Raw genomic sequence first — 92,311 nt, forward strand, 5'->3', positions numbered from 1 at the left:
CCTCATGGCGGATCAAGCTTGTCGGGGGTTTCTTTTCCCCGACGGCCCCGCCGGTTTCCTGCACACCCCGAACCTGCGGCGACTGGCCGAACGGTCGACCCGGTTCGCGAACACCTATACCGGCAGCCCGCTTTGCGCGCCGGGGCGGGCCAGCTTCATGTCGGGCCAGTTGCCAAGCCGCACGCGGGTCTATGACAACGCGGCGGAATTCGCGTCCGACATCCCGACCTATGCGCATCACCTGCGCCCGGGCGGGGTACCAACACCTGCCTGTCGGGCAAGATGCATTTCGTCGGCCCCTGACCAGCTGCACGGCTTCGAGGAACGTCTGACCACCGACATCTATCCCGCCGATTTCGGCTGGACCCCGGATTACCGCAAGCCGGGGGAACGGATCGACTGGTGGTACCACAATCTTGGATCCGTCACCGGCGCGGGCGTGGCCGAGATCACCAATCAGCTGGAATATGATGACGAGGTCGCCCATCACGCGACGCGCAAGCTGTACGATCTGGCGCGCGGGGCCGACGACCGGCCGTGGTGCCTGACCGTCAGCTTTACCCACCCTCACGACCCGTTCGTGGCGCGGCGCAAGTACTGGGACCTGTACGACGGCATCCCGGAACTGGAGCCGCCGCGGCCCATCCCCTATGACCAGCAGGATCCGCATTCGCAGCGCCTGATGGATGCGTGCGATTGGCGCGGGCTGGAGATCACCGACGATCATATCCGCCGCGCGCGGCAGGGCTATTTCGCCAATATCAGCTATGTCGATGACAGATCGGCCAGATCCTGGACGTGCTGGAGGCGACACGCCAGCAGGACACGATCATCCTGTTCCTGTCCGACCACGGCGAGATGCTGGGCGAACGCGGGCTGTGGTTCAAGATGAACTTCTTCGACGGCTCGGCCCGGGTGCCGCTGATGATCGCCGCGCCGGGCATGGCGCCGGGACGTGTCGACCAGCCGGTCAGCACCATCGACGTGCTGCCGACGCTGTGCGACCTGGCGGGCCTTCCGATGGACGAGATCGCGCCCTGGACCGATGGCCGGTCGCTGGCGCGAGGGGCGCCGCGCGGTCCGGTGCCGATGGAGTATGCAGCCGAGGGAAAGCATCGCACCCATGGTCGCCCTGCGCGACGGGCGCTGGAAGTAACATCGTCTGCGACGCCGATCCCGAGATGCTGTTCGATCTGGACAGCGACCCGGCAGAGCGCGTGAACCTGGCCGGCGATCCGGCCCATGCGGCGGTGCTGTCCGATCTTCGTGCACAGGCGGCGCAGCGGTGGGACCTGTCGGCCTATGACGCGCAGGTGCGTCATTCGCAGGCCCGCCGCTGGATCGTGTACGAGGCGTTGCGCAACGGGGCCTATTATCCATGGGACCACCAGCCGCTGCAGCGTGCGTCCGAACGCTACATGCGCAATCACATGGACCTGAACGTGCTGGAGGAAAACCAGCGGTTTCCCCGTGGCGAATAGGATCGGGGGCCGGTCACCCGGCCCCCGATCTGCTTACGCGTCGGTTTTGGCGTCGCGCTTTTCCATGAACTGATCGAATTCCGCCTTGTCCTTGGCCTCGCGCAGCTTGGCCAGGAAGTCGATGAATTCGCGATGCTCGTCCTCCAGCCGCTTCAGCGTCTCGGCGCGATAGGCGTCGAAGGCGCTGTTGCCGGTCGACGGCGCGGAATAGCGGGGGGCGGCGGTGCGTTTGCTGCATCCGAACATGCGTTTGCTCCAGATCATGTAGCCCAGAAGGGCCAGGCCCACGGGCCAGACGAAGATGAAACCCAGCACCATGGCGACAAGCCAGGCGGGGCGACCGCGCGCATCCAGCCAGTCGCGACCACGGGCCAGCACATCGGTGATGCGCTGCTGGGTCGTCGCCGGGCGAAGCACGGGGGTTGCGATGGTCATCTGTGGTATCTCCCTATGTTAATGTGAATTACATTTACATAGATGGGCGGCGCGGAGGGTTCCGTCAAGATCGTCGTCCAACAATTCAGTTCTGGATCAGTCCAAGCCCGCGCAGATAGATCAGCGCCCCGCTTTCCAGCATTTCGGACGGCTCGACCGGGCTGCGGCAGCCGGGCTTGCCGCGGCCGAACAGCTCGACCACGCCGTGGCTCAGCGCCCAGATGTGGTTGGCCACCATGCGGGCGGGCGGGCGGCGATCTTCGGGCAGTCGGGCGGCCATCGCCTCGGCCGCGGTCACAAGCACGCCCTGCGCCCGCGCAGAGGCGGCCGCCAGATCGACATTGCCCACGACAGAGATGCCGCTTTCGAACATCGCCATGTAGTAACCGGGCCGTTCGGCGGCAAAGTCCAGATAGGTCTGGCCCATGCGCAGGAACGCGGTCAGCGGCGCGGACGACCGCCGTCGAATGCGGCCTCCAGCCGGGCGGCGAATTCGATGAAGCCTTGGCGCGCGACCTCCTCCAGCAGGTCGTCGCGACCCTTGAAGTGGCGATAGGGGGCGGCAGGGGGACACGCCGGCGCGGCGCGCGGCCTCGGTCAGCGTGAAGGCCTGCGGGCCTGCTCCTGGACCAGGTCGGCGGTCGCTTCGACCAGGGCCTGGCGCAGGTTGCCGTGGTGATAGGACTTGCGGTCGGGGGTGACGGGGCGCGGGCACTACATGCCTTCGCCGAAATAGTCCCCCACAAGCGCTTCCAGCGCGTCCGCCAGGGCCTGCGCCTCGGGGCCGGAGGTGGTCACGCGGATCTGGCTGCCACGCGGGGCGGTCAGCATCAGCAGACCCATGATGCTGTCCCCAGAGACGGCCATGCCGTCCTTTTCGACCCTTGCCTGCGCGTCATGGCGTTCGACTACGTCCACGAACTTGGCGCTGGCCCGCGCGTGCAGGCCCTTGACGTTGATGATCGATAGGTCGCGGGTGATCGCATCGGTCATCGAGGATACCGCCCGCTGTCCAGCGCGGCCTCGGGCGGGACGTTGTAGGAATTGATGTACTTGCGCCCCGCGTCCTTGGCAAAGCCCACCGCAACCGGCACGCTGAGGTGCCGCGACTTGGCCAGCTTGACCAGCATGGGCAGGTTCGCGCCGTAGAGGATGGTGCGGTCCTGCACAGCGCAGGCCGGCAGGGACAGGTTCGAGGGAGACCCGCCGAACAGATCGGTCACCAGGACGACGCCGTCGCCCAGATCGACCGCATCCGCGGCCGCCTTGATCTCGGCGGTCTTGGCCGCGCGGTCGTGATCATCCTCGATCGCGACGGCGGCGATGCCGACCTGCGGACCCACAACATGTTCGACGGCCGAGAGATACTCTCGGGCCAATCCCCCATGCGCCACTATGACAATACCGATCAACGCGCCTCACCAAGCCCAGAAGACTTCCAAAACACCCCAAACCTCATGACGCCTGCCTTTGCGACGCGCGAGCCTCGCCCGCAGGCGATGCGTCCGCACCAGACTGCAGCGTCATGCCCCGACGCTCCAGTTCCCTGTGCCTTATTGACACCGGCCAGCCCGCATCTGCAAGCGCCAGGGCCATCTTTTCCACCAAAGTGACGGAACGATGCTGTCCCCCGGTACAGCCGAAACCGACCGCCAGGTGCGATTTGCCCTCGTCCATATGGGCTGGCAGAAGAAATTCGACCAGATCCCGGGTCCGCTGAAAGAATTCGGCGAATCGCGGATCGGCGGCGACATGCGCCTGTACGCGGTCGTCACGACCGTCCAGCGGTCGCAGGTCGGGATTCCAGTGCGGATTGGCCAGAAACCGACAGTCGAACATCAGGTCCAGGCCCCGAGGCACCCCGCGTTTGTAGCTGAAGGAGTGCAGCGACACGCTGAGCCGCCGGTCGGGGCGCACGTCGAACCACCGCGTCAGCTCGGCCTTGAGGTCATGGGGCGACAGTTCGGTCGTATCGACCAGCACATCGGCCCGCACGCGGATCGGTGCAAGCAGGTCAATCTCGGCCAGGACCCCGGCCATTGGCGCCTCATCGGGGGCCAAGGGATGGCGGCGGCGCGTCTCGCTGTAGCGGCGGACCAGGGTATCGGCGTCGCAGTCCAGATACAGTACCTCAGGCGCATAGCCGGGAAGGCGCGTCAGTCGGTCAATCAGCTCGATCACGTTGAACGCGGGAAAAGTCGCGATTGCGCACGTCCAGCCCCAAGGCCAGCGGCGTCGGACGCGCGGGTCCGTCCAGCAGACGCGGGATCAGCGACAAGGGCAGGTTGTCGATCGCCTCGAAGCCAAGATCCTCCAGCACGTTGATGGCGGTCGATCGCCCTGCCCCGGACGGCCCGGTGACCAGCACCAGCCGTTGGGCCTCGGGTTCGATGGCGTCGTGGTCCATGCGTCCTTCCCTATGGCGTTGCGCGCGCGGTCATGCCAGCCGTCGGCCCAGCATCAGCTGCCGCAATGCAGCGTAAAGATGGGGGCGATAGGGGCCCAGCACAAGCGAAACCCGGACCCCCAGCCAATCTTGATGGCGTACCTGTGGTAACCTGTCCTCTTCGTCGCGTCCAAGGTCGCAGGCCAAGGCCACCGGGACCGGCTTCGACGGCTCTGCCTGAAGGATGCCCACGCCCCGCGCCTCGATGCGTCCCAGCAGCGGCAATGGCGCCTGCGCCATCAGCCGGCCTGCGGACAGGCGCAGGTCGGTGCGGTCATCGGCGACCAGTGTCGCGCCCACTGCCATCAGCTGCAGCGCCAAGGTGGACTTGCCGGATCCGGACGGTCCCAGGATAACAAGGCCACCCCCGTCAAGCGCGACCGTGGTCGCGTGAACCTGCATCATGCGAATCACCTCCTGATCCGATCCTGCCTGAAAACAGGTTAATTTTCCGCCTGTGGCACGGCGTCGCGGCCGCTAAACGGTCCTGATGGCGATAACATTTGATGTTTCCGCTAACTGTTTGCGCTGACTTGTTTCGGGCCGAATCCGCCGTGCTATAGCCCGATGAAACGCTGCACCCCAAGCCACGGAGCTCCCGACATGACCACGCGCGTAAACCCGACCTGCCGACTGGAAGACCAAGGCATCACGGGGCTGGGCCAGGTGCACTACAACCTGCTGGAACCCGCCCTGATGACACAGGCCGTCGCCCGCGGAGAGGGCAAGCTGGGCCTGGGCGGGGCGTTCCTGGTCTCGACCGGCGCGCATACCGGCCGCTCGCCCAAGGACAAGTTCGTCGTTCGCACCCCGTCGGTCGAGAACAGCATCTGGTGGGACAACAACAAGCCGATGGACCCGGCGGCGTTCGATCTGCTGCATGCCGACATGCTTCAGCACATGAAGGGTCGCGACTATTTCGTGCAGGACCTGTTCGGTGGTGCGGATGCCGATAACCGCCTGGACGTGCGCGTGGTGACCGAGCTTGCCTGGCACGGGCTGTTCATCCGCCACCTTCTGCGCCGGCCCCAGGCTGACGAGCTGGCGACCTTCACGCCCGAATTCACCATCATCAACTGCCCCGGCTTCAAGGCCGATCCCGCGCGTCACGGCTGCCGGTCCGAGACGGTGATCGCAATGAACTTCGACAAGAAGCTGATCCTGATCGCCAACACCGCCTATGCGGGCGAGAACAAGAAATCGGTCTTCACGCTGCTGAACTACCTGCTGCCGGAAAAAGGCATCATGCCGATGCACTGCAGCGCCAACCACGCACCGGGCAACCCAGACGACAGCGCGGTCTTCTTCGGCCTGTCGGGCACCGGCAAGACCACCCTGTCGGCCGATCCGTCGCGCGTCCTGATCGGCGACGACGAACATGGCTGGTCCGACACAGGCACCTTCAACTTCGAGGGTGGCTGCTACGCCAAGACGATCAACCTGTCGGCCCAAGCCGAACCTGAGATCCACGCGACCACCAGCCGCTTCGCGACCGTGATCGAGAACATGGTCTTCGACCCCGAGACGCTGGAGTTGGACTTCGAGGACAACTCGATCACCGACAACATGCGCTGCGCCTATCCGCTGGAGGCGATCAGCAACGCGTCCCAGACCAGCCTTGGCGGGCATCCCAAGAACGTCATCATGCTGACCTGCGACGCCCTATGGCGTACTGCCCCCGATCGCGCGGCTGACGCCTGCACAGGCGATGTATCACTTCCTGTCGGGCTTCACCTCCAAGACGCCGGGCACCGAGGTCGGCGTGACCGAGCCGATCCCGACCTTCTCGACCTGCTTCGGTGCGCCGTTCATGCCCCGCCGCCCCGAGGTCTATGGCAAGCTGCTGCAGGAAAAGATCGCCCAGCACGGCGCATCCTGCTGGCTGGTGAACACCGGCTGGACCGGGGGCGCCTTCGGTACGGGCAAGCGCATGCCCATCGCCGCCACCCGCGCCCTGCTGGCCGCCGCCCTGGACGGCAGCCTGAACACGGTGCAGTTCCGCCGCGATCCGAACTTCGGCTTCGACGTGCCGGTCAGCGTCCCCGGGGTCAGCCCTGTCCTTCTGGACCCGCGCCAGACCTGGGCCGACCCGGCCGCCTATGACGCCCAGGCCAAGAAGCTGGTGCAGATGTTCTGCGACAACTTTGCCCAGTATCTTGACGCGATCGACGACGAGATCCGCGCTGCAGCCATCGGCTGAACGACATGACGGCCCCCACGCGGGGCCGTCGCTCTATTCGATCGCGGCGATCGACAGGCCTCGGCTTCGGTACTCATATCCGGCAGGGCTTGTCCTTAACCTTATTGAGACGACCGCTAGCCCAGAGACACCTCGTCCCTTGCAATCGTGCTGTTACCTTTGGTCTCAACCAAACTGGGTCCAACCCGACCCGATCAATTGACGCGGTGATTGTAGCGGCAAGACAGCATGAGCTACGTCCGGTCCCAGCCACGTGACATGGCATCCATTTTGGCGGGCGCGCCTTCCACCCGCGCATCAGCAGCGACATCTTTGACGTAGGAAGCGCGCGGCCAGACTAGTCGCAGCCCCTGCATCCTATTGATGGAACACGATATCGCGGAAAGCGGACAAGTGAATAGGCTTGCCTTACTCACTTTTGACAAATGGAATAGCCCGTACGCGGCATGCTTCGCTGATCGTCATTACAGCGGTTGAGGCACTGCCGACAGGTCCTTGCAGTTGAGAGCGAATTTGGGCGCCCTTCGCAATGAATAGCGGATTCAAAGTTCGTCCCACTTACCCTAAGCAAAGAACTAGGTCTAAGGCGCAAAAGTTAGCATCCGCCTTCCTTTGCATTCGGATGCCGATGCAGAGCACCGGACCGAACCTGCCCCGCCCTCGTGGGGCAGGTTCAAGTGTCGTCGGGCGGCCCTTGGCCGCCCGTCAATCAGGTCACAGTCCCAGGCAGTGGCGCATGATCGCCTTCTGCGCGTGCAGCCGGTTTTCGGCTTCGTCCCAGATGACGGAGGCGGGGCCGTCCATGACGGCACTGGTCACCTCGTCCTCGCGGTGCGCGGGCAGGCAATGCATGAACAGCGCATCCGGCCGCGCCTGCGCCATCAGCGCCTCGTTGATCTGATAGCCGCGCAGCTGATTATGGCGCCGCTCCTTGGCCGATTGCGGGTCGTGCATGCTGACCCAGGTGTCCGTCACGACCAGGTCGGCACCGATGACGGCCCGCGCCGGATCCCGCTCGATCGTGACGGGGCGCCCTTGGGATGCCGCATAGTCGAGGCAGGCCGCTTCGGGATCCAGCGGCGGCGGGCCGGTGAAGGTCAGATCGAAGCCGAACTGCCCTGCCGCGTGGGCAAAGCTTGCGAACACGTTGTTGCCGTCGCCCGACCAGACGACCTTCTTGTCGGCGATGGGGCCGCGATGTTCCTCAAAGGTCATCACGTCGGCCATGATCTGGCATGGATGCGTGCGGTTCGTCAGCCCGTTGATCACCGGAACGGTCGCATGCTCGGCCATCTCAAGCAGCGTCGCCTCCTCAAAGGTCCGGATCATGATCAGGTCGACATAGCGGGACAGCACGCGCGCGGTGTCGGCGATGGTTTCGCCATGACCCAGCTGCATCTCCGAGCCCGACAGGATCATCGTCTGACCGCCCAGCTGGCGCACGCCGACATCGAAGCTGACCCGCGTGCGAGTCGAAGGCTTTTCGAAGATCAGCGCGACCATGCGGCCGGCCAGCGGCTGTTCGTCATCGGGACTGCCCTTGGGGCGGCCGTTGCGAGCGGCCTTCATCGCGTGGGCGCTGTCGATGATGCTGCGCAGGGCGGTGCGGTCGGTGGTGTGGATATCCAGGAAATGGGTCATCGTCTTGGTCTTTCGGCTTTTCTCCAGCAAGCCCCGCCGGACGGGCCGGGTCAAGGGCGGATCGGGCTTTCTGCGCCCTCGCGGGGGTCGCGCCCGACCGGGCCGGAGAAGATGGGTATTTGGGCAAAGAAGAAGGGCGCGTTCGCCTCATCGGAGGCGGGTCATCACGCGGACGGGCCGGCCTTGCGCGTCTAGGCGGTGATCGTCGCCCGCAAAGCCCGCCTTGCGGTAGGCGGCGATGGCGCGCTGATTTCCGGGGGCGGGATCGATCGCCAGGGTCGAAAAGTCCAGCAGCAGCATATCGCCCAGGGCGCGCAGCCATGCGCCGCCCTGCCCAACCCCGTCTGGCCCGAAAAACACGTCCAGCGCCACGGCATCCACCGGCAGCCCCGCAAAATGCGGCGCGGGCCAGTGATGGGCCGGATAGGATTGCGCATAGGCCAGGGCAGTGCCGTCCCGCACCACGATCATCTGCCGCATCACCCGGTGCCCCAGATCGTCGCGGATCAGGGCGATCTGGCGATCGGGGTCGGGCCACCAGGCAGCGACCTCCGGCTGAGCCAGCCATCGGGCCAGCACGGGCAGGTCGTCCCCGGTGACCGGCCTGAAGGCGTAGTCAGCCATCCAGGCTGGCGGCGGCCCTGTCCAGGCGCGCCACGGCCTCAGCGATCTCATCTTCGGTGATGTTCAGCGGCGGCAGCAGGCGCAGGGTGTCATCTGCGGCGGGCACAGTCAGCAGATGCTGGTCATAGGCCGCACGGACCAGATCGGTCGGCGCGACGCGGCATTTCAGGCCCAGCATCAGCCCCTGCCCCCGCACGCCCTCGAAGATCTGCGGATGGGCGGCGACCAGCCCCTCCAGCTTCTGGCGGAACAGGGCGGCCTTGCGGTTGACCTCGGCCAGGAAGGCCGGATCGGCCACGATCTGCATCACGCGCGCGCCGACCGCGCAGGCCAGCGGGTTGCCGCCATAGGTGGAGCCGTGCGTCCCTGCGACCATGCCCGCGGCCGCGCCTTCCGTCGCCAGCACAGCGCCCAGGGGAAAGCCCCCGCCGATGCCCTTGGCGACCATCATGATGTCGGGCGCGATCCCGGCATATTCATGCGCGAACAGACGCCCTGTCCGGCCCATGCCGCATTGCACCTCGTCCAGGACCAGCAGCGCACCGGTCCGGTCGCACAGCTCGCGCAGCCCCTGAAGGCAGGCGTCGGGCAGCGGACGGATGCCGCCCTCGCCCTGCACGGGTTCGACCATGATCGCGGCGGTGCTGTCGGTGACTGCGGCCTTGAGCGCCTCGTGATCGCCGAAGGGCAGCGTCCGGAACCCCGGCATCAGCGGGCCAAAGCCCTTGACCATCTTCTCCGACCCTGCCGCCGCGATGGCCCCGGTCGAGCGCCCGTGGAACGCGCCCGAGAACGTCAGGATCTCGATCCGATCCGGATCACCCGCATGGTCCCAGTGCTTGCGCACCATCTTGATGGCCAGTTCGGCCGCCTCGGTCCCGGAATTGGTGAAGAACACCGTGTCCGCGAAGGTGTGTTCGACCAGCAGGTCGGCCAGACGCTCCTGCTCGGGGATCTGGTACAGGTTCGACACGTGCCAGATCCGGCCCGCCTGTTCGGTCAGCGCGGCGACCAGATCGGGATTGGCATGGCCCAGCACGTTCACCGCGATGCCCGCGCCCAGGTCCAGGTATCGCGTCCCGTCGGCGGTGACGGCCCAGGCGCCTTCGCCGCGTTCGAACGCCAGGGGGGCGCGATTATAGGTCGGCAGGACGTGCGGGATCATGGCAAGGCTCCGGCGATGGAAGGGGAATGGCGGAAACGGCAACAGGGACGCGGGCCCGCGAAGGGGCCGGCATCAGCGTCGCGAACGGGTGGTGCGTCGTTTCGTCATGGCGCGAAGGATGCGCAGCTTTGCCTGTCAAGGCAAGCGCTAATCAGGCCTTCATGCGATAGCCCGACCGCAGCCACCGCCACGCCAGATACAGCACGCCCGCGACGACGCCCGCGCAGATCAGCGCGCCGCGCCAGACGGGCGCATCGCTGACGCCGGTCACGCCATAGCGCGCGCCGTCGATCAGGTAGAAGATCGGGTTCCAGTGCGACAGCGTGCTGAACGGCTGCGGCAGCGCCTGCACCGAATAGAAGGTGCCCGACAGGAACGACAGCGGCGTGATGATGAAATTGGTGATCGCCGCCATCTGGTCGAACTTCTGCGCCATGATCCCCGCCAGGATGCCCAGGCCGCCCAGCATCAGCGCGGCCAGCAGCACGAACAGCGCCGCCCAGCCCGGATGTGCGATGCCGCGCCCGGTGACCAGCACCATGCCGGTCCCGATGACCGTGGCCACCAGCCCGGCGCGCACCACCGACCCGGCCAGATAGCCGGCCAGCAGCTCTCCGGCGGACAGGGGCGGCATCAGCGTGTCGACGATGTTGCCCTGCACCTTGGCCGCGGTGATCGAGCTGGAGGTGTTCGCGAAGGCGTTCTGGATGACCGTCATCATCAGGATGCCCGGCCCCAGGAAGACCAGGTAGGGCAGGCCCATGATCTCTCCGCGTCCCTGGCCAAGGGCCATCGCGAACACGACCACGAACAGGCCCGCCGTCATCAGCGGCGCGAATATCGTCTGCTGCCAGACGGCCATGAAGCGCATGACCTCGCGCCGCGCCAGCGTGCGCAGGCCCAGCCAGTTGACGCGACCAAAGCGGCGCACGCCCATGGCGGGGCTGTCGGAAAGCGGGGGCAGGCCGGGCATTGTGGGCAGGGTCATCTGGCGGTCCTTGAATTTCTGCGCTTCGGCGGCTAAATCTCGGCATCCCGTATGTGACGGGACCAATCGCAGGTTACAAGATGGGGCGGCAGGTCAGACCCGCCCGGAAAGGCTGCCATGTCCTGGACGGATGATCGCGTCGAGACACTGAAACGCATGTGGTCCGAGGGCCAGTCGGCCAGCGCCATCGCCAAGGAACTGGGAGGCGTGACCCGCAACGCGGTGATCGGCAAGGTCCATCGCCTGGGGCTGTCGAACCGCACCGAGGAGCCGGAGGCCGCAGCCCCGGCGCCCGCCCCCGCGCCGGAACCGGTCGCGCGCGAAAAGCCCGCGGCACCCCGCGCGGTCCCGCAGCCAGCGGCGGCACCTCTGCGCCCCGAACCCGCGCCTGAACCCGTGGCGGTCCAGCCCGAGCCGGAACCCGAACCCAGCACGCAGCCGGCCTTCGTGCCGGTTCCCCGCCGCCCGATCGTGCCGGCGGGACAGCCTTTGCCGCCCCAGCCTTCGGCCAACGAGATCTCTCCCGAAGCCTTGGCCTCGGTCCGCGAGGTCGAGAAGCGCGCCAAGAAACTGACCCTGATGGAACTGACCGAGCGGACCTGCAAATGGCCCATCGGCGATCCGGCAACCGACAAGTTCTGGTTCTGCGGCCTGCCGTCGGTTGCGGGAAAACCCTATTGCGAGGCGCATGTCGGCGTCGCGTTCCAGCCGATGTCCTCGCGCCGCGACCGTCGCCGCTGATCGCTTTCGGGCGGGCCGCAAAGGTCCGCCCGGTCCCGACCCGCCCTTGCCATCCCCGTACGCGCGCCTTACTGCGGTCCTGTTATGTGATGATATATCATTTCATGATTCGTCAGATCTATAGAAGGACCGCCCCATGCCCCTCCGCTTGCCCCTCCCTGCCAGTCTGCTGATCGCCGCGACGCTGGTCCTGACCGGGCCTGCGCTGGCCCAGGACAGTGCCGCCCCAGCCGCGCATGACCACTCCCACGACCACGACCACGATCATGATCACGATCACGGCCATGCCCGCAGCCCCGAGGCGCAGGCCATCTATGACGGCTATTTCGACGACGATCAGGTCAAGGAACGCCCCCTGTCCGACTATGCGGGCGACTGGCAGTCGGTCTATCCCCTGCTGCAGGACGGCACCCTGGCGCCGGTCATGGACCGCAAGGCCCAGAAGGGCGACCAGACCGCCGAGGAATACACCGCCTATTACCAGACCGGCTATGCCACCGATACGAACCGCATCACCATTGAGGGTGACGTGGTGACGTTCTACAGCGACGGCACGCAGGTGTCGGGCACCTATGCCGATGACGGGCACGAAATTCTGACCTATGCCCGCGGCAACCGCGGCGTCCGTTTCATCTTTGCCAAGACTGCCGGCGACGCGGGCGCACCCGCCTTCATCCAGTTCAGCGACCATGGGATCGCCCCGGCCCGCGCCGACCACTTCCACCTGTATTGGGGCGACGACCGCGCCGCCCTGCTGGAGGAGGTGACGAACTGGCCCACCTACTATCCCGCCGACATGACCCCCGCCCAGATCGTGGACGAGATGCTGGCCCATTGACAACCTGCGCACGCCCGGTGCGCCGGGCGTGCGCACCGCTTTTCATCACGGCGCAACAGGGCTAGAGATGCGCGACCCCGAAAGGACGCATGCCATGGCCCGCCACCTGATCACCTCTGCCCTGCCCTACATCAACGGCATCAAGCATCTGGGGAACCTCGTCGGTTCACAGCTGCCCGCCGACCTCTATGCCCGCTATCTGCGGGCGCGGGGCCACGAGGTCATGTTCATCTGCGCCACGGACGAACACGGCACCCCCGCCGAACTGGCCGCCGCCAAGACCGGAGAGGCCGTGGCCGACTATTGCGCCCGGATGCATGGCGTCCAGACCGCGCTGGCCGACGGGTTCGGGCTGTCCTTCGATCATTACGGCCGCTCCTCCAGCGACCGCAACCGCGCCCTGACCCAGCATTTCGCGGGCCGCCTGGCCGACCGGGGCTATATCCGCGAGGTCGTCGAGAAGCAGGTCTTCTCCCATGCCGACAACCGCTTCCTGCCGGACCGCTACATCGAGGGCACCTGCCCCAACTGCGGCTATGACAAGGCGCGCGGCGATCAGTGCGAAAACTGCACCAAGCAGCTGGACCCGACAGACCTGATCAACCCGCGCAGCGCGATCTCGGGCAGCACGGACCTGGAGGTGCGCGAGACCAAGCACCTGTACCTGCGCCAGTCCGCGCTGAAGGGCGACATCGCCGCCTGGATCGACGCCAAGACCGACTGGCCGATCCTGACGACCTCGATCGCGCGCAAATGGCTGAACGACGGCGACGGGCTGCAGGACCGCGGCATCACTCGCGACCTTGATTGGGGCGTGCCGGTGAAGCGGGGCGACCAGGACTGGCCGGGGATGGAGGGCAAGGTCTTCTATGTCTGGTTCGACGCGCCCATCGAATATATCGGCGCGACCGCCGAATGGGCCGATGCGGCGGGCGCCGACGATGCCGCATGGCGCCGCTGGTGGCGCCTGGACCAGGGCGCCGAGGACGTGACCTATACCCAGTTCATGGGCAAGGACAACGTGCCCTTCCATACCCTGTCCTTCCCCGCGACCCTGATCGGTTCGGGCGAGCCGTGGAAAGATGGTCGACTATATCAAGTCCTTCAATTACCTGACCTATCAGGGCGGACAGTTCAGCACCTCGCAGGGGCGCGGTGTATTCATGGACCACGCGCTGGAGATCCTGCCGGCGGACTACTGGCGCTGGTGGCTGCTGTCCCACGCCCCCGAATCCGGCGACAGTGAGTTCACCTGGGACAATTTCCAGCAATCCGTGAACAAGGACCTGGCCGACGTGCTGGGCAACTTCGTCAGCCGCATCACCAAGTTCTGCCGCGCCAAGTTCGGCGAGGCCGTTCCCGAAGGCCCGGCCTGGGGCCCTGCCGAACTGGCGCTGATCGACACGCTGACCGCCCGCGTCCGTGCCTATGAGGCGAACATGGAGGCGATGGAGGTCCGCAAGGCTGCCGCCGAGCTGCGCGCCATCTGGGTGTCGGGCAATGAATACCTGCAGTCGGCCGCGCCTTGGACGGTGTTCAAGACCGACCCCGACCAGGCGGCGATGCAGGTGCGCATGGGCCTGAACCTGATCCGCCTTTATGCGGTCCTGTCGCAGCCCTTCATCCCCTTTGCATCGGCCGCGATGCTGCAGGCGATGGACGCGCAGGATGCGGGCTGGCCCGACGACGTGGCGCAGGCCCTGCAGGCGCTGGCCCCCGGCCATGCCTTCACCGTCCCCGAGGTGATGTTCGCCAAGATCAGCGACGAGGACCGAGAGGCCTGGGCCGCCCGCTTCCAGGGCGTCCGCGCCTGACTGTCGCATTCGTGCCACAGGGGCGCAGGGGGCGGGCGCAGGCCTTGTCCCCCGCGCCCACCCGCCGTAAAGGCGACTGAATTACCCAGGTAATCGGCTTTTCCCTCTGGCCACGACCCCAGGCAGCATGTCCCCTCCGACCCCGAGGCCCATGATGCCCAAGACCCCCTCCCTTCGCGCGATATTCCTGTCGCTGACCGCCCTGACCGCGCCGGCATTGGCCCAGGACACGGCCCCCATCATGCTGGACGAGATCGTGATCACCGCGTCCGGGTTCGAACAGAACATCGCCGACGCCCCTGCCAGCATCTCGGTCATTTCCGGAGAGGAGCTGGCGCGGCGCAACATCACCAGCCTGTCGGACGCGCTGCGCGGGGTGCAGGGCGTGGCCACGACGGGCGTCGCCAACGAACAGGACATCACCATCCGCGGCCTGTCCGGCCAGTACACGCTGATCCTGGTCGACGGCAAACGTCAGGGCACGCGCGAATCGCGCACCAACGGCAGCGCCGGGATCGAGCAGAACTGGATTCCCCCCGTCGCCGCCATCGACCGGATCGAGATCGTGCGCGGGCCGATGTCGTCGCTGTACGGATCGGACGCGATGGGCGGCGTGGTCAACGTCATCACCAAGCCGGTCGCCGACCGCTGGACCGGGTCGGTCACGGCCGAGGCCACCCTGCCCCAGGACGGCGACGACGCGTCCTCGCGCCAGCTGTCCTTCTATGGCAGCGGGCCGGTCGTTGCGGACCGGCTGGGCCTGCAGGTCTGGGGACGCCGCCTCGACCGGTCCGAATCGAGGGTCGTCGACGGGCTGCGCGACCGCGAACTGACGGACCTGTCGGCGCGGCTCAGCTGGACGCCCGACCCCGATCACACCGTCCACCTGGAGGGCGGGCGCACCACAATCGAGGATCTGGGACGCGTCGGCCGCACCATCGCGCCCGTCGATTTCCGCGGCACGCCACAGAACGACAGCCTTCAGGACAACACCCGCGACCGCGCCGCCCTGTCCTATGCCGGGCAGTGGGGCAATGTCGCGGCCGACCTGTCGGTCCTGCGCGAGGTGGGCCAGCGCAAGACCGCATCGGGCAATGGCGCGCTGGTCGCAGGCGACCGCGCGCCAGAGGTCACGAACACCGTCTATGACGCGAAATTCACCGCGCCGCTGGAATGGCAGGGCAGCCACACGCTGGTCTTTGGCGGGCAGGTGAACCGCACGGGGCTGCGCGACCAGAACCCCGGCCTGGGCGATGGGCGGACCTATTCCTTTGCGACCTCGCAGCGCGCGGTGTTCCTGGAGGACGAATGGCGCCTGCGCGACGATCTTGCCCTAACCCTTGGGGCGCGGCTGAACGATCATGCCGAATACGGCAGCAACCTGACCCCGCGCGCCTATGCGGTGTGGAACGCGACGCAGGGCCTGACCTTCAAGGGGGGCGTGTCGACGGGGTTCCGCGCGCCGGATCTGCGCTCCGTCGTGCCGGGCTATTTCTACACCACCGAACGGGGCGCAGGCGCGATCGTCTCGAACCCTGCCCTGCAGCCAGAGGAAAGCACCAGCTATGAGCTGGCGGCGCTTTACGATGCGCCGACGTGGCAGGTGGGTGCGACGCTGTTCCGCACCGATTTCGACGACAAGATCGAAAGCGCCCGCACCGACGATCAGGTCGTGATCGGCGGCACCAGCTTCAACCGATGGGAATGGTACAATGTCGGGCGCGCCCGCCTGCAGGGGGTCGAGTTGACCGCGGACTGGGACGCCACACCCGACCTGACGCTGCGCGCAAGCTACAGCTTCACCGACAGCGAACAGCGGACCGGCGATTTCGCGGGCCTGCCGCTGGACCGTACGCCGCGCCATCAGGCCAGCGTGACCGCCGATTGGGTCACCCCCGTCGCGGGGTTGGGGGCCTGGGGGTCGGTGATCTATCACGGCCGGGAAACAGCCGCAGGTGCCCGCATCGGTACCAACGGCCGACCGGTGGCCTTCGACGCGGACGGGACAGCCATCGCCTATGAATACGGATCCTACCTGACGGTGGATCTGGGGGCGGATTACCAACTGACCGACCGGGTCAGCCTGAACGGGGCGATCTACAACCTTCTGGACCGCGACGTCACCATGGCCGCCAACAACACCGAGGGCGAGGGCCGCCGCCTGTGGCTGGGCCTGACCTCGAACTTCTAGGGGGATGCGCCCGGCCGGTGGACTTTCCCCGGTCGGGCGTGTTCAAACGGGGCACCATCCAGCCGGAGAGCCCCATGACCCATTGCATCCTGATCGGAGCCCCCGTGGACGAGGGCCAGCGCCGCCCCGGCTGCCTGATGGGCCCCGCCGCCTATCGCACCGCGGGCCTGGCCGCGACCCTGGCGACCCTAGGCCACACGGTCGAGGATCGCGGCGATGTCACGCCGGACCCGTTGGGCGACCACCGCTGCGCCAACCCCGCCGTCCATCACCTGCCTGAAACGATCGCCTGGACTGGCGCCCTGCGCCAGGCCACCCAGGACGCCCTGCCGCATGGCATGCCGATCATCATGGGGGGCGATCATTCGCTGGCCCTGGGCACCGTCGCAGGGGTCGCTGCGCATGCCGCCGCGCAGGGCCGCGCGCAGTTCGTGATCTGGCTGGACGCGCACAGCGATTTTCACACCGTCGCCACCACCACATCGGGGAACCTGCATGGCACGCCGATGGCCTATGCCAACGGGTTGGACGGTTTCGACCCCTTCCCGCCCTTCCCCGCCCCCATCCCGGGCGAAAACATCTGCATGTTTGGCATCCGCAGTGTGGACCCCGCAGAACTGGCCCTGATGCAGCCCACGGACATCACCGTGAACGACATGCGGGTGCTGGACGAACAGGGCATCGTGGCCCCGCTTCGGGCCTTTCTGGACCGCGTGCGCGCGGCGGACGGCCTGTTGCATGTCAGCCTGGACGTGGATTTCCTTGACCCCTCGATCGCGCCCGCGGTGGGAACCACGGTGCCCGGCGGCGCGACCTTCCGCGAGGCGCATCTGGTGATGGAGCTGCTGCACGAATCGGGGCTGGTCACATCGCTGGACCTGGTCGAGTTGAACCCGTTCCTGGACGAACGGGGCCGGACCGCAAAGCTGATGGTCGATCTGGTCGGCAGCCTGATGGGCCGGAAGGTCTTTGACCGCCCGACCCGCAGCTATGGATAAGGGGCGGACCACCGGCCCGCCCCCTTTCATTCCGATCCCGAACGGCTGAGGCCTACCAGACCTTGGCTTCGCGGTCATAGAACCGCTGCGCCGCCGCCTCGACGAACGCCGCCGGATCCAGCTTGGTCACGCCCTTGTCGGGCTGCACCCCGGCCGCCGCCAGCAGCTTGGCGCTGGCATCGTCGGCGCCGATCGCCTTCAGATGCGCAAAGGCATCCGACACGAAGTCGACCGCGGGCTTGAACTTGGCCAGCTTGGCCGCGTCATCGGCGCCGATGACCAGCGCCACCGCGTCGAACAGGACCGACGGCGATCCCGCCAACTGCGCCTCGGCCTTGCCACGCTCCTTGGCGATCAGCATGACGCTGCCGCCCTGGGCCTCGACCGCGTCGCGCAGCGCATCGACCTTGGCTTGATCCCCGCCGTCGCCGATCAGGATGCCGACCTTGCGACCCTTCAGGCTGTGCTTGGCCTGCTTCATGATCGACAGCGCATCCGAAGGCGCCATGTCGATCGGTTCGCGCATGGGCGTCGCGGCATCGGGCAGATCCTCGGCCAGACCTTCGGCCACGGTTTCGGCCAGATCCTCGTCGATGACCCGCAAATGACCCAGAACGCGCTGGATCACGTGGCCCAGGCCGACCTTCGACAGTTCGAACGTGATCGCATCGGCGATGTGGGTCTGCTCGACCTCGGTCTGGCTGCGATAGAACAGCCGTGCCTGGCTGTAATGGTCACCGAACAGGTCCGCCCGCACGCGCAGCTTTTCGTCCGGCTGGTTGCCCAGGTCGGTCATGTCCTTGTAGGTCGCGAAGCCTTGGTCGGTGGCGCGGGGGCCCGGCTCCTCTCCGGCCTGATCCAGGCTGTTCGGCTCATAGTTGGCGCGGCCCTTGGGCACCGCCATCTGCATCATGCCGTCGCGCTGAAAGTTGTGCATCGGGCATTTCGGCGCATTGACCGGGATCTGGTGGAAGTTCGTGGTGCCAAGCCGCGACTTCTGGGTGTCCATATAGCTGAACAGCCGTCCCTGCAGCAACGGGTCGTCGGAAAAGTCGATGCCGGGCACGACGTTCGTCGGCAGGAAGGCCACCTGCTCGGTCTCGGCAAAGAAGTTGTCGGGGTTCCGGTCCAGCACCATGCGGCCCACGATGCGGACGGGAATGTCCTCCTCTGGGATCAGCTTGGTCGCGTCCAGGACGTCATAGGGCTGCTTGGCGGCCCATTCCGCGTCAAAGGTCTGGATGCCCAGTTCCCATTCCGGGAAGTCGCCCGAATCGATGGCCTCCCACAGGTCCTGGCGGTGATAGTCCTGGTTCGCGCCGGCGGTCTTGACGGCCTCGTTCCAGACTTGGCTCTGCAGGCCCAGCTTGGGCTTCCAGTGGAACTTGACGAAGGTCGACTTACCCTGGGCGTTGACCAGGCGGAACGTGTGGACGCCGAACCCCTCGATCATGCGCAGGCTGCGCGGGATCGCGCGGTCGGACATCGCCCACATGATCATGTGCATGGATTCCGGCATCAGCGACACGAAATCCCAAAAGGTGTCATGGGCGCTGGCGGCCTGCGGATAGCCCTTGTCGGCCTCCATCTTGACCGAATGGATCAGGTCGGGAAACTTGATCGCGTCCTGGATGAAGAACACCGGGATGTTGTTGCCAACCAAGTCCCAGTTGCCTTCCTGGGTATAGAACTTGACCGCAAAGCCCCGCACGTCGCGCGGCGTGTCGACGCTACCGGCGCCGCCGGCCACGGTCGAGAAGCGCACGAAGACCGGCGTCTTGCCCGGATTGGCCAGAACGCCCGCGCGGGTCAGTTCCGGGATCGGATCGGTGCATTCGAAATAGCCGTGCGCACCCGAACCGCGGGCGTGGACGATCCGCTCCGGAATGCGTTCATGGTCGAAATGGAAGATCTTTTCGCGAAGGACGAAATCCTCCAGCAGGGTGGGACCGCGGGCCCCAGCCTTCAGGCTGTTCTGGTTGTCGGAAATCGGGACCCCGTGATTGGTGGTCAGGGCCTCGCCGCCGGTCTGGTGGGTCTCTCCACCGTTGCCGCGTGTCTCGCTGATGCTGGACATGACGTCCTCCTGTGCTGGCGCGTTGCCTGTCCAACAAAGGTCGATGAAAACGGTTCCTGATTCGGGGGGCTATGTTTTGTTCACCCGCTTGCCCTGCGCCGCGCAGCCTGCGATACGCAGGAGTGATGATGATGCGGACGTGGCGAAATCGGTAGACGCAGCAGACTTTGACAATTGGAGTGCCCGGTCGGGAAACCGCCGGTGCAGAACCGCTCAAATTCGGGGAAAGCTGTGGGGCCCCGGCCCCGTGCCAATCCCGAGCCAAGCCCCGGAGACGGGGAAGGTGTAGAGACTAGACGGGCGGCGCCTAACGTCCTTGCGGACCATGGCGAAGGGATAGTCCAGACCACGAACGGGGCATCGCACCCCCGGCGGCGAAAGTCGAAGTGGTACGAAAATCTGTTTTCCGAACGGAAGTGCGGGTTCAAGTCCCGCCGTCCGCACCATCATCGCGTCATGCGGCACCGGCGCCGTCAGGCCCCGGTGCACGCGGGATCACGTCTCGACTTGGGCAGGCTCGCGCGGCGGGCGGCCGATGATGTCGCGCAGTGCGTCCAACTCGATGAAGTTGTCGGCCTGGCGGCGCAGGTCGTCGGCGATCATCGGTGGCTGGCTGCGGATCGTGGACACGACCGACACCCGGACCCCCTGACGCTGAAGCGATTCGACCAGAGGCCGGAAATCGCCGTCGCCGGAGAACAGGACCGCGTGATCCATCCGCGGGGCCAGTTCCATCGCATCGACGGTCAGTTCGATGTCCATGTTGCCCTTAACCTTGCGGCGGCCCAGGGCGTCGGTGTATTCGCGCGCCGGCTTGGTCACGACGCAGAAACCGTTGTAATGCAGCCAATCCACCAGCGGACGGATCGGGGAGTATTCCTCGCCCTCGATCAGGGCGGTATAGTAATAGGCACGCATCAGCTTGCCGCGGCGATCAAATTCCTGGCGCAGCAGCTTGTAGTCGATATCAAAGCCCAGTGCCTTCGCGGCAGCATAAAGATTGGCCCCGTCTATGAAGATTGCCAATCGGTCGTCTTTGTAAAACATGGATGTTGCCTTTGATGAACCCGGTCCTTCACGGCACAAGCGCGGGCCAGGGTGAGGGACCTGAGATGCGCGGGCCCATGCCATGGACCTGTAAGGAAAGAGGAAAGCGTGGTTAACCTGTCTTTTGGTATCGTTGCTTTTGGGGCCAACCTTCCCCTGTCGGATCAGGACCCCGTAACGACCCTGTGCACGACGATGGGCATTCTGCACAGCGCCCCGGGCATTTCAATCACCGCGATCAGTCGCATCTGGCGGACTCCCGCCATGCCTGCGGGATCGGGGCCCGATTTCGCCAATGCGGTGGCGCTGATCGCCACGTCCCTGGACGCGCCGCAGGTTCTGGAGACGCTGCATGCGATAGAGGCAGAGCATGGCCGCGACCGAAGCACCGGCCGGTGGTCCGCTCGCGTCCTGGACCTAGACCTGATCGCGCTGGACGACCGGATCGAACCCGATGTAGGCCATCTGCGCGACTGGATGGATCTGTCCCCCGACTGCCAGGGGGTGCAGACTCCCGACCGGCTGATCCTGCCCCATCCGCGGATGCAGGACCGCGCGTTCGTCCTGGCCCCCCTGGCCGAGATCGCGCCGGACTGGCGTCATCCGCTGACCGGGCTCAGCGTCGCGGCGATGCTGGAGGCGCTTGGACCCCGCGCGCTGGACGGAATGACGCCGTTCGAATCCCCAGGTTTTCCTTGACAATCGGCGCTGTGGCGACCATCAGTCCGGTTCGCCCCGAATGTCCGATTCGCAACTGCACAGGTGATCCATGGCCCGCGTAACGGTCGAAGACTGCGTCGACAAGGTTCCCAACCGCTTTGATCTGGTGATGCTCGCCTCGCATCGCGCCCGAGAGATCGCGGCTGGCAGCGCCCCCACCGTCGATCGCGACAACGACAAGAACCCGGTGGTCGCCCTGCGCGAAATCGCCGAAGAGACCCAGCCCGTCGACGATCTGCGCGAGCGGATGATCGAATCGACCCAGACCCAGATCGAGGTCGACGAGCCCGAGGAGGACGCCATGGCCCTGCTGCTGGGCGCCGAGGTCGATCGCCCCAAGCCGTCCGACGAGGAATCCGAGGAACGGATGCTGCGCATGATGCTGGAAGCCAACCAGCGCGCCTGACACGGTCACACTGCAGAGGTCTTCGACACCATCATGATCGACGTCGAAGACCTGCTGGCCCTTGTCCGCAACTACAACCCGCGCAGCAACTGCACCCTGATACGCGATGCCTATGAATACGGCATGCGCATGCATGAGGGCCAGTTCCGCCATTCCGGCGAACCCTACTTCACCCATCCCATCGCCGTCGCCGCCATCCTGACCGAGATGCGCCTGGACGACGCGACCATCGTGACCGCGCTGCTGCACGACACGATCGAGGACACGCGATCGACCAAGGACGAGGTCGTCGGCATGTTCGGCGCCGAGATCGCCGAACTGGTCGACGGGGTCACCAAGCTGACCAACCTGGAACTGTCCAGCACCCAGTCCAAGCAGGCCGAGAACTTTCGCAAGCTGTTCATGGCGATGTCCCGCGACATGCGGGTGATCCTGGTCAAGCTGGCCGACCGGCTGCACAACATGCGCACCATCCGGTCCATGCGCCCCGACAAGCAGGTCAAGAAGGCGCGCGAGACGATGGACATCTATGCCCCCCTGGCGGGCCGGATGGGCATGCAGTGGATGCGCGAGGAACTGGAGGACCTGGCCTTCAAGGTCATCAATCCCGAGGCGCGCAGTTCGATCATCCGCCGCTTTGTCAGCCTGCAGCGCGACAGCGGCGACATCATCGGCCAGATCACCGCCGACATCCGCACCGAGATGGAGAAGGAGGGCATCGAGGCCGACGTGTTCGGCCGCGCCAAGAAGCCCTTCAGCGTCTGGCGCAAGATGCAGGAAAAGCAGCTGGCCTTTTCGCGCCTGTCCGACATCTACGGCTTTCGGATCATCACGCGGACCGAGATGGACTGCTATCGCGCGCTTGGCGTGATCCACCATCGCTGGCGCGCGGTTCCGGGGCGGTTCAAGGATTACATCAGCCAGCCGAAATCGAACGGCTACCGCTCGATCCACACCACGGTATCGGGTCGCGACGGCAAGCGGGTCGAGGTTCAGATCCGCACCCGCCAGATGCACGAGGTCGCCGAGGCCGGCGTCGCGGCGCATTGGGCCTATCGCGACGGCGTGCGCACCCGGAACCCCTTTGCGGTCGATCCGGCCGAATGGATCGCCCAGCTGACCGACCGGTTCGACACCGAGGACCACAACGAGTTCCTGGAACACGTCAAGATGGAGATGTACCAGGACCAGGTGTTCTGCTTCACCCCCAAGGGCGACGTGATGCAGCTGCCGCGGGGCGCGACGCCGATCGATTTTGCCTACGCGATCCATACGCGGTTGGGCAATTCCTGCGTCGGCGCCAAGATCGACGGCATCCGTGTGCCCCTGTGGACCCGGCTGAAGAACGGCCAGTCGGTCGACATCATCTCTGCCTCGGGGCAGCGGCCGCAGGCGACCTGGCTGGACATCGTGGTCACGGGCCGCGCCAAGGCCGCGATCCGGCGGTCCTTGCGCGAGGAGGACCGCGACCGCTTCATGCGCCTGGGGCGCGAACTGGTGCGCGTCAGCTTCGAGCATGTGGGGCGCAAGGTCACCGACAAGGCGCTGCGGACGGCGGCCAAGCAGATGGGTCTGCCCTCGGCCGAGGATCTGCTGGCCCGCATCGGCAGCGCCGAGAACTCCGCCAAGGAGGTCCTGGGCGTCCTCTATCCGGAACTGGCCGACCACCAGGACGAGATCGACGGCAAGCGCCCCTTCGCGGGGCTGGAGGCCGACGCGAACTTCAAGCGCGCGCCCTGCTGCGCCCCCCTGCCCGGCGAGCGGATCGTGGGCATCACCTATCGCGGCGCCGGCGTGGTCATCCACGCCATCGACTGTCCCGTGCTGGCCGAGTTCGAGGACAGCCCCGACCGGTGGGTCGACCTGCAATGGCGCGAGGGGCGCCACCCCGCCGCCTATTCGACCGTGCTCAATTTGACGATCCGCCACGACGCCGGCGTGCTGGGACGCATCTGCACCTTGATCGGGGCGCAGGGGGCGAATATCTCGAACCTGGAGTTCATCGCCCGCAAGCCCGACTTCTACCGCATCGAGGTCGAGGTCGAGCTGCGCGACCATGAACATCTGCACAACCTGCTGACCGCCCTCGAGGCGGAAAGCGATGTCGCGCAGGTCTCGCGCGTGCGGGACCCGGCGCTGAAACCCTGAGGCAGGCGCCCCCTGCCCGTCACGGATCGGGTTCGCCTTGTTCAAACGCCGCAAACCGCGCAGCTACGGCCAACTGGCCAGCCAGATGATCTATCCGCCGGGCGGCTGGCGGCGGGCCAGCGCCTATGTGGCCCACAGGCTGCGCCGCCTGCCCGACCAGCCGCATCGCATCGCGCGCGGGGTCGCGGCGGGGATCATGGTGAATTTCACCCCGCTGTTCGGGTTCCACTTCCTGTCGGCGGCAGCGGTGGCCTGGATCATCCGCGGCAACGTGCTGGCTGCGCTGTTGGCGACCTTCGTGGGCAATCCGGTGACCCTGCCCTTCATCGCGCTGATGTCGGTCAAGCTGGGCCGCGAGATCCTGGGCCAAGAGGGCGAGCTGACGCCCCAGTTCATCTTCCACGAATTCTCGAAGGCCACCGGAGAGCTGTGGCACAACCTCAGCGCCCTGTTCGGCCCGTCCGAGATGCACTGGTACAACCTCAGCGACTTTCTGGCGCAGGTATTCTGGCCCTACATGGTCGGCGGCGTCATCCTGGGGTCCGTCGCGGGGGTCATCACGCATTACCTGACCGTGCCGATCTTCATCGCCTATCAGCGCCGCCGCGAGAAGAAGATGGCAGAGCGCATCGCCCGCGCCTCGGCCCGCGCGGCACAGCTGAAGGCGGATCGGGCCAGGGGCGGTCCGGGTCAGTAACCGCGGTCGCGGTCCACCAGATGCAGCAGCGGCCGTCCCGCCATCGCGCGCCGCAGGTTTTGGGCGACGACGGGGGCGGCGGTCGCGGGGCGGGTCTCGGCGGCGATATGGGGCGTGACGGTGACCGCGGGATGGGCCCAGAACGGGTGATCCCCTGGCAGCGGTTCGGTGCGGAACACGTCCAGCACCGCGTGCCCCGGCCGCCCCCGGTCCAGCCCCCGCAACAGCGCCTCGTCATCGATCAGCGTGCCGCGTCCCGGATTGATCAGCCAGGCGCCGTCAAGCAGGCGCGACAGGCGGTCCGCATCCAGCAGCCCGCGCGTGGCGGGCGTGTCGGGCAGCAGGCATACCAGGATCTGCGCGCGGGCCAGGGCCTGGTCCAGCTGCGCGATGGGCAGCACCGAAACCCCCGGCACCGCCCGCCCCGAGGCGCTGACCCCGGTGACCGGAAAGCCCAGGACGGTCAGCATGGCGGCGGCGGCCTGTCCCAGTTCGCCCATGCCCAGGACGGTCACCGGGCGTTCGGCGGCCAGCGGCGGGATCTGCCCGTTGCGCCAGATGCCGTCCTGGGCATAGCGGTCCATGCCCAGATGGGCGCGCATGGCCCATCCGGCGCAATATTCCGCCATTCCCTGGCGCAGCCCCGGATCGACCATCCGCGCCAAGGGCTGGGTCAGCGTGGCGTTGCCCACGATTCGTTCGACCCCGGCCCACAGGCTCTGCACCAGCCGGACATTGGCGTAGGGCGCGAAATCGGTGATGTCGCCGCCCGGGGCATAGATGATCGCATCGAACGTGGCCGGATCGCCGTCGCGGTCCAGATGCATTTCGGGGCAGGCCGCGCGCAAGGCCGGGGCCCATTCGGACCACGCATCGCCGCGGGCGGAGAACCGGACCCTCATCGGGGCCTGTGGACATGGGCGGATTGCACCAGACCAAATCCCAGCATCAGGATCATCAGCGACGTCCCCCCATAGCTGACCAGCGGCAGCGGCGACCCCTTGGCGGGCAGCAGCCCCATCACCGTCGCCATGTTGATCGAGAAGTACAGAAAGAAGGTCGCGCTGATGCCGATGGTGATCAGACTGGCAAAGCGGTCGCGGTTGCTGAGTGCGGAATACAGGCAGAAGCCCAGGATCAGCATGTACAGCACCAAAAGCGAGGACGCGCCGATAAAGCCGAACTCCTCGGACAGGACGGTGAAGATGAAGTCGGTGTGCTTTTCGGGCAGGAAGTTCAGCCGCGACTGCGTGCCCTGCATGAAGCCGCGCCCCGACAACCCGCCCGAACCAAGCGCGATCTGGCTCTGGATGATGTTGTAGCCAGCCCCCAACGGATCGGAGGTCGGGTCCAGGAAGGTGTCGATCCGGCGGAACTGATAGTCACGAAGCAGCTGCCAGTCTGTTCCGCGGCTGCGCATGACGGCCACGACCAGGCCCACCGCGGCTCCGATCACCGCCCCGAAATACCACAGCGACACACCCGCCGCGAACATCACGATCCCGCCCCCCGCGATCAGCATGATCGACGTGCCAAGATCCGGCTGCATCAGGACCAGCGCGGTCGGCGCCAGGATCAGCACCACCGGCACGATCACCCACAAGGGACGCGACACGCGGTTCAACGGCAGCCAGTCGTAGTAGGCCGCGAGCAGCAGGACCAGCGCGATCTTCATCAGTTCGGACGGCTGGATTCGGATCGGGCCGATGTCGATCCATCGCTGCGCGCCCATGCCGATGACCCCGAACAGGTCGACCGCGACCAGCATCAGGAAGCACGTCACATAGGCCGCGACAGAGATGCCGCGCCAGAACCACATGGGCACGAAGGCCAGCCCCAGCATGATCACCATGCCCACGGCAAACCGGATCATCTGCGGTTCCGCCCAGGTGTCCATGCGGCCGCCCGCGACCGAATACAGCATCAGGAACCCGATGCAGCACACGGCGGTGATCAGCAGGACCAGCGGCCAGTTGATGTACAGGACCTTGCGGAACCCCGTCGGAACCTGCGCCACCTGATAGTCGAGATAGGACATCGCCTTACGCCCTGCTGCGGCCGGGGCGCGGGGCCTCGGGCTGGTAAAGGTGCATGGCGTTGTGACGCTCCTCCAGCGCGGCCCGCTGATCCGAGGGCACGGCGTCCAGGGGCGGCAGCCCGCCGTTCAGCGCGAACAGCAGGATGTCGCGCGCGATGGGCGCGGCTACGGCCGATCCGCCGCCGCCATGTTCGACCACCACCGAGATCGCGTATTTCGGCGCATCATAGGGGGCATAGGCCACGAACAGCGCATGGTCGCGCCGCGCCCAAGGCAGCTGATCGTTCGAGATGACGCCGCGGGCGCGTTCGGCGGCGGTGATGTTGCGGACCTGGCTGGTGCCGGTCTTGCCGGCCATGCGCCATTCCTCGCGGGTGATGCGGGCGCCGCGGGCGGTGCCGCGGGCGCTGTTCATCACCGCGTCCATGCCAAGCCGCGCGACGCGCAGCGATTCCGGGCTGATGTCCAGCGGCGGGTATTCGGGCGGCGCCTGCCGCACGCCGTCGACGGACCGGATCAGCTGGGGCCGAACCTCGCGGCCCGACGCGATGCGGGCGGTCATCACCGCCAGCTGCAGCGGCGACGCCAGCACGAAGCCCTGCCCGATCGAGGCGTTCAGGCTGTCGCCGATCTGCCAGGCCTGGCCGTGGCGGGCCATCTTCCATTCGCGGTCGGGGGCGATCCCTTCGGCCACCGCGGACATGGGCAGGTCGTGGCGCTGGCCCAGGCCAAGCTTGCGCGCCATGATCGCGATCCGGTCGATGCCCACCCGCTGCGCCAGTTCGTAGTAGTAGACGTCGCAGCTTTCCTCGAGGCTCTTGATCGCATCGACGGTGCCATGCCCGCCGCGCCGCCAGCAGTGGAACCGCCGGCCGCCCAGTTCGGTGTAGCCCGGACAATAGAACCGGGTGCCCGCGTCGATCACCCCGGCCTCCAGCCCGGCCATCAGGGTGACCATCTTGAAGGTCGATCCGGGCGGATAGACGCCCTGCACCGTCTTGTCGGCCAGGGGGCGGTGGTCGTGATCCATCAGCGCGCGGTATTCGGGACTGCTGATGCCGCGCACGAACTTGTTGGGATCGAAGCTGGGCGACGAACAGATCGTCAGCAGCTCTCCGGTCTGGCAGTCGGTGATGACGGCGGCGGCGCTTTCGGTGCCCATCCGCTGCGCGGCATAGTTCTGCAAGGCGGCATCCAGCGTCAGCTGCAGCGTGGCCCCCTGTTCGCCCTGCTGGCGCGACAGCTGGCGCATCTCGCGGCCCTGGGCGTTGACCTCGACGCGGCGGGCGCCCGCCTTGCCGCGCAGGATCTCCTCCATGCGGCCCTCGACCCCGATCTTGCCCAGCTGAAAGTCCGGCAGCAGCAGGACCGGGTCAGGGTCCTCGATCCGCGACAGGTCGTAATCGCTGACGGGGCCGACATAGCCCATGACATGCGCGAAATCGCCCGCCCGCGGATAGGCGCGCGACAGCGCCGATTCGGGCGTGACGCCGGGCAGCGACGGGGCGTTGACCGCGATGGCGCTGAACTGCTCCCAGGTCAGGCGGTCGGCCAGTACGATGGGGGTGATGGCGCTGCGGCGGGAAAACTCCTCCATCAGCTCGGCCATGCGGGCGTCGGTCATGGGCACCAGCCGCGACAGGCGGCGCAGCACGGCCTTGACGTCGCCGCCCGCCTCCTCGCGCGTCAGGGTGACGCGATAGTTCTGTTCGTTCCCCGCGATGATGATCCCGTTGCGGTCCAGGATCAGCCCGCGCGACGGCGGCAGCAGCCGGATCTTGATCGAGTTGCCGTCCGCCAGCGTGCGGTATTCCTCGGCATGGTCCAGCTGCATCGACCGCATCTTCAGCGCCAGCGTGGTGACGGTGGCCACCTGGATGCCGGCCAGCATCAGCCCGCGCCGGGTGATCTGGCGGGAGCTGTCCAGGATCTCGCGTTGGGACTTCTTCATGCCCTTGTCCTCATGTCGGATCGCCGCGGCCAAGGCGGCGCAGCCCGATCAGCCAGCGTGCCCCGAAGACGACCAGCGGATAGGCCGCCACCGTCGCCAGAAACTGCAGGATCACCTGCCCCAGGGCCGGCACCTGCAGCACGAACACTACCTGTACCAAGCGATAGCCCAGCATCATCAGCCCGATCAGCACGCCCACGCGGAACCATTCAACCATGAATGGCTGATCGCGCCAACGGGGCTCTCGCAGACGTGCGGCCTCGGACCCCAGCAGCACGATGGCGGTCCACAGGCCCAGGGGGCGCATCAGCAGCACGTCCTCGACCAGGATGGCCAGCACGATGACCGGCGCGGCCAGCTGGTCGGGGCGGCGCAGCACCCAAGCCAGGATCAGCGCCAGCGCCAGGTCGGGACCGGGCCAGCCCATGATGCCCGCCGACAGGGGCAGCAGCCGCACGAACAGCAGCGCCCAGACCGAGGCCAGAAACACCAGCGTTCCCAGGACGAAGCTGCGGCTGGGCAGCTGGATCATGGCGTGGAACCCGGATCCAGCGGATCGCTGGCCGCCGCCGCGTCGACCGGAGAGACCGGCAGCTGCGGCCCGATCAGACCGCTATCCTGGCCCAGGATGATGGCGGCGCTGTCGACCACCGCCTCGGCCGGATGCGACCGCAGCACGCGCAGGAACTCCAGGCGTTCGTAATCGGCCGCCATGCGCAGGCGCAGCCGCCCGTCGCTGCCCTGCGCGACCTGGCCCACCAGCACCCCGGCGGGAAAGACGCCCCCGTCGCCCGAGGTCACGACCCGGTCGCCGGGACGGACGTTGTCGGCCTGCTCGACGAATTCCAGCAGCGGCAGCGGCGTGTTGTCGCCCGTCAACAGCGCCCGTTCGCCGGTCGGCTGGACCGTCACCGGCAACCGCGACGAGGGGTCCGTCAACAGCACGACGCGGCTGGTCCGGTTCCCAACGCCGGAAATGCGCCCGACCAGCCCCAGCCCGTCCATGGTGGCCCATCCCTCGATGATGCCGTCTTGGGCGCCGACGTTCAGCAGCACCGACTGGCGGAAGGCCGAACCGCTGTCGACCATCACCACGCCCGTGACGCTGGTCAGGGCCGGGTCGATGCGGACGTTGTTCTGCGCCATCAGCTTGGAGTTCTCCTGCTCCAACTGGACGGCGGCCTCGCGCCAGGCGGACATGCGCTGCAATTCGCGGCGCAGTTCCTGGTTCTGCTCATAGATGCGCGCATAGCTTTGAAAGCCCGCGACCATCTGGGTAACCTTGGTCACCGGCGCCACGGCCCATTCGAACCGCGGCACGATGCGGTCGATCATCGCCGTGCGCATCATCTCGGCCCGCGGGCTGTCGATGCGCCAGAACAGGAATACCGCCAGCAGCGCAAGCGCCAGAACCGCGATCAGGACGCGGCGCACGGGGGTGGCGAAATCGGTGCTCTTCTGCGCCATTCAGGCGCTCCCTGCCTGCGCGATCAGCTGTCGTAGTCGATGACGTGACGCAGCTGCTTTTCGAACTCCAGCGCCTTGCCGGTGCCCAGGGCCACGCAGCTCATCGGCTGGTCGGCCAGGCTGATCGACAGGCCGGTCTGCTCGCGCAGCGCCAGGTCCAGCTCGCCCAGCATGGCGCCGCCGCCGGTCAGCATCACGCCGCGGTCGACGATGTCGGCGGCCAGGTCCGGGGGCGTCGCCTCCAGCGCGACCATCACCGCCTCGCAGATGGCCTGGACGGGCTCGGACAGCGCCTCGGCGACCATGGCCTGGCTGATCTCGATTTCCTTCGGGATGCCGTTCAGCAGGTCGCGGCCGCGCACCATCAGGGTCGCGCCGCGCCCGTCATCGGGCATGCGGGCGGTGCCGATGCTGGTCTTGATGCGTTCGGCGGTCGATTCCCCGATCAGCATGTTCTGGTTGCGGCGCAGATAGTTGATGATCGCTTCGTCCATGCGGTCGCCGCCGATGCGCACTGAGCGCGCATAGACCACGTCGCCCAGGGACAGGACCGCGACCTCGGTCGTGCCGCCGCCGATGTCGACGACCATGCTGCCGGTGGGTTCGGTGATGGGCATGCCCGCGCCGATGGCCGCCGCGATCGGTTCGGCGATCAGGCCCGCCTTGCGCGCGCCTGCGGACAGAACCGACTGGCGGATGGCGCGTTTCTCGACCGGGGTCGCGCCGTGCGGGACGCAGACGATGATCTTGGGCTTGGAGAAGGTCGTGCGCTTGAACACCTTCTTGATGAAATGCTTGATCATCTGCTCGGCGCTGTCGAAATCGGCGATGACGCCCTCGCGCATCGGGCGGATGGCCTCGATACTTCCCGGCGTGCGGCCCAGCATCAGCTTGGCGTCCTCTCCGACCGCCAGGACGACGCGCTTGCCGTCCTTGACGTGATAGGCCACGACCGAGGGCTCGTTCAGGATGATGCCCTTGCCCTTGACATAGATCAGCGTGTTCGCCGTCCCCAGGTCGATTGCGATGTCGGTCGAAAACAAACCGCCGAATGCCATGCCCGTATCCTTTTCCCGCCGGTTGGCCCGGCCTGCCCTGTTTTGATGGTGCGTGATCGCCCTGACGGACGTGGCCCCGTATAGAGCCGTGCGCCGCACCGGAAAAGCCCCGATGCGCGCATTGGGCCGACAGCGGCATTTCTCGCCGGGGTGGTGCCGGGGGGACACGATGCCCCCCGCGCGCCTCAGTGCGAATACATGCTGATCTGCTTGGCGTCAGTGTCGCGACCGGTCATCGCGCGGCGCAGGATCAGCCGGTTCAGCGCCCCCACATAGGCCTTGACCGAGGCCAGGATCGTGTCCGTATCGGCGGCCTGGCCGGTGACGATGCGGCCCTCCTCCTCCATGCGGACGCTGACGGTGGCCTGCGCATCGGTGCCCTCGGTCACGGCATGGACCTGATACAGCTGCAGCCGCGCGTCGTGCGGAAAGATTTCCCGCACCGCATTGAAGCACGCATCGACCGGCCCGTCGCCGGTCGTCTCGGCCCGCTTCTCGACCCCGTCCACGATCATGGTCAGGGCCGCGGACTGGCCGTCGCTGCCGCAGACGACGCGCAGGTGCTTGACCTGCAGGTGATCCTCGGCCGTGTTGGCGGCGGCGTCCAGGACCAGGGCCACGATGTCGTCGTCATAGACCTCCTTCTTGCGGTCGGCCAAGGCCTTGAACCGCACGAAGATGTCCTTCAGCTGGTTGTCGCCCACCTCATAGCCCAGATCGGCCAGCTTGGCGCGCAAAGCCGCGCGGCCCGAATGCTTGCCCATGGCGATGTTGTTTTCGGTCAGGCCGATATCGGCGGGGCGCATGATCTCGAAGGTCTCGACGTTCTTCAGCACGCCGTCCTGATGGATGCCGGATTCGTGCAGGAAGGCGTTCTTGCCGACGATTGCCTTGTTGAACTGCACCGGAAAGCCCGACACGGCCGCCACGCGACGCGAGATGCCCATGATCTTGGTCGTGTCGATGCCCGTGCGGAACGGCATGATGTCGTTGCGGACCCGCATCGCCATCACCACCTCCTCCAGCGCGGTGTTGCCGGCGCGTTCGCCCAGACCGTTGATGGTGCATTCGATCTGGCGGGCACCGGCCTCGACCGCAGCCAGGGCGTTGGCGGTCGCCATGCCCAGGTCGTTGTGGCAATGCGTGGCAAAGATGATCTGGTCCGCGCCGGGCACGCGTTCCAGCAGCATGGCGATCAGGGCGGCGCTTTCGCGCGGCGCGGTATAGCCCACCGTGTCAGGGATGTTGATCGTGGTGGCGCCGGCCTTGATGGCGATTTCCACCACCCGGCACAGATAATCATGCTCGGTCCGGGTGGCGTCCATGGGCGACCATTGCACGTTGTCGCACAGGTTGCGCGCATGGGTGACCGTCTGGTGGATGCGATCCGCCATCTGGTCCATGTCCAGGTTCGGGATCGCCCGGTGCAGCGGCGAGGTGCCGATGAAAGTGTGGATCCGCGGCTGGCGGGCATGCTTCACGGCCTCCCAGCAGCGGTCGATATCGGGCAGCTGAGCGCGGGCCAGACCGCAGATCACGCTGTTTTTCGACTGTTTCGCGATCTCGGACACGGCGGCAAAGTCGCCTTCCGAGGCGATGGGAAATCCGGCCTCGATCACGTCCACGCCCATCTCGTCCAGCATGGCGGCGATTTCCAGCTTTTCGGCATGGGACATGGTGGCGCCGGGCGACTGTTCGCCGTCGCGCAGCGTGGTGTCAAAGATCACGACGCGGTTCTGTTCGGTCATTGGCTTGGTCCTTCTTACGTGGTCCTGTGGGGTTTCCCGGGCGCTGACCTGTCTGAGCGGCGGCCCGGAAGACCCGCTCAGCGCAGCGTAAGAAGCAGCAGACCGCGAAGCTGCACGGCCAGACGAGCGCCGTGGGGCGCGGTGCGGGCGGTGGCGATGTGGCGCATCCGGGTCATGGCCGCGAATATGCCCCCCCGCGCGCATCTTGAAAACCCCTGATCGACACCGCCCGTCCGCAAGGCAGTTCCGACCTTTGCCATTGTAGCGACACATTTATGTCTGGCCCCGCCCGGCAAGCCTGCCTATCCTTTGATCACGACAACGAAAAAACGACAACCAACAGATGAGGGCAACGAATGTCACGCAAGATCGTCGTCGGTTTCGACGGCAGCGATGCCTCGATCCGCGCCTTGGACTTTGCCATCTCGCGCGCGCAGGCGCAGGGCGACCACATCCTGATCGCGCATGTTCTGGAATGGTCGCCCTACAGCTTCCTGACGCCAAGCGAGGTCGAGGAACGACACCGCCGCCGCAAGGAGGAGCTGCAGCGCGCCGAAGCCGCCATCCTGACCCCCATGGTCAAGCGGGTCGAGGACGCGGGCATCCCCTGCGCGACCACGCTGCGATACGGCCACATCGCCGAAACGCTGTGCCGCATCGCCAAGGATGAAGGCGCGGCGATGATCTTCATCGGCCGGATGGGCGATTCGGGCTTTGCCTCGCGCATCTTCGGATCGGTCGCGGCGACGCTGGCGCAGGTCGCGCCGGTGCCCGTGGTCATCGTGCCGTGACCGGCCAACCAACAGGGACAAGAGCAATGAGAACACGCATCACAGCCGCGGCCCTCGCGGCACTGGCCGCAGGCCCCGCCGCGGCCCAGGGCATCGACGAGACCGTGAACCAGGTCTTTGCCAATTCCACCGGCTGGTTCGTCAGCCTGATCTTCTCCAACTTTCCCGGCACCAGCTTTCCTTGGATCGTCGGCTGGCTGGTCATCGCGGCCACGACCTTCACCCTCTATTTCGGGGTGATCCAGCTGCGCGCCTTCGGCCATGCCATAGCCCTGGTCCGGGGCGACTATTCCGACCCGAACGACGCCGGAGAGGTCAGCCACTTCCAGGCGCTGACCACCGCCCTGTCGGGCACCGTGGGCCTGGGCAACATCGCGGGCGTCGCGGTGGCCGTCAGCATCGGCGGGCCGGGCGCCACGTTCTGGATGATCCTGGCGGGCCTGCTGGGCATGGCGTCCAAGTTCACCGAATGCACGCTTGGCGTCAAATACCGCAACGAATACGCGGACGGCACCGTGTCGGGCGGCCCGATGTACTACATGGTCAAGGGGTTCGCCGAACGCGGCCTGCCGGGCGGGCGCATCCTGGCCGTGCTGTTCGCGATCTTCTGTATCCTGGGCAGCTTTGGCGGCGGGAACATGTTCCAGGCCAATCAGGCCCATGCCCAGCTGATCAACGTGGTGGGCGACTATCCCGGCTGGATCACTGGCGTGGTGATGGCGATTATCGTGTTCCTGGTCATCGTCGGCGGCCTGAAATCCATCGCCAGCGTGACCGAGAAGATCGTGCCCTTCATGGCCGCGCTCTACGTCGGGACGGCGCTGATCATCATCGCCATGAACTATGACATGATCGGCCAGGCGTTCTATCAGATCTTCGCGGGCGCCTTCACCAATGACGGCGTCGTGGGCGGGGCCATCGGTGCCCTGATCCAGGGCTTCCGCCGGGCCGCCTTCTCGAACGAGGCCGGCATCGGTTCCGCCGCGATCGCCCACAGCGCCGTGCGTACCAAGGAGCCGGTGACCGAGGGCTTCGTGTCGCTGCTGGAGCCGTTCATCGACACCGTCGTCATCTGTACCATGACCGCGCTGGTGATCATCATCACCGGGCAGCTGATCGCCGACCCCACGACCGGGATGTTCGTCCTGAACGAGGCGGGCGACCAGATCCGCACCGTGACCGGCAACACGGGCGTTGCCCTGACGTCGGATGCCTTCAGCAGCGCGTTCGGCTGGTTCCGCTATGTGCTGGTGCTGGCGGTGGTGCTGTTCGCCTTCTCGACCATGATCTCGTGGAGCTATTACGGGCTGAAGGCCTGGACCTTCCTCTTCGGAGAGGGCCAGACCAAGGAGCTGATCTTCAAGATCATCTTCTGCCTGTTTGTGGTCATCGGCGCCTCGGCCAGCCTGGGCCCGGTCATCGACTTCTCTGACGCGATGATCTTTGCGATGGCGATCCCCAACATCATCGCGCTGTACCTGCTGATGCCCGTCGTCAAGGCCGAGATGAACCGCTATCTGGGCCGCCTGAAATCCGGCGACATCCGCAAGTACGAATAACGCCCGCGACAGCGACGCGACCAGGGGGCGGGGAACCGCCCCCCTTTTCATTCGCGGTGGTCCGCGCGGACGATCTGTGCCAAACGGCGCCGGTCCGCGCAGGAGAACCCCGATGCCAAAGCCCCCCTTCGTCCATCCCGGAATGCGGTTGCCCTTCGCGCTGCTGGTGACCTGCTTCGCGGCCTGGGGGATCGCGGCGAACATGACCGACCCGCTGGTCCAGGTCTTTTCGCGCATCTTCTCGATGTCGACGCTGCAGGCGTCCTTCGTCCAGTTCGCTTATTACGGGGCCTATTTCCTGCTGGCCCTGCCCGCGGCCTTCATCAACCGGCGCTTTCTCCTACAAGACCGGCATCCTGACGGGCCTGGGCTGCGCGGTGGCGGGCGCCTTCCTGTTCTATCCGGCGGCGCAGGCCATGACCTTCGGGTACTTCCTGGCCGCGCTGTTCCTGCTGGCGGGGGGGCTGTCGATCCTTGAGACCTCGGCCAACCCCTTCGTCATCGCGATGGGCCCCGAGGGCAATGCCACGCGCCGCCTGAACCTGGCCCAAGCCTTCAACCCGGTCGGCACGAACATCGGCGTCTTCCTGGCCGCGACGCTGATCCTGCCGCGTCTGAACCCGGCAACCGACGCCGAACGCGCCGCCATGCCCGCCGCGACGCTGGAGCAGATCCAGCGCGCCGAACTGTCCGCGGTCATGACGCCCTATGTCGGACTGGCCTTCGTGCTGCTGGTCATCTGGATCGCCATCGCCTTCCTGCGCATCCCGACCGACCGCGAATCCATCGCCCCCGACGCCGCCCGCGTTCAGTTCGCGCCGACGCTGCGGCGGCTGCTGTCGAACCGGCATTACGTGTTCGGGGTGGTGGCCCAGTTCTTCAACGTGGCTGCCCAGACCTGCGTCTGGACCTTCACCATCCAGTACGTGATCGCCGCCATCGGCGGGACGGAGGCGCAGGCCGGATGGTACCTGCAGGCCAGCCTGATCGTGTTCCTGATCGCCCGCTTCGTGATGGTCGGCGTGATGGGCGTGATCCGCCCCGCGGCGCTGCTGACGGTGATGGCCTTGGCGGGGACGGGCCTGTGCCTGTTCGCGGCCACCGGGCCGGGGCTGGCGGGTGTCTGGGCGGTGGTCGCCGTATCGGCCTGCCTGTCGCTGATGTTTCCCACCATCTACGGCATCGCCCTGCACGGCCTAAGCGACGACACCAAGTTCGGTGCGGCGGGCCTGGTCATGGCGATCCTGGGCGGTGCGACCGTGCCGCTAATCCATGGCGCGGTCATGGATTCCCACGGCGCGGCGCTGTCCTATGTGGTGCCGGGACTGTGCTTCCTGGTCGTCGCGGCCTTCGGGCTGTTCGACCTGCGCTCGACCCGCCATGCGGATGCTGCAACGCAGCATTGACCAGCCAGGCGGTTGCCTGCCGGGCTGATAGCGCCAACATAGGGGTCAGGATCTGCGAAAGGACCACCCCCATGCTTGCCTATTACGGACTGTATCTTGACGACGCCGGCCGGGCGATGGCGCGCCGTGCGCCGCGGCCCACTGCCGGGCTGTTCCTGCTGCCCCATCAGATCGGCGCACTGAACGCCACGCGCCACGGCGGAACCCTGCGTGCGCTGCTGCGGCGGCTGACCGGACGGCTGCGCGCGGCCTAAAGGCGGCGGCGGCGACGTACCGGGATCATCTGCTGCGCGCCACCGGCCACCAGCAGCCATGCCGAGGTCAGGACAAGACCCCAGTTCGCCCAGCTTTCCGGGTGAAAGTCGACCACAGCGGCCCAGCCCGCGAACAGCACCCAAGCCAACGCCACCGGCAACGAGATCGCCTGCCAGCGCTTGGTCCGGACGGGGTGGATGAACTTGATATTGGTGAACATCGCGGCGCTCAACGCGGTGACGATCAGCAGGATGATGGTCCAATGCGGCTTGACCGCGAACAGGACCAGGATGACCATGTTCCAGCAGCCGGGAAAGCCCGCGAAGGAATTGTCCCGCGTCTTCATCCGCGTGTCCGCAAAATAGACGACGCTGGTGAACACGATCACGATGATCGCGAACCAGCCCGTCCAGCCCGACAGCAGCCCCGACTGGAACAGCGCAAAGGCCGGGATGAACACATAGGTCAGATAGTCGATGATCAGGTCCATCAGCACGCCGTCATAGGCGGGCCAGTTCTTCTTGACGTCGTAACGCCGCGCCAGCGGGCCGTCGATGCCGTCGACGACGAAGGCCACCACCAGCCACAGGAACATCAGCGCCCAGTCCGCCTGCACGGCGGCCAGCATGGCCAGCATGGCCAGAACGGCTCCGGTGGCGGTCAAAAGATGGACGGAAAGGGCTTTGTGACGCATCTGCATGCGGTTTAATCGCAGGTTGAACCCCCCAACGCAACCGCACTTGCCCGGTCAGCGCAGGATCGGGGGGCCTTTCGGGCGCGGTGCGGGTTCCTCGGGCGCGGGGGGCGTCAGATCGAACAGCAGTGCGCCGGCCGGGGGCGGCGCGTCCGAAAAGCTGATGTCGACGCCGCCGGGCTGGGCGGGAAGGAACGCCAGCGCCTCGGCCAGGGCCTTGGCGATGGCCGGCTGGCGGTCGACGGGCGCGCCGGTGATGACCAAGAGATGCCCGGCACCGTCCCCCGACGCACCGACCAGCGCCGCGCCTGCGACCAGTCCGCGCAGGTCGGCCAGCCGTTCGGCCAGGGGATCCGCCAAGGCTTGCGCCACCTGCGGGTCGGGCGCGGTCAGGCGCAGCCGGGCCTGGCCCTCCTGAGGGGCGGCATCCAGCGCACCTGTCAGCCAATCCAGCATGCCGCTGTCCAGCAGCATCTCGGACGGGTGGCCGGGATTGACCAGCAACCCCGCGCCGTCCGCGTTTCAGCAGTCCCGCCAGCACCCGCCCCGGCAGCGCCGCGTAAGCCACGGGATGGCCGAAGAAATCCGCCAGCCGATCCTCGGCGTCGCAGGCCAGCGCGACGCGCGCCCCGTCCAGATCGAAGATCTGCAATTCGACCTGGTCATGCACCGGCTCGCGCAGCAAGGCCACGGTCAGCTCGGTATCCGCCAGCCGCGACAGCATCCGCGCCCGCTGCGGCGCATCCGCGTCGTGGAACGGGACGGGGGCAAGATCATCCAGCGCGCTCATGGTCGGGCCTTTCCGAATTGGCTGGCCAAGCGGTAAAGCCCGCGCCGTGCCCACGCAAGCGTGATTGCCCATGCCCGGCCCCCCGCCCCATATTGTGCGCATGAAAAGACGCGCCCTGATCCTGACCGCCGCCGCCCTGCCCCTGCTGGCAGCCCCCCGCATCGCCCGCGCCAGCCTGGCCCCCCCTGCTGTCGCAGGCCGGATCGATGCCGCCCCTGCGCGCCATCGCCCTGTGGCAGGACGACGGCGCACAGGGGGTGGAACTGGCGGCCCAGGGCTATCACGGCTTTACGCCGGACAGCCCGACGAACATCAAATCGGCGTCGAAATCGGTGATGTCGGCGCTGGCGGGCATCGCCATCGGCCGCGGCCTGCTGGAGAGCGCGGATCAGCCCATCGCACCGCTGCTGCGCAGCGACCTGCCCGCATCGGCCGACCCGCGGCTGGCGCGTGTCACCCTGGGCAACCTGCTGTCGATGCAGGCCGGGCTGGAACGCCAGTCGGGACAGAATTACGGCCGATGGGTCAGCAGCCCGAACTGGGTGCGCAGCGCGCTGGCCGCGCCCTTCGTCCAGGATCCCGGCACGCGGATGCAGTATTCGACCGCATCGACGCATCTGGTCGCGGCGATCCTGACCCGCGTCACCGGCCGCCCGCTGCTGGACGTCGCACGCGACTGGCTGTCGCCCATTCCCGGATTTCGCATCACCGGATGGGACCGCGATCCGCAGGGCATCTATCTGGGCGGCAACCAGATGGCGATGAGCACCCGGTCGCTGCTGGCCTTCGGTGCGACATACGCGCGGGGGCGGTCGGGCGGGCGGGCGGCAGGTCGTCCCCGCGGCCTGGATCGACGAAAGCTGGCGGCGCCGCACCTCCAGCATCTTCAGCGGCCAGGGATACGGCTATGGCTGGTTCCTGGGGCGGATGGCCCGGGCGGGACGTGCGCTATGGCTGGGGCTATGGCGGGCAGATGGTCTATGTGTTCCCCGCGACGCGGCGCCAGCCGGCCCTGTCCATCGCGATGACGTCGGACCCGGACCTGCCGTCGGGGCGCACCGGGCATCGCGACGACCTGCACCGTCTGGCGGAGCAGCTGGCCGGCGCGGTCTAGGCGACCGCACGCGGCCCGCGCCGTCAGTCGACGAAATCGCCGGCCTGGAAGTTGCCCAGGTTGCCCAGAAGCTGTCCGATGAACGAGATGTCGGTCACGCTGCCGTCGGTCACGCGGCGCGACAGGCTGACCACGCGGCCGCGTTCTAGGCCAAAGGTCTCGACATTGCTGACCACGCCGGTGGGCGCGAACGAGATGGCGACGACCTTGCGGTCGATCTCGCGCGGGGCGGCTGGGCCGAGGCGGCGCCAGCGCGATCCGACATAGTACCAGCCGGACCCCGTCAGCAGGCCCTGGGCCGACGGGCGACCGATCAGACCGGGCAGTTCCTCCATCGTGGTCTGCCCCGGCACGACCTTGCGCCAGCTCCAGATCGGGGGGGACGTATCCGTGGTTCCGTTTCGATGGGCGCACAGGCGGCAAGCCCGAGGACAGCCAGAAACGCCAGTGTCATCAGGCTTCTGATGGCGGACATGGGCGGGTTCCCTCCTTGGGGCGGTTGACGCGGCCCGCCCTGCCTAGCAAACTCGGCCACCCTGCTCAAGAATATCAATCCCTCGGGGTCACGCGCCCCGCGCCGCATCGACAAAGGTCCGACATGATCACCCCCGAATCGCATCCGCAGCGGCTGCGTGTCGCGCATCTGAACCCGAACGCGCCGACGACCTTTCACCTGCGCCCCGACGAAGGCGTGCGGGAAGCCCTGGCGGCCGAGCTGGGACTGGACGCACTGACGCGCCTGGACTTTCGCGGCACGCTGCGCGCGCATGGCACCGACGGCTGGCTGCTGACGGCGACGCTGGCCGCGCGGGTGACGCAACCCTGCGTCATCACGCTGAAGCCCGTGCGCACCGACATCTCGGAACCGGTCCGCATCCAGTTCTCTCCGCATGTGGCCGCCCCCGAGGGCGACGAGATCGAGATGCCGGACGAGACGCTGGAACCCCTTGGCAACTTCATCGACCTGACCGCGATCATGGTCGAGGCCCTGTCGCTGGCCCTGCCCGCCTATCCGCGGGCCGAGGGAGCAAGCCTGCCGCAGGCCGCGGCGGCCGACGACGATGCCGCCGGCGACACACGGCGTCCCTTTGCCGGGCTCGACAAGCTGCTGGGCGGCAAGGACGGCGAATCCTGACCCGGGCTGCGTGGCCATCGGCCCACAGGCGGGCGGCGAAATGCGCCCGAACCCGCCGCCGGGGGGCGCAATCACGGCCCGTTCGCGGCAAAGGGGGCCATGTGCGGTGCGTTTGCGACCGTCCCCTGGCCTTCGGGGCTTGCGGGCGCGGTCGTCATGGCGTATCTGCGCGGTTCATTTACGAATTCAAATCTGGTGTGATCGCGTTCTGGCGCCGCACCCTGACAACCGAGGTGGTGACATGGCTGTCCCTCAGAATCGCGTAACCCGGTCCAAGCGCAACATGCGCCGTGCGCATGATGCGTTGGTCGCGGGCAACCCGAACGAATGCTCCAACTGCGGCGAGCTGAAGCGCCCGCATCACGTCTGCCCGTCCTGCGGCCACTACGCCGACCGCGAAGTGATCGCGAAGGCGAACGAGATCGACCTGGACGACGACGCGGCCTGATTCCGGCGCGCCCGTCCTGATGTCCGTCCCCTCCGCGAGCACGCCGACACCGCGCGTCCCCGAATCCGGGGGCAGCGTGGTGATATCGGTTGACGCCATGGGTGGCGACCGCGGCCCCGCCGTCGTCGTCGCAGGCATGGCGGAAAGCGCCGAGAAGAACCCCGAGATCCGCTTCATCGTCCATGGCGACGAGGCAGAGCTTGCGGGCCTGATCGCGCGCCGCAAGGTGCTGGCGGGTCGCTGCGACATCCGCCATGCCGCGGGCGTGGTGACGATGCATGACAAGCCCAGCCAAGTCCTGCGCAGGGCGAGGGCACGTCGATGTGGTCCACGCTGGAATCGGTCAAGGCCGGAGAGGCGCAGGTCGCCGTGTCCTGCGGGAACACCGGCGCGCTGATGGCGCTTGTCGATGCTGCGTCTGCGCAAGCTGCCGGGCGTGAACCGGCCGGCCATCGCCTGCCTGTGGCCGTCGCGCAACCCCCAAGGGTTCAACATCATGCTGGACGTGGGCGCGGACATCCGCGCCGATGCGCATGACCTGCTGCAATATGCCCTGATGGGGGCATCCTATGCGCGCAACGGCCTGGGCCTGCCCATGCCGCGCGTCGGCCTGCTGAACGTGGGCACCGAGGAACACAAGGGCCGCGCCGAACTGAAGCAGGCCCACGAGATGATCGAGCAGGCCGCCGCCGGCAGCTATACCTATGTCGGCTTCGTCGAGGGTGGCGATCTGCCGTCCGACCGCGTGGATGTGATCGTCACCGACGGATTCACCGGCAATGTCGCCTTGAAGACCGGGGAAGGCACGGCCAAGCTGGTCGGCGACTTCCTCAAGGACGCCTTCTCGAATTCGATCATGTCAAAATTTGCGGCCGTCCTGGCCATGAGCTCGCTCAAGCGCCTGCAGAAGCGGATCGACCCGCGCCGCGTGAACGGCGGCATCTTCCTGGGCCTGAACGGCACGGTCGTGAAATCGCACGGCTCCGCCGATGCGACCGGCGTGTCCGCGGCCATCAAGCTGGCCTTCACCCTGGCCAAGTCGGGTTTCCAGGACCGCCTGGCCGCCCGTGTGGCCCAAGGTGCCGCGGCATCCGCCAGCGCCACCGATACAGGAGCATCGTCGTGACGCGTCGTTCGGTCATCTGCGGCACCGGGCATTACCTGCCTGAACGCATCGTCGAGAACAGCTGGTTCGAGGACAAGCTGGACACCACCGACGAATGGATCCGCTCTCGCACCGGGATCGAGCGTCGCCACTTCGCGGCCGAGGGCCAGACCACCAGCGACCTGGCCATACGCGCCGCCAAGGCCGCGCTGGACCGCGCAGGCATGACCGCAGACGACATCGACGGTGTCGTGCTGGCGACCTCCACCCCCGACTTCACCTTTCCGGCCGTCGCGACCATGGTCCAGGCCGGTCTGGGGATGAAGCGCGGCTTTGCCTATGACGTGCAGGCCGTCTGCGCGGGCTTCGTCTTTGCGCTGGCCAATGCGGACGCGATGATTCGCGCGGGCCAGGCCGACCGCATTCTGGTGATCGGGGCCGAGACATTTTCCCGGATCATGGACTGGACCGACCGCGGCACCTGCGTACTGTTCGGCGACGGCGCCGGCGCGGTCGTCCTGCAGGCTGAGGACGGTGCGGGCACCAGCGATGACCGGGGCATCCTGGCCAGCGACCTGAACAGCGACGGCACCTATCGCGAGCTTCTGTATGTCGATGGTGGCGTATCCTCCACCGGAACGGCAGGCCAGCTGCGGATGCAGGGCAACCTCGTTTTCCGCCACGCGGTCGAAAAGCTGGCCAAGACGGCGCATACCGCGCTGGACCGTGCCGGGCTGACGCCTGCCGACGTGGACTGGCTGGTCCCGCACCAGGCGAACATGCGCATCATCACCGCCACCGCGCAGAAGATGCAGCTGCCGCTGGACAAGGTCGTACTGACCGTGGCCGATCACGGCAACACCTCGGCCGCGTCGATCCCGCTGGCCCTGTCCGTCGCCGATGGCCAGGGTCGGTTCGCGCCGGGCCAGGTTCTGGTGACCGAGGCGATCGGCGGCGGTCTCAGCTGGGGCGCCGTCGTCCTGCGCTGGTAGGCTATTTCAGCAAGGCATCCTTGCTGGCGCGGCGGTTCATCCCGCCCGCGGGCCGTTTTGCGCGATCATGGCCCGACTGACAGGCCACGCACAGCTGCACCCCGGGCTGCGCGGCGCGGCGTGCCTCGGGGATCGGTTCGTCGCATTCCGCGCAGACCCGTGCGCTGTCGCCCACCTGACGGCGCGACGCGGCCAGCCGGGCGCGGGCGATCGCCTCGGCCGTGTTGACATCGATCTGGTCGTTCACCGCGTCGTCGCGGGCCCATCCGCCTGCCATCCTGTCCTCCATCGCTATCCTGCGTCATCAACAGATGGGAAGCATCGCGCCGGAATCAATCGCCCTGCCCTGTCCGAAGGCGTGCCGGCGCATGACAAGTATCGGGCGGGGAACGATTTCCCCGCGGGCCTCGTTGACAGCCATGGGAATTCGAACCATCCTTCCCGCATTCAAGAGGATCAATCATGGGCGACAAGACCTTGACCCGGATGGACTTGGCCGAAGCGGTATTCCGTGACGTCGGCCTGTCCCGTCACGAATCGGCACAGCTGGTCGAAAGCGTGCTGGACCACATCTCGGACGCGCTGGTGCAGGGAGAGCAGGTCAAGATCTCGTCCTTCGGCACCTTTTCGGTGCGCGACAAGAACGAGCGGATCGGCCGCAATCCCAAGACCGGCGAGGAGGTGCCCATCACGCCCCGCCGCGTGCTGTCCTTCCGGCCCTCGCACCTGATGAAGGATCGCGTGGCAGCCGGAAACAAGCGATAGCCCCGGCCCGACCCCATGGCGAAAGGCGCAGAGGCATTCCGGTCGATCGGAGAGGTGGCGGCCCTGATCGGCGTCGCGCCGCATGTCCTGCGCTATTGGGAGACGCAATTCTCGGCGCTGAAGCCGATGAAGCGCCCCGACGGCAGACGCTACTATCGCCCCGCCGATGTCGAGATGGCAGCGGGCATCTGTGCCCTGCTGCGCGACGACGGGCTGACGATTCGCGGAGCGATTCGCCAGATCGCCACCGACCGCGGACAATCCGTCCGCAGGCGGGGCGCACAGCAGCTCTCTCCGCAATCGGACACGGCACCCCCTGCCCCCGCACCCGCGCGCATCGCCCCTGTCAGCCCTCCGTCGCAACCGCCCGTCTGGCTGGCACGCCTCAGCGATATGGCGCGTCATCTGCAGCAGATTTCACCCGCCGATCGACGCTGGCCGCGGGCCAAGCCTGCCGTCATGCGGCTGGCGCAGGCCATGTTGAGCCTGTCCTGATCCCCGCATGCGATTTGTCAAAGTTTTCCGCGCCCAGGCCCTTGTGCTGGCCTGCCGGATCGCTTTATAGCATGCGCGTCGGGCCGTGGCGCAGCCTGGTTAGCGCGTCCGTCTGGGGGGCGGAAGGCCGAGAGTTCGAATCTCTCCGGCCCGACCATTCCGAAAACGCCCATCCTTTTCCAAGGGTGGGCGTTTCCCTTATCCCCCACCCGCATCAGGGGCTTGCGACATGAATGGCGTTCTGCCCGACAGCGATATCCGCGATCTGATCGACCAGGGCGTCATCCGCGCCGATGCCCCCGTTACGTCCGAACAGATCCAGCCCGCCAGCCTTGACCTGCGGCTTGGCCGCACCGCCTATCGCCTGCGTGCCAGCTTTCTGGCGGGGCGCGGGCGGCGCATCGCGGACCGGCTGGCCGATTTCCAGATGCACCAGATGGACCTGTCCGACGGTGCCGTGCTGGAACGCGGCTGCGTCTACCTGATCCCGCTGCAGGAGCGGATCGCCCTGCCTGCGGGCATGTCAGCGGTCGCCAACGCCAAGTCATCGACCGGGCGGCTGGACCTGCTGACACGGTTGGTGACCGATGACGGCACCGAATTCGACGCCTGCCCGAGGGTTACGACGGACCGCTTTACGCCGAGATCTGCCCGCGCAGCTTTTCGGTGCTGGTGCGGCCCGGCATGCGCCTGAACCAGCTGCGCCTGCGCCGGGGACAGGCCGTCCTGTCGGACGCCGATCTGACCGCGCTGCATGCGGATCAGCCACTGGTGGGCGGTGCGCCGGTGCTGATCGATCACGGTCTGGGCTTCTCGGTCGATCTGCGTCCTGCGCAGGGCGATCTGGTCGGCTATCGCGCCCGGCCGCATAGCGGGGTGATCGATCTGGACCGCATCGGCGCTTATCCCGTGGCAGAGTTCTGGGACGAGCTGCGCACGACCGAAGGCCGCCTGATCCTGGATCCCGGCGCCTTCTATATCCTGGTCAGCCGCGAATCGGTGGCGATCCCTGCCGATTACGCGGCCGAGATGGCGCCCTATCTGGCGATGGTGGGGGAATTCCGGGTCCATTACGCGGGCTTCTTCGATCCCGGCTTCGGCATCGGGGATGAGGGGCACGGGGCACGCGGCGTCCTCGAGGTGCGCTGCCACGAGGCGCCCTTCGTGCTGGAGCACGGCCAGACCGTCGGCCGCCTGGTCTATGAGCGCATGGGCGCCCGCCCGCAGCGCCTTTACGGCGAGGGGATCCGGTCGAACTATCAGGGTCAGGGCCTGAAGCTGGCCAAGCAGTTCCGTTAAAGCGGCCCGGTCTGCCACAGGCGGACCTTCAGCCCGCCATGGGCCACGATCGGACCCGGTGCCTTCCACGGCAGGGCCGTGGCCTTGGCCAGTCCGGCCTCGGACGTGACCATGCCGATGCGCCACCCCTGGAACCGGTCACGAAACACCGTGCCCATCTGGCCGTGCAGGCCGAACAGCGGACCCTTGTTGCCGATCCGGGTGCCATAGGGCGGGTTCACGATCACGATGCCCGGTGGGCCGTCGGGGCGCTGCAGGTCGGTCACCTGCCCGGCCTGGAACCGCGTCACCGCGGTCACGCCCGCACGGGCGGCATTCGCCTCGCTCATCCGGATCGCGCCGGGATCACGGTCGAAACCCAGGAACCGGACGGACGGGTCACGCGGCGCGGGTGCAGCATTCATCTTGGCGAATGCAGCTGTGTTATAATTCGCAAATCGCTGGAACGCGAAGCCGCGGCTGCGGCCGGGCAGCAGGCCCAGGGCGATCTCGGCAGCCTCCAGCACGAAGGTGCCTGATCCGCACATCGGGTCCAGCACCGGCTGGCTGCCGTCAAAGCCCATCTCGGCTAGGAACATCGCGGCCATGGTCTCGCGCATGGGGGCCTTGGCGACGGCCTCTTTGTGGCCTCGCTTGTGCAGCGATTCGCCTGTCGTATCCAGGCTGAAGGTCACCAGGTCGTCCTCGATCCGCGCCTTGACGGTGATCGACGGGCCGCGATCCTCCGGCGTGGCCAAGGGGGCGCCCAGCTCCTCGGTAATGGCGCGTTCGATGCGCTGCGTCGCAGCGCCGGCATGATAGATCCGGGAGGCGCGACAGATGCTCTCGACCCGCACGGGCAGGTCGCGGGGCAGCAGGTCCGCCCAAGGGAACTTTCGGGCGCGCTTGTCCAGCTGGGCCAGGTGCATGGCGCGGAACCCGCCGATGCGGGCCAGCACGCGCGTAGCACCGCGCAGCATCAGGTTCGCGCGCCAGACATCGGTCCAGCCGCCCGTGATGGCGACGCCGCCGGGCTGGATCACGCCGGTCCAGCCAAGGGCCTTGGCCTCGGCCGCCAGCGGCGCCTCGAGGCCGGGGGTGGCCACCAGAAAGATCTCGAAAGGGGTGTTGTCCATCGCGCAGCCCTAGCGCGCGTCGCGGGGAAAGCCCAGCCTCAGCGACGCGTCAGCCGCGACAGGGTCCGCATCTTGCGCGCCAGGTCCTGCATCTGCGCATCGCTGCGGCGCTTGCCCAACCCCGACTTGCCGAACCCTGCCTTGCCGAAACCCGTCTTGCCGGACCCGGTCTTTCCACGCGACAGGGTGCCCAGCCCCTTGTTGATGCCCCAGGTCATTGCACGGCGCGCGACAAGGCGGGTGAACATGCTGATCAGCTGGTTGGCGTTCATCGCTTACTCATCCTCGAACAACTCTTCGGGGTCGATATCGGGGTCCGCATCCCCGCCGACAAGGGGCAGGCCCAGACCATCGGCGGGCGGGCGCGATTCCAGCAACCCCGCCGCGCGCAGTTCCGCAAGCCCGGGCAGATCACGCGCCGATTCAAGGCCGAAATGGTCCAGGAACGCCTCGGTCACGATATAGGTCGCGGGACGGCCGGGCGTCATGCGGCGGCGGCCGACACGCACCCATTCCATCTCAATCAGCTGGTCCAGCGTGCCACGGCTGAGGGCGACACCGCGCACCTCCTCGATCTCGGTCCGGGTGACCGGCTGATGATAGGCGATGATCGCCAAGGTCTCGATGGCGGCGCGCGACAGGCGGCGGGTGTCCACCGTCTCGGTCTGCATCAGGAACGACAGGTCGGGCGCGGTCCGAAAGGCATAGCCGTCACCGATGCGTTCCAGGACCACGCCGCGCCCCTGATAGGTCGCGCGCAGCCGGGCCACCGCCGCGGCCGGGTCGCAGCCCTGCGGCATCCGCGCGGCCAGATCGCGCAGGCTCATCGGCTGCACGGCTGCGAACAGGATCGCCTCGACCATGCGGGCCTGTTCGTCCAGCGCCGGAGAGGTGGGGTCAGCTGTGGTCGTCATGGGACTTTTGCCGGTAATGGATGGGCGCGAAGGTCTGCGCCTGCCGTATCTCCAGCCGGCCCTGGCGCGCAAGCTCCAGCGAGGCGGCAAAGGTCGCGGCGGTGGCGCTGCGCCGCCGCTTTGGGTCGTCCGACCAGCCATCGGGCAGGAACACCGACAGGTCGGTCCACTGGCCGGTGAACCCGATCATCCGCCGCAACCGGTCCAGCGCCTGTTCCATGGTGAAGATGTCATGCCGGTCGAACGCATAGGGGCGGAACTCGTCGCGCGTCTTGAGCCGGGCATAGGCACGCATCAGGTCGATCAGCCCTGCCTGCCATTGGGTGCGGCGGGTGCGCGCGACGGTTTCGGGGGCGCCGCGGGCGAAGCGCGACAGGCCAAGCCGGTCGCGGCCCATCAGCTGCGCCGCCGCCTGCCGCATCGCGGCCAGACGCTCTAGCTGGAAGGCCAGATGGGCGGCCATGTCCTGGGCCGAGGGACCTTCGGCCTCGGGGTCGGGGGGCAGCAGCAGGCGGGATTTCAGGAAGGCCAGCCAAGCGGCCATGACCAGATAGTCGGCCGCAAGCTCGATCCGCAGGGCGCGGGCCTTCTCAACGAAGGCCAGGTACTGTTCGGCCAGGTCCAGCACCCGGATCTTGAGCAGATCCACCTTTTGCGTGCGCGCCAGCGTCAGCAGCAGGTCCAGCGGCCCCTCATAGCCGTCGACATCGACGATCAGCGCCTCGTCCGCGCGCCGCTGCGCGACATCGGCATCGGCGACGGGCTGAAGATAGGGAACCTGTCTGGCCACGAAGCCTCCTTGGCACGGGCGCAAAGGGTCATACCCCCGCGCCTGCCTGTCAAGCGCTCAGCACCCGCCACTGATCGGTCAGGGCGGCGATGTCGGCCTGTGCCGGAGTCTGTCTGCGGGTCAGGGCGGCGTCGGCGCGGCGCATGGCATCCCGCGTCATCGGACCGGCGGCCTCGACCACAGGCGCCATCTGGTCGATCGTGCCGTTGCAATGCAGCACCAGATCGCAGCCCGCCGCGATGGATGCGGCCGCGCGTTCGGCCTGCGTCCCCGACAACGCGTTCATCGTGATGTCGTCCGTCATCAGCAGGCCGTCGAATCCGATCCGGTCGCGGATCAGCCCGATCATCCGGCGCGAAGCCGTGGCGGGCCCGTCATCCAGCGCCGGAAAGCGGATATGCGCGGTCATGCCCATCGGCAGATCGTTCAGCGCCCGGAACGGCGCGAAATCGACCGCGTCCAGTTCGGCCTCGGTCGCGTCGACCACGGGCAGGCCGTGATGGCTGTCGACCTGTGCGCGGCCATGGCCGGGCATGTGCTTGACCACCGGCAGAACGCCCGCGGCCAGCAACCCGTCCGCCGCCGCACGGCCCAGCTCAGCCACGCGGTCAGGGTCGGTGCCCAAGCAGCGGTTGCGCAGGAAGGGATGTGTGCCGTCCTGCGCCACGTCCAACGTGGGGGCGCAGTTCGAATCGATGCCCACGGCCCGCAATTCCTGACCGATCAGGTGATAGTACAGCCACATCGCCTGCGGTCCCGCCCGCGCTTGGTCCAGCGGCGCCGGCCAGTCGGTCCAATGGGGCGCGCGCATGCGCTGCACGCGGCCGCCCTCCTGGTCGATGGTGATCACGCAGTCGCGGCCCACGGCCTCGCGCAGCTGCGCGGTCAGGCGGCGCAGCTGATCGGGCGAGTCGACATTGCGTCCGAACAGGATGAAGCCCCAGGGGTCGGCCTTGCGAAAGAACGCGGCCTCGTCCGGCGTCAGGGACAGACCGCCGACGCCGCCCAGAATGGTTGCGTTCTGCACGGCCTCAGCCGCCAAGCGCCAGGCAGTCGGTCCCCGAGGATTGCAGCGCGGAACAGAACTGCCGCGCCTCGGACAGCGAATCAAAGCCCGCGACCCGCAGCCGCCAGAAGGTGCGGCCGTTCGACTGATGCTCCTGGATGACCGGCGACTTGCCCGAGAACAGGCCGCCATTGCGCCCCGCCAGCCGCTGCCATTCGCCATTGGCGATGGAGTCGCTGTCGAACGCGCCGACCTGCACGACGGGACCGCTGGCGCTGCGCGCTGCGGCGGGTGCCGGGGCCGGCGTGGGTGCTGCCGCGGGACGGTCGGGGGCCGGCGCCGGGGCCTGGGCCAGGGCGGTCTGCGCGGCGACGGGCGCGGGTGCCGCGGCAACCTGCGTCACACGGGGGCGCGGCGTGGGGGCGGGCCGATGCGACGACCACGGCGGGGTTCGCCTCGGCCTGGGCCTGGGCCAGCGCCTCGGCGATGGCTGCGGACTGTGCCGGAAGACCGTTCTCGTCGGTGACGACCTCGGTCACCGCACCCTCGCTGGCGGGGGCGTCGATGATCGCGGCTTGATTGACGGCGTGATCGGCCAGGGCGCGTTCGGCGGCGGCGGCCGCCTCGGCCTCAGCCAGGGCGCGGGCCTCGCTGTCGGACAGCGGCACGATGGGCTCGCCCGCGAAAGTCAACGGCGTCTCCGACGGGTTCGAGGGTTCGCGGGCGGTGGCGCCCAACTCTCCCATGGCGACGTCATCGGCGGACAGGTCCACCGGTGCCGGCGCGATCGCGACCTGCTCGGTCGGCGACAGGACCTGCCCACCGGCGACCGAATTCACGGCCAGTCCTGTATGGTTGGTCAGCTGACCGCCCGGATCCTCGGCGGTGGTGCGGGCTTCGCCCTGGACGGCGCGGATGACGGGCACGCCCGACACGTCGCGCGACACCAGCTGCCAGCCCCAGGCCATCAACCCGACCATCAGCGCCACCGATGCGACCGCGCCCATGTAATGGGTCACCCGCGCCAGCCGCGCCGGCAGGCCGTCGGCCTGCCCGGGGTGCTGTGCCTGACCGGCAGCCGCTGCCGGCTGTCCGTTCTGATCGTAAGAGAATTCGCGCTTCACCTTGTGACGCGAGAAAACGTAGCCGCCTTCGCGGAAGTCCATCACTGCCATGTTCGCCTGCCCGCCGGTTGTCCCGGATTAACTTTTGCCTGCTCTCAGCCTTCCCCGGCGGCGACGCATTCGGTCAGCGCATTTCTTCCGCCGGAGTGACGCCAAGAATAGCGAGACCAGATGAAATAACAACGCCAACCGCCCGGACCAGCGCAATTTTTCCTTGGCTTGTGACCGCGTCGCCATCCTGGATGAATCGCAGCGACATGTCGTCATTGCCGCGATTCCACAGCGAATGCAGGTCGGATGCCAGTTCATACAGGAAGAACGCCACGCGATGGGGCTCGTGCGCGCGGGCCGCGTTCTCGACCAGGCGCGGCCATTCGGCGACCTTGCGGGCCAGTTCCAGCTCGGCCGAGTGGGACAGGACGGACAGATCGGCATCCGCCAGGGTCGAATCGTCGACCGCGATCCCGGCCTCGGTCGCGCGGCGCAGCACTGAATGGACGCGGGCGCTGGCATACTGGACGTACCAGACCGGGTTGTCCTTGGACTGTTCCAGCACGCGGGCAAAGTCGAAATCCAGCGCCGCGTCGTTCTTGCGTGTCAGCATGATGAAGCGCGTGACGTCGGCCCCCGCCTCCTCGACCACGTCGCGCAGGGTCACGAAGGTGCCGGCGCGCTTGGACATCTTGAACGGCTCGCCGTTCTTGTACAGCTTGACCAGCTGGATCAGCTTGACGTCCAAAGGCACGCGGCCGTTCGACAGCGCCTTGACCGCCGCGTTCATCCGCTTGACGTAGCCGCCGTGATCGGCGCCGAAGACGTCGATCAGCTGATCGAAGCCGCGGTCGATCTTGTCCCAGTGATAGGCGATGTCGGGCGCGAAATAGGTCCAGGCCCCGTCCGACTTCTGGATCGGCCGGTCCACATCGTCGCCATGCGCGCTGGACCGGAACAGCAGCTGCTCGCGCGCCTCCCAGTCCTCGGGCAGCTTGCCTTTCGGCGGCTCCAGCACGCCGCGATAGATCAGGCCCTGCGTGTCCAGGCGCGCGATCGCATCCTCGATCCGGCCGGTGCCGTACAGCGCCTTCTCGCTGGAATAGACGTCCATCTCGACGCCCAGGATCGCCAGGTCGCCGCGGATCTGCTCCATCATCGCCTGCGTCGCGAATTCGCGGATCTCCTCCAGCCATTCGGCCTCGGGGCGGTCCAGCAGGCTGTCGCCGTACTTGGCCTTCAGCGCCTCTCCGACGGGGATCAGATAGTCGCCGGGATACAGCCCCTCGCGGATCTCGGGCTCCAGCCCGTTCGCCTCGCGATAGCGCTCGTATGCCGAGCGGGCCAGCACGTCGACCTGCGCGCCGCCGTCATTGATATAGTATTCGCGCGTGACGTCATGGCCGGAGAACGCCAGCAGCCGCGCCAGCGCATCGCCGAAGACCGCGCCGCGGACATGGCCCACATGCATCGGACCGGTAGGGTTGGCGCTGACGAACTCGACGTTGACCTTGGCATTCGCCCCAAGGTCGGACCGCCCGAACTCGGTGCCGGCCTGCAGGGCCGACCGGATCACGCCCTGCCAGACCACCGGAGACAGGCGCAGGTTCAGGAAACCGGGGCCCGCAACCTCGGCCGCGCTGATGCGGGGGTCGGTCAGGCGCGCGGCCAGGCGGTCGGCGATCTCGCGCGGCTTCATGCCGGCGGGCTTGGCCAGCACCATCGCGGCATTGGTGGCCATGTCGCCATGCGCCGGGTCGCGGGGCGGTTCGACCGTGACATTGGCGGTATCCAGGCCTGCGGGCAGCTCTCCTGCGGCGGCCATCTGGTCCAGCGCCTCGACGACGACGCCGCGCAAATCGGTGAAAAGGTTCATCATGGGCTTCCTGATTGACCCCCGGGGGTTACCCTTTCGGACGGGGAGAGGTCAACCGAAAGCCCCGCGCCACCGCCCCGCCGGCGGGACGGACGACGCAAAAGATTGACGTGGCAGCGCCTTTGGTCTACGCGATGCGGGCCTGCATCCGGCAGGCATCAAGGCGGGGCGTCCGTGTTTGCGTCCCAACTTAGCCGCCACTGCGCCAGACGGGCGCGCGGCTTGGAACGCATCGCGCCAGAACGGGCGCGGCTTAATGGAAAGCCCCGAATGACCAAGTTCTCTGATCTGAAGCTGGACCCCAAAGTGCTGCAGGCCGTGCTGGAAGCCGGCTACGAGACGCCGACGCCCATCCAGCAGGGGGCGATCCCGCCCGCCCTGGAAGGCCGCGACGTGCTGGGGATCGCGCAGACCGGAACCGGCAAGACCGCCAGCTTCACCCTGCCGATGATCACGCTGCTTGGCCGTGGCCGCGCCCGCGCGCGCATGCCGCGCAGCCTGGTGCTGTGCCCCACCCGTGAGCTGGCCGCCCAGGTGGCCGAGAATTTCGACACCTATGCCAAGCACACCCGCCTGACCAAGGCGCTGCTGATCGGCGGCGTCAGCTTCGGCGAACAGGACAAGCTGATCGACCGCGGCGTGGACGTGCTGATCGCCACCCCGGGCCGCCTGCTGGACCATGTCGAGCGTGGCAAGCTGCTGCTGACCGGCGTTCAGATCATGGTCGTGGACGAGGCCGACCGCATGCTGGACATGGGCTTCATCCCCGATATCGAGCGCATCTTCCAGCTGACGCCCTTCACCCGCCAGACGCTGTTCTTCAGCGCCACCATGGCCCCCGAGATCGAGCGGATCACCAACACCTTCCTGCACTCGCCCGAACGGGTCGAGGTCGCGCGCCAGGCCTCGGCCAGCGAGACGATCACGCAGCGCCTGATCCAGCTGACCCCCACCCGCCGCGACATGGCCGCCAAGCAGAAGCGCGACCTGCTGCGCGCCCTGATCGACGCCGAGGGCGAGGGCCTGACCAACGCCATCGTCTTCTGCAACCGCAAGACGGACGTCGACATCGTCGCCAAGTCGCTGGCGAAATACGGATACGACGCGGCCCCGATCCACGGCGACCTGGACCAGAGCCAGCGGACCCGCACGCTGGAATCGTTCCGCGACGGCAAGCTGCGCCTGCTGATCGCATCCGACGTCGCGGCGCGCGGCCTGGATATCCCGGCGGTCAGCCACGTCTTCAACTATGACCTGCCCAGCCATGCCGAGGACTATGTCCACCGCATCGGGCGCACCGGCCGCGCGGGCCGTCTTGGCACCTCGATCAGCATCGCCGTGCCGTCCGACGACAAGTATCTGGCCGCGATCGAGCAGTTGCTGAAATCCTCGCTGCCGCGGGTCGAGGCACCGGCAGGATTTGCCGGTGGCGACGCGCCCGCGCGCGACGACCGCAAGGCCAAAAGGCAACGCCACGGAGGATCGCAAGGGCGGATCGCGCGAACGCGGCCGTCGCCGCCGTCGCGACGAACCCCGCCCCGAGGCGGAAGCCGCAGCGCCCCCCGCACCCGTCGCGACCGCAGCCGAACCGGAGGCCCGCATGGAGCCCAAAGCGCAGCCTGAACCCCGCCCCGAGCCCGAAGCACGCGCCGAGCAGCCGCGCCGCGAGGAGACCCGCAAGGACGAACGCCGCGAGGATCGTCGTGACGACCGCCGCGGCGACCGCCGGGATGACCGTCGCGACGGACGCCGTGGTCGCGATCAGGACAACCGCGGGTCGCAGGTGATGGGCATGGGCGATCACATCCCCCAGTTCATGCTGGTCGAACTGCGCAGCGTCGGCCTGTCGGACGACGCCCCGACCGAGACCGGGGCAGAGGCCCCCGCCGCCGATCCCGCCCCCAAGCCCGCACGCCGGTCGCGCGGCCGCGGTCGCGGCAAGGCGCAGGCCGAGACGGCGACCGAAGCCCCCATCGAAGCCCAACCCGAGGCCACGCAGCCCGAGAGCGTGCCGGCCGACGCCGTTCAGGACGCGCAGCCCGTGGCCGAAGCGCCCGTTCAGGCAGAGGCACCGGCGGTCGAACCCGCCGCGGAACCCAAGCCCAAGCGCACCCGAGGCCGCAAGAAGGTCGAGACGGCCGAAACCGACGCCCCCGCCGCCGAGCCGGTCGAGGAGACAGCGCCCAAGCCCAAGCGGACGCGCAGCCGCAAGCCCGCCACCGATGCGGCAGAGGCCCCCGCCGAAGCTTCGGTCGATGCGCCCAAGCCCACCCGTCGTCGCAAGGCCGCGACCGCCGATGCCGCGACGGACGCGCCGGAAAAGCCCAAGCGTACCCGCCGCAAGAAGGCCGACGCCGACGCGCAGCCCAAGGACGCTGACGCGCAGGCCTGATGCGCCGCACGCGTCGCCCGCTATCCCGACTGCGCGGGGGCCGTCCGCCCCTGCGCAGTCTTCTGCCCGATCTGGCCCTGGGCCTGATCGCCGCCCTGGGCCTTGCGCCCCTGGGCATCTGGGCCGCGACGCCGCTGGCGATGGCCGCGCTGATCTGGCGGCTGTCGCCCCTGCCCGCCGCCGCCGTGTTCTGGCACGTTCTGGCCGCGGGCTTTGGCTGGTTCGCCCTGTCGCTGTCCTGGATCACCGAACCCTTCCTGGTCGACATTGCCCGCCACGGCTGGATGGCGCCCTTTGCGCTGATCCTGATGGCGCTTGGGGGTGCCCTGTTCTGGGCGGTCCCGGCCGGCGCGGCCGCCCGTCTGGCCCGCGGTCCCGCTGCGCAGGCCACGGCGATCGCTGCGGCACTGGTCCTGTCGGACTGGCTGCGCGGCTGGATCTTCACCGGCTTTCCCTGGGCCCAGATCGGCCATGCATGGATCGACACGCCCGTCGCCCAGATGGCCGCGTGGACCGGGGCCCTGGGCCTTGGCACGCTGACGATGGCGCTGGCCGCACTGCCGGTCCTGTTGCGCGGGCGCGCGGTGATGGCGATAGCCCTGGCCGCGGCCCTGCTGGCAGGTCCGTGGATCGCGGGGACGATGCGGCTGGCCGCACCGATGCCCGCCGACCGGCCCGTGACCCTGCGGATCGTGCAGCCCGATGCGGCGCAGCACCTGAAGTGGGACCCCGAATGGTCCACGGTCTTCTTCCAGCGCCTGCTGGACCTGTCCGCCGAACCCGGCCCCCGCGATCTGGTCATCTGGCCCGAGACTGCCGTGAACTTCCTGCTGGAGGATGCCGACGCGGTCCTGCCGATGATGTCCCAGGCCGCGGGCGCGCCCCTGGTCATGGGCATCCAGCGCCGCGAGGGCAGCCGCTTCTTCAACAGCCTGGCGACCGTCGTGCCGGGCGGACAGGTCACCCAGGTCTATGACAAGTTCCATCTGGTGCCGTTCGGCGAATACGTCCCCTGGGGCGACGCACTGGCCCATCTGGGCATCGGCGCCTTTGCCGCGCGGCAGGGCAACGGCTATTCCGCCGGTCCCGGACCGCAGATCATGTCCGCGCCAGGCGTCCCCGACTTTCAGCCGCTGATCTGCTATGAGGCGATCTTTCCCCAGCACCTGCGCCATCTGGACCAGCGCCCCGGCTGGCTGCTGCAGGCCACAAACGACGCATGGTTCGGCACCCTGTCGGGCCCGTACCAGCATCTGGACCAAGCCCGTCTGCGCGCGATCGAGACGGGGCTGCCGCTGGTGCGCGCTGCGAATACTGGGGTCAGCGCGGTGATCGACGCCCGCGGGCGCATCCTGGCCAGCCTGCCGCTGAACCAGCCCGGCAAGATCGACGCGGCGCTGCCCGGCGCACTGCCCGCGACGCCGTGGCTGGCGGTCGGGAACGTGCCGGTCGTGACGCTGCTGCTGGTGGTTCTGGGCCTGGCCCTGTGGCCGCGCCGCCGGGGGCGCGCGGCCTGACGCTGTCCGCTTGGCGACCCTAGTCGCGGATGAACCGGCTTTCCTTGATCTGATCCCAGGCCCAGACCACTTCTGACAGGCGATCCTCGTCGGAACGGTCGCCGCCGTTCATGTCGGGGTGCAGGTCCTTGACCAGCGACTTGTACTGCTTGCGGATCTCGGCGCGGGTCCAGTGATCCTTAGCCTCCAGGATGTCCAGGGCGCGGCGTTCGGTGGGCGGCAGCTTGCGCGCGCTGGACTGCGCGCGCGACTCCGGCGCGGTGCCGTTCGCGCCCAGGATCTCCAACGGGTCGCTGACGCCGTGGCGCGCCCACTTGTCCTCGGCCGCGGCGCGACCGAAGGGCTTGGTGGGGCGTTCCCAGACCGTCGCATTGTCGATGAACTGCTGGAACTCCTCCTCGGACTGGCCCTGGAAGTAGTTCCAGTTCGCGTTGTAATCGCGGACGTGCTCTTTGCAGAACCAGAAATAGTCGTCCAGGTTGCGCGGGTTCTTGGGCGCGCGATACTGGCCCGGCTCGTCGCATCCCTCGCGCTCGCAGGTGCGGGTCGAGGTCTCGAACGCCCCCGACATGCCGCGCCGCCCTTTGGTCTTGCGCTTTCTTGTCCTTGGCGGCGGAAATGTCGAAACCGAACGGGTCGTTCTTGCTCATCCTGGGGCACCTTTGCGACTCAAGGCGGGCATTTTAGGCTATCTGACGGGACATGAAACCCCTTGACGGAAAGGATATGCGGATGATCGCGGACCAGATGACCGAACGGCTGGCAGCCCTGCAGCCCACGACCCTGCAGGTGCTGGACGAAAGCGAGGATCATCGCGGCCATGCAGGCTTTCGCGACGGGGGCGAAAGCCATTTCCGCATCCGCATGGCCAGCCCTGCCTTTGCCGGGCTGACGCGGATCCAGCAGCACCGCCTGGTCCATGCGACCCTGGGCGACATCGTGCCGCGGATCCACGCGCTGGCGCTGGAACTGTCGGAAAGCCCGGACCGTTAGCGCCGTCAGGCTTGCTGCCCCCTGTCCCGCCCCCTAGAAAGCCCCCAACCTGCAGCACGAAGGGATGAGGGACATGACCGCGCCGAAGGATTTCAACGACAGGATGCTGTCCCTGGGGCTGGCCCGCGTCAGCGAGGCGGCAGCCCATGCCTCGGCCCGGCTGATCGGCCGCGGCGACGAGAAGGCCGCCGATCAGGCCGCGGTGAACGCGATGCGCGACCAGCTGAACATGCTGGACATCAAGGGCGTCGTCGTCATCGGCGAGGGCGAGCGCGACGAGGCGCCGATGCTGTTCATCGGCGAGGAGGTCGGCACCGGCGAGGGCCCCGAGGTGGACATCGCGCTGGACCCGCTGGAGGGCACCACCCTGACCGCCAAGGACATGCCGAACGCGCTGACCGTCATCGCGATGGCGCCGCGCGGCACCGCTGCTGCACGCGCCCGACGTCTATATGGACAAGCTGGCCGTGGGGCCGGGCTATCCCAAGGATGTCGTCAGCCTGGACATGAGCCCGGCCGAACGCGTGCGCGCCCTGGCCCGCGCCCGCGGCTGCGAGGACGGCGACATCACCGTCTGTATCCTGGAGCGTCCGCGCCATGAGGAGATGATCGCCGAGGTTCGCCAGACCGGCGCCGCGATCCGCCTGATCACCGACGGCGACGTGGCCGGCGTGATCCACTGCGCCGAGGCCGAGCTGACCGGCATCGACATGTACATGGGTTCGGGCGGCGCGCCCGAGGGCGTCCTGGCCGCGGCCGCGCTGAAATGCATGGGCGGGCAGATGTGGGGCCGGCTGATGTTCCGCAACGACGACGAACGCGGACGCGCGAAGAAGGCCGGGATCACCGACCTGGACCGCATCTATGCCCGCGACGACCTGGTCACCGACGACGTGATCTTTGCCGCGACCGGCGTCACCGACGGCTCGATCGTCGCCGGCGTCAAGCGCGAGCCGGGATACCTGACGACCGAGACCATCCTGATGCGGTCCAAGACCGGATCGGTGCGGCGCATGACCTATCGCAACCCGGTGAAGTGAGGTAAGGGGGGGCCCCGCGCCCCCCTGTCCCGTCCCGGGACGACCCCGGGGCCTTTGGACAAAGAAGACACATGACGGCATTTCTGGGCATCGACAGCTCGTTGACCGGGCGGCGGTGGATCGGACCGCCCGCCGATCTGGAACGGCTGGCCGAAGGGCTGGCCCAGCAGGCGGCCCTGCCCCTGCCGGTGGCCCGCGTGCTGGCCGAACGCGGCGTGCCGCCCGCCGAGGCGGCCGGGTTCCTGGCACCCAAGCTGCGCGACCTGCTGCCGGACCCGCTGACCCTGCGCGACATGGACGTCGCCGCCGAACGGCTGGTCGATGCCGCCGTCAACGGCCAGCGCATCGCGATCTTTGCCGATTACGACGTGGACGGCGGATCGTCGGCCGCCCTGCTGATCGACTGGCTGCACCAGCACGGGCGCCAGGCGACGCTTTATATCCCCGACCGGATCGACGAGGGCTATGGCCCCAACGTCCCCGCCATGACCGCGCTGGCGGCGGCGCATGACCTGATCGTCTGCGTCGACTGCGGGACGCTGTCGCATGACGCGCTGGCCGCCGCCGCGGGCTGCGACGTGATCGTCCTGGACCACCACCTGGGCGGAGAGACCCTGCCCCCCGCGCTGGCCGTCGTGAACCCCAACCGCATGGACGAGGACGGCGCCCTGGGCCATCTGTGCGCCGCGGGCGTGGTGTTCCTGACGCTGGTTCAGGCCGGTCGCGTGCTGCGCCAGCGGGGCCTGCCGCAACCGGACCTGATGGCGATGCTGGATCTGGTCGCGCTGGCCACGGTCGCCGATGTCGCGCCGCTGGTCGGCGTCAACCGTGCCTTTGTCCGCCAGGGGCTGGCCGTGATGGCGCGCAGGCAGCGGGCGGGCCTGGTCGCGCTGTCCGACATCGCCCGGCTGGACGGCGCGCCAAGCGCGTTCCACCTGGGCTTCCTGCTGGGGCCGCGCATCAATGCGGGCGGGCGCGTGGGTCGCGCCGATCTGGGCGCGCTGTGCCTGTCCTGCCGCGACGCGTCGCAGGCCGAACAGCTGGCCCGTCAGCTGGACGCGCTGAACAGCGACCGCCGCGCGATCGAGGCCGCCGTCCGCCTGGAGGCCCTGTCCCAGGTCGAGGCGCGGGGCGATGCGCGCCTGTCCTGGGCCGCGGGCGCGGGCTGGCATCCGGGCGTGGTGGGCATCGTCGCCGCCCGCGTCAAGGAGGCGACCGATCTGCCATCCGTGGTGATCGGGGTCGATCACGGCATCGGCAAGGGCAGCGCCCGGTCGGTTCCCGGCGTCGATCTGGGCCGCGCGATCCAGCGTCTGGCGCATGAGGGTCTGCTGCAAAAAGGGCGGCGGGCATACCATGGCCGCAGGCCTGACCGTCGAGGAGGCAAAGATCCCCGCCGCGATGGACCGTCTGGCCGAACTGATCGCCCGCGACCTGGCGGGCCGAACCGGGTCGGGCGACCTGCGCATTTCGGGCCTCCTGGAGCCGTCGGGCGCCACCGCGCCCATGTATCGCATGCTGGAGGATGCCGGTCCCTTCGGGCAGGCCGCCCCCGCGCCGCGCTTTGCCTTTTCCGACCAGTTGATCGACAGCGCCGCCACCATGGGCGACCGCCACCTGCGCCTGCAGTTCCGCAGCCCCGGCAGCCGCCCGATGGAGGCCGTGGCCTGGGGCGCGATGGACGGCCCGCTTGGTCCCGGCCTGATCGGCGCCAAGGGGCGGCGGTTCCACCTGGCCGGCAAGCTGGAGCTGTCGACCTGGGGCGGGCGGGAACGCCTGCGCCTGCGCCTGGACGATGCGGCACCCGCGACCGGCAACCTTTGACCCCGCCGGGGGTTCTGGTCACGACCGGACGCGGCCGCTAACCTGCCGCGACAGCGCGAAGGAGACCCCATGAAACTGACTTGGCTTGGCCATTCCGGCTTTCGTCTGCAGATCGAACAGGCCGTGATCCTGATCGACCCCTGGTTCAGCGGAAACCCCGTCTTTCCCGACGACCGGCGCGCCGAGGCCATCGACGGCGCCACGCATATCCTGATCACCCACGGCCATGGCGATCATACCGGCGACACGCTGGCCCTGGCCAAGGAGCTGAAGATCCCCGTCGTGGGCATCTTCGACCTGATCGGCCATTGGGAAAAGACCGACGAGATCGAGGGCATCGGCTTCAACAAGGGCGGCACGGTCGATCTGGGCGGCGCGCAGGTGACGATGGTCAACGCGACGCATTCCAGCTCGATCAGCGGGCCGGACGGACCGGTCTATGCGGGTCACGAATCGGGCTAACATGATCGCGGGCGACGGGCATGTTATCTATGTCTCGGGCGACACCGACATCATGGCCGACATGGAATGGATGGGCGACCTGCACAAGCCAGACATCGGCATCCTGTGCGCGGGCGGGCATTTCACCATGGACATGTCGCGCGCGGCCTATGCGGCCAAGCGCTATTTCGACTTCAAGACCGTGATCCCCTGCCATTACAAGACCTTCCCCCTGCTGGAACAGTCGGCGCAGGTGCTGATCGACGCCCTGCCCGACGTGGACGTGATCGAACCCAAGGTGATGGAGGCCATCGCGCTGTGAGCTTTCAGTCCTTCGACGACCCGGCGGGCGGGGGCGATCATGCCGCCCGCCTGACCGCCCTCCGTCAGTTGATGGCCCGGGAACAGCTGGACGCGGTCATCGTGCCGCGAGCTGACGTGCATCAGGGCGAATACGTGGCCGATGCCGACGCCCGGCTGGCTTGGCTGACCGGGTTCACCGGCAGCGCGGGATTCGCGATCGTGACGGCTGACCAGGCGGGCGTTTTCATCGACGGCCGCTATCGCGTGCAGGTGCGCAGCCAGATCGACCTTGGTCATTTCACCCCCGTGCCCTGGCCCGAGACGCGCCCCTCCGCCTGGCTGGCCGAGGCCCTGCCCCAGGGCGGGCGCGTGGGTTTCGACCCTTGGCTGCACACCCGCAAGGAGATCGCCGGGATGGAGGGCGCGCTGACCGACACCGGCATCGCCCTGATCGCGCTGGACCACAATCCGGTCGACGCGATCTGGCCCGACCGCCCCGCCCCGCCCGTGGGCCCGGCCCGCATCCACCCCGATACCATCGCCGGAGAGAGCGCGGCGCAGAAACGCGCCCGCCTGGCCACCGATCTCAAGGCGCAAGGCCAGGCAGCGGCGCTGCTGACGCTGCCCGATTCGATATCCTGGCTGCTGAACATCCGCGGCAGCGACCTGCCCAAGAACCCGGTGGTGCAATCCTTTGCGGTGCTGTCGGACAGCGGCGATCTGGCGCTGTTCGCGGACCCGGCCAAGTTCGAGGCCGACCTGCGCGCGCATCTGGGCAATCACGTCCACATCCTGCCGCATGACGCGTTGGCTGCGGCGCTGACCGACCTCGAAGGCCCCGTGCGCCTCGACCCCGGCTCCGCGCCCGAGGCCGCGTTCCGCATCCTGGAGGCCGCGGGCACCACCGTCGTCGCAGGCCCCGACCCCGCCGTCCTGCCCAAGGCTCGCAAGAACGCAGCAGAGCTTTCGGGCATGCGCAGCGCCCATCACCGCGACGGGGTGGCCATGGTGCGCCTGCTGGCATGGCTAGACCGTCAGGACCCCGCCCGCCCTGTCCGAGATCGACGTGGTCCGCCAACTGGAGGGGCTGCGCCGTGATCAGGGCATCCTCGACATCAGCTTCGACACGATCATGGGCGCCGGTCCGAACGGCGCCATCGTCCATTACCGCGTGACCGAGGCGACCAACCGTCGGCTGGCTGCGGGCGACCTGCTGCTGATCGATTCCGGTGGCCAGTACGCCGACGGCACCACCGACATCACCCGCACCGTGCCCCTGGACGATCCGCGCCCGGACGCGGTGGGGCCCTTCACCGCGGTGCTGCGCGGCATGATCGCCCTGTCGCGGGCGCGCTTTCCGACCGGCGTGACCGGGGGGCATCTGGACGCCTTGGCGCGTCAGTTCCTGTGGTCGCAGGGTCTCGACTACGATCATGGCACCGGCCACGGCGTCGGCGCGGCACTTTGCGTGCATGAAGGCCCGGCGCGGATCAGCCGCGTCAGCGACGTGCCGCTGGAACCGGGTATGATCCTGTCGAACGAGCCCGGCTACTACCGCGAAGGCAGCTTCGGCATCCGGATCGAGAATCTGATCGTCGTGACCCAGGCCGATGCCGAACCGGGCCGCCAGATGCTGGGCTTCGACACGCTGACGCTGTGCCCCATCGACCGCCGCCTGATCGACCGCGCCGCGCTGTCGGCCGACGATGTCGCCTGGCTGGACGCCTATCACGCCCAGGTTCGGATCAGCCTGTCGCCCGATCTTCAGGGGCAGGATCTGGACTGGCTGACGGCGGCGACCGAACCGCTCGGCCAGGTGTGACATCCGGGGGGTGCGGGGGGCAGGCAGCCCCCCGCGCCGCCGCGGGACGCAAACCTCACAACAGCGACAGGATGCGCGCCGCCTCGTCCCTGCACGGTGCCAGCGCGCCGCGATCCTCGCCCGGATGGAACCGCGCGCGGACGGCGGTCGGCATGGGCGCCGGCGAATCGATCAAGACCCGCGGGCCGGTCTGCACCGTCTCGGCCTGCCAGCTGCGCGCCAACGCGATCTGCGCGGCCTTAGACGCGCCGTAGGCGCCAAAGAACTTCTGCCCGCCCCGCGCATCGTCAAAGAACAGCGCCGTTCCCCGGCGCTGGCGCAGCAGCGGCTCCAGCATGGCGATCAGGCCGCGGGTGACCTCGACATTGACCAGCATCGACTTGGACCAGTCGCGCCCCTCGATATGGGGTGCAGGCGACATCGGCGCCGCATGAACCGCGCAATGCACCCACAGGTCCAGCCCGCCCCACCGGCCGGCGATGGCCTGGGTCATCTGCTTCATCGCCTCGGGTTCGGTCACGTCCATAGGCGCCAGTGTCGCCTGGCCACCGGCCGCACGGATGCGGTCGTCCAGTTCCTCCAGCGCGCCCACGGTCCGCGCGACCGCCAGCACGTGATAGCCCTGCGCCGCCAGCCCCTCGGCCAGCGCCGCCCCAAGCCCCCGAGAGGCCCCCGTCACCAGCGCCAGCCGGGTGGCGCCTGTCTGTTCGATCTCGCTCATGTCCGGTCCCTTGCCACCGCGCGTCCCCCCGCGCAACCACGAAAAAGGGGCCCCCGAAGGGACCCCCATGCCTGACCTGCCAGGACGCTCAGCGCGCCTTCAGGTCCACATAGTCGCGGCGGTCGCTGCCGACATACAGCTGGCGCGGACGGCCGATCTTGTTCTGCGGATCGCCGATCATCTCTTTCCACTGCGCGATCCAGCCCACCGTGCGCGACAGCGCGAAGATCGGCGTGAACATCGACGTGGGGAAGCCCATCGCCTCCAGGATGATGCCCGAATAGAAATCGACGTTGGGGTACAGCTTCTTCTCGATGAAGTACTCGTCCTCCAGCGCGATCTTCTCCAACTCCTTGGCGACCTGCAGCGTCGGGTTGTCGCCCACGCCCAGCAGGTCCAGCACCTCGTCGGCCGATTCCTTCATGACCGTCGCGCGCGGGTCGAAGTTCTTGTAGACCCGATGGCCGAACCCCATCAGCTTGAACGGGTCGGACTTGTCCTTCGCCTTGGCGATGTATTCCGGGATGCGGTCGACGGTGCCGATCTCGCGCAGCATCTCCAGGCAGGCCTGGTTGGCGCCGCCATGGGCGGGACCCCACAGGCAGGCGATGCCCGCCGCGATGCAGGCAAACGGGTTCGCCCCCGACGATCCCGCCAGGCGCACGGTCGAGGTCGACGCGTTCTGCTCGTGATCGGCATGCAGGGTGAAGATGCGATCCATGGCGCGGGCCAGGGCCGGGTTCACCTCGTATTTCTCGGCCGGGACCGAGAAGCACATGTTCAGGAAGTTCGACGCGTAATCGAGGTCGTTCTGCGGATAGACGAAGGGCTGGCCGATCGAATACTTGTAGGCCATCGCCGCGATCGTGGGCAGCTTGGCGATCAGGCGGATCGCCGCGACCTCGCGCTGCCACTCGTCGTTCACGTCGGTCGAGTCGTGATAGAAGGCCGACATGGCCCCCACGACGCCGACCATGGTCGCCATCGGATGCGCGTCGCGACGGAAGCCGCGGAAGAAGTTGTGCATCTGCTCGTGCACCATCGTGTGGCGCGTGACGCGGGCGCGGAAATCGTCCATCTGCGCCTCGGTCGGCAGCTCGCCGTACAGCAGCAGATAGCAGACCTCCAGATAGCAGGACTTGGCGGCCAGCTGCTCGATCGGATAGCCGCGATACCACAGCTCGCCCTTGTCGCCGTCGATGAAGGTGATGGTCGAATCGCAGCTGGCGGTCGAGGTGAAACCGGGGTCATAAGTGAACACGTCCGCCTGGCCATACAGCTTGCGGATGTCCAGAACGTCCGGGCCCTTGGTGGGCGACAGGATGGGCAGGTCATAGTCCTGCCCGTTCAGGTGCAGTTTAGCGGTCTTGTCGGCCATGCAAAGGCGTCCTTCCGGCTAAGGCCGGGCGGTCCGTCGCGTAAACCCGTCAGACAGCCCTGGCATGTGAGGGCAGGCTTCAGCCTGCCAAATCGGTCTGGTCCTGCAGCCGGGCCAGCGTTTCGTCGCGGCCAAGCGCAGTCATCATGTCGAACACACTGGGGGTGGCGCTCGTTCCGGCCAAGGCGGCGCGCAGCGGTGCCGCGATCTTGCCCAGTCCGACACCGTTTTCCGTGGCAACCTGCTGGGCCGCCTCCTCCAGATCGTCTCGGGTCCAGCTAGCATTCTGCACCGCAGCAGTCAATGATTTCAGCATACCACGGGATACCGTATCCAGGTTGCGCGCCGCCTTCTCCTCGACCGTGACGGGGCGTTCGATCATCGCGAACCGCGCCTGGTCCAGCAGTCCGGGCAGCGTTTTCGCCTTTTCCTTCAATGCGCCTATCGCCGCCAGGATGCGGCTGCGCTGTGTTTCGGTCAGTGCAGGCGCGCCGGTTTCCGACAGGTAATCCTGCAGCGCGGCCAGCACCTGATCGTCGGGCATCCGCCCGATATGGTGGCCGCTGACATGCTCCAGCTTCTTGAAGTCCAGGCGCGCGGGCGCGCGTCCGATCCCCTCCAGCCCGAACCAGTCGCGGGCCTGGGCATCGTCGAACAGCTCGTCGTCGCCATGGCTCCAGCCAAGCCGCGCCAGATAGTTGCGCATGGCCACCGGCGGATAGCCAAGCGCCGCGAATTCGTGCAGCCCCACCGCGCCGTGACGCTTGGACAGCTTCTTGCCGTCCTCTCCGTGGATCAGCGGGATGTGGGCATAGGTCGGGCGCGGCCAGCCCATCGCGTCGATGATCTGGATCTGGCGCGCGGTGTTGGTCAGGTGGTCGTCGCCCCGGATCACGTGGGTCACGCCCATGTCGTGATCGTCCACCACCACGGCCAGCATATAGGTGGGCGTCCCGTCGCTGCGCAGCAGCACCATGTCGTCCAGCTGGTCGTTGGCGACGCGCACCGCGCCCTGCACCTGATCGTCGACCACCGTCTCGCCGTCGCGCGGCGCCTTCAGGCGGATCGCATAGGGGGCGTCGGGCAGGTCGGTCGCATCGCGCCACGGGCTGAGAAAGGGCTGGCGCGGGTTCGCCTCGCGCCAGGCCGCGATCTCATCGGTGGTGGAGAAGCACTTGTAGGCCGTGCCCTGGTCCAGCATCTGGCGGGCGACCTCGGCATGGCGGTCCTTGCGTTCGAACTGGCTGACGGGTTCGCCGTCCCAGTCCAGGCCCAGCCATGTCAGGCCCTTCAGGATCGCCGCAGTCGCCTCGGGGGTTGACCGGGCGCGGTCGGTATCCTCGATCCGCAACAGGAACTTGCCGCCCCGCCCCCGCGCGAACAGCCAGTTGAACAGCGCCGTCCGGGCGCCGCCCACATGCAGATATCCGGTGGGAGAGGGGGCGAAACGGGTAACGATCTGGGTCATGGCGGCCTTCGGGCAGGGTCTGGCGCGGCACGGCGTTAACGCTTTGGTAAGCATCCCCGTGCCATCTTGCGGCCAAGTGATAGTCACCGGGTCGCGAAAGGACAAGGATGTTGCCCCAATCGGGTGCGGTCGCGCCCCCCCTGCCCCAGACCGCATCCCACCCCGTGGCAGCCCCGCGCCCCGCCGCGGCGCTGCGCGCGGGACTATTTCCTTGGGTGCCGGTCTGCCTGTCGGCCGGGATCGGGCTGTGGTTCCTGCATCCGACGCTGTTCGGCGCGGCCCATTGGACGGTGATGGCCTGCCTGCTGGCGTTGTCGCTGACCATCGCCCGCCACGCACCCCTCTGGGCCGACCAAGGCCGGATCGGCTGGCCGCAGGCCGATGCCGTCCATCTGGCCGCGCTGGCGCTGTCCTTCGTGATCGCCGGCACCGGCCTGGTCGCGTTCCGCGCCGCCCATGTCGCTGCCCCGGTCTTGGAATGGCGCTATTACGGCCCGGTCGAGGGGCGGGTGATCCAGATCGACCGGTCTGGGCGCGACCGGATGCGCCTGACGCTGGACGGAGTCGTGCTGCATGACCTGTCGCCCGACCGCACGCCCGCGCGGGTGCGCCTGTCGCTGATGGGCGACGACGCATTGCCGCCGCTGGGCCAACGGGTAATGCTGACCGGGCATCTGGGCCCGCCCCCGGCGCCGTCGTCTCCGGGCAGCTTCGATTTCCGGATGTTCGCATGGTTCGACGGCTTGGGCGCCGTCGGCTATTCACGCACGCCGATCATGGCCGTGGCGCCGCCGCAGGGGGGCGTATGGTGGGCACACCGGGCGCGCATGTCGATCAGCGCCGCGATCCAGGACCGCATCGGCGGACAGGCCGGCGCGGTGGCCTCGGCCCTGATGACCGGCGACCGCTCCGGCATCGCCGAGGGGACGAACGAGGTGATGCGTGCCTCGAACCTCTACCACATCATCTCGATCTCGGGGCTGCACATGGGAATGCTGGCGGCCTTCGTCTATGGCGCGGTGCGCATGGTCCTGGTGGGGGTGCAGGGCGCGGGGATCGGCTTGGCGCGACCGATGCACAAATGGGCGGCCGGCATCGCGCTGGCGGCGGCGGCGGCCTATCTGTGGCTGTCCGGCGGCGGGGTCGCGACCGAACGGTCGTTCATCATGGTCGCCGTCATGCTGGGCGCGATCATCGCCGATAGGCGGGCGATTTCCCTGCGCACGGTCGCCTTGGCCGCGACCATCGTGCTGATCTATTCGCCCGAGGCCGTCGTCAGCGCCGGCTTCCAGATGAGCTTTGCCGCCACCGTGGCCCTGATCCTGGTCTATGGCCCCTGGGCGCGGGTGTCCCCGCGCCTGCCATGGTGGCTGCGCCCGGTGGCGATGCTGATCGTGTCGTCGCTGATCGCCGCCGTGGCGACATCGCCCATTGCCGCGGCGCATTTCAACCGGATGGCGCAATACGGTCTGCTGGCGAACCTGCTGGCGGTGCCGGTCATGGGCACGCTGGTGATGCCCGCGGGCGTCATCGGCGCCCTCCTGGCCCTGGTCGGGCTGGAGGCGCCGGCCCTGTGGGTCATGGGCATCGGCACGGAATGGATGCTGTGGGTTGCGCGATTCGTGGCCGATCTGGGCGGGGCGGTGACCGGTGTGGCCAAGCCGCCCGCCGCCGTGGTGCCGCTGATGGGCTTTGGCGCGGTGCTGGGCATCCTCTGCTGGCGCCCCGCGGCGCGGCGTGGGGTGCTGACGCAGGCAGGCTTCGTGCTGGCGATGACGCTGCTGATCGCCGCCGCCGCGCTGTGGATGACTGCCCGCCGCCCTTTGCTGCTGATCGCGCCGGAGGGCGAGGCCGTGGGCCTGATGACCCCCGAGGGCCGCGCCATCTCGAAACCCTCGGGCGGCGCCTTCGTCGTCTCGACCTGGCTGCAGGAGGACGGCGACATGGCCGACCAGGAAGCCGCCGCCGCCCGCCCGGCCTGGACCGGCGACCGCCGCGACCGGCAGGCGGCGCTGTTCGGCGGCTGGCAGGTCTGGCACCTGACCGGAAAGGGGTCGGGGACCCGCGCCGCCGCCGCCTGTCGTCCCGACCGCATCGTGGTCGCGACCGAACCCGTCGACATCGACGGCAAGCCGCGCTGCCTGCTGCTGGACCCGACACGCCTCCGCCGCAGCGGAGCCGTCGCGATCCGCATGACCGCGGATGGACCGCAGGTTACCACGGGTCAACCGATGCGGCTGTTGCGATAGCACGGGCCCGCGGCCCGGGGCGCGATCGCCGCGCACGGTCGTCCGGACAGGTTCTTACGACCCGCAGGCGACCCCCGCGCCATGCGCAACCGCCGACAGGGTCGTCGTCAGGCCCGCGTCAGTCGCGCGACCAGATGCCGCGTCACCGGGGCCACCACCAGCACCGCCGGAAAGGCCACCGCCCAGCTGGACAGCCAGTTCCCCAGCCACAGCCCCGCGACCCCGTCGGACAGACCCACCGCCCGGACCGTGGCGATCCCCGACACCAGCGACGACATCAGCCCCGACAGGAAGAAGCCGAACAGGATCGGAGCATACCGCGCGGGTATCATCCGGCAATCGTTCCGAAACGCATCCCCGCCCCTCGCTCAGGCCAGCTCGGCAAAGACCTTGCCCAAGGCCTTGTCCAGCTTCTCGAACATCTCGTCCATCTGCGCTGGCGTCAGGATGAAGGGCGGGCACAGCACGATCGACTGCCCCAGGGGGCGACAGATCAGGCCCATGTCGGTGCAGGTGTTGGCAATCCGCTCGCTGACCGACAGATGCCCCTCGAAGGGCGTCTTGGTCGCCTTGTCGCGCACCGCCTCCAGCGCCCACATGAAGCCCACGCCGCGATATTCGCCGATGTTCGGGTTCTGCGCCAGCTGCCGCAGCCCGTCCTCGAAGCGCGGGGCCAAGTCGATGACGTTCTGCGCCAGCCCCTCGTTCATCACCACGTCGATGGCCTTCAACGCGATCGCGCAGCCGACCGGGTGGCCCGACGCGGTGAAGCCGTGCGGGAACTCCTCGATCTTGTCGATGGCGGCCTGCAGGCGGTCGGTCAGTTCCGGCCCCAGGATCACCGCGCCCATCGGGAACAGCCCCGCCGTCAGGTTCTTGGAGCTGATGATCGCGTCGGGGACGAAATCATAGGTCACAGACCCCCAGGTGTTGCCCGTCCGTCCGAACCCGGTGATCACCTCGTCCGCGATCATCGGGATGCCGTGCTTTTTCAGCACCGGCAGGATTGCCTGGAAATACCCCTCGGACGGCGGAATAACCCCACCCGCACCCTGCACGGGTTCCGCGAAAAAGCCCGCGATGGTGTCCGCGCCCTCGCGCTGGATCGTCTCGTCCAGCTCGCGCGCCAGGCGCTGCGTGAACGCCGCCTCGGTCTCTCCCTCCTCTCCGAACCGCCAGTAATGCGGGCAGGTCAGATGGATGAAGCCCGGCAGAGGCAGGCCGAACACCTCGTTATAGGGCTTGCCCGTCATGCTGGCCGATACGGCAGTCACGCCGTGATAGGCGTTCCAGCGCGTCAGGATCTTGCGCTTTTGCGGATTGCCCTCGCTGGCATGCATGAACCACAGCATCTTGACCATGGTGTCGTTCGCCTCGGAGCCGGAGTTCGTGTAGAACACCTTGCCACGCGAAAACGGCGAAACCTCGACCAGCTTCTCCGACAGCATCACGGTCTGGTCGGACATCCGCCCGAAGAAGGCGTGATAGCCCGGAAAGCGGTCGTACTGATCCTTGGCGGCCTGGGCCAGGCCCTTGTGGTCAAAGCCTGCGACCATGTTCCACAGGCCCGAATTGGCGTCCAGATAGCGGTTGCCGTTCACGTCGACGACATAGGGGCCCTCGCCATGGGTCAGGACGACGGCGCCGCGCTTGTGGACGCTTGGCAGGTCGGTGAAGCCGTACAGCGAGTATTCGTCGGCGCGTGCTTCCCAGCTTTGCGGGGTGGTCATGGTCGGTCTCCTTGCCGGATCTTGGGGGCAGGCTAGCCGGGCGCCGGGCGGCGTTCAATGGGGGACGCTTGTGCAGATCGTGCAACCGGGGCACAGTTCGCCCGAACCGCCGGAGGAGCCCCCATGAGACACCTGATGCTGGCCGCTGCCGCCACCCTGGCCTGCGCCGCCCCCGCCCTGTCCGAAAACCGCATCGACCTGATCCGCCCCGACGCGCCGGAACTGGCCGCGCGCGGCCCGCATCCGGTCGGCGTGCGCGCCGCCAGCTTCACCGACCCGGACCGCATCGACGTGATCGCGACCACCGCCACGGGCACGCCCCCCACCGCGGAACGCACCCTGCAGGCAGAGATCTGGTATCCCGCCGCCGACGGCACCGAACCCGGCATCACCTATGACACGATCCTGCGCGACGGGGTCACGCCCACCTCCCTGACCGGCAGCGCCGCCCGCGACGCGGCACCGGCCGAGGGGTCGTTCCCGCTGGTCATCCTGTCGCACGGCTATCCCGGCAACCGCTATCTGATGAGCCACCTGGCCGAGAACCTGGCCTCCAAAGGATACGTCGTGGTCGCCGCAGACCATCCCGACAGCACGTACGACGACATGGGGGCGTTTGCCTCGACCCTGGTGAACCGGGCGGTGGACCAGCGGTTCCTGCTGGACAGCATGGCCGGGCTTGAGGACGAGATCGGCGCGATCACCGATGCCGACACGGCGGCCGTCGTGGGTTATTCCATGGGCGGATATGGCGCGATGATCTTTGGCGGCGCGGGCCTGTCGCAGACCGCCATCGACCGGACCGAGCCCGAACGCTTCATCCCGCCGCAGAAGCTGCTGTCCCGGCTGGCCGCGGGCAGCGAGGATCACGCCGCCCTGGTCGATCCGCGCGTTAAGGCCATCGTGGCCATTGCCCCCTGGGGCCGCCAGCACGAGTTCTGGGACGCGGACGGGCTGGCCGGCATGACCAAGCCGCTGCTGCTGGTCGCGGGCAGCGATGACGACGTGTCGATCTATGACGCGATCCGGCAGATCTTCGACCAGACGACCGCGGCGACACGGCACCTTCTGACCTTCGATCATGCCAACCACAACGCCGCCGCCCCGATCCCCGCCCCGGTCGAGGCCTGGGCCTTCTCGGAATCCCTGGGCCGCGCGCCCTTCGACCATTATGCCGATCCGGTCTGGGACAGCGTGCGGATGAACAACGTCCTGCAGCATTTCACCACGGCCTTCCTGGACCAGCACCTGAAGGGAGAGGATCGCGGCGCCTTCCTGGACCTGGTGCCCGATGCCGAGGACGGGGTCTGGACGGTCGATGACGCGGGCACACCCGATGCGACCCACAGCTATTGGCCGGGCTTTCCCGAGCGCAGCGCCAAGGGGCTGATGTTCGAAACCAAGAACGCCGGTCAGTAGGCCGTCAGGGGCGGCGCAGGCCGATCTGGTCCAGCGCCGCCTCCAGCGCCGTCATCGGGCGACGCTCGGCCACCAGCGCGTCGAAGCGCGCGCGCAGGGCGGCCTTTTCGGCGCCCTTGCAGTCGTTCCAGGGCCGCCCCTGCAGCGCCATGTGCAGCACGTAATATCCGATGAAATGCGGACGCTCTCCAGCGTCCATCAGGGCGCGATAGGCCGCGTCCGCCCCCATCGCCCGCAGCGCCGCCGCGTCCGGCACGCCGGCCGCGATCAGCGCCTGCGCGGTGGCGGGGCCGATGTTGCGGATGGTGGTCAGGTCGCTCTCCATCCCGTGCCTTTCCAAAAGCCTGCATTTCCTGTATCGCTGCGCGACCTTCAGGAACAGGCATGACATGACCGCCCATAACCCGGCCGCGAAGAAACTGTTCATCAAGACCTACGGGTGCCAGATGAACGTCTATGACAGCCAGCGCATGGCCGAGGCCATGGGCGCCGAGGGCTATGTCCTGACCGAGGATCAGTCGGACGCCGACATGGTCCTGCTGAACACCTGCCACATCCGCGAGAAGGCGGCCGAAAAGCTGTACAGCGACCTGGGCCGGCTGAAGCCGCTGAAGGCCGCGCGCCCCGACCTGAAGGTCGGTGTCGCGGGCTGCGTGGCCCAGGCCGAGGGGGCCGAGATCATCCGCCGGATGCCGCTGGTCGATCTGGTCGTCGGGCCGCAGACCTATCACCGCCTGCCCGCCATGGTGCGCGGCGAGGCGCCCGCCATCGACACCGATTTCCCCGAGGAAGACAAGTTCGACCACCTGCCCGCCCCCCGCGCGACGCGGCGCGCGCCCGCGGCCTTCCTGACCGTGCAGGAGGGCTGCGACAAGTTCTGCGCCTTCTGCGTGGTGCCCTATACCCGCGGCGCCGAGGTCAGCCGCCCCGCCGAACGCATCCTGGCCGAGGCCCGCGACCTGGTCGGACGCGGGGTGCGCGAGATCACCCTGCTGGGCCAGAACGTCAACGGCTGGCATGGGGGCCCGGGCGGTTTCGGCGCCCTGATCCGCGCCCTGGGCGAGATCGACGGGCTGCTGCGGATCCGCTATACCACCAGCCATCCCAACGACATGGCCGATGACCTGATCGAGGCGCATCGCGACGTGCCCCAGCTGATGCCCTATCTGCACCTGCCCGTGCAGTCGGGCAGCGACCGCATCCTCAAGGCGATGAACCGCAAGCACACCGCGGACCAGTACCTGCGCCTGATCGACCGCATCCGCGCGGCGCGTCCCGACATCCTGCTGACCAGCGACTTCATCGTCGGCTTTCCCGGAGAGACGGACCAGGATCACGCCGACACCCTGCGCCTGATCGAACAGGTGGGCTTCGGCATGGCCTACAGCTTCAAGTATTCGCCGCGTCCGGGCACCCCCGCCTATGACCGCCCCGAGGTCGACGCCACCGTGGCCGACGCCCGCCTGCAGGAGTTGCAGGCCCTGCTGACCCGTCAGCAGCATGCGGTCCAGGACGGCATGATCGGTCGCACCGTCAACGTGCTGTTCGAGAAGGCGGGCCGCGAGGCGGGCCAGATGATCGGCAAGTCCGACTATCTGCATTCCGTCTTCGTCGACACCGACCGCGCCCAGGTCGGTGACCTGCGCCCCGTGCGCATCATCGGCAGCCAGCGCAACTCACTGCACGGCGAACTGGTCGCATAGCCCGGCGGCGGGGCGGCCCGTTCGGGTCTGTGACCGGGTCATCCGCCGGGTCCGGACCAGCCTCCCGCCACATGCGCCATGCGGAACGGCCCCGGACCAAGGTCATGAACCAGGCGGCAGGGCTGTGCCCATGCCGCCACAGTTGTCGGAACGGCAGGATCCGTGATGACGCGGCACTCCTGCATCGCTCCTCCATCGCTGCCAGCGCTGCGCCCCGCACCGCCCGTGACCAGGGCCGGCGCGCTGCTAGGGCCAACGCGCGGCCGTGACAAGCGCCCTGATGGATCCCCGCGGCACGATTGACGGCGTCCCTCTGCTGCTCCGCATCGCGCGGGGTTTGATCAGGATCAAGGCGCCGCCCGCTCCGCACCGCTACGATGGCTTATTCGCAACAGGAGGCGATCATGGCCTACAAGACGATCCTGACAGTCCTCAGCCACCCGTCCCAGGTGCCGCAGCTGGACGATGCCGCGGCGCTTGCCGCGGCGCATGACGCGCATCTGGACATCCTCTGCCTGGGCATCGACCACAGCCAGGCCGGGTACTTCTTTCCCGGCGGCACGTCCTATGGATGGCAGGAGGCGATCGACAGCGCGCTGACCGATGCCAATGCGCTGGACCGCAAGGTGCGCGACCGCATGGCCGCCTCCCATGACCTGCGCTGGTCCTGCGAGGCCGCGGTGACCCAGTCGCTGGGCATCGCATCGCTGGTCGGCCTGCGGGCGCGGTTCTCGGACTTGGCGATCCTGGCCAGCCCCTATGCCAAGGGCCAGCCCGGCGACGCCGAACTGATCACCGAGGCCGCGCTGTTCGAGGGGGCCTGCCCCGTCCTGGTCCTGCCGCAGGGCTGCGAGCCGGTTGCCGCGCCGCGCCGCATCCTGGTCGCCTGGAACCAGTCGGCCGAGGCTCTAGCCGCCATCCGCCGCGCCCTGCCCCTGCTGCGCGCCGCCGAGATGGTCGAGGTGACCTGCATCGATCCGCGCAGCAGCGGGCCGGAACGCTCCGATCCGGGGGGGGCGCTGACGCAGATGCTGACGCGGCACGGCGTCCACGCCCAGATCGCGGTGCTGGCCCGCACCGCCCCCCCGCATCAGCGACGAGATCAACCGCCGCGCGATAGAGGTCGATGCCGACATGGTGGTGATGGGCGCCTATGGCCATTCCCGCCTGCGCGAGGCGATCCTGGGCGGTGCGACGCGCAACATGCTGGAACAGGCGCGTGTGCCGGTCTTCCTGGCGCGTTGAAGACGTACGCCGCCTTGCGGGGATGCGCGCAGGGGGGTGCGGGGGGACGGCCAGTCCCCCCGTCGTCGCGGGACGCAACTCAGACGCCGCGCCGGTTGCCCCACAACAGGACATGCAGCTGCGGCAGCAGACGGGGCCGGAACCAGCCGTCCGCCATCACCTTGTCGACCAGCCACAGCAGCCGGTCCGCGACATCCTGCGCCGCGACGGGCACGTCCGGGTCCACCTCCGGGTTCCCCGGCTGCAGGACCAAATCCAAGTCCGGATACCGCCCCGCCCAATCGCGCGCCCAGACATAATCGGCATCGTCGAAGACGACGATCTTCAGCACCGTCCGCGTGCCCTGCGCCGCCGCCAGACAGGCCTCGAAGGCCGCCGGGTCGGGCGTCTCGCCGCTGGAGGGCGGCTTGGGGCTCAGCACCAGCAGCGTCAGGTCCGCGAACCAGTCGCGCGCCACCGATCCCTGCGTCTCCAGCGCGAAGCCGTAGCCCTCGGCCCGGCCCGTCGCGATCAGCGGCCCAAAATCCTGGATCGCCGGATTGCCGCCGGAAATGGATACCGTCAGCGGCCGCCCGCCCGACAGCGCGCGCACCTGCGCCCAGACCTCGGCGGTCTGCATCGCCGCCCAGCTGTCGCGAAAGGCGCTGTCCACCGCATGCATCGAATCACACCACGAACAGCGGTAATCGCACCCCCCTGCCCGGACGAAGACCGTGGGCTGTCCGATCAGGGCGCCCTCTCCCTGGATGGTGGGGCCAAAGATTTCCGCGATGCGCAGGGGTTTCATGGCCGGTACTCGGCCCAGGTCTTGGGCGTCTCGCTGACCTTGACGGCGCTAGTCTCGGGCCAGAGTGCCCGGCACCAGTCAAAGAAATGCCGCGCCAGGTTCTCGGCGGTCGAGGGCACGTCCAGCACGTCGTTCAGGTGCCGGTGGTCGAACGTCCCGTCGACATAGGCCTTCAGCGCCGCCAGTTCGTGATAATCGCGCACGAAGCCGTCGGCATTCAGATCCGGCGCCGCCAATTCGACCACGACGATATAGTTGTGCCCGTGCAGCCGCGCGCATTGATGATCGGGCGCCAGATGGTCCAGGCGGTGCGACGCGCTGAAATGGAACTCCTTGCTGATGCGGAACATCACGCACCCCCCACGGCATGGGCGGCCACCGCCGCCTGCCAGAAATCGGCATCGTCGTATTCGGTCGGATCGGCCACGCGCGCCAAGTGGAACGCCTCGCGCCGCTCCACGCAGGTGCCGCAGCGTCCGCAATGGCGCGCCCCGCCCTTGTAGCAGGACCAGGTCTGCGCAAAGGGCGTGCCCGCGGCCGCGCCCGCGGTCACGATGTCGGCCTTGGTGCGGTGAACGAAGGGCACGTCCAGCGCGACATCGGCATACCCCTCCAGCGCCGCACGCTGCATGGCAGCGAAGGCGTCCGTGAAACCGGGCCGGCAATCGGGATAGATGAAGTGATCGCCCCCGTGGACCGCGGCCGCCACCGCCGAATCGCCATTGGCCGCAGCGATGCCGAAGGCCACGGTCAGCATGATCGCGTTGCGATTGGGAACCACCGTCACGCGCATCGTCTCTTCGGCGTAATGGCCGTCGGGCACGGCCAGATCGTCGGTCAGCGCCGATCCCGACAGCGCCGCGCCCAGGCCCGACAGGTCGACCAAGTGGAACGGCACGCCCAGCCGCAGGGCGCAGGCGCGGGCAAAATCCAGCTCCTTGCGATGGCGCTGGCCGTAATCAAAGCTGACGATGCGCGACAGGCGCCCTTGGGACGCAAGGACATGGGCAAGCGAGACGGAATCCAGCCCGCCCGAGCAGACAAGTGCAGTATGCATGTTTGAACCCTTGTTTTTGTGACCCGGGTAGGCTGCGACCGGGAAGCTGCCGCTTAGCAGAGCGAGCACACGATGAAAAGCATTGCCCTCAGGCGGTCGCCCCGTCGTCGCCCGTCCCGCCCGATTCGGCGATCAGCCGGGCGTAATCGGTCAGGGTGACGCCACGCTTGCCCACGATCTCGATGATGCCGTCGCGGCGCAGGGCGGTCATCTGGCGGCTGACCGTCTCGATTGTCAGGCCCAGATAGGCGGCCATCGCCTCGCGCGTCAAAGGCAGCTCCAGCACGATGCGGCCCGCCGGGCGGCGCTTCTGCGAGGCCGCCTGCCGCCGCGCGATGATGGCGATGAACGAGGCGATCTTCTCACGTGCCGTCTTGCGGCCCAGAAGCAGCATCCATTCGCGCGCCGCGTCCAGCTCGTCCAGGGTCATCTCAAGCAGGCGGTGTGCCAGATGCGGGATGCGCTGCATCAACTGGTCGAACGGCCCGCGCCGGAAACAGCACAGCACCACCCCCGTCGCGGCGGTGGCGTTGTAGGCGGCCGTGTCGCGCCCCGGCCGGCCCAGGAAATCGCTGGGCAGCAGCAGGCCCACCATCTGGGCACGCCCGTCCTCCAGCGTCCGGGTCAGCGTCGCCACCCCGCTGACGACCGAGGCCACGAAATCCATCCGGTCGCCCTCCCAGACGATCGGCTGGCCGGCCTCGAAGCTGCGATAAAACTTCATCCGTTCCAGCAGGGCCAGCTCGTCGCCCTCGCATTGCGCACAGACGGCGCGATAGCGGATGGGGCAGTCGCCGCAGCGCGCACCGCCTTGCAGGGGGCTTGAGGGTTGAACCTGGCTCGGAACGGGGGGGCGCATGGTGATCCCAGGATAGGCCCATGGGATGCGCGGCGCAACGACAGGCGAACCGAATCGTTCGTCTGCCACCAAGCGCCGGCCGAAGCGACGCTTGGGGTCAGTGCGCCTCGGCCCAGTTCATTCCCTGCCCCGCATCCACGACCAGGGGCACCGACAGGCGCACCGACGGTTCGGGCGCGGCCTCCATGATGGTCCGGGCGCGGGCGATCAGGTCGTCCACCGCATCCTCGCGCACCTCGAAGACCAGTTCGTCATGCACCTGCAGCAGCATCCGCGCGGGCAGGTCGGCGATGGCGTCCGGCATGCGGATCATCGCGCGGCGGATGATGTCGGCCGCAGCCCCTTGGATGGGCGCGTTGATCGCCGCGCGACGCGCGCCCCCGGCGGCAGGCCCCGAGGTATTGATGCCCGGCGTGTTGATGCGCCGCCCGAACAGCGTGGTGACGTAACCGTCCTGCTTCGCGTCCGCGACCGTCTTGTCCATATAGGCGCGGATCTCGGGGAAGCGTTCGAAATAGGTGTCGATGAAGCTCTGCGCCTCGGCCCGCGGGATGCGCAGGTTCCGGGACAGCCCGAACCCCGAGATGCCATAGATCACGCCGAAATTGATCGCCTTGGCCCGCCTGCGGATCATCGGGTCCATCCCCTCGACGGGAACGCTGAACATCTGGCTGGCGGTCATGGCGTGAATGTCGATCCCCTCGCGGAAGGCCTGCTTCAGCGCCGGGATGTCGGCCACATGCGCCAGGATCCGCAGCTCGATCTGGCTATAGTCCAGGGCCACCAGCCTGAACCCCTCGGGCGCGATGAAGGCCTGACGGATGCGGCGGCCCTCCTCGGTGCGGATCGGGATGTTCTGCAGGTTCGGCTCTGTCGAGGACAGCCGCCCCGTCTGCGCGCCGGTGATCGAATAGCTGGTATGGACCCGCCCCGTCTCGGCATTCACATAGGTGGGCAGCGCGTCGGTATAGGTCGATTTCAGCTTGCTGATCTGACGCCAGTCCAGCACCCGCGCGGGCAGGTCGTGGCCTTCGGCGGCCAGATCCTCCAGCACGTCGGCGCTGGTGGAAAACGCCCCGGTCTTGCCCTGTTTGCCGCCGCTCAGTCCCATCTTGTCGAACAGGATCTCGCCCAGCTGCTTGGGGCTGCCGATGTTGAAGCTCTGCCCCGCCAGCCCGTGGATCTCATCCTCCAGCCCGGCCATCTTCTGCGCGAATGCGTTCGACATGCGCTTCAGCACATCGGTGTCGATGCGGACGCCCGCCATCTCCATCTGGGCCAGGACCGGAATCATCGGGCGTTCCAGCGTGTGATAGACGGTCGAGACCTTCTCCACCGGCAGCATCGGCGCGAAATGCTGGAACAGGCGCAGCGTCACGTCGGCATCCTCGGCCGCATAGGGCGCGGCCTTGTCGATGGCGACCTGGCCGAAATGGATCTGGCTCTTGCCTGAACCGATCAGCTCCTTGATTGGAATGCACTTGTGGCCAAGATAGCGTTCGGCCAGCTCGTCCATGCCGTGATTGTGCGTGCCCGCGTTCAGCGCATAGGACATCAGCATCGTGTCGGCGATCGGGGCCATCTGGACCCCGTGGCGGGCCAGCATCTTCCAGTCGTATTTTAGGTTCTGCCCGATCTTCAGGATCGCGGCATCCTCCAGCACCGGCTTCAGCGCGGCCAGGACGGCGGCCGGGTCCAGCTGCCCCGCCACCCGCGCGGACTGGCCGAAACAGATCGTCGCCCCCCGCGACATGGCCCAGGGGGATGTAACACGCCCGCCCCGGCGCGACCGCCAGGCTGATGCCGGCCAGATCGGCCTGCATCTCGTCCAGGCTCGTGGTTTCCGTGTCGATGGCGACCTGCCCCGCCTCGCGGATCGCGGCGATCCAGGTCTCCAGCGCCTCAGGCGCGGTCACCGTCTCATAGAGGCCCATGTCGATGGCGGGCTGGTCGGGGGCCGCGGGCGCCTCGCTGGCGGGGGCGGCCTGCATGGCCGGGGCCTCGGCGCCCAGGGATTCCGCCACGCGGTTCGTCAGCGTGCGGAACTCCATCTCGGACAGGAAGGCCAGCAGGCGGTCGGCATCGGGGGCCTTCACCTCAAGGGACTCCAGCGTCACGTCCAGCGGCGTATCGCAATCCAGCTGCACCAGGCGCTTGCTGATGCGGATCTGGTCTGCATGCTCGATCAGGGTCTGGCGGCGCTTGGGCTGCTTGATCTCCTCGGCGCGCGACAGCAGCGTCTCCAGATCGCCGTATTCCTGGATCAGCAGGGCCCGCGGTCTTGATACCGATGCCCGGCGCGCCCGGCACGTTGTCGACCGCGTCGCCCGCCAGCGCCTGCACGTCCACGACGCGGTCGGGACCGACGCCGAACTTCTCGAAGACCTCGTCGGGGCCGATCAGCTTGTTCTTGATCGGGTCCAGCATGTCGACGCCATCGCCGATCAGCTGCATCAGGTCCTTGTCGCTGCTGATGATCGTGGCCGTGCCGCCGGCATTGCGCGCCGCGCAGGCCATGGCCGCAATGATGTCGTCGGCCTCATAGCCCTCGGTCTCGATGCAGGCGATGTTGAAGGCGCGGGTCGCGTCGCGGGTCAGCGGGAATTGCGGGTGCAGATCCTCGGGCGGTTCGGGGCGCTGCGCCTTGTAGGCGGGATAGATCTCGTTGCGGAAGGTCTTGGAGGAATGATCGAAGATCACCGCCGCGTGGGTCGGCGCGGTATGCCCGTCATCGGTCTGCACATAGCGCCACAGCATGTTGCAGAACCCCGCGACCGCGCCCACCGGCAGCCCGTCCGACTTGCGCGTCAGCGGCGGCAGCGCGTGATAGGCGCGGAAGATGAAGGCCGATCCGTCGATCAGATGCAGATGACAGCCCTTGCCGAAACGCTCGCCCATGATCACCTATCCTTGCTGGTCAGGGCCGCCTTGTGCCACGACCGGGACCGATCTTCCAGCGCGATGCCCCCAGGAAACCGTCATGCCCAAGATGCGCCGCAAATCCGACCTGCCGACCAAGATCTGCGCGGCCTGCGGCCTGCCCTTCGCGTGGCGCAAGAAATGGGAACGCGATTGGGACAATGTCCGCTACTGCTCGGACCGCTGCCGGGGCAAGGGCAACGCCCGCGGAGAGGCGCCGGGCGGCAAGGCCGCCTCGGTTTGACGACCCCCTCGATGGGGGCGGCAAACCGACGCGGGTCGGGACGATCCTCAGCGGGTCAGTGGTCGCCGTGGGCGTGATCGCGGTCGATCACGAAGCGCTTGTCGCAATAACCGCAATCGACAAACCCCATGTCCGGGCTGATCGCCAGCCAGACGCGCGGATGGCCCAGGCCCGCCGCATCATCGCCGTCGCAGCTGACGCGCCAGCGGGTCACCACCTCGGTCACGGGGGCGGGGCGGGTCGTGGCCTCTGGCCCGGTTTCGGTCGACAGGGGGGTCTCGGGCGTCACGTGCTGCGTCATGGCTGGCCTTCTTGTGGCGGCGTGCATCATCTGGTCTAACCCCATTAGCGCAGCGCCGCCTGCCTTCGCAAGCTCTGCAAGGATCACCCCATGCCCGACGCCATCCAGATCACCGGTCTTCGCAAGACCTATGCCGCCCAAGGCAACGCCCCGGCCAAGGACGCGCTCAAGGGCGTCGACCTGACCATCCGCGCCGGCAGCATCTTCGGCCTTCTGGGCCCCAACGGCGCGGGCAAGTCGACGATGATCAACATCCTGGCGGGGCTGGTGAACAAGACCGCCGGAAAGGTTTCCATCTGGGGGTTTTGACCAGGACGTGAACCCGCGCCAGTCGCGCGCCGCCATCGGGTCATGCCCCAAGAACTGAACATGGACCCGTTCTTTTCCCCCCGCGCCAGCCTGGAGGTCCAGGCGGGCCTTTACGGCGTGCCGAAATCCGAACGCTGGACCGATGAACTGCTGGCCCTGGTGGGCCTGACCGACCAGGCCAACGCCTATGCCAGGAACCTGTCGGGCGGCATGAAGCGGCGGCTGCTGCTTGCCAAGGCGCTGGTCCATCGCCCGCACATCCTGGTCCTGGACGAACCCACCGCGGGCGTCGACATCACCCTGCGCGAGATGCTGTGGAAGAATGTCCGCCGCCTGAACGAACAGGGCATGACCATCATCCTGACCACCCATTACCTGGAGGAGGCCGAACAGATGTGCGACGAGATCGCCATCATCAACCACGGCCAGGTGGTGGTCCGCCAATCGACCCAGGACCTGCTGTCGCGCACTGACGGCAAGACGCTGGTGCTGGACACGGGCGGCGCGGTCCCGCACCCGCCCCTGCCCGCGGGCGCGCGCCCCGAGACGCGGCCCGACGGGCGGCTGGCGATCACCTATCCCCCGTCGCGGCTGCGCGCCGACCAGATCCTGGACGCGGTGCGCGCCGCGGGCGTACCCATCCTGGACGTCGCCGCCGAACAGCCCGACCTGGAGGACGTCTTCGTCGAACTGACCCGCGACTAGCTCAGCCGCGCGCCCCGATCATCGGCCCCATGATCGACCCGCCCATGATGTGCAGGTGGAAATGGGGCACCTCCTGGACGCCGTCATGGCCTGCATTGGTGATGGCGCGGAACCCGTTGCCCTGATCCAGGCCCACCCCCTCCAGCGCGCAGACCTGGGCGCACAGCCGCATGAAGCCCGCGATCTCGGCCTCGGACGCGTTGGCCGCGAAATCGTCGAAGGCGACATAGCGCCCCTTGGGGATCACCAGGACATGGCTGGGTGCCTTGGGCGCGATGTCGCGGAACGCCAGGGCGTGATCATTCTCGGCCACGGTGTCGTTGGGGATCTCTCCGCGCAGGATGCGGGCAAAGATGTTGCTGTCGTCATAGGCCATGAATGTCTTCCTTCAGTCGGCAAAAAGATGCGGCGTCTCCGCCAGGGCGCGGGCCTGCGGCTCGGCCACCCCAAGGAACGCGGCCAGCGCCGCGGCGTTGCGATCGGGCCCCGCGGATTCCGAAATGGTCGCCAGATGGCGGAACCCCGCCTCCCTGAGACGGTCCGCCTCGTGCTGCAGGTCGTTGCGCACGATGGGCAGCAGGCGGTGGACGATGTCGGACGGGGCGTCCGGGCTGACCAGGCCGACCCTGCCCATATGGCCGCGGACGTAATCGTCGTCGAACCGGCTGTCCACGAACAGCACCCGCGTCTGCGCCCGGTCGGCGTCGAAATCGGCGATCAGGCTGACCGCCGACGGATCGACGCAGAACACCAGCCGGTCGCTGCCGAACTGCTCGAACATCAGCTTGACCAGCGCGCGGCGGTGACGTTCGCGCTTGTCCACGGTCGACGCCACGCCGCCCATGTCCGGCAGGTGCGCGTCCTGTTCGTTGAACACGTAATCGACCGCAGGAATGTCCGTGGCGGTGCGGATGGCCGCAGTCAGCCGCTTGGCGACATGCCATTTCTTGGCCACCACGATCTGGACCACGCGTTCGGCGCCCCAGACTGCCGTCCGTCTCCCAGAACCGCGGGGCAAAGCGGCGCCCGATGCGCCCACGGCCGGTCAGAAAGCTGAACAGCCGCCGCCCCTCGGCCGAGATGGTGAAGTCCTGCCACGTGGCCTGCCACAGCGCGCCAAGCCGGGCGCGCAGCTCCTGCGCCTCGGGGCTGATCTTGCGGGCGAACAGGTAATCCTGGCGCAGCAGCAAGTCGTAATGGTCGTTGTGGAAATTGATCGGCATCCCGTAATCGCTGAAGATCAGGAAGGTCAGCGTGCGGGTGCGGATCTGCTGGCGCGGCACGACATGGGCCACCAGGGTCTGAAAGAACGTCTCGTCCGGGATCCAGGTGGTGCTGAAGAAGCGCACGATTTCCGGGCGCGCGCGGATCAGGTCCAGGATCGCCTCGACCGTCTGGCGGCGCAGGCACCACCATTGCGACCCGATCATCACCTGCAGGTCGTCGGGCACCCGCCGCGTCAGCCCAAGCCGCTGCTGCAGCTGCAGGCTGGCATAGAACAGCGCCTTGTGGCTGCGTTCGTTGAACCAGTGGCGATAGATCAGCCGCTCCTTGCGCAGGCCGGTCTTGATCCAGTCGCTGTTGAAGAAGTCAAAGCTTTCGATGTAGTCGCAATCTTCGGCGTCCAGATAATTGTACGCGAATTCCGCCGACTTGATCGGCATGCAGTCGCCCGACAGCATGTAGAAATGCGTGGCCCTGGGGAAACGCCGTCTCGGCCGCGCGCAGAGCCTCCAGGGTGGCGGCGACCAGCGACCATTCCCCCCATCCGCATCTGCGCCGACGTGCCGCAAAGGTCACGCGGGGATGGTCGTCCAGCGCATCGCGGATCTGCTGGAACATCGCCCGCGGGGCACGCTTGTCGAAATGGATCGACACGTAATCCCCCGTCGCCGTCAGGCGCCGCGCCTGATCGATCACACCCTGCGGGTCCTTGTGCATCAGCAGGATGAAGGCGATGCGTGCCATGCGCTGGACGGTCCCCCGGGGCCAAATAGGTGCAGTTTGACGTAAGGCGTTGAATATGTCTGCGGGTTTTGGTTTGAATGTGTAACCTTTTTGTCGGTGGGACAAGCAGGACGGCCCGACGCCAGGGCCTCTGACCCGTTGATCGCAAGCGAAGTGGATGTCACGATGGGTTTCCCCGGTGTCTGGATGACGGAAAGCGAAAGCCTGATCTATCGGGTGGTGCCGAAATGCGCCTGCTCGACGATCGGCCAGATCATGTTCCACTCCGACCATGGCTGCTTCTTCGACGGGGACATCCACGATTCGACCGACGGGCTGCACAAATGGGCCCAGGACCACAGCCACGATCCGATCGAACGCGCGGTCCGGGCGCGTTCGGGCGTGACCTTCACCTGCGTGCGCAACCCCTATGCCCGGCTGCTGTCGTCGTTCTTCGACAAGATCGCGGGCATCCAGCGCAACGGCCGCCGCTATCGCGGCAACCTGGTCCCGCAGCTGGTGCAACGTTACGGCATCGACGTGGGCAGCCCCGACAACGGCTTCGAATTCGACCAGATCGCCAGTTTCCGCCGCTTTCTGCTGTTCGCGCGCGACACCGTCCGGTTCCGCAAGCCGATGGAGCCCGACATCCACTGGTCTGCCATGTCGGGCCACATCTCGACCTTCATCGTGAACGGCGGGCGCTACGACCAGATCTTCTTCACCGAGGCGTTCAACGAGGGCATGGCAAAGGTGCTGGCCGCCGCCGACACCAAGGTCGCGATCGACCTGGACCAGGTGCCCCGGTTCAACGAATCCGAAGGCCATGGCCCCAAGCGCGCGCATAAGGTCAGCGACTACTTCGACGACCTGTCGCGGCACCTGATCTGGGAGATCTACAAGGACGACTTCCGGCTGTTCCGCTACGACTTCGACGATCCGGACAACAAGATGCCCCTGGGCGAGGTCGACCTGGACGAGGTGCACGCCAAGCTGGGCCGCTGATCCGCCACCCGGCCATGAAAAACGGCGCCTCCCTTTCGGGGGCGCCGCAAATCCTGCCGCACCAGGGCGCGGCCAAAAGCGTGGATCAGACCGCGCCCTTGATGAAGGTCACCGCGTCGCCGACGGTCTGGATGGTTTCAGCGGCATCGTCGGGGATCTCGATCCCGAACTCTTCCTCGAACGCCATGACCAGCTCGACGGTGTCGAGGCTGTCGGCACCCAGGTCGTCGATGAACGAAGCGGATTCGACCACCTTGTCCTCGTCGACACCCAGATGCTCGACCACGATCTTCTTCACGCGATCAGCGATATCGCTCATGTCATATCCTCATTCTCGCGGGCATCCGCCCAAGTTTTGCACGGACACGCGGTCCGGTTCAGCACAGGGCGGTTCCCCTGCTGCTAAAGGCGGGGATATAGCACCCATGAACCCTCATGCAACCGATTTCGCACGGTTTCGTGCGCGCAATCCCGGCCGCGGACGCCGGGTCAGACCATCGCCATGCCGCCGTTGACGTGCAGCGTGGCCCCGGTGACATAGCTGGCCTCGGGGCTGGACAGGTACAGGACCGCGGCGGCGATCTCCTCGGCGCTGCCCATGCGGCCGGCGGGGATCTGCGTCAGGATCTTGCCCTTCTGGTCGTCGGTCAGCTTGTCGGTCATCGGCGTCTCGATAAAGCCGGGCGCCACGCAGTTCACCGTGATCCCGCGGCTGGCGACCTCGTAGGCCAGCGATTTCGACATGCCGACCACGCCCGCCTTGGCGGCGGCATAGTTGCCCTGCCCGGATTGCCCGTGGCCCCCACGACCGAGGTGATGTTGACGATCCGCCCCCACCGCGCCTTCATCATGCCGCGCAGCACCGCGCGCGACAGCTTGAAGGTGCTGGTCAGGTTCACGTCCAGCACCTGCGCCCATTCGTCATCCGACATGCGCATGAACAGGTTGTCGCGGGTGATGCCGGCATTGTTGACCAGGATGTCGATCGACCCCATCGCCTCGGCCGCCGCCTTCGGCAGCGCCAGGACCGATTCCGCATCGCCCAGGTTCGCGGTCACGACATGCGCCCGCTCGCCCAGCCTGTCGGCCAGCGCGCGCAGCGGCGCCTCGCGCGTCCCGGACAGCGCCACCGTGGCCCCCGCCCCATGCAGCGCCTCGGCGATCGCGCCGCCGATCCCGCCCGACGCGCCCGTCACCAGCGCGGTCTTTCCCGTCAGATCGAACATCCCAAGCCTCTTCTTCTTTGTCCAAATACCCCCGGGGTCCGGGGCGGCGCCCCGGTCCGCCGGTCAGCCCTTCAGCGCCGCCACATCGGCAGGAGTGCCCACGTTGCGCACCGTCACGTTCCTTGGCGATCCGCTTGATCATTCCCGACAGGGCCTTGCCCGCGCCGATCTCCCAGAACTCGGTGACGCCGCCCTCGGCCATCGTCGCGATCGACTCGCGCCAGCGCACGGTCCCGGTCACCTGCTCGACCAGCAGGCGACGGATGGCGCCGGGCTCGGTCACGGCCTCGGCGCGCACGTTGGCGATCAACGGCACGGCGGGGGGCTGGATGTCCACGCCCGCCAGCGCATCGGCCATGACCGCCGCGGCGGGCTGCATCAGCACCGAATGGAACGGCGCCGACACCGGCAGCATCAGCGCCCGCTTGGCGCCCGCGGCCTTCATCGCTTCGGCCGCGGCCTCGACCGCCCCCTTGTGCCCCGAGATCACGACCTGCGCAGGGTCGTTGTCATTGGCGGCCTGCACGACCTCGTCGCCCCCGATCTCGCGGCAGATGCGGTCGACGGTCTCGAAGTCCAGGCCCAGGATCGCGGGCCATCGCGCCGACGCCCACCGGCACGGCCTCCTGCATGGCCTGACCGCGCAGGCGCAGCAGATGCGCGGTGTCGGCCAGCGTCAGCGACCCGGCCGCGCACAGCGCCGAATATTCGCCCAGTGAATGGCCCGCGACGAAATCGGCATTCGCGATGCTCAGGCCCTCGGCCTCCATCGCGCGAAAGGCCGCGATCGACGTGGCCATCAGGGCGGGCTGCGCGTTCTGCGTCAGGGTCAGCGTGTCGGCGTCCCCCTCCCAGATCAGTGCGGACAGGCTCTCGCCCAGGGCCTCGTCCACCTCGTCGAAGACGGCGCGCGCCGCCGGATAGGCCTCGGCCAGTTCGCGGCCCATGCCGATGGTCTGGGCGCCTTGCCCCGGAAACACGAATGCCCGCATGGCGGTCCCCCCTGTGATCATTGCGTTGCAGATGGGCATAGCCGTTGGCGGCGCAAAGAAAAAGGGGCCACCGGGGGCCCCTTTTCAAACGTCAGGGTCGGTGGACCCAATCAGCCGACCAGTTCCAGGCCCGAGAAGAAGAACGCGATCTCTTCCTTGGCGGTGTCGGCGGCGTCCGAACCGTGGACCGAGTTCTCGCCCATGGACAGCGCGAATTCCTTGCGGATGGTGCCCTCGTCGGCGTTGGCCGGGTTGGTGGCGCCCATCACTTCGCGGTTCTTGGCAATGGCGTTCTCGCCTTCCAGGACCTGCACGACGACCGGCTCGGATGCCCATGAACTCGACCAGCTCGCCATAGAAGGGACGGTCCTTGTGGACCTCGTAGAACTTGCCGGCCTGGGCGGGCGACAGGTGGATGCGCTTGGACGCGACGATGCGCAGGCCGGCCTCCTCGAACTTGGCGGCGATCTTGCCGGTCAGGTTGCGGCGGGTCGCGTCGGGCTTGATGATCGAGAGGGTGCGTTCGATGGCCATGGTCTTCACCTTGTCTGATGCGCGGGCCGGGCCCGCATGAAAGGAAATCCGCGCCCGGTTAGCAGGCTTGTCCGCCCCCGGCAAGGCGCGCGCGCAGGGCGGAACCCCCGGCCGCATCGGCGCCTTGTCCCGGTGCACCCTGCAGGAGACCCCATGACGCAGCTTTCCCCGGCCCCCGCGCCCGCCCCGCCGACGGCCCGGCGATCCCTGACCACCGGCACCATCGTGGCCACGCTGGCGCTGGCCGTGCTGCTGGCGGCGGCCTGGTTCTGGTCGAACCTGCTGCTGATGTCCTTTGCGGCGATCCTGATCGCCATCGCGCTGCGCGCCGGCGCACGGGGGGCTGAACCGGCTTCTGGGCCTGAACGTCAAGCTGGGCGTGCTGGTCGTGCTGCTGGGGGTGGTGGCGGTGCTGGCCCTGCTGGTGCGGCTGGCCGGACCGTCCGTCGGGGACCAGTTCAGTCAGCTGGCCGACGCCCTGCCCGGCTCGTGGCAGGCCATCCAGGACTGGGCGTCATCATGGCCCGTCGCCGACACGGTGATCCAGCGCGGAGAGGCCGCCGCCGGAGAGGACAATGCCATGCAGCTGGCACAGCGCCTGCCCGACGTGTTCGGCATGGTCCTGGGCGGCCTGAATTCGGTCTTGGGCAGCCTGTCCTCGGCCTTCCTGCTGCTGATCCTGTCGCTCTACATCGCGATGGAGGCGGACCTGTATCGCGGCGGCGCCCTGCGCCTGGTGCCCCTGCCCCGCCGCGCGCGGGCGGCGCAGATCATGGACGAGCTGGGCGAACAGCTGGGCCGCTGGATGGCGGGCCAGGCGCTGGACATGGGCATCGTCGCCGTGCTGGCCGGGATCGGCCTTTACCTGCTGGACGTGCCGCTGGCCTTCATCCTAGCGGTGATCGCGGGCCTGACCAACATCGTGCCGATCATCGGGCCGTTCTTCTCGGGCGCGATCGCGGTGGTCGTGGCGGCGCCGCAGGGGCTGGATACGGCCATCTACGTCGCGCTGCTGTTCACCGTCATCCAGGTCTTCGAGGGCGAGGTGCTGATGCCGATGATCCAGAAATACGCGGTCCAGCTGCCCCCGGCCCTGACCGTGCTGGCCATCGTCGCGGTCGGTGCGCTGTTCGGGCTGGTCGCGGTGATCCTGGCCACGCCGCTGCTGATCGTGGTCATGCATCTTGTCCGCCGCATCTATGTCGAGGACGTGCTGGGCGACCGCATGGACTGACCCCCCTGCCGCATCGCGCGGCAGGGCATGCAACTTTGCGTGCGCGGATGCACGCCCGGTCGTGATTTCGACACATGATCGGACTATGCTGCGCGTGACATTGACCGGGGGTCGCGCGATGCAACCGTTCTGCAAGGGCCGCTATCGTGCCCGCCTGGCCGAAACGCCGGGCGATCTGCGCGAATCACAGCGGCTGCGCTGGCTGGCCTTCGTCGCGCGCACGGGCCGGTCCGACGACGGACAGTCGCTGGACGCGGACCACTTGGACGACGACTGCCGCCACATGCTGATCCACGACCTGCGGGACGACCGGCTGGTCTGCAGCTTCCGATTTCTGCCACTGGCCGACGGCTCCCAGATCGCGCGCAGCTATTCGGCGCAGTTCTACGACCTTGCTGCGCTTGGCCGGTTCGACGGTCCGATGGTCGAGATGGGGCGGTTCTGCCTGCATCCCGACTGCCACGACCCGGACGTGATCCGCCTGGCCTGGGGCGCGCTGACCCGTTTCATCGAGGAGACCGGAGTCGAGATGCTGTTCGGCTGTTCCAGCTTCAGCGGCCTCGACCCCGAGACCCATGCCGAGGCCTTTGCCATGCTCAAGGACCGCCACCTGGCGCCACGCCGCTGGTGGCCGCGCGTCAAGGCGCCGACCGTGTTCCGCTTTGCCCGCGCCCTGCGCCTGCGCCAGCCCGACCCCCGCCGCGCGGCAGAGACGATGCCGCCCTTGCTGCGCAGCTATCTGGCGATGGGGGGCTGGGTCAGCGACCATGCCGTCGTCGATCCGGCGCTGATGACCATGCATGTGTTTACCGGGGTCGAGATCCGTGCCATCCCTCCCGCCCGCCGCCGCCTGCTGCACGCGCTGGCCCAGCAGCCCGCCTGACATCCGCCCCGAAAACGGGCACGCTGCCCAAACCGTGGGCACATACGGGTGATCTGCCCTTGGCGGGTGCAGGATGGCCGGGGGCGGTGATTGACCTTGCCCGATGTCCGGCGCCCCTTGCCCCCATGTTCGACACCGGTGCCCCATCCATCCGCATGCAGCGCAGCCACGGGGCGGCGCATGTGGCCATGGGGCCGCGCGGCCTGATCGACCTGGCCCAGCGCGGGTCGGCCAAGGCGATGCTGCCCCGCATGACCGCCGGCCTGCCCGAGATCGTGTTCCTGAACACCGCGGGCGGGTTGGCATCGGGCGACGGGCTATCCTTTGGCGTGGACCTGCGGGCGGGTACGCGCGCCCTGGCCACGACCCAGACCGCCGAACGCGCCTATCGCGCGACGGGCGCGCCTGCGCGGGCCTCGGTCGCGGTGACGGTCGGGGCGGGCGGCTGGCTGGACTGGCTGCCGCAGGAGACGATCCTCTATGACGACGCTCGGCTGGAGCGGGACACGACCGTCGATCTGGCCCCCGGTGCGGGCTGCCTGCTGCTGGAGATGCTGGTCCTGGGCCGCCTGGCCATGGGGCGAACGCCCGACGCGGCTGCATCTGCGCGACCGCCGCGTGGTGCGCCGCGCGGGCCGCGTGATCCACCACGATGCGCTGTCGCTGGACGGTGACGCGCTTGCGCGGCTGGCGAACCCGGCCATGACCGCGGGTGCCCCGGCGCTGGCCACGCTGGCGATGATCGCGGATGACGCGCCCGACCGGCTGGGCCGCCGCCCGCGCCGTTCTGGACGAGCCCGGCGTGACGGCCGCCGCCAGCGCCCCCCCCGGCCGCCTGGTCATCCGCCTGCTGGCCACCGATGGCTGGCCCCTGCGACGGCAGATCAACCGACTGCTGCGCGTCTTGCGCCCCGATCCCCTTCCCCGCATCTGGCAGGTCTGACGATGAACCTTTCCCCCCGCGAACGCGAGAAACTGCTGGTCTCGGTGGCCGCCATGGTGGCGCGTGGCCGCCTGTCGCGCGGCGTCAAGCTGAACCACCCCGAGGCGATCGCGCTGATCACCGATTACGTGGTCGAAGGCGCGCGCGACGGACGATCCGTCGCCGACCTGATGCAGGCGGGCGCCCCATGTGATCACCGCCGATCAGTGCATGCCCGGCATCCCCGCCATGATCGAATCCGTCCAGGTCGAGGCGACCTTTCCCGACGGGACCAAGCTGGTCACCGTCCACCACCCCATCCGCGAGGCCGCAGAATGAACGCCCTGATGAAAACGCCTGACGCTTGCCGCCACCCTGCTGCCCTCGGCCGCGCTGGCCCATCCCGGCCATGTCCACGATGCCCATGATTCGGGGGCACAGTTCATCCATGGCCTGGCCCACCCGGTCGGCGGGGCCGATCATCTGCTGGCGATGGTGGCGCTTGGCCTTCTGGCGGCGCAGCTGGGCGGGCGGGCGGTCTGGGCGCTTGCCTGTGACCTTCGTGGGCGCGATGCTAGCCGGGGGCGCGATGGGCGCGGGCGGCATGGGCTTGCCAGTGGTCGAGCCGATGATCCTGGCCTCTGTCGTGATCCTGGGCGTGCTGGTCGCGATGGCCGCGCGCCTGCCGATGGCGGCGCTGGTCCCGATGGTCGCGGTCTTCGGCGCGGCCCATGGCTGGGCGCATGGGGCCGAGGGTCCGGCGACCGGCCTGCCCCTCTATGCGGCGGGGCTTTGCTCTGGCGACCATGGCGCTGCATCTGGGCGGCATCGCCTTTGGCCGCCTGCTGTCGCGGGGGCTGGAGCTGCGCGTTCTGGGCGGCGGCACCGCGCTGGCGGGCCCTGGCGCTGACGGTGGCGTGACATGATTCCCGGAGAGGTCTTTCCCGCCGAGGGCACCATCGCGCTGAACGACGGACGCGCGACGATCACGCTGATGATCGCCAATACCGGCGACCGGCCCATCCAGGTCGGCAGCCATTACCATTTCGCGGAAACCAACGCCGCGCTGGACTTCGACCGCAGCGCCGCGCGCGGCATGCGCCTGGCCATCCCCGCAGGCACCCGCCGTGCGGTTTCGAGCCGGGCCAATCGCGTCAGGTCACGTTGGTGGGCTATGCGGGCGACCGCATCGTGCACGGCTTTCGCGGCCAGATCGGGGGTACGCTGTGACCACCCTGTCCCGCGCCGATTACGCGGCGCTTTACGGCCCCACGAAAGGCGACCGCATCCGGTTGGCGGACACGGAGATCATCATCGAGGTCGAACGCGACCTGACCATCCCCGGAGAGGAGGTCAAGTTCGGCGGCGGCAAGGTCGTCCGCGACGGCATGGGCCAAAGCCAGATCACCCGCGCGGGCGGCGCGATGGACACGGTCATCACCGGCGTCGTGGTCTTTGACCATCAGGGCATCGTCAAGGCCGACGTGGGCATCCGCGACGGCGTGATCGCGGGCATCGGGCAAGGCCGGCAACCCCCGACACCCAGCCGGCGTCACCCT

General features: G+C 67.9%; 78 protein-coding genes, 2 tRNA genes and 23 pseudogenes. 53 read left to right on the forward strand and 50 right to left on the reverse strand.

The window, feature by feature from the left end:
* The 3 genes from F1642_RS15920 to F1642_RS15930 form a co-directional block, all read left to right on the forward strand.
* A partial coding sequence (locus F1642_RS15920) for a sulfatase-like hydrolase/transferase (RefSeq protein ID WP_255522411.1) occupies positions 1–892 on the forward strand: 892 nt, incomplete at its 5' end.
* The gene (locus F1642_RS16560) at positions 799–1,221 is read left to right on the forward strand and encodes a sulfatase-like hydrolase/transferase (protein ID WP_370582870.1); all 423 of its coding nucleotides are present in this window, start codon (positions 799–801) and stop codon (positions 1,219–1,221) included. The genes F1642_RS15920 and F1642_RS16560, both read left to right, overlap by 94 nt.
* Entirely contained in the window at positions 1,182–1,481 is a 300-nt protein-coding gene (locus tag F1642_RS15930; RefSeq protein WP_255522412.1) for a hypothetical protein, read from the forward strand. The genes F1642_RS16560 and F1642_RS15930 overlap by 40 nt, the downstream gene beginning before the upstream one ends.
* Before the next feature lie 33 nt (positions 1,482–1,514).
* Here F1642_RS15930 and F1642_RS12050 read toward each other — a convergent pair whose 3' ends face one another.
* The 6 genes and pseudogenes from F1642_RS12050 to F1642_RS12075 all read right to left on the reverse strand — a co-directional run bounded on the left by F1642_RS12050 (position 1,515) and on the right by F1642_RS12075 (position 4,767).
* On the reverse strand, positions 1,515–1,916 hold the full coding sequence (locus F1642_RS12050) for a DUF2852 domain-containing protein (RefSeq protein WP_052714837.1): 402 nt from the start codon (positions 1,914–1,916) through the stop codon (positions 1,515–1,517).
* 85 nt (positions 1,917–2,001) lie between these two features.
* Positions 2,002–2,582, reverse strand: a pseudogene (locus F1642_RS12055) (TetR/AcrR family transcriptional regulator).
* A gap of 48 nt (positions 2,583–2,630) precedes the next feature.
* Positions 2,631–2,909 (reverse strand): HPr family phosphocarrier protein, encoded by a 279-nt coding sequence (locus F1642_RS12060; RefSeq protein WP_127897938.1) that lies wholly within the window; start codon positions 2,907–2,909, stop codon positions 2,631–2,633.
* Positions 2,906–3,328, reverse strand: a complete 423-nt coding sequence (locus F1642_RS12065) for a PTS sugar transporter subunit IIA (protein ID WP_045982754.1) — start codon at positions 3,326–3,328, stop codon at positions 2,906–2,908. Before F1642_RS12065 ends, F1642_RS12060 begins: the two co-directional genes overlap by 4 nt.
* A 43-nt stretch (positions 3,329–3,371) precedes the next feature.
* Positions 3,372–4,323 (reverse strand): annotated as a pseudogene (gene rapZ / locus F1642_RS12070) (RNase adapter RapZ).
* Positions 4,324–4,353: 30 nt separating this feature from the next.
* Positions 4,354–4,767, reverse strand: coding sequence for an HPr kinase/phosphorylase (locus F1642_RS12075; RefSeq protein ID WP_255522413.1), 414 nt, complete (start codon positions 4,765–4,767; stop codon positions 4,354–4,356).
* A gap of 198 nt (positions 4,768–4,965) precedes the next feature.
* Here F1642_RS12075 and F1642_RS12080 point away from each other — a divergent pair.
* A pseudogene (locus tag F1642_RS12080) lies at positions 4,966–6,562 on the forward strand (phosphoenolpyruvate carboxykinase).
* A 714-nt stretch (positions 6,563–7,276) separates the two neighbouring features.
* Here the strand turns inward: F1642_RS12080 and argF are convergent.
* The 4 genes from argF to F1642_RS12100 all read right to left on the reverse strand — a co-directional run bounded on the left by argF (position 7,277) and on the right by F1642_RS12100 (position 10,980).
* Complete coding sequence (argF, locus tag F1642_RS12085; RefSeq protein WP_046000086.1) at positions 7,277–8,203, reverse strand: ornithine carbamoyltransferase; 927 nt, start codon at positions 8,201–8,203, stop codon at positions 7,277–7,279.
* Positions 8,204–8,350: 147 nt separating this feature from the next.
* Complete coding sequence (locus F1642_RS12090) at positions 8,351–8,827, reverse strand: GNAT family N-acetyltransferase (RefSeq protein ID WP_194886343.1); 477 nt, start codon at positions 8,825–8,827, stop codon at positions 8,351–8,353.
* A complete protein-coding gene (locus F1642_RS12095; protein WP_194886344.1) occupies positions 8,820–9,992 on the reverse strand; it encodes an aspartate aminotransferase family protein in 1,173 nt (390 codons plus the stop codon). The genes F1642_RS12090 and F1642_RS12095 overlap by 8 nt, the downstream gene beginning before the upstream one ends.
* Positions 9,993–10,143: 151 nt before the next feature.
* Complete coding sequence (locus F1642_RS12100; RefSeq protein WP_255522415.1) at positions 10,144–10,980, reverse strand: ABC transporter permease; 837 nt, start codon at positions 10,978–10,980, stop codon at positions 10,144–10,146.
* Between the two features lie 117 nt (positions 10,981–11,097).
* Here F1642_RS12100 and F1642_RS12105 point away from each other — a divergent pair, with 117 nt between their 5' ends.
* From F1642_RS12105 to rocF, 5 genes and pseudogenes are all read left to right on the forward strand, one after another.
* Complete coding sequence (locus F1642_RS12105) at positions 11,098–11,721, forward strand: GcrA family cell cycle regulator (protein WP_046000083.1); 624 nt, start codon at positions 11,098–11,100, stop codon at positions 11,719–11,721.
* A 136-nt stretch (positions 11,722–11,857) separates the two neighbouring features.
* Entirely contained in the window at positions 11,858–12,559 is a 702-nt protein-coding gene (locus F1642_RS12110) for a metal-binding protein ZinT (RefSeq protein WP_194886345.1), read from the forward strand.
* A 94-nt stretch (positions 12,560–12,653) separates the two neighbouring features.
* Positions 12,654–14,373, forward strand: a pseudogene (gene metG, locus F1642_RS12115) (methionine--tRNA ligase).
* A gap of 154 nt (positions 14,374–14,527) precedes the next feature.
* Entirely contained in the window at positions 14,528–16,564 is a 2,037-nt protein-coding gene (locus F1642_RS12120; RefSeq protein WP_255522416.1) for a TonB-dependent receptor domain-containing protein, read from the forward strand.
* A 74-nt stretch (positions 16,565–16,638) separates the two neighbouring features.
* Positions 16,639–17,562 (forward strand): arginase, encoded by a 924-nt coding sequence (gene rocF / locus F1642_RS12125; RefSeq protein ID WP_046000079.1) that lies wholly within the window; start codon positions 16,639–16,641, stop codon positions 17,560–17,562.
* A gap of 52 nt (positions 17,563–17,614) precedes the next feature.
* Here rocF and F1642_RS12130 read toward each other — a convergent pair whose 3' ends face one another.
* A complete protein-coding gene (locus F1642_RS12130) occupies positions 17,615–19,639 on the reverse strand; it encodes a catalase (RefSeq protein ID WP_194886347.1) in 2,025 nt (674 codons plus the stop codon).
* Between the two features lie 374 nt (positions 19,640–20,013).
* Between F1642_RS12130 and F1642_RS12135 the strand changes: the two genes are divergently transcribed.
* A tRNA-Leu gene (locus tag F1642_RS12135) sits at positions 20,014–20,085 on the forward strand.
* Positions 20,086–20,134: 49 nt separating this feature from the next.
* On the opposite strand, the gene F1642_RS12140 is transcribed toward F1642_RS12135, so the two are convergent.
* Positions 20,135–20,686: an NYN domain-containing protein gene (locus F1642_RS12140; protein WP_042245486.1), complete on the reverse strand. Its 552-nt coding sequence runs from the start codon at positions 20,684–20,686 to the stop codon at positions 20,135–20,137.
* Between the two features lie 108 nt (positions 20,687–20,794).
* On the opposite strand from F1642_RS12140, the gene folK reads away from it, so the two are divergent.
* The 4 genes from folK to F1642_RS12160 all read left to right on the forward strand — a co-directional run bounded on the left by folK (position 20,795) and on the right by F1642_RS12160 (position 24,657).
* On the forward strand, positions 20,795–21,385 hold the full coding sequence (folK, locus tag F1642_RS12145) for a 2-amino-4-hydroxy-6-hydroxymethyldihydropteridine diphosphokinase (RefSeq protein ID WP_194886348.1): 591 nt from the start codon (positions 20,795–20,797) through the stop codon (positions 21,383–21,385).
* Positions 21,386–21,455: 70 nt separating this feature from the next.
* The gene (rpoZ, locus tag F1642_RS12150) at positions 21,456–21,812 is read left to right on the forward strand and encodes a DNA-directed RNA polymerase subunit omega (RefSeq protein WP_042245492.1); all 357 of its coding nucleotides are present in this window, start codon (positions 21,456–21,458) and stop codon (positions 21,810–21,812) included.
* 33 nt (positions 21,813–21,845) lie between these two features.
* Positions 21,846–23,960, forward strand: coding sequence for a bifunctional (p)ppGpp synthetase/guanosine-3',5'-bis(diphosphate) 3'-pyrophosphohydrolase (locus F1642_RS12155; RefSeq protein ID WP_045982739.1), 2,115 nt, complete (start codon positions 21,846–21,848; stop codon positions 23,958–23,960).
* A 37-nt stretch (positions 23,961–23,997) separates the two neighbouring features.
* Positions 23,998–24,657 (forward strand): DUF2062 domain-containing protein, encoded by a 660-nt coding sequence (locus F1642_RS12160; protein ID WP_139599110.1) that lies wholly within the window; start codon positions 23,998–24,000, stop codon positions 24,655–24,657.
* Here F1642_RS12160 and F1642_RS12165 read toward each other — a convergent pair.
* The 8 genes from F1642_RS12165 to F1642_RS12200 form a co-directional block, all read right to left on the reverse strand.
* Entirely contained in the window at positions 24,651–25,559 is a 909-nt protein-coding gene (locus tag F1642_RS12165) for a glyoxylate/hydroxypyruvate reductase A (protein ID WP_194886349.1), read from the reverse strand. The genes F1642_RS12160 and F1642_RS12165 overlap by 7 nt on opposite strands.
* A complete protein-coding gene (rodA, locus tag F1642_RS12170; RefSeq protein ID WP_046000075.1) occupies positions 25,556–26,695 on the reverse strand; it encodes a rod shape-determining protein RodA in 1,140 nt (379 codons plus the stop codon). Before rodA ends, F1642_RS12165 begins: the two co-directional genes overlap by 4 nt.
* Positions 26,696–26,699: 4 nt before the next feature.
* Positions 26,700–28,646: a penicillin-binding protein 2 gene (gene mrdA / locus F1642_RS12175; RefSeq protein ID WP_194886350.1), complete on the reverse strand. Its 1,947-nt coding sequence runs from the start codon at positions 28,644–28,646 to the stop codon at positions 26,700–26,702.
* A 10-nt stretch (positions 28,647–28,656) separates the two neighbouring features.
* Positions 28,657–29,178 carry a hypothetical protein gene (locus F1642_RS12180; RefSeq protein WP_052714834.1) on the reverse strand — a complete coding sequence of 174 codons (522 nt, stop codon included), beginning with the start codon at positions 29,176–29,178 and terminating at the stop codon, positions 28,657–28,659.
* A complete protein-coding gene (gene mreC, locus F1642_RS12185) occupies positions 29,175–30,113 on the reverse strand; it encodes a rod shape-determining protein MreC (protein ID WP_139599114.1) in 939 nt (312 codons plus the stop codon). The genes F1642_RS12180 and mreC overlap by 4 nt, the downstream gene beginning before the upstream one ends.
* 23 nt (positions 30,114–30,136) lie before the next feature.
* Complete coding sequence (locus F1642_RS12190; protein ID WP_045982734.1) at positions 30,137–31,171, reverse strand: rod shape-determining protein; 1,035 nt, start codon at positions 31,169–31,171, stop codon at positions 30,137–30,139.
* Positions 31,172–31,356: 185 nt separating this feature from the next.
* A complete protein-coding gene (locus F1642_RS12195; RefSeq protein ID WP_045982733.1) occupies positions 31,357–32,919 on the reverse strand; it encodes a 2-isopropylmalate synthase in 1,563 nt (520 codons plus the stop codon).
* A 77-nt stretch (positions 32,920–32,996) separates the two neighbouring features.
* Complete coding sequence (locus tag F1642_RS12200) at positions 32,997–33,179, reverse strand: hypothetical protein (protein WP_194886351.1); 183 nt, start codon at positions 33,177–33,179, stop codon at positions 32,997–32,999.
* A gap of 96 nt (positions 33,180–33,275) precedes the next feature.
* Between F1642_RS12200 and F1642_RS12205 the strand changes: the two genes are divergently transcribed.
* The 5 genes from F1642_RS12205 to F1642_RS12220 all read left to right on the forward strand — a co-directional run bounded on the left by F1642_RS12205 (position 33,276) and on the right by F1642_RS12220 (position 36,929).
* Positions 33,276–33,710: a universal stress protein gene (locus tag F1642_RS12205; protein ID WP_045982732.1), complete on the forward strand. Its 435-nt coding sequence runs from the start codon at positions 33,276–33,278 to the stop codon at positions 33,708–33,710.
* A gap of 26 nt (positions 33,711–33,736) precedes the next feature.
* Positions 33,737–35,269, forward strand: a complete 1,533-nt coding sequence (locus tag F1642_RS12210; RefSeq protein ID WP_139599115.1) for a sodium:alanine symporter family protein — start codon at positions 33,737–33,739, stop codon at positions 35,267–35,269.
* A 112-nt stretch (positions 35,270–35,381) separates the two neighbouring features.
* The gene (locus F1642_RS15935) at positions 35,382–35,747 is read left to right on the forward strand and encodes a hypothetical protein (RefSeq protein WP_255522417.1); all 366 of its coding nucleotides are present in this window, start codon (positions 35,382–35,384) and stop codon (positions 35,745–35,747) included.
* On the forward strand, positions 35,647–36,675 hold the full coding sequence (gene fucP, locus F1642_RS12215; RefSeq protein WP_370582871.1) for an L-fucose:H+ symporter permease: 1,029 nt from the start codon (positions 35,647–35,649) through the stop codon (positions 36,673–36,675). The genes F1642_RS15935 and fucP overlap by 101 nt, the downstream gene beginning before the upstream one ends.
* 71 nt (positions 36,676–36,746) lie before the next feature.
* Entirely contained in the window at positions 36,747–36,929 is a 183-nt protein-coding gene (locus F1642_RS12220) for a hypothetical protein (RefSeq protein ID WP_046000069.1), read from the forward strand.
* Here the strand turns inward: F1642_RS12220 and F1642_RS12225 are convergent.
* Positions 36,926–37,630 carry a phosphatidylcholine/phosphatidylserine synthase gene (locus F1642_RS12225; protein ID WP_194886352.1) on the reverse strand — a complete coding sequence of 235 codons (705 nt, stop codon included), beginning with the start codon at positions 37,628–37,630 and terminating at the stop codon, positions 36,926–36,928. The two genes, F1642_RS12220 and F1642_RS12225, sit on opposite strands and share 4 nt — an antisense overlap.
* Before the next feature lie 48 nt (positions 37,631–37,678).
* Positions 37,679–38,128 (reverse strand): hypothetical protein, encoded by a 450-nt coding sequence (locus F1642_RS15940; protein ID WP_255522418.1) that lies wholly within the window; start codon positions 38,126–38,128, stop codon positions 37,679–37,681.
* 67 nt (positions 38,129–38,195) lie between these two features.
* Here F1642_RS15940 and F1642_RS15945 point away from each other — a divergent pair, with 67 nt between their 5' ends.
* Together F1642_RS15945 and F1642_RS12235 are read left to right on the forward strand one after the other, a co-directional pair.
* Positions 38,196–38,450, forward strand: coding sequence for a hypothetical protein (locus F1642_RS15945; protein WP_255522419.1), 255 nt, complete (start codon positions 38,196–38,198; stop codon positions 38,448–38,450).
* A gap of 170 nt (positions 38,451–38,620) precedes the next feature.
* Entirely contained in the window at positions 38,621–39,442 is an 822-nt protein-coding gene (locus F1642_RS12235) for a serine hydrolase (protein ID WP_255522420.1), read from the forward strand.
* A gap of 109 nt (positions 39,443–39,551) precedes the next feature.
* Here F1642_RS12235 and bamE read toward each other — a convergent pair whose 3' ends face one another.
* The gene (gene bamE, locus F1642_RS12240; protein WP_370582872.1) at positions 39,552–39,881 is read right to left on the reverse strand and encodes an outer membrane protein assembly factor BamE; all 330 of its coding nucleotides are present in this window, start codon (positions 39,879–39,881) and stop codon (positions 39,552–39,554) included.
* Positions 39,882–40,126: 245 nt separating this feature from the next.
* Here bamE and F1642_RS12245 point away from each other — a divergent pair, with 245 nt between their 5' ends.
* From F1642_RS12245 to F1642_RS12260, 4 genes and pseudogenes are all read left to right on the forward strand, one after another.
* Entirely contained in the window at positions 40,127–40,663 is a 537-nt protein-coding gene (locus F1642_RS12245; protein ID WP_194886353.1) for a DUF177 domain-containing protein, read from the forward strand.
* A gap of 241 nt (positions 40,664–40,904) precedes the next feature.
* A complete protein-coding gene (rpmF, locus tag F1642_RS12250) occupies positions 40,905–41,111 on the forward strand; it encodes a 50S ribosomal protein L32 (protein WP_042251337.1) in 207 nt (68 codons plus the stop codon).
* 19 nt (positions 41,112–41,130) lie between these two features.
* Positions 41,131–42,237, forward strand: a pseudogene (plsX, locus tag F1642_RS12255) (phosphate acyltransferase PlsX).
* Positions 42,234–43,208: a beta-ketoacyl-ACP synthase III gene (locus F1642_RS12260; RefSeq protein ID WP_045982723.1), complete on the forward strand. Its 975-nt coding sequence runs from the start codon at positions 42,234–42,236 to the stop codon at positions 43,206–43,208. The pseudogene plsX and the gene F1642_RS12260 overlap by 4 nt, the downstream one beginning before the upstream one ends.
* A gap of 1 nt (position 43,209) precedes the next feature.
* Here the strand turns inward: F1642_RS12260 and F1642_RS12265 are convergent, their stop codons facing one another.
* Complete coding sequence (locus F1642_RS12265) at positions 43,210–43,485, reverse strand: DksA/TraR family C4-type zinc finger protein (RefSeq protein ID WP_194886354.1); 276 nt, start codon at positions 43,483–43,485, stop codon at positions 43,210–43,212.
* A 185-nt stretch (positions 43,486–43,670) separates the two neighbouring features.
* Between F1642_RS12265 and ihfA the strand changes: the two genes are divergently transcribed.
* The 4 genes and pseudogenes from ihfA (at position 43,671) to F1642_RS12285 (ending at position 45,767) form a co-directional block, all read left to right on the forward strand.
* Positions 43,671–43,973 carry an integration host factor subunit alpha gene (gene ihfA, locus F1642_RS12270; protein WP_042251331.1) on the forward strand — a complete coding sequence of 101 codons (303 nt, stop codon included), beginning with the start codon at positions 43,671–43,673 and terminating at the stop codon, positions 43,971–43,973.
* A 15-nt stretch (positions 43,974–43,988) separates the two neighbouring features.
* Positions 43,989–44,468 carry a MerR family transcriptional regulator gene (locus tag F1642_RS12275; protein WP_139599121.1) on the forward strand — a complete coding sequence of 160 codons (480 nt, stop codon included), beginning with the start codon at positions 43,989–43,991 and terminating at the stop codon, positions 44,466–44,468.
* 79 nt (positions 44,469–44,547) lie between these two features.
* Positions 44,548–44,625: transfer RNA gene (locus F1642_RS12280), tRNA-Pro, on the forward strand.
* Positions 44,626–44,697: 72 nt separating this feature from the next.
* A pseudogene (locus tag F1642_RS12285) lies at positions 44,698–45,767 on the forward strand (2'-deoxycytidine 5'-triphosphate deaminase).
* On the opposite strand, the gene F1642_RS12290 reads toward F1642_RS12285, so the two are convergent.
* From F1642_RS12290 to F1642_RS15950, 6 genes are read right to left on the reverse strand one after another with little or no spacing between them, the layout of a single operon-like run.
* Entirely contained in the window at positions 45,764–46,882 is a 1,119-nt protein-coding gene (locus F1642_RS12290) for a class I SAM-dependent RNA methyltransferase (protein ID WP_194886355.1), read from the reverse strand. The pseudogene F1642_RS12285 and the gene F1642_RS12290 overlap by 4 nt on opposite strands.
* Positions 46,883–46,920: 38 nt before the next feature.
* Positions 46,921–47,154, reverse strand: a complete 234-nt coding sequence (locus tag F1642_RS12295; protein WP_194886356.1) for a hypothetical protein — start codon at positions 47,152–47,154, stop codon at positions 46,921–46,923.
* A 3-nt stretch (positions 47,155–47,157) separates the two neighbouring features.
* The gene (scpB, locus tag F1642_RS12300) at positions 47,158–47,796 is read right to left on the reverse strand and encodes an SMC-Scp complex subunit ScpB (RefSeq protein WP_194886357.1); all 639 of its coding nucleotides are present in this window, start codon (positions 47,794–47,796) and stop codon (positions 47,158–47,160) included.
* Entirely contained in the window at positions 47,780–48,586 is an 807-nt protein-coding gene (locus F1642_RS12305; RefSeq protein WP_148911323.1) for a ScpA family protein, read from the reverse strand. The genes scpB and F1642_RS12305 overlap by 17 nt, the downstream gene beginning before the upstream one ends.
* Before the next feature lie 49 nt (positions 48,587–48,635).
* Positions 48,636–49,613 (reverse strand): glycoside hydrolase family 3 protein, encoded by a 978-nt coding sequence (locus F1642_RS12310; RefSeq protein WP_194886358.1) that lies wholly within the window; start codon positions 49,611–49,613, stop codon positions 48,636–48,638.
* A gap of 4 nt (positions 49,614–49,617) precedes the next feature.
* Positions 49,618–49,995 (reverse strand): SPOR domain-containing protein, encoded by a 378-nt coding sequence (locus tag F1642_RS15950; protein ID WP_370582873.1) that lies wholly within the window; start codon positions 49,993–49,995, stop codon positions 49,618–49,620.
* A gap of 172 nt (positions 49,996–50,167) precedes the next feature.
* On the opposite strand from F1642_RS15950, the gene F1642_RS15955 reads away from it, so the two are divergent.
* Positions 50,168–50,866, forward strand: a complete 699-nt coding sequence (locus tag F1642_RS15955; RefSeq protein WP_255522422.1) for a hypothetical protein — start codon at positions 50,168–50,170, stop codon at positions 50,864–50,866.
* On the opposite strand, the gene argS is transcribed toward F1642_RS15955, so the two are convergent.
* Positions 50,841–52,583 carry an arginine--tRNA ligase gene (gene argS / locus F1642_RS12320; protein WP_194886359.1) on the reverse strand — a complete coding sequence of 581 codons (1,743 nt, stop codon included), beginning with the start codon at positions 52,581–52,583 and terminating at the stop codon, positions 50,841–50,843. The genes F1642_RS15955 and argS overlap by 26 nt on opposite strands.
* A gap of 270 nt (positions 52,584–52,853) precedes the next feature.
* Here argS and F1642_RS12325 point away from each other — a divergent pair, with 270 nt between their 5' ends.
* The 3 genes from F1642_RS12325 to lnt are packed head-to-tail and all read left to right on the forward strand — an operon-like array spanning position 52,854 to position 56,492.
* Positions 52,854–54,206, forward strand: coding sequence for a DEAD/DEAH box helicase (locus F1642_RS12325; protein ID WP_194886360.1), 1,353 nt, complete (start codon positions 52,854–52,856; stop codon positions 54,204–54,206).
* The gene (locus F1642_RS15130) at positions 54,184–54,975 is read left to right on the forward strand and encodes a hypothetical protein (RefSeq protein ID WP_194886361.1); all 792 of its coding nucleotides are present in this window, start codon (positions 54,184–54,186) and stop codon (positions 54,973–54,975) included. The genes F1642_RS12325 and F1642_RS15130 overlap by 23 nt, the downstream gene beginning before the upstream one ends.
* On the forward strand, positions 54,975–56,492 hold the full coding sequence (gene lnt / locus F1642_RS12335; protein WP_194886362.1) for an apolipoprotein N-acyltransferase: 1,518 nt from the start codon (positions 54,975–54,977) through the stop codon (positions 56,490–56,492). The genes F1642_RS15130 and lnt overlap by 1 nt, the downstream gene beginning before the upstream one ends.
* Positions 56,493–56,511: 19 nt before the next feature.
* Here the strand turns inward: lnt and F1642_RS12340 are convergent.
* Positions 56,512–57,142: pseudogene (locus F1642_RS12340) on the reverse strand (DnaJ domain-containing protein).
* 82 nt (positions 57,143–57,224) lie between these two features.
* On the opposite strand from F1642_RS12340, the gene F1642_RS12345 reads away from it, so the two are divergent.
* From F1642_RS12345 to F1642_RS12365, 5 genes and pseudogenes are all read left to right on the forward strand, one after another.
* On the forward strand, positions 57,225–57,485 hold the full coding sequence (locus F1642_RS12345) for a BolA family transcriptional regulator (RefSeq protein ID WP_045981785.1): 261 nt from the start codon (positions 57,225–57,227) through the stop codon (positions 57,483–57,485).
* Positions 57,486–57,558: 73 nt separating this feature from the next.
* Positions 57,559–58,525 (forward strand): annotated as a pseudogene (gene glpX, locus F1642_RS12350) (class II fructose-bisphosphatase).
* 71 nt (positions 58,526–58,596) lie between these two features.
* Positions 58,597–60,349, forward strand: a pseudogene (gene recJ, locus F1642_RS12355) (single-stranded-DNA-specific exonuclease RecJ).
* Positions 60,350–60,418: 69 nt separating this feature from the next.
* A pseudogene (locus F1642_RS12360) lies at positions 60,419–61,112 on the forward strand (metal-dependent hydrolase).
* Positions 61,109–62,915 (forward strand): annotated as a pseudogene (locus tag F1642_RS12365) (aminopeptidase P family protein). Before F1642_RS12360 ends, F1642_RS12365 begins: the two co-directional pseudogenes overlap by 4 nt.
* 55 nt (positions 62,916–62,970) lie before the next feature.
* Here F1642_RS12365 and F1642_RS12370 read toward each other — a convergent pair.
* The 3 genes from F1642_RS12370 to gltX form a co-directional block, all read right to left on the reverse strand.
* Positions 62,971–63,636 carry an SDR family oxidoreductase gene (locus tag F1642_RS12370; RefSeq protein WP_194886363.1) on the reverse strand — a complete coding sequence of 222 codons (666 nt, stop codon included), beginning with the start codon at positions 63,634–63,636 and terminating at the stop codon, positions 62,971–62,973.
* A gap of 88 nt (positions 63,637–63,724) precedes the next feature.
* A complete protein-coding gene (locus F1642_RS12375) occupies positions 63,725–65,014 on the reverse strand; it encodes a citrate synthase (RefSeq protein ID WP_045981779.1) in 1,290 nt (429 codons plus the stop codon).
* A gap of 79 nt (positions 65,015–65,093) precedes the next feature.
* Complete coding sequence (gene gltX / locus F1642_RS12380) at positions 65,094–66,482, reverse strand: glutamate--tRNA ligase (protein ID WP_194886364.1); 1,389 nt, start codon at positions 66,480–66,482, stop codon at positions 65,094–65,096.
* Between the two features lie 107 nt (positions 66,483–66,589).
* On the opposite strand from gltX, the gene F1642_RS12385 reads away from it, so the two are divergent.
* Positions 66,590–68,731 carry a ComEC/Rec2 family competence protein gene (locus tag F1642_RS12385; protein WP_194886365.1) on the forward strand — a complete coding sequence of 714 codons (2,142 nt, stop codon included), beginning with the start codon at positions 66,590–66,592 and terminating at the stop codon, positions 68,729–68,731.
* 107 nt (positions 68,732–68,838) lie between these two features.
* On the opposite strand, the gene F1642_RS12390 is transcribed toward F1642_RS12385, so the two are convergent.
* On the reverse strand, positions 68,839–69,063 hold the full coding sequence (locus tag F1642_RS12390; protein ID WP_046000050.1) for a DUF2798 domain-containing protein: 225 nt from the start codon (positions 69,061–69,063) through the stop codon (positions 68,839–68,841).
* A gap of 36 nt (positions 69,064–69,099) precedes the next feature.
* The gene (locus F1642_RS12395; protein ID WP_045981777.1) at positions 69,100–70,461 is read right to left on the reverse strand and encodes an aminotransferase; all 1,362 of its coding nucleotides are present in this window, start codon (positions 70,459–70,461) and stop codon (positions 69,100–69,102) included.
* A 123-nt stretch (positions 70,462–70,584) separates the two neighbouring features.
* Here F1642_RS12395 and F1642_RS12400 point away from each other — a divergent pair, with 123 nt between their 5' ends.
* Complete coding sequence (locus F1642_RS12400) at positions 70,585–71,880, forward strand: alpha/beta fold hydrolase (RefSeq protein ID WP_194886366.1); 1,296 nt, start codon at positions 70,585–70,587, stop codon at positions 71,878–71,880.
* A 4-nt stretch (positions 71,881–71,884) separates the two neighbouring features.
* Here F1642_RS12400 and F1642_RS12405 read toward each other — a convergent pair whose 3' ends face one another.
* Complete coding sequence (locus F1642_RS12405; protein WP_045981775.1) at positions 71,885–72,205, reverse strand: TfoX/Sxy family protein; 321 nt, start codon at positions 72,203–72,205, stop codon at positions 71,885–71,887.
* A gap of 64 nt (positions 72,206–72,269) precedes the next feature.
* On the opposite strand from F1642_RS12405, the gene miaB reads away from it, so the two are divergent.
* Both miaB and F1642_RS12415 read left to right on the forward strand, forming a co-directional pair.
* Positions 72,270–73,583, forward strand: coding sequence for a tRNA (N6-isopentenyl adenosine(37)-C2)-methylthiotransferase MiaB (gene miaB / locus F1642_RS12410; protein ID WP_194886367.1), 1,314 nt, complete (start codon positions 72,270–72,272; stop codon positions 73,581–73,583).
* A gap of 404 nt (positions 73,584–73,987) precedes the next feature.
* Positions 73,988–74,828: pseudogene (locus tag F1642_RS12415) on the forward strand (universal stress protein).
* A 79-nt stretch (positions 74,829–74,907) separates the two neighbouring features.
* On the opposite strand, the gene queE reads toward F1642_RS12415, so the two are convergent.
* From queE to polA, 5 genes and pseudogenes are all read right to left on the reverse strand, one after another.
* The gene (gene queE, locus F1642_RS12420; protein WP_046000046.1) at positions 74,908–75,615 is read right to left on the reverse strand and encodes a 7-carboxy-7-deazaguanine synthase QueE; all 708 of its coding nucleotides are present in this window, start codon (positions 75,613–75,615) and stop codon (positions 74,908–74,910) included.
* Positions 75,612–75,965 carry a 6-carboxytetrahydropterin synthase QueD gene (queD, locus tag F1642_RS12425; protein ID WP_194886368.1) on the reverse strand — a complete coding sequence of 118 codons (354 nt, stop codon included), beginning with the start codon at positions 75,963–75,965 and terminating at the stop codon, positions 75,612–75,614. The genes queE and queD overlap by 4 nt, the downstream gene beginning before the upstream one ends.
* Positions 75,965–76,672 (reverse strand): 7-cyano-7-deazaguanine synthase QueC, encoded by a 708-nt coding sequence (queC, locus tag F1642_RS12430; RefSeq protein ID WP_194886369.1) that lies wholly within the window; start codon positions 76,670–76,672, stop codon positions 75,965–75,967. Before queC ends, queD begins: the two co-directional genes overlap by 1 nt.
* Positions 76,673–76,760: 88 nt before the next feature.
* Positions 76,761–77,531 (reverse strand): transcriptional regulator FnrL, encoded by a 771-nt coding sequence (gene fnrL / locus F1642_RS12435; protein ID WP_194886370.1) that lies wholly within the window; start codon positions 77,529–77,531, stop codon positions 76,761–76,763.
* Positions 77,532–77,628: 97 nt separating this feature from the next.
* Positions 77,629–80,429, reverse strand: a pseudogene (polA, locus tag F1642_RS12440) (DNA polymerase I).
* A gap of 82 nt (positions 80,430–80,511) precedes the next feature.
* On the opposite strand from polA, the gene F1642_RS12445 reads away from it, so the two are divergent.
* Positions 80,512–80,694, forward strand: a complete 183-nt coding sequence (locus F1642_RS12445; protein WP_046000041.1) for a DUF2256 domain-containing protein — start codon at positions 80,512–80,514, stop codon at positions 80,692–80,694.
* 55 nt (positions 80,695–80,749) lie between these two features.
* Here F1642_RS12445 and F1642_RS12450 read toward each other — a convergent pair whose 3' ends face one another.
* On the reverse strand, positions 80,750–80,995 hold the full coding sequence (locus F1642_RS12450) for a zinc-finger domain-containing protein (RefSeq protein WP_194886371.1): 246 nt from the start codon (positions 80,993–80,995) through the stop codon (positions 80,750–80,752).
* A 90-nt stretch (positions 80,996–81,085) separates the two neighbouring features.
* On the opposite strand from F1642_RS12450, the pseudogene F1642_RS12455 reads away from it, so the two are divergent.
* Positions 81,086–82,009, forward strand: a pseudogene (locus F1642_RS12455) (ABC transporter ATP-binding protein).
* A 1-nt stretch (position 82,010) separates the two neighbouring features.
* Here the strand turns inward: F1642_RS12455 and F1642_RS12460 are convergent.
* Together F1642_RS12460 and F1642_RS12465 are read right to left on the reverse strand one after the other, a co-directional pair.
* Complete coding sequence (locus tag F1642_RS12460) at positions 82,011–82,385, reverse strand: HIT domain-containing protein (RefSeq protein WP_194886372.1); 375 nt, start codon at positions 82,383–82,385, stop codon at positions 82,011–82,013.
* A gap of 12 nt (positions 82,386–82,397) precedes the next feature.
* Positions 82,398–83,977, reverse strand: a pseudogene (locus F1642_RS12465) (DUF5928 domain-containing protein).
* 165 nt (positions 83,978–84,142) lie between these two features.
* On the opposite strand from F1642_RS12465, the gene F1642_RS12470 reads away from it, so the two are divergent.
* Complete coding sequence (locus F1642_RS12470) at positions 84,143–84,961, forward strand: sulfotransferase family protein (protein ID WP_194886373.1); 819 nt, start codon at positions 84,143–84,145, stop codon at positions 84,959–84,961.
* An 85-nt stretch (positions 84,962–85,046) separates the two neighbouring features.
* On the opposite strand, the gene F1642_RS12475 is transcribed toward F1642_RS12470, so the two are convergent.
* The 4 genes and pseudogenes from F1642_RS12475 to ndk form a co-directional block, all read right to left on the reverse strand.
* Positions 85,047–85,280 (reverse strand): acyl carrier protein, encoded by a 234-nt coding sequence (locus tag F1642_RS12475; protein WP_042251881.1) that lies wholly within the window; start codon positions 85,278–85,280, stop codon positions 85,047–85,049.
* A gap of 170 nt (positions 85,281–85,450) precedes the next feature.
* Positions 85,451–86,187 (reverse strand): annotated as a pseudogene (gene fabG, locus F1642_RS12480) (3-oxoacyl-ACP reductase FabG).
* 63 nt (positions 86,188–86,250) lie between these two features.
* Positions 86,251–87,179 (reverse strand): annotated as a pseudogene (gene fabD, locus F1642_RS12485) (ACP S-malonyltransferase).
* Positions 87,180–87,289: 110 nt separating this feature from the next.
* Positions 87,290–87,713 (reverse strand): annotated as a pseudogene (gene ndk / locus F1642_RS12490) (nucleoside-diphosphate kinase).
* Positions 87,714–88,074: 361 nt separating this feature from the next.
* On the opposite strand from ndk, the gene F1642_RS12495 reads away from it, so the two are divergent.
* The 8 genes and pseudogenes from F1642_RS12495 to ureC all read left to right on the forward strand — a co-directional run.
* A complete protein-coding gene (locus tag F1642_RS12495) occupies positions 88,075–88,947 on the forward strand; it encodes an AI-2E family transporter (RefSeq protein ID WP_255522433.1) in 873 nt (290 codons plus the stop codon).
* Between the two features lie 118 nt (positions 88,948–89,065).
* Positions 89,066–89,830 carry a GNAT family N-acetyltransferase gene (locus tag F1642_RS12500; protein ID WP_046000337.1) on the forward strand — a complete coding sequence of 255 codons (765 nt, stop codon included), beginning with the start codon at positions 89,066–89,068 and terminating at the stop codon, positions 89,828–89,830.
* Positions 89,831–89,955: 125 nt separating this feature from the next.
* Positions 89,956–90,773: pseudogene (locus F1642_RS16565) on the forward strand (urease accessory protein UreD).
* 2 nt (positions 90,774–90,775) lie between these two features.
* Positions 90,776–91,091, forward strand: a pseudogene (locus tag F1642_RS12510) (urease subunit gamma).
* A gap of 54 nt (positions 91,092–91,145) precedes the next feature.
* Positions 91,146–91,205, forward strand: a pseudogene (locus F1642_RS15970) (hypothetical protein); the annotation flags it as partial.
* A gap of 118 nt (positions 91,206–91,323) precedes the next feature.
* Positions 91,324–91,662, forward strand: a complete 339-nt coding sequence (locus tag F1642_RS15975) for a HupE/UreJ family protein (RefSeq protein WP_255522435.1) — start codon at positions 91,324–91,326, stop codon at positions 91,660–91,662.
* A 12-nt stretch (positions 91,663–91,674) separates the two neighbouring features.
* A pseudogene (locus F1642_RS12520) lies at positions 91,675–91,982 on the forward strand (urease subunit beta).
* Positions 91,979–92,311 (forward strand): annotated as a pseudogene (ureC, locus tag F1642_RS12525) (urease subunit alpha); the annotation flags it as partial. The pseudogenes F1642_RS12520 and ureC, both read left to right, overlap by 4 nt.

The organism is Paracoccus sp. NBH48, from assembly GCF_015390265.1.
Classification (GTDB): Bacteria; Pseudomonadota; Alphaproteobacteria; order Rhodobacterales; family Rhodobacteraceae; genus Paracoccus; species Paracoccus marcusii.

What these genes read in the sequence shown, in the direction of transcription:
- F1642_RS15930 (WP_255522412.1), top strand. Translation starts at nt 1,182, where the DNA reads ATGCTGTTCGATCTGGACAGCGACCCGGCAGAGCGCGTGAACCTGGCC.
- F1642_RS12050 (WP_052714837.1), bottom strand. Translation starts at nt 1,916, where the DNA reads ATGACCATCGCAACCCCCGTGCTTCGCCCGGCGACGACCCAGCAGCGC.
- F1642_RS12060 (WP_127897938.1), bottom strand. Translation starts at nt 2,909, where the DNA reads ATGACCGATGCGATCACCCGCGACCTATCGATCATCAACGTCAAGGGC.
- F1642_RS12075 (WP_255522413.1), bottom strand. Translation starts at nt 4,767, where the DNA reads ATGATGCAGGTTCACGCGACCACGGTCGCGCTTGACGGGGGTGGCCTT.
- argF (WP_046000086.1), bottom strand. Translation starts at nt 8,203, where the DNA reads ATGACCCATTTCCTGGATATCCACACCACCGACCGCACCGCCCTGCGC.
- F1642_RS12090 (WP_194886343.1), bottom strand. Translation starts at nt 8,827, where the DNA reads ATGGCTGACTACGCCTTCAGGCCGGTCACCGGGGACGACCTGCCCGTG.
- F1642_RS12095 (WP_194886344.1), bottom strand. Translation starts at nt 9,992, where the DNA reads ATGATCCCGCACGTCCTGCCGACCTATAATCGCGCCCCCCTGGCGTTC.
- F1642_RS12100 (WP_255522415.1), bottom strand. Translation starts at nt 10,980, where the DNA reads ATGACCCTGCCCACAATGCCCGGCCTGCCCCCGCTTTCCGACAGCCCC.
- F1642_RS12105 (WP_046000083.1), top strand. Translation starts at nt 11,098, where the DNA reads ATGTCCTGGACGGATGATCGCGTCGAGACACTGAAACGCATGTGGTCC.
- F1642_RS12110 (WP_194886345.1), top strand. Translation starts at nt 11,858, where the DNA reads ATGCCCCTCCGCTTGCCCCTCCCTGCCAGTCTGCTGATCGCCGCGACG.
- F1642_RS12120 (WP_255522416.1), top strand. Translation starts at nt 14,528, where the DNA reads ATGCCCAAGACCCCCTCCCTTCGCGCGATATTCCTGTCGCTGACCGCC.
- rocF (WP_046000079.1), top strand. Translation starts at nt 16,639, where the DNA reads ATGACCCATTGCATCCTGATCGGAGCCCCCGTGGACGAGGGCCAGCGC.
- F1642_RS12130 (WP_194886347.1), bottom strand. Translation starts at nt 19,639, where the DNA reads ATGTCCAGCATCAGCGAGACACGCGGCAACGGTGGAGAGACCCACCAG.
- F1642_RS12140 (WP_042245486.1), bottom strand. Translation starts at nt 20,686, where the DNA reads ATGTTTTACAAAGACGACCGATTGGCAATCTTCATAGACGGGGCCAAT.
- rpoZ (WP_042245492.1), top strand. Translation starts at nt 21,456, where the DNA reads ATGGCCCGCGTAACGGTCGAAGACTGCGTCGACAAGGTTCCCAACCGC.
- F1642_RS12155 (WP_045982739.1), top strand. Translation starts at nt 21,846, where the DNA reads ATGATCGACGTCGAAGACCTGCTGGCCCTTGTCCGCAACTACAACCCG.
- F1642_RS12165 (WP_194886349.1), bottom strand. Translation starts at nt 25,559, where the DNA reads ATGAGGGTCCGGTTCTCCGCCCGCGGCGATGCGTGGTCCGAATGGGCC.
- rodA (WP_046000075.1), bottom strand. Translation starts at nt 26,695, where the DNA reads ATGTCCTATCTCGACTATCAGGTGGCGCAGGTTCCGACGGGGTTCCGC.
- mrdA (WP_194886350.1), bottom strand. Translation starts at nt 28,646, where the DNA reads ATGAAGAAGTCCCAACGCGAGATCCTGGACAGCTCCCGCCAGATCACC.
- F1642_RS12180 (WP_052714834.1), bottom strand. Translation starts at nt 29,178, where the DNA reads ATGATCCAGCTGCCCAGCCGCAGCTTCGTCCTGGGAACGCTGGTGTTT.
- mreC (WP_139599114.1), bottom strand. Translation starts at nt 30,113, where the DNA reads ATGGCGCAGAAGAGCACCGATTTCGCCACCCCCGTGCGCCGCGTCCTG.
- F1642_RS12190 (WP_045982734.1), bottom strand. Translation starts at nt 31,171, where the DNA reads ATGGCATTCGGCGGTTTGTTTTCGACCGACATCGCAATCGACCTGGGG.
- F1642_RS12195 (WP_045982733.1), bottom strand. Translation starts at nt 32,919, where the DNA reads ATGACCGAACAGAACCGCGTCGTGATCTTTGACACCACGCTGCGCGAC.
- F1642_RS12200 (WP_194886351.1), bottom strand. Translation starts at nt 33,179, where the DNA reads ATGGCAAAGGTCGGAACTGCCTTGCGGACGGGCGGTGTCGATCAGGGG.
- F1642_RS12205 (WP_045982732.1), top strand. Translation starts at nt 33,276, where the DNA reads ATGTCACGCAAGATCGTCGTCGGTTTCGACGGCAGCGATGCCTCGATC.
- F1642_RS12210 (WP_139599115.1), top strand. Translation starts at nt 33,737, where the DNA reads ATGAGAACACGCATCACAGCCGCGGCCCTCGCGGCACTGGCCGCAGGC.
- F1642_RS15935 (WP_255522417.1), top strand. Translation starts at nt 35,382, where the DNA reads ATGCCAAAGCCCCCCTTCGTCCATCCCGGAATGCGGTTGCCCTTCGCG.
- F1642_RS12220 (WP_046000069.1), top strand. Translation starts at nt 36,747, where the DNA reads ATGCTTGCCTATTACGGACTGTATCTTGACGACGCCGGCCGGGCGATG.
- F1642_RS12225 (WP_194886352.1), bottom strand. Translation starts at nt 37,630, where the DNA reads ATGCAGATGCGTCACAAAGCCCTTTCCGTCCATCTTTTGACCGCCACC.
- F1642_RS15945 (WP_255522419.1), top strand. Translation starts at nt 38,196, where the DNA reads ATGGCCGAAGAAATCCGCCAGCCGATCCTCGGCGTCGCAGGCCAGCGC.
- F1642_RS12235 (WP_255522420.1), top strand. Translation starts at nt 38,621, where the DNA reads ATGCCGCCCCTGCGCGCCATCGCCCTGTGGCAGGACGACGGCGCACAG.
- F1642_RS12245 (WP_194886353.1), top strand. Translation starts at nt 40,127, where the DNA reads ATGATCACCCCCGAATCGCATCCGCAGCGGCTGCGTGTCGCGCATCTG.
- rpmF (WP_042251337.1), top strand. Translation starts at nt 40,905, where the DNA reads ATGGCTGTCCCTCAGAATCGCGTAACCCGGTCCAAGCGCAACATGCGC.
- F1642_RS12265 (WP_194886354.1), bottom strand. Translation starts at nt 43,485, where the DNA reads ATGGCAGGCGGATGGGCCCGCGACGACGCGGTGAACGACCAGATCGAT.
- ihfA (WP_042251331.1), top strand. Translation starts at nt 43,671, where the DNA reads ATGGGCGACAAGACCTTGACCCGGATGGACTTGGCCGAAGCGGTATTC.
- F1642_RS12275 (WP_139599121.1), top strand. Translation starts at nt 43,989, where the DNA reads ATGGCGAAAGGCGCAGAGGCATTCCGGTCGATCGGAGAGGTGGCGGCC.
- F1642_RS12290 (WP_194886355.1), bottom strand. Translation starts at nt 46,882, where the DNA reads ATGGACAACACCCCTTTCGAGATCTTTCTGGTGGCCACCCCCGGCCTC.
- F1642_RS12295 (WP_194886356.1), bottom strand. Translation starts at nt 47,154, where the DNA reads ATGAACGCCAACCAGCTGATCAGCATGTTCACCCGCCTTGTCGCGCGC.
- scpB (WP_194886357.1), bottom strand. Translation starts at nt 47,796, where the DNA reads ATGACGACCACAGCTGACCCCACCTCTCCGGCGCTGGACGAACAGGCC.
- argS (WP_194886359.1), bottom strand. Translation starts at nt 52,583, where the DNA reads ATGAACCTTTTCACCGATTTGCGCGGCGTCGTCGTCGAGGCGCTGGAC.
- F1642_RS12325 (WP_194886360.1), top strand. Translation starts at nt 52,854, where the DNA reads ATGACCAAGTTCTCTGATCTGAAGCTGGACCCCAAAGTGCTGCAGGCC.
- F1642_RS15130 (WP_194886361.1), top strand. Translation starts at nt 54,184, where the DNA reads ATGGAGCCCAAAGCGCAGCCTGAACCCCGCCCCGAGCCCGAAGCACGC.
- lnt (WP_194886362.1), top strand. Translation starts at nt 54,975, where the DNA reads ATGCGCCGCACGCGTCGCCCGCTATCCCGACTGCGCGGGGGCCGTCCG.
- F1642_RS12345 (WP_045981785.1), top strand. Translation starts at nt 57,225, where the DNA reads ATGATCGCGGACCAGATGACCGAACGGCTGGCAGCCCTGCAGCCCACG.
- F1642_RS12370 (WP_194886363.1), bottom strand. Translation starts at nt 63,636, where the DNA reads ATGAGCGAGATCGAACAGACAGGCGCCACCCGGCTGGCGCTGGTGACG.
- F1642_RS12375 (WP_045981779.1), bottom strand. Translation starts at nt 65,014, where the DNA reads ATGGCCGACAAGACCGCTAAACTGCACCTGAACGGGCAGGACTATGAC.
- gltX (WP_194886364.1), bottom strand. Translation starts at nt 66,482, where the DNA reads ATGACCCAGATCGTTACCCGTTTCGCCCCCTCTCCCACCGGATATCTG.
- F1642_RS12385 (WP_194886365.1), top strand. Translation starts at nt 66,590, where the DNA reads ATGTTGCCCCAATCGGGTGCGGTCGCGCCCCCCCTGCCCCAGACCGCA.
- F1642_RS12390 (WP_046000050.1), bottom strand. Translation starts at nt 69,063, where the DNA reads ATGATACCCGCGCGGTATGCTCCGATCCTGTTCGGCTTCTTCCTGTCG.
- F1642_RS12395 (WP_045981777.1), bottom strand. Translation starts at nt 70,461, where the DNA reads ATGACCACCCCGCAAAGCTGGGAAGCACGCGCCGACGAATACTCGCTG.
- F1642_RS12400 (WP_194886366.1), top strand. Translation starts at nt 70,585, where the DNA reads ATGAGACACCTGATGCTGGCCGCTGCCGCCACCCTGGCCTGCGCCGCC.
- F1642_RS12405 (WP_045981775.1), bottom strand. Translation starts at nt 72,205, where the DNA reads ATGGAGAGCGACCTGACCACCATCCGCAACATCGGCCCCGCCACCGCG.
- miaB (WP_194886367.1), top strand. Translation starts at nt 72,270, where the DNA reads ATGACCGCCCATAACCCGGCCGCGAAGAAACTGTTCATCAAGACCTAC.
- queE (WP_046000046.1), bottom strand. Translation starts at nt 75,615, where the DNA reads ATGAAACCCCTGCGCATCGCGGAAATCTTTGGCCCCACCATCCAGGGA.
- queD (WP_194886368.1), bottom strand. Translation starts at nt 75,965, where the DNA reads ATGTTCCGCATCAGCAAGGAGTTCCATTTCAGCGCGTCGCACCGCCTG.
- queC (WP_194886369.1), bottom strand. Translation starts at nt 76,672, where the DNA reads ATGCATACTGCACTTGTCTGCTCGGGCGGGCTGGATTCCGTCTCGCTT.
- fnrL (WP_194886370.1), bottom strand. Translation starts at nt 77,531, where the DNA reads ATGCGCCCCCCCGTTCCGAGCCAGGTTCAACCCTCAAGCCCCCTGCAA.
- F1642_RS12445 (WP_046000041.1), top strand. Translation starts at nt 80,512, where the DNA reads ATGCCCAAGATGCGCCGCAAATCCGACCTGCCGACCAAGATCTGCGCG.
- F1642_RS12450 (WP_194886371.1), bottom strand. Translation starts at nt 80,995, where the DNA reads ATGACGCAGCACGTGACGCCCGAGACCCCCCTGTCGACCGAAACCGGG.
- F1642_RS12460 (WP_194886372.1), bottom strand. Translation starts at nt 82,385, where the DNA reads ATGGCCTATGACGACAGCAACATCTTTGCCCGCATCCTGCGCGGAGAG.
- F1642_RS12470 (WP_194886373.1), top strand. Translation starts at nt 84,143, where the DNA reads ATGGGTTTCCCCGGTGTCTGGATGACGGAAAGCGAAAGCCTGATCTAT.
- F1642_RS12475 (WP_042251881.1), bottom strand. Translation starts at nt 85,280, where the DNA reads ATGAGCGATATCGCTGATCGCGTGAAGAAGATCGTGGTCGAGCATCTG.
- F1642_RS12500 (WP_046000337.1), top strand. Translation starts at nt 89,066, where the DNA reads ATGCAACCGTTCTGCAAGGGCCGCTATCGTGCCCGCCTGGCCGAAACG.
- F1642_RS15975 (WP_255522435.1), top strand. Translation starts at nt 91,324, where the DNA reads ATGCTAGCCGGGGGCGCGATGGGCGCGGGCGGCATGGGCTTGCCAGTG.